Here is a 115,343-nt window from a genome sequence, read left to right on the forward strand (position 1 = left end):
GGACCCAGCGAGGGGGGAAGATCCCAAGCACCGATAAGCACCCCCGGAGCTCGCCCCGTGCCCTGCTACTCGGTCCTGCCGAGGAATTGACGCATCGCTTTCACCGTTTCTGCACTACAGTGATGCTCGATACCTTCCGAAGTCTGTATCAGCATTGCCATTAAATTGGCACTTAGCACCACCCAAAGCAGGGCATAGCCGTAGCGCGACCCAGCTTCAATGTTGGTGGCAAAGTTGCCGGGATCGACATAGGCGACAGCGGCGATCAACGCTGGGCCGAAGAAGGGGGTCCAGCCCCAGGGGCGGCGATGGCCACGGAGAGTGGATGCCGCCTTGCTGCGGGTGGCTTGATCGGAGATGGCGGAAAACATCGTGCTACATATTAACCTTGGTTAACGAATAGTAAGCATGTTAACGAAGCGTCGAGGCATTGCCTAATAGCCTCTTTGTGAGTTCGGCGATTGGCCGGGTTTATCGACACAGTGCGCGGAAGGATGGCGGAGTCGATCGACCGCTCATCCCTCCTGGCGGGCAGCACGATTAGCCTGCAACGTGCGTGTGAGAAGTGCACGCAACGCTGCCGGACGAACGGGCTTGAGTAGTATCTGGTAGCCGCTGCGCTTGACTTCTTCGGCAACTTCTTCGGTACGGTCGGCGGTGATGACAATACCGGGTACCGGCCCGTCGAAACGTTCGGCAAGGGCGTCGAGTGCCATCAACCCAGTGACTTCATTGTCGAGGTGATAATCTGCCAGGATGGCGTCCGGATCACTGTCGAGGTGGCGCAGAATGGACTTGGCCCCGCCGATGGAGGTGGCGGTAAAGACTTCACAGTCCCACCCGCTCAGCATGGCTCGCATGCCTTCCAGAATCAGCGTCTCATTGTCGATGCAGATGATGCGGGCTCCGGCAAGCTTGTTACCGGCACGACGGGTCGGTGTCTCGTCATCGTTCGCTGTGCTGGCGCCGGCGGCAACGATGGGCACACTGATGGAAAAGCATGTGCCCACGCCCTCCTTGGAACGCACATGAATGGGATGTTCAAGTACACGGCTCATGCGATCGGCGATCGAGAGTCCCAGTCCCAGCCCTTTTTCACTTTCCTTGTGGCGGGTGCTCTGGTCCAGCCGGCGGAATTCCTGGAAGATTTCGGAAAGCTTGGATTCAGGAATGCCGGGACCGCTGTCCCAGACCTCGATGGAGAGTCTTTCGCCATGACGGCGACACCCGAGTAGTACCCGTCCATGCGGCGTATAGCGGATGGCATTGGAGAGGAAGTTCTGGATGATACGTCGAAGCATCTGGGCGTCGCTGTCGACCCAGAGATGGGGGGAGATCACGACGAGGTCCAGACCTCGTTCCTCAGCCATGACATCGAATTCCGCGCGCAGTGGACGGAAGATATCGGTCAGGGCGAAGTGGCTGCGACGCGGCGTCAAGGCACCGGCATCGAGCTTGGAAATATCGAGCAGGGTGCTAAGCAGTTCTTCGGCGGATTGGAGTGAATTATCGATGTGGCCGATGGTCTGGCTCAGATCGTCGACGTCGGTTTGCTGCGAGAGCGCCGAGGTGAACAAGCGTGCCGCGTTGAGTGGCTGCAGCAAGTCATGGCTGGCGGCAGCGAGGAAGCGTGTCTTGGACGTGTTGGCATCCTCGGCGACCTGCTTGGCTTGGCGCAGTGCCTGTTCGGCTTCAGCACGAACCCGGTTTTCCTGGCGTAAGGCCGCATTGGCCTCGGATAGCGCCTGGGTTCGTTCGCGCACGCGCTCTTCCAGGTTCTCGTTGGTTTCCTTGAGCGCGATTTCCGCCAGTCGCCGTTCGGTGATGTCCTGATACAGGGCGAAAAAGCCCAGAATTGAGCCACTGTCGCCGAAATGGGGCGTATAGGTAACCAGCAGATAACGTGTGCCATCCTCATCGTTGCGCGAGATTTCGAAGCTGACTCGCTCCCCCTCCAGAGCCTGGCGCATCCACGGTTCCCGTGCCTTGCTGATGGCCACCGGCATGACGTCATCGAATCTTTCGCCGATGACGGCATTGCGGTCGACATTGAAAACCTGCTCATAGGCGCGGTTGGTAAAGAGGTAACGGCACTCCTTGTCAAAGTAAGCGATCAAGGCCGGGACATTATCAGTGTAGATTCGGATGTTGTTCTCCGAACGAATCAGGGCTTCTTCGGTACGTTTTTGTTGGGTGATGTCCTGATAGGTGTAGACAAACCCACCACCGGGCATGGGATTGCCCTGAACTTCGAGAACCGTGCCATCCTGACGATAGCGGACATATCGGTGAGGCTGGCCTTGGCGAATGTTGTCGATCAACAAGTCGACATGCTCTTCCGGGTCGCCAGGACCGTATTCGCCATTATGAGCGTTGTAGCGGAATATCTTGTCGATCGGGGCACCGACGCGAATCAGATGGTCAGGGAAGCGGAACAGTTCCAGGTAGCGTTGATTCCATACTACCAGGCGTAGATTCTGGTCGACGACACTGATGCCCTGGTTGATGTTTTCGATGGTGGCCTGTAGCAAGGCGCGGTTGAACTCGAGTACCTGGGATGCTTCATCGACGATGGAGATGACATCGGAGATTCCGATACCGCGCCCCTGCAGGGCGGAATTGACGACGATACGCGCTGACGAGGCACCCAGTACCGAGGCCAGGAAGCGCTCGGTAAACTGGATGACATCGATCGAGGCACGCGTAGTGTCCTCCAGGGGGTTTCCGGTACGGCGACCATAATCCTCGAACGCTCTTTCGACCTGGTTGGCACTCAGAAAGCGTTCGCATAGCACTTTGAGATCACCCACCGTCGTGGCCCCGGTCCAGGGGCGATTGACTGAAGTCTGGCGGGTCTCGACGCTATCCACGAACAGTGATGCCTGGATTCGCTCGACGACCCGTTGTGGTGTCATCTGGGAGACGAAGATGTAACCGAACAGATTGAGTCCCAGTGATAGCATGACGCCATGGGTGAAGCTGTCACCGATATTGAGTCCGAAGAGCCGGGTGGGCGATAGCCATTCGATACCCAGGGGGCCACCCACTAACCAGGGCTGTGGCAAGACGCCAGCGTTGACCAGAGTAGGCAGCAGTAGCGTGTAAGCCCAGATGGCGAATCCGACATTCATGCCGACGATGACGCCGATGCGATTGCCACGTTTCCAGTACAACCCACCGAGTAATGCCGGGGCGAATTGGGCTGCAGCGGCAAATGACAGCATGCCGGTCGATGCCAGGGTACTGAATTCGGCGATCAACTGGTAGAAGCCGTAAGCCATCGCCAGGATGACGATGATCGTGAGCCGGCGTGCTCGCAGCACCAATCGCCCGTAGTCGCGAGCCTTGGTATCGAACCAACGTAGACGGAACAACAACGGGATGACGATCTCGTTCGAGATCATGATCGAGATGGCCACGGCCGCAACGATGACCATGCCGGTGGCGGCCGAAAATCCGCCGATGAAGGTCAATAGTGTCAGCAGGGCATTGTCGGTGGCCATGGGAATCGCCAATACGAACGTATCGGGATCCACGTTGCCTTCGGGAAACAGCGTGAGACCGGCGGCCGCGAGCGGCAGTACGAAGAAACCAAAGGCCAGCAGATAGAGTGGGAACAGCCAGCGTGCCTTGTTGGCGTCATCGCGATGGGTATTTTCGACGACTGCCACGTGGAATTGCCGTGGCAGGCACAGAATGGCCAGCATGGCGAGGAGTGTCTGGGCCCAGAAGCTGCCACCGAAGCTTTGTTCGGCAAGCTGCTGTTGCAACTGCATGTAGTTGTCGGCTCGGCCCAGCAAGTCGCCGAGGCCATCGAATAGCCCCCAGGTCACGTAAGCACCGAGCAGCAGGAACGCTGCCAGCTTGATCAGCGACTCGAAGGCGATCGCCTGTATCAGCCCTTCATGGTGTTCGGTGGCATCGGTGTGTCGTGTCCCGAAGAGGATCGCGAACAGTGCCATGACGGCCGCGACATAGAAGGCAGTGTCACCGAACAACGGGGTGCGGGTCACATCCGATGTATCGGTGAGCACCATGAAAGCGGCGGAAACGGCTTTCAACTGTAAAGCGATATAGGGGAGCGTCCCGATGAGGGCGACCAGGCTGGCGAAGGCGGCCAAAGACTGTGTCTTGCCATAGCGGGAGGCGATGAAATCCGCAATCGACGTTACGTTTTGATGCTTGGCGACGCGAATCATCTTGGCCAGCACCGGCCAGAACAACAGGAACGTCAATACCGGGCCGACGAAGATACTGGCAAACGACCATCCAGAGGTGGCCGCTTCCCCCACGGCCCCATAGAAGGTCCACGAGGTACAATAGATGGCCAGTGCCAAGCTGTAGACGACGGGCCGTCGTTGGCTGGGGCCATGCGTTTGTGCATGGCGGTCGCCACGCCAGGCGATGGCAAACAAGATGCTGATGTATAGCAGTGAAACGGCAATGAGTAGCCAGCCTGAAAACATGCACTCCCCCTTGTGTCTGCGACCATTCTAGGGCAATGCGCAAGCCGGTGGCAGTAGGCGTGGCGGTTTGATCGTCAGGATGGCGAACACACGACTTCGTACAGCTCGCTGGACGCATCGACATGGCGAAGCTCGACAGTATCACGCTGCTCGAATTCATCGGTGAGCGGCAACATTTCCTGGGCGGAACAGTTCATCAGGTAGGCCTGATGGGAGACCTGGTCCGCTGGCTGTTTTTCGAAGCGATAGAGAATGAATTCCACCACTTGCTGGCCATCGGTATTGGAAAGGGTCAGTCCCTCGCGATCCACGACATTGAATGCTGTGGTCATGGGATAGATATAGGTCCAGGGGCGCCAGAAGACGGTGTTCTGGTCGCTGGAAACCACGTGAGCCGAGTCGGGGAGTTGGGATTGCTTGTGATTGAACCAGGAGTACTCATAATGAATCTGGTAACCCAGCATACCCAGACCAGCAAATGCCGGTATGATCCAGCGTGGCAGTCGTTTGCCGCTGACGAGGCGCAGCAGCAATGCGACGCCTGCTGTTGCCAGTCCGGCAAAGAGTGCTGCAATCAGATGCCATATCATAGATCAATCATCCTGACAGTCATCGGGCTTCCCGGAGGAAGCCCGATGGTGTTGTGATTCCATGTCCCCGGTGGGGAGTCGTTAAGGAATCGAGTATGACTCAGTGACCGGTTGCAGCACCAGCACCCTTGGGAGAGCGGACGCTTTCCACCAGATCCTGGATCTCCTGTGGAGGCTCTTCTGTCACATTGGCGACCAGGAAGGCCACGGTGAAGTTGATCACTGCACCGACGGCACCGAAGGAGAGCGGGGAGATACCCAGCATCCAGTGCTCCGGCGTATTGGGCAGCATGTTGGTTTCCGGGATGAAGAACCAGCCCAAATAGGTGAAGATGTACAGCAGTGTCGCAAGCAGGCCTGCCAACATACCGGCGACCGCGCCCTTGTTGTTCACGCGTTTGGAGAAGATCCCCATCATCAGGGCAGGGAACAGTGAGGCACCGGCGATACCGAAGGCCAACGCGACCGTTTGGGCCGCAAAACCGGGGGGATTCAGTCCCAGGTAAGTGGCGACCAGAATGGACCCGGCCATGGATATCCGTGCCGCGAGCATTTCTCCCTTTTCGGAGATGTTGGGGTTGATCATGTTACGGATCAGGTCGTGACTGATTGCCGATGATATCGCCAGCAGCAGCCCGGCTGCCGTGGAGAGTGCAGCGGCGATGCCGCCAGCGGCGATCAAGCCGATGACCCAGCCTGGCAGGTTGGCGATCTCCGGGTTGGCCAGAACGAGAATGTCGTTGTTGACGTTCAGTTCGCTGCCTTCCCAGCCCCGTTCTTCTTCCGTGTCGGCAAAGTCTTCATTGCCGTCGTTGTAGAACTGGATACGGCCATCGTCGTTCATGTCCTCGAACTCGATCAAGCCGGTTTCTTCCCAGGTTCGAATCCAGTCTGGTCGTTCTTCGTAGCGGATCGGATTGGTGGCTGCCTCGTCGTAATTTTCCACCTGCCCTGCCATATCCGGATAGACGGTGGTCATCAGGTTCAGCCGTGCCATGGAGCCGACAGCCGGTGCCGTGACATAGAGCAGGGCGATGAAAACGAGTGCCCAGCCGGCCGACCAGCGTGCATCCGCCACTCTTGGCACCGTGAAGAAACGAATGATGACATGAGGCAGCCCGGCGGTCCCGACCATCAACGACAGCGTGAACAGTGTCATGTTCAGCTTGTTGTCGACGTCGGCCGTATAATCCCGGAAGCCGAGGGCATTGACGACATCATCGAGCTTCTGCAGCAGTGGTACACCGGATTCTGCATGTGTGCTGAACATCCCGAACATGGGAATCGGGTTATTGGTCAGTTGCAGAGAAATAAATACTGCGGGAATGGTGTAGGCAATGATCAGTACGACGTACTGAGCTACCTGAGTGTAAGTGATGCCTTTCATGCCCCCGAAGACGGCATAGAGGAACACGATCAGCGCTGCGATCCAGATACCCAGTGTATTGCTTACCTCGAGGAACCGGGAGAAGGCAACGCCGGCTCCGGTCATCTGCCCGATGACGTAGGTCACCGAAGCGACCACCAGGCAGATGACTGCGACCAGTCTGGCGGTACTACTGTAGAACCGGTCACCGATGAAATCGGGGACGGTGAACTTGCCGAACTTGCGTAGATAGGGTGCCAATAACATCGCCAGAATGACATAGCCACCGGTCCATCCCATCAAGAAAGTCGAGTTGGCATAACCTCCGGAGGCCAGCAAACCGGCCATGGAAATGAATGAAGCAGCGGACATCCAGTCAGCAGCGGTTGCCATACCGTTGGTGACGGGATGTACACCACCACCCGCTACATAGAAGTCCTTGGTCGATCCGGCGCGTGACCAGATCGCAATACCAATGTAGAGGGCGAAGGACGCACCTACGAACAATAGGTTGATTGCAAACTGACTCATGCTGGTTTACTCCCCGAGGCCGAATTTTTTGTCCAGCCGGTTCATCTTCCACGCATAGAAGAAAATGATACCGATGAAGGTCAGAATCGACCCCTGCTGAGCGAACCAGAAGCCCAGGTCCGTCCCTCCGACAGGAATGCCTGACAATAGTGGCCTCAGTAAGATGGCGAAGCCATAGGACACGAGAGCCCAGACGATCAGGCATCCGGTGATCAGGCGAATGTTCGCCTTCCAGTAAGCGTCGGCATTGGTTTTGTCATCAGCCATTGTATCGCTCTCCATTCGTGTTTTGAGTTTTTAGATCGTTGTGAGAGTTAAGTGGTAGTCGAGAAAAGCAATAGCATGTATAGAATACGTTTCGACATACAGTCATTGATACGAAGGTAGTGCACCAAAATATCGATATAGACTATCGTCTAGGTGCGATTCCTTCATGGTTTACCCTGCATGAAACATGATTAAGAGTGGTCAATAGGTGGGTAAAAATAAATCCCATACTTTGGTATCACGCTATTATTGAATGTTAAGTTTGTTTTTATTAATCGATATAAAACATATAGTTATGTGTTGTTTTGGTTATTTTTGAATACGGATTGATAACGGGTATAGGACTATTGTCTATCCCGTTAAGCTGATGAAAGGTGATGGCGGGAGTCGTGCATAGAACGATCGTCTATATATTACTGGTAATGGTAGCTTTGCTATTCTGAAACGAGAGTTGGCATTCATGCATGCTGCCATGCCGCATCGCTGGAGTCCTACCGATGCCAAGGCTGGTTTGCTCGTCGGGTAACGCCGGGGTAGGCGCATAACGGGGCACCATCATGGTCGATATCGATCTCTCGCAACCGCCATTCACCTTGCTCGATGAAACTGGGCGAGAGTGGGTGCGTGGCGGCGTTGACCTGGCTTATTTCGATAACGATGAGATTGTTCTCGATGCTGGGCAACCCGGTGAGTTCGTCTATGTGATTCACAAGGGGGAGATTGCCGAACTGGACACATCAATGTCGCGGTCTCAGGCACGCATAGGTCATTACACGACCGGTGACTTGTTCGGAGCCATCAGCATTCTGAACGGGAAAAGTCGTTATCGCTTTCAGGCGGAACAGGAAAGTCTCTGTTACTTGCTCCCCAAAGCATTATTCGAGCAGTTGTGCGATACGTACCCAGCCTTTGCGGAATTCTTTCGTCAGCGTTTGTCCGAGAAAGCGCGACTGTTGACCGAGCATCGTACCCAGGGTGGCGTGACCATGGCCGGTTTTATGCTGGCCAGTGTCAGTGAGTGCATGCGCAACCCGTTGGTGGTGAGTTCTCAGACCAGTATCGCCCAGGCGGTCGCTGAGCTTAACCATAGTCAGGCCGATAGCCTGCTGGTTGGTGAAGGGCACCGCTTCGGAATGGTAACCAAAACCGATTTGCTCAATGCTCTGGTGGTCGAAGGAGTATCTCAGGAGACTCCGGTCTTGACGATCGCCCATTTCGCGCTTGTCAGTGTCAGGCCTGACCAGTATCTCTTTGAGGCATTGGTCGATATGACTCGACATCAGGTCTCTCGTGTCGTGGTCACTGAGGCTGATAAGCCGGTCGGCGTCGTGGAATTGACCGACGTACTGAGTTATTTCTCCAGCCGTAGTTATGTCGTCAGCCTTCAGGTCGAGCAGGCAACCAGCCTCGATGAACTCGTACGTGCCAGTTCGCGTACACCGGAGCTGGTGCAGGCGTTGATGGCGCAAGGCGTCAAACTGCGTTTTGCCATGGGGCTCCTGGGAGCGCTCAACGGGCGAATCATGGCCAAGGCATGGCGTTTTCTCGTCGACGAACCATATTGTGATCGCACGTGCCTGATGGTGATGGGGAGTGAAGGGCGGGGCGAGCAGATTCTCAAGACCGATCAGGATAATGGTCTGATTCTGCCCGACGATCTTGAATGGCCGGACTGCCGCCAACGTATGGACGCCTTTACTGACGTACTCATTCGTATGGGGTATCCCCCTTGTCCAGGCAACATCATGGTGTCCAATCCGGCCTGGGTCGGCACGCAGACCGAGTGGCGGCAACGTATCGACCGCTGGGTGGCGCATCGTGACGGCGATAGTTTGATGAACCTCGCCATCCTTCTCGATGCCCATGCCGTCGCTGGCGATGCGCGTCTGCTCGAGTCGTTGCGGGAATCACTATTCGCGAGCTGCGCCGGCAATGAACTGTTGCTGTCCTACTTTGCCCGCACCGCGCTGCGCTTTTCCACGCCCTTGACACTGTTCGGCACCCTCAAGAAACCCCAGCATGGTATCGATATCAAGAAAGGTGGCATCTTTCCGATCGTGCATGGTGTCCGCACTCTGGCACTGGAGCGAAGCATTCATCCAACCTCTACCCTGGATCGTCTCGAGGCGCTGGTTGAAGACGGTCGATTGGATGCGCGTTTTGCGGATGATCTGGGAGAGGCGTTGTCACTCTTCACAGAGTTACGACTCAGACAACAACTCGAGCGATTGCATGATACGGAACCTGAACAGCAAGACAGTCGCTTGGTCGTGCAGCAATTGTCCTCTCTGGAGCGGGATCTGCTGCGGGAAGCCCTGCACATAGTGAAGGATTTCAAGCAGCGCTTGTCGCACCGTTTTCACTTGGAATACTGATGGGATAAGGATAGGGAGTCGGAACGATGCTGAGGACGCTACGGCGCGCTGCAGACCGTCGCCGTCAAGCAGGCGGTGACTTCGGGTGGCTGTTCAATCCGTATACCGGTAACGAACTGGTCGCGATCGATTGTGAAACGACCGGATTGGATCCTCGACGTGCCGAACTGGTATCGATCGCTGCGGTGACGATTCGTGGCGAGCGTGTCATTACCAGCGAGTCCCTGGACCTGCGTATGCAGTGTCCGGCAAGCCTCGATGGCGACTCGATTCGGATTCACGGCCTACGCAGCGTCGATCTTGAAGGCGGGGAATGCGTCGGCGACGCACTTGCCAGATTGATGGACTTCGTGGGTAATCGGCCGTTGCTCGGTTGGTGTGTCGAGTATGATGTTGCGGTGATCAATCGACAGCTACGGCCACGTTTCGGTTTCGATCTTCCTAATGCCCTGATCGATGTCTCCCATCGCTATGCTCGGGAGATGCGTCGTAAACATCCCGAACTCGATCCGGATAGAGGGTTCGAATCGATGGCTCACATGCTGGATGTTCCTGTAATGGGGCGCCATACGGCACTCGGGGATGCGGTGACGACGGCCTTGATGTATCTGCGTCTGCAGCGTCGGGTGCTGCGCGTCGGCTGATAGCTGACGACCCAGGGTTGTGATGGTAGCATATACCCCCATTTCGACAGTGACGCTGCGAGCATGTCAGAGACTATCTCCTCGGAGGCCTCGACCCAGGCTTCCGCCGCTGCCAAGCAAAAGCGCGAATTCAACAAGTTGCAGAAGCGCCTGCGTCGTCAAGTGGGTAATGCCGTCATTGATTACGGCATGATTCAGGATGGCGACAAGATCATGGTGTGCCTTTCCGGAGGCAAGGATTCCTATACCATGTTGGAAATTCTGCGGAGTCTCCAGCGTAACGCTCCTGTGTCCTTCTCGCTGGTAGCGGTCAATCTCGACCAGAAACAGCCAGGGTTCCCGGAGCATGTGCTGCCTGAGTATCTCGATGGAATTGGCGTTGACTACCATATTCTCGAGCGGGACACCTATTCGATCGTCAAGGAAAAAACGCCGGAAGGGAAGACGACGTGCGCTTTGTGTTCCCGTCTTCGTCGGGGCTCCTTGTACGGTTATGCTGAAGAGATAGGAGCGACCAAGGTGGCGTTGGGGCACCACCGTGACGATATCCTTGAAACGCTGTTTCTCAACATGTTCTTCGGCGGCTCTCTCAAGTCCATGCCTCCCAAATTGCTTTCCGATGATGGCAAGAACATCGTCATCCGTCCGTTAGCATACTGCCGTGAGGCCGATATTGCCGAGTTTGCGCGCCAGATGGCATTCCCGATCATTCCCTGTAATCTGTGTGGTTCGCAACCGAACTTGCAGCGTCAACAGGTCAAGGAAATGCTGACGGAATGGGGAGCCAAGCATCCTGGGCGGCTCGAATCCATGTTCAAGGCGGTGACCAACGTCGCGCCTTCGCAATTGGCCGATCGTGATCTGTTCGATTTCGCCGGCCTTGAGGACAAGCAGCGGCAATGGCGCGAGACGCGCATCGATGCCCTGGATCTTGGAAGCGACGTTCAATGACGCGTGATAGAGAGGATAGATAGGGACGCCGTTGTTGCTCGAATCGCTCAGCGACATCGTCTTTTTCCTGGTGCGCTGCATTGAACCCCGATGTTGTCTGCTTTTCTCAGGCGTCTCCACCGCCTTCCGCTAGCCGTTCCAGTGCTGCCATATCCAGGATATTGACCTCGCGGCCGGCAGTGGCTACCACGCCGCGTTGTTGAAAGCGGCCGAGAATGCGGCTTACCGTTTCGACGGCAAGGCCAAGGTAGTTGCCGATATCGCCCCGCGACATGGACAGCCGGAAACTGTAAGGTGAGTAGCCTCGCCGTCTGAAACGATTCGACAGGCTCGTGAAGAAGCTCGCCATACGCTCGTCAGCGGCCTTGCTGGACAGTAGCCGCAACATGCGTCGGTCGTCGCGCAATTCCTTACTCATACTTCGATATAATTGCACGCGCAACTCTGGCAGCTTCTCCGACAGAGCATCCAGACGATCGAAGGGGATTTCGCAAACGGTCGTGGTTTCCAGCGCATAAACGGTGCCGGGATACGTCGTGTCGTCGATGGCATCGAGTCCTACCAACTCACTGGGCAGGTAGAAATTGGCGACCTGTTCATCGCCTTTCTCGTTGATCACCTGTTTCAGACTGCCTGAACGTACCGCAAAAACGCTGGTAAACGGAGCGCCCTGATGAATCAACGCATCGTGTTTCTTCAATGGAGCCCGGCGTCGAATGATGGCATCGAATTGATCCATGTCGGACAACTCGAGTGCCAGCGGGAGGCATAACGAACTGAGACTGCAGGTACGGCACCGTGCCTCATGCAAGCGTGCATGACGTGATGCGAGTACGGTGTCTGGCATGATGGCCTCCCGGCGTCGGGGTTTCTCGATACATTATGGGGGAGGGAGTGCGTTTGGCAAAGTGTCGTTTGGCAGGTGGCTGGTTGACGTCAAATCGACAGTGTCGCAATGGCGTTGTCAGCACTGGCGGGTCGTTGTGTCAGGGGCTTCCAGTTAATGGCAGTGCGAATGGCATGAAGTTAAGCAAAAAGCGTTGACTTTCGAGGGTGTGCCTGTAGAATGCAGCGCCACGTGACCGAGGGTGGTTAGCTCAGTTGGGAGAGCACCAGCCTTACAAGCTGGGGGTCACTGGTTCGAACCCAGTACCACCCACCATTCGTTGAATGGCGCTCGATTACGTAGAGGATTATGCGGACCGGTAGTTCAGCTGGTTAGAATGCCGGCCTGTCACGCCGGAGGTCGCGGGTTCGAGTCCCGTCCGGTCCGCCATCCCTCATTGTGTCTTCGTATGCCGGGTTGAGGCCTGTAGCCGAGATCGTCATGCGGACCGGTAGTTCAGCTGGTTAGAATGCCGGCCTGTCACGCCGGAGGTCGCGGGTTCGAGTCCCGTCCGGTCCGCCACATACGTATGACGCTTCCTTCCTGCTTGACCACTGATGGGTGATTAGCTCAGTCGGTTAGAGCACCAGCCTCACATGCTGGGGGTCACTGGTTCGAGTCCAGTATCACCCACCACGCGGACCGGTAGTTCAGCTGGTTAGAATGCCGGCCTGTCACGCCGGAGGTCGCGGGTTCGAGTCCCGTCCGGTCCGCCATTTTCGGATGCCTGGATCCCGAGTCAGTGGACTCGGGGTCGTTCGTCATGCCGACTGGCCCATGTCTGTACTTTGACTCTCGAACCACATCGGTAAATAGGGGAATACCTCGTCGATCGCCCGTGGATGGGTCAGCATGTCGAGATGCCCATAAGCGCGGGAGAACCCCTGAGCTTGGCCAAGGATGATTCGTTGTTGCCGATGTGGACCGCACTCATCGGCAAAGCGTGCAACATCATCGGGATGACCGAGGGCTCGATCGGCAAGACCCGCCAAATGCAGGGTGGGTGGCAGGCCACCATCGGCCAGGGCGGCAGCGTAGTCGAAGGCGTCGCGCGTATCGATCCACGGGTGACGGCCGACCCAGGCCGCCCCTTGGCGATGGCTACCGGCGTATTCGTCATCGCTGCCCCAGTGCAAGGCGCGTGCTGGCACATAGCCGCAGACCTGACGTATCAGGGGCGCGATACCTTTCCATATCAGGTCCACATAGAGCAGTCGCTGAAGTGTACGACAGTGCACACGACGCTTGGCACCGAAGTAGACTTGAGTCGTTACCTGATGTCGTAATGTCGGAAAACGCGCCAGGCTCGATGCCGCCAGCACGCCGCCCCAGGAGTGAGCGACCAGGTGCAGAGAGGGCGCCTTCGCTTCCGCCAGACAGGCCTGGATCGCCGCCGGAATCTCCTCAATGATGACATCGCTCTGCTCGATGGGAACGCCGCGGGCGGGACGAGGGGGTGCCTGGCCACGGCCACGCTGATCCACGACGAAGACGTCATAGCCCTGATCGGCCAGCCAGGGAGCCAGCCCTTTACCCGAGCGGCTATGGAAAATGCGCCCGGACTCGATGGCACCGTGCCAACACAGCACCACACCACGTGCGGGGTCGTTGCGGCAGAAACGCGTCAAATGTAGTGCGCCCGGGTCAAGCGAGAGGCTCTGTGTTACCGGGTCGAGGCGGTCGTGCATAGGCATGCCAAAGGGCTCCTTGGTGACTGGACTACACATGGCGACGCAACTGTCATACAGTTGTTTGAATTTCAGTGCAAGCGAGACCACGACCGTGACTGAGTATCCGCGACTGTTCCGTCCCCTCGACGTGGGCCATCTGACATTGCCCAATCGCATCTTGATGGGTTCCATGCATACGAACCTTGAAGAGGCGCCGAATGGTTTCTCGAGACTGGCGAGCTTTTATGCCGAACGGGTGCGTGCCGGTGTCGGGCTGATCGTGACCGGTGGTATCGCCCCCAATGAGCAAGGTGCGGTCTTTCAGGGCGCGTCCAAGCTGACCAACGCCGTGGAGGCTGCTCGTCATCGCGCAGTCACAGCGGCGGTTCATGAGGCGGGAGGACGGGTGTGTCTACAGATTCTGCATGCCGGGCGCTACGCTTACTCTCCTGATTTGGTAGCACCCTCGGCCATTCGAGCGCCTATCAATCCTTACACACCGCGTGAACTGTCCGCCGACGACATCGAGACTCACATCGAGGACTATGTGCGTTGCGCCGCCTTGGCTCATGACGCTGGTTATGACGGCGTCGAAGTGATGGGGTCGGAGGGCTATCTGATCAATCAGTTCGTGTGTCGGCGCACCAACCACCGTCGCGATGAGTGGGGTGGTGATCTGGAGCGTCGTATTCGGTTCCCCGTCGAGATCGTGCGGCGCATTCGCGAGGCCGTGGGCAGCGAATTCCTGCTGATTTTTCGCCTCTCGATGATTGATCTGGTCGAGGAGGGAAGTACCTGGCAGGAGGTGGTCGTCCTAGGGCGTGCGATCGAAGCGGCGGGGGCCGACCTCATCAATACCGGAATTGGCTGGCATGAGGCCCGGGTGCCGACCATCGTCACCAGCGTGCCCAGGGCCGCGTTCGCTGAAGTGTCCAAGCGTATGCGAGCGGAACTGACGGTGCCATTGATCACGACCAATCGTATCAATATGCCGGAGGTGGCTGAGCGAGTCTTGGCTGACGGCGATGCTGACATGGTATCCATGGCGAGACCCTTCCTCGCCGACCCTGATTGGGTCAACAAGGCCTGGGAAGGCAGGCCGGAAGAGATCAACACCTGCATTGCCTGTAATCAGGCCTGCCTGGATCACACGTTTCAGGGTAAGTTGACCTCTTGTCTGGTCAACCCGCGGGCGTGCCATGAAACCGAGCTTGAGATCCGCGTTGTCGATACGGTGCGCGACATTGCCGTAGTCGGTGGCGGGCCTGCCGGTATGGCCACGGCCATGACAGCGGCACAGCGTGGCCATCGGGTGACGCTGTTCGAGCGGAGTAGCGAGTTGGGTGGTCAGTTCAACTATGCTCGTCGTATCCCTGGCAAGGAGGAGTTTAGTGAGACGCTGCGTTACTACCAGGTAATGCTCGATAAATACGATGTCAGGGTGCACCTGAATCGTGATGCCGACGTCCAGAGTCTCAAAGCCTATGATGCCGTGGTCCTCGCCACGGGGGTCAGGCCTCGTGAGCTGGAACTGCCCGGTATCGACCATCCGCGGGTCATACGTTATCCAACGGCCATTCTGTATCCGGAACGCGTCGGGCCAAGTGTCGCCATTATCGGCGCTGGCGGAATCGGTTTCGATGTCGCAGAGCTGCTGAGTCACGCCGACCGGCCGACGCTCGATCCCGAAGCATGGTATGCGGAATGGGGGGTGGATCTCGGGGTGCAGAATCGGGGAGGGCTCAAGACACGATCACAGCCTGTTTCGCCACGCCGGGTGGTGTTGTTGCAGCGCAAGACCAGTAAGCCCGGTAAGGAGCTCGGTACCACCACCGGATGGGTGCATCGGACATCGCTCCGGCATCGGGGAGTCGAAACCCTGTCCGGCTGTGACTACCAACGGATCGATGACGACGGACTGCATCTGCATGTCGAGGGCGATCCGCGGTTGTTGCCGGTCGATAGCGTCGTTGTCTGTATCGGACAGGAGCCCGTCAGGGAGTTGTATCAACCACTCGTGGAGGCACACGTCGATGTGCATATGGTCGGTGGTGCCTGGGAGGCGACGGAGTTGGATGCCAAGCGTGCGATCGACCAGGGGACCCGCTTGGCTGCACGGCTCTGAGTGACCACACGGTGAGGCAGGTGCGACGTGCCATGCGGATGGTAGACTAAAGATGGCGCATGCACTGTGCCATGATTCAGGGGCTGCGATGGCACCCGGTCGCAGCCTATCGACAATAACCCGTGTAAGGATACTCTCTCCATGCGATCCGATTGCACTCCGCGGTTTCTTGCCAGTGACAACACGTCCGGTATTTGTCCTGAAGCCCTGGAATCCCTTCTGGAGGCCAACCGCTGTGACGACCTGGCGTACGGCAACGATCTCTGGACCGACAAGGCGGCTGAACGTTTCCGCGAACTTTTCGATTACGATTGTGAGGTTTTCTTCGTATTCAACGGTACGGCCGCCAACTCGTTGGCGTTGGCCGCCATGGGGCGTAGTTACCATAGTGTCATCTGTCATGAACTGGCGCATATCGAGACGGATGAATGCGGAGGGCCGGAATTCTTTTCCAATGGTGCGAAATTGCTGACCAGTTCCGGGGAGCACGGCAAGCTCACGCCGGAGGGTATCGAGCAACTGGTGGTCAAGCGTAGCGACATCCACTACCCCAAGCCGCGTGTCGTATCGCTGACACAGGCCACCGAGGTGGGCACGCTGTATGATCGCGAGGAGTTGCTTGCCATCCGCGCCATGGCCGATAAATACGACTTGCGTGTGCATATGGATGGGGCCCGGTTTGCCAATGCCTGTGCAGCGTTGCAGTCATCTCCGGCGGAATTGACCTGGCAGGTGGGTGTCGATGCCTTGTGCTTCTCTGGAACCAAGAATGGCCTCGCCATGGGCGAGGCCATTCTCTTCTTTAACCGAGATCTGGCCGAAGATTTTGCCTGGCGATGCAAGCAAGCTGGCCAATTGGCCTCCAAGATGCGGTTTATTGCCGCACCCTGGCTGGGGCTGCTGGACAGCGGTGCCTGGTTGTACAATGCCCAACACGCCAATGCCATGGCACGTTATCTGGCCGACGGGTTGTCGGGACTACCAGGGGTCGAAATGATGTTTCCCCCTCAAGCCAACAGTGTATTCGTCAGCCTGCCGGCAGTTGCCGTTGAGTGGTTGCGTGAACGCGGTTGGACCTTCTATACCTTTATCGGCGCCGGTGGTGTGCGTTTCGTTTGCTCCTGGAATACGACCACCGAGCTGCTGGATGCCTTGTTGGCCGATGTGAAATCGGTCTTGGGGGTATCCTGAATGCGTCAGCCGAATGCCTGGGTGCAGCGGACAGTGGATCGACCATTTTTCAACGAACCTAGCGTCCTCATTGCGTTCTCAGGATGTAGGGCGCAGTCTCATCCAAGCGTTGAAATCTCTCATCGACGGTCAATTGCTAAATCCGTCTACGCTTATAGATAGGTCATCCCTCGTCGGCAGTGACGATCCCAATGACCGAGGGTTCGTGCTAAGGAGGCTTTAATGAGCATCTTCGATCATGTGCAGAGTCGCTATGAACAGTTCCAGCAGGAAGAGATGAGCTTGCAGGAGTATCTTGAGCTTTGCCGGCGCGATCCAAGCGTATATGCGTCGGCTGCCGAACGTATGCTGGAAGCGATTGGCGAGCCGGAGGTGATCGATACCGCCAAGGACTCTCGGCTGTCACGAATCTTCTCCAATAAAGTGATTCGACGGTATCCCGCGTTCGCCGAATTCTATGGCATGGAGGAGGCCATCGAGCAGATCGTGGCCTATTTCAGGCATGCTGCCCAAGGTCTCGAGGAGAGGAAGCAGATTCTCTACCTCCTGGGCCCCGTGGGTGGCGGCAAGTCATCCTTGGCTGAGCGTCTCAAGCTACTCATGGAACGCGTGCCCTTCTACGCCATCAAGGGGTCACCGGTCTATGAATCGCCGCTCGGGTTGTTCTCGCCTGAAGATGACGGTGAGTTGCTGGAAAAAGAGTACGGTATACCTCCGCGTTATCTGAAGAGTGTGATGTCGCCCTGGGCGGCCAAACGTCTCAAGGACTATGAAGGGGATATTTCCCAGTTCCGAGTCGTGCGACTCTATCCCTCACGTCTCAATCAGGTGGCGATTTCGAAGACGGAGCCGGGCGATGAAAACAACCAGGACATCTCGTCGCTGGTCGGTAAGGTGGATATCCGTCAGCTGGAACTCTATGCCCAGGACGACGCCGATGCCTACAGTTTTTCCGGCGGATTGTGCAAAGCCAATCAGGGCATCATGGAATTCATCGAGATGTTCAAGGCACCGATCAAGGTGCTGCATCCACTGCTGACCGCGACCCAGGAGGGCAACTACAACCCGACGGAAGGCATGGGGGCGATACCGTTCGATGGCATCGTCCTGGCCCACTCCAACGAGAGCGAGTGGCAGACATTCCGCAACAATCGCAATAACGAGGCCTTCCTTGACCGTGTCTATATCGTCAAGGTGCCTTATTGCCTGCGGGTCAGCGAAGAGATCGATATCTACAAGAAGCTCCTCGAGCATTCATCGCTCGCGGCAGCTCCCTGCGCTCCGGATACATTACGGATGCTGGCGCAGTTTTCGGTGTTGTCACGCCTCAAGGAACCAGAGAATTCCAGTATCTACTCCAAGATGCGGGTGTATGACGGCGAGAACCTCAAGGATACCGACCCTAAAGCCAAGTCGATCCAGGAATACCGGGATGCAGCCGGGGTCGATGAGGGCATGGACGGTCTATCGACACGCTTCGCCTTCAAGATTCTGTCGAAGGTCTTCAATTTCGACAACAGTGAGATTGCCGCCAACCCCGTGCACCTGCTCTACGTGCTGGAGCAGCGGCTTGAGCAGGAGCAACTGCCCAAGGAGACTTTCGAACGCTATCTGCGATTCATCAAGGAGTTCCTGGCACCTCGTTACGTCGACTTCATTGGCAAAGAGATCCAGACGGCCTATCTCGAGTCCTATTCGGAGTATGGCCAGAATATCTTCGATCGGTACGTCACCTATGCCGACTTCTGGATTCAGGACCAGGAGTATCGTGATCCTGAAACCGGCGAAATGTACGATCGGCAGGCACTTAACGAGGAGTTGGAGAAAATTGAAAAGCCGGCCGGGATCTCGAATCCCAAGGACTTCCGCCACGAAGTGGTCAACTTCGTGCTGCGTGCTCGCGCGCAGAACAATGGCATGAACCCCAGCTGGCAGTCCTACGAGAAGCTGCGTAGCGTCATCGAGCAGAAGATGTTCGCCAATACCGAGGAATTGCTGCCGGTGATCTCCTTCAATGCCAAAGCATCCCAGGCGGACAAGAAAAAGCACGAGGATTTCGTGGCGCGCATGGTGGATCGTGGGTATACCGAAAAACAGGTGCGGCTGCTGTCCGAGTGGTACCTACGCGTGCGTAAATCGCATTGATCGTTTGAGCAACGCGTGACGCGCGACCAGAGGTGACGGCGTGGTCGTGGCATGAGTTTCGACCACGCCTCATCCGCAGTGGAGGCCCGCAATGAGCTACTTCATCGATCGACGCGCCAATGCCAAGAACAAGAGTGCCGTAAATCGCCAACGTTTCCTTGACCGCTATCGCACGCATATCAAGCGGTCGGTGGAAGAAGCGGTCAATCGGCGCTCCATCACTGACATGGAGCGTGGTGAAAAGGTCTCGATCCCGAGTCGTGATATCTCGGAACCGGTGTTCCAGCATGGCACTGGGGGAAAGCGTACGATCGTCAGTCCCGGAAACAAGGAGTTCGTCGAAGGGGATCGCCTGCGTCGGCCTGGCGGCAGTGGTGGGTCAGGCGACGGAGCTGGCGAAGGAGGTGCTTCCAATCAAGGGGAAGGCATGGATGAGTTTGCTTTCAGCCTGACCCGCGAGGAGTTTCTCGATTTCGTCTTCGATGGCCTTGAGTTGCCGCATCTGCAGCGCAAACAGCTGTCGGATGTGGAAGAAACACGACCGGTACGTGCCGGTATCGCCCGTGAAGGGGTGCCAGCACGTATCAACATCGTACGCTCGATGCGCGAGGCTTACGCCCGCCGGATCGCCATGCGGGCACCCATTCGACGTGCCTTGCGCGAGACGCAGCAAGCGCTGGAAGAAGAAGAGCGCAAGGATCCCGTGTTACGCAACCCATCGCGCATCGCTGAGCTCAAGGCCGAGATCGAACGACTGGAAAAGCGTCTGGAAGCGGTTCCTTTCGTCGATACCTACGACCTGCGCTACAACAATCTCGTCGACCAGCCCCAGCCATCCAATAAAGCGGTGATGTTCTGCGTCATGGATGTGTCCGGTTCCATGACACAAGCTCACAAAGACATTGCCAAACGCTTTTTCCTGCTGCTCTACCTGTTTCTGGAACGAAACTACGAGAAGGTCGAGTTAGTCTTCGTACGACATCACACCGCAGCCAAGGAAGTCGACGAGGATGAGTTCTTCTACTCTCGCGAGACGGGGGGCACCATCGTGTCCAGTGCGTTATCGCTGGTCGATGAGATCATCACCGATCGCTATCCGCCGGGGCAGTGGAATCTTTATGTGGCTCAGGCGTCCGATGGCGACAACTGGGATGACGATTCGACCACATGCCGTGGTTTGCTGCTCGATTCGTTAATGCCGAAGTTGCAATACTTCACCTATGTCGAAATCACACCGCATGCCCACCAGGCGTTGTGGGAAGAGTATGAAACGGTGGCCGCGGAGTTTCCTTCCCGCTTCGCCATGCGACAGATCGTGGAGGGGGGCGATATCTACCCAGTGTTCCGCGAGCTCTTTCGCCGCCGGGTCGAGGCTTGATGTCCTCTGGCCGGCTCAGACGGCGTGAAGGCGACTAGCCGAAAGGCGAGGAGGTAGCGACGATGCGACAGACCCCGATTAGCAGTGGTTCCGACTGGAACTTCGAGGTGCTGACCGAGTTCGAGCGAGAAATTGCGCGATTGGCCGACGAGTATCGTCTCGATACCTACCCCAACCAGATCGAGATCATCACGTCCGAGCAGATGATGGATGCCTATGCCAGCATAGGCATGCCGGTGGGCTATCACCATTGGTCGTTCGGCAAGCAGTTCCTGGCTGTTGAGCAGGCCTACCGGCGTGGTCAAATGGGGTTGGCCTATGAACTGGTCATCAACTCAGATCCCTGCATCGCCTACCTGATGGAGGAGAATACCTTGATGATGCAGGTGTTGGTCATGGCCCACGCCTGCTATGGGCATAATTCCTTCTTCAAGGGCAACTACCTGTTCCGTACCTGGACCGATGCCGGGTCGATCGTCGATTATCTGGTGTTTGCGCGCAAGTATGTGGCTGAGTGTGAAGAGCGGCATGGGGTGACGGCCGTTGAGCAGTTGCTCGATGCGTGCCATGCGCTACAGAACTATGGTGTGGACCGTTATAAGCGGCCTTCGCCGATTTCGGCCGCAGAAGAAGCGCAGCGTCAGGCTGAGCGAGAAGCGTATCTACAGGCACAGGTCAATACGCTGTGGCGCACGATTCCTGGGTCGCCGGACGAAAGCGCTGCCACTGACGAGTTCGATGAAGAAGATCCGCTGGGGCTGCATCAGAGTGGGCGCTATCCGCCGGAACCGCAGGAGAATCTGCTGTACTTCATCGAGAAGAATGCTCCGCTCCTGGCTCCTTGGCAACGGGAAATCGTGCGTATCGTGCGCAAGTTGGCCCAATATTTCTATCCACAACGCCAGACTCAGGTCATGAACGAAGGTTGGGCAACATTCTGGCATTATACCCTCATGCATCGGTTGTTCGATGAAGGATTGGTGGATGATGGGTTGATGCTCGAGTTCCTGCAATCGCATACGGCAGTGGTCAATCAACCGGCATTCGATAGCCCCTATTTCAGTGGCATCAACCCTTATGCACTGGGGTTTGCGATGTTCACCGACATCAAACGAATCTGTCAGGAACCCACCGACGAAGACCGGGAATGGTTTCCCGACATCGCCGGCAGTGACTGGTTGGAAACCGTGCATTTCGCCATGCGCAACTTCAAGGATGAGTCCTTCATTCAGCAGTTCCTGTCGCCCAAGGTGATCCGTGATCTCAAGTTGTTCACCGTGGTCGATGACGACCAGGACGATATGTTGACCATCAGTGCCATCCATGACGAGCGTGGCTATCAGCGGATTCGTGAGGAACTCGCCAATCATTACGCCTTGTCGGTGCGTGAGCCCAATATCCAGGTGTACTCTGCGGATATTCGGGGCGATCGTTCCCTGACATTGCGTCATGTGCAGGATCGGCGCCGCCCCTTGGCCAAGAGTGTCTACCCGGTGATGCGCCACCTGCATCAACTGTGGGGGTTTACGGTCAAGCTGGAGTCGATCGAAGAGGGCGATGTCGTGCGTCGCTATCAGTGGCCATTGCCGGAAGAGTCCGGCAGTGATTAAGCGACCCGTGCGTCCATCAGTCGGGCCGCTGCCGACACGCGCCCGGTATCGGGTATAGTTGCCTGCCGCGAGTCTGTGAGGAAACACCATGCAATACACCCTGTTTCCCTCTCCGTTAGGGGAGGTTCTTCTGGCTGGTCGAGGTGGTTCGCTCTGTCGAATCATGTTCATGGAGGGGGAGGCTGCCAATACGTCGATTCCCGCAGACTGGCAGCGAGACGAAACGACGTTCACGGAGGCCAAATCCCAAGTACTGGGCTACCTAGAAGGACGTCGTCGTTCTTTCAGTCTCGACCTGGCACCTGATGGCAGTGAGTTCCAGCGGCAAGTCTGGGCGGCACTGCTTCGCATTCCGTATGGCCAGACACGCACCTATGGTGAGTTGGCGCGCCGTTTGGGTCGGCAAGGAGCAGCCAGAGCCATCGGGGCGGCCAACCGTGCCAATCCGTTACCGGTTGTCATTCCTTGTCATCGCGTGGTAGCGGCCAGCGATATTGGCGGATACAGTGGCGGGAAGGCCCTCAAGCGGCAATTGCTTGCGCTGGAAGGTATCCGGGCTTAATGTCTTGATCCCACGAACCCTATGAACGCAAGGAGCGCCCCATGCAGAACGCCGTCATCCTCATCAATGTCGATAAGGGCCAGGTCCGGAGTGTCGCCGAACGACTGGCGGATGTCGAAGGCATCAGCGAAGTCTATTCCACCTGCGGCCGTTACGACCTGGTGGCGATTGCCCGTACACGCGACTTCGAGAGCCTGGCTATGCTGGTCACCGAGCATTTGAATCAGGTCGATGGCATCCAGGACACTGAAACACTCAATGCTCTTCAGGTGCATTCACGGCATGATCTGGAAACCATGTTCTCCTTGGGATGGTAAGCCAGGTGTCTTGCTCCTGCTGTTGAAACGTCGCGAAACGAACGGGTATTGGTAAAAGCGGACGCTGATGAAGACATGGAACGTATGGCGCCGTTTGCGACGTCAAATTGGAATCGGTCTGATATTTGCCGTAGTTGCCGGCGGCCTGTGGTATTACCAGGAGAGCGAATATCGTGAACGGCTAAGCTGGCAGGGAGTCCCTGAATGGGACGTACTGACGCCATTGAGTTGGCATCGTGTGTTACGCAACGATGGTTTTCTGGTCGGCTGGTCAGATGTGCGTGTCAATCCGTTGTGGGTCAGTTATCTGCTGCGCGATGTCGATAGTGGTCGTATCGATGAGCGCCCTGACTTTCGTAGGGATTGGCGATCAGTGTGGCCGGTAGCGGCGACGAGCTATCGTGGTAGTGGCTATGATCGAGGGCACCTGGCGCCGAATTATGCCATGGCAACCGTCCACGGCCGCCATGCGCAGCAGGATTCATTCCTGATGAGCAACATCTCCCCGCAACGCCCCGCTCTCAATCGGCAGCTATGGCAACGGCTCGAAGAAGTGGTCATTGATCATTTCGTCCCTCGTTTCGGGCGTCTGCAAGTCATCACCGGGCCGATCTTTCATGACGATTTTTCCCAGGGAGTGTTTCACCGTGTGGGATTGGTCGAAGTACCCGAAGCGTTCTACAAGATTCTCGTGGTGCCTGGCGATGCGCCTCGTGCCTTGGCGTTTCTCATGCCTCAGGATGTCCAGGGCGACGAGCCGTTGGATCGTTTTCTGGTGAGCATCGATGAGATCGAGGCTCGCACCGGTCTGGATTTCATGCCTGAGCTGGAAGCGGGGAGGCAACGACAGTTGGAATCCAGAATACGCACTGAAGGCTGGAATCTCGAACCGTTGGCCAGCTTGCCGGGACGCTACGAATGAAGAGAGTCGACAAGGACGGACGGTGAACCGTCGTGAATCATGCCAAGGAAGGCGTCGTGTCGCCGGCTGGGCTTTGGTGCCCAGGAGAGGACTTGAACCTCCACGTCCGTAAGGACACTAGCACCTGAAGCTAGCGCGTCTACCAATTCCGCCACCTGGGCGAACACGACTCGATCGAAGAGTATCTGGCGATTACCGTTGATTGGTGCCCAGGAGAGGACTTGAACCTCCACGTCCATAAGGACACTAGCACCTGAAGCTAGCGCGTCTACCAATTCCGCCACCTGGGCAAGTGGCGCGTATGATACCGATTCCACGATACAATGCAAGCCCATTGTGAGTACCGGCTCCGCTTTTGCATCGCCAGTAACAAATATGATAGCGACGGTTGGGTCATGTCCCGCTCGGCGCTATACTGCGCGGATGAAACTGAACCTGCTTTATATTGCCTCACGACCGCGTAGATTCGCGTACTCTCTTTCAAGGACGTTCTCATGACTCACTGGACGCTCAGCGATGACCCGCACGCGGCACGTGAAGCCCGCAAATACGAGAATCCCGTTCCCAGCCGTGAATATTTGCTCAGGCGGCTGAAAGAACACGGCAAACCTCTTGCCCACGAGGATATGAGCGAGATGCTCGGCCTCGAAGATGATGAGCAGCAAGAAGCCGTACGCCGCCGGCTGGCCGCCATGGAGCGCGATGGTCAGGTGCTGCGTAACCGACGGGGCGCCTATGCACTGATCGACAAGCTAGATCTGATCAAGGGCAAGGTGCTGGGACACCGTGACGGCTTCGGCTTTCTCATCCGGGATGATGGCAAGAAGCCTGACCTGGTACTGCCGCCACGGCAGATGCGTCGCGTTTTTCATGGTGACCATGTGCTTGTGCGTATCAGTGGTCGCGACCGCCGTGGCCGTGATGAAGCGACCATTGCAGAGATACTGGCTCGCAACACGCAAACGATCGTTGGGGTTTACCGACAGAACAGCTCTGAGTTCGGTGTCCTGATTCCCGAGAACTCCCGCATTTCGCAGGAGGTAGTGATTCCTCACAGTGCCTGCGGGGGTGCCAAGGATGGCCAGGTAGTGTCGGCGCGGATCGTCAAGCAGCCGGAAACTCGAGTTCAACCGGTGGGTGAAGTGGTCGAAGTGTTGGGTGAACGCTTGGACCCGGGAATGGAAATCGATATTGCCATTCGCAGTCACAATATCCCGGCCGACTTCCCCCCTGAAGTGGATGAGCAGATCGGCGGCATGTCGGCAGAGGTGGCGGAGTCAGACAAGGCGCATCGTGTCGATCTTCGTCACATTCCTTTCGTCACGATCGATGATGAAAGCGCCAAGGATTTCGACGACGCTGTCTGTGCTTGGAAGACCAAGTCGGGTAGCTGGAAGCTGCTGGTCGCCATTGCTGATGTGTCTCACTATGTGCGCCCCGGGTCACCGCTGGATCAGGAGGCGCATATACGGGGCAACTCGGTGTATTTCCCGGGGCAGGTCGTTCCCATGCTGCCGGAGTTGTTATCCAACGGCCTGTGCTCTCTGAATCCTCATGTCGATCGTCTATCGCTCGTGTGCGAGATGAACATTTCGAAAACCGGAGCGATCAGTCGCTATCGTTTTTACGAAGCCGTTTTCCAGTCGCATGCGCGTTTGACGTACAACAAGGTCGGCGCGATTCTGCAGGAGCCGGATAGCGATCAAGGGCGCGAGTTGCGTGAACAGTATCGAGAGCTGGTGCCATCGCTCGAGAAACTTCATGCACTCTACAAACTGCTGCGGCAGGCGCGTGTCGAGCGGGGTGCGATCGATTTTGAAACGACGGAAACCGAAATCGTCTTCAATGATGAGCGCAAGATAGAAACGATCATTCCGCGGCAGCGCAATGATGCCCACAAGATCGTTGAAGAGTGCATGCTGGCAGCGAATGTGGCGACGGCCCGCTTCCTCGACAAGCATGACCTGCCGGCGCTGTATCGCATTCACCAGCCACCCCCCCCTGAACGCCTCGACAAGCTGCGGCTGTTCCTTAATGAGCTGGGATTGTCGCTGGGCGGCGGAGATGAACCCACACCGCAGGATTATCAGGCCCTGCGTGAGGCGGTCAAGGATCGTCCGGATGCTGATATCATCCAGACGGTCATGCTGCGTTCGATGAATCAGGCGGTCTATTCGCCGCACAATGAGGGGCATTTCGGGCTGGCCTATGCCGCCTATGCACATTTCACGTCGCCGATACGGCGTTATCCCGACCTGCTGGTGCACCGGGCGATTCGTTCGGTGATCCGCGGGCCACGGCAGACCAATACGGTGCTTCGCGCTGAAGGTGCTCCGGTCGATCCGCCCAGCCAATGGTGCCCTTATACATTCGAGCAAATGATCGAGCTGGGGGAACACTGCTCCATGACCGAGCGTCGTGCCGACGAGGCGACACGGGATGTGGAGGACTGGCTGAAATGCGAGTTCATGTCCGACAAAGTCGGCGAAGTTTACGAAGGCTCCATTGCTTCGGTAACGCAGTTCGGCATCTTTGTCCGGCTGGATGACATTTATGTTGAAGGCTTGGTGCATGTCACGTCGCTGCCTTCCGATTATTATCACTACGAACCGGAAAAGCATCGCCTGAAAGGCGAGCGCTCCGGCATGTCCTATCGTTTGGGCGATGGAGTCACGGTACGAATTGCGCGCGTCGATCTTGATGAGCGCAAGATCGATTTCGACCTGGTAGATGATAAGCCTCGGCATCGTCGTGCGCCACGTCGCCGCAAAGCGGAGAGTGAATCTGCCGTGAAACAGGGCGGTAAAGAGAGTCCGTCACCTTCCGGGCAGCGGAAGTCGCACGGCAAAGGCAAACGCGGGGCGGGGAGTGACAGCAAGGCCAAAGGCAGGCGGCGTGGCCCTCGTAAACCTGGCGAAAAGCAATAGTCGCATGGTCGACGAGAGACAGGAGTAGCGCCGATGGCACGAGATCCTCGTCGTCGTGCACCACGGCAACCGGATGGTCTGGATGCCGTTTACGGTGTGCATGCCGTTACTGCCCTGCTGGAACACGGGCAGTCGCCCAGTGAGCTATGGGTACAGCAGGGAGAGGCGACCTCCCGTCTTGCCGATTTGGTTGCCCAGGCATCTGAACGCGGGGCGGTAGTCCGCTATCACTCCCGAGAAGCGCTTGATGGATTGGCACAAGGCGTGGCTCACCAGGGAATCGTTGCATTCTGTGCGCCGCTGACACCGGGCAATGAAGAAGCGCTGTGGCGCGATCTGGAACGCTGGATGGCGTCGCAGCCACTGCTGTTGATACTCGATGGAGTCACCGATGTACACAACTTTGGCGCGTGTTTGCGTAGCGCCGATGCCGCTGGCGTTAACGGCGTGATCGTTCCCAAGGACAAGGCGGCTCCACTCAATGCAACCGTTCGCAAGGTCGCCTGTGGTGCTGCCGAGTCAGTGGCCGTCTATCGGGTAACCAATCTGGCGCGGACGATGGCACGTTTAAAAAAGACCGGTGTCTGGATTACCGGCACCACCGGCGATGCCGATGCCAGCCTGTATGACGGTGATTATACCGGTCCCACGGCCATGGTCATGGGGGCGGAAGGCAAGGGGATGCGACGCTTGACCCGTGATGCCTGCGACAACCTGGTCAAGCTTCCCATGGTCGGAGCGGTATCGAGTCTCAATGTGTCGGTGGCCACGGGCGTATGCTTATTCGAAGCGCTACGTCAGCGACAGCTTGCAAGGGCTTGATGCGATCACTACAATTACGCGGCTTGTCCGCCTACTTCGGGCAAGTGAAACACTATCCCATATCAACTCCTTGCTTCCTTGGTGCGGCGTTTCTGCCTCAGCTGGAAGCTGTGAAACCGTAAGGAGACTTCATGCGTCATTATGAAATCGTGTTCATGGTCCATCCGGACCAGAGCGAACAAGTTTCCGCGATGGTCGAGCGCTATACCAGCCTCGTCACCGAAAGCGGCGGTCATGTACATCGTCTTGAAGACTGGGGACGTCGCCATCTGGCCTACCCGATCAACAAGATTCATAAGGCACACTACGTGTTGATGAACATTGAGTGCACCGGTGAGACTCTCGAGGAAATCGAGAATATCTTCCGTTTCAACGATGCCATCATTCGTAGCCTCGTGGTGCGCTGTAAGGAAGCCATTACCGAAGCCTCCCCGATGATGAAGCCGGCAGAAGAGAAGCGTGCTCGCCGTGAAGACAAGCCGCGTGAGCAAAGCGAAGAAACCGCTGAAGCCAACGAAGCCAACTGAGTCAGACACTGAGAGGAGAGTTTTCAATGGCACGCTTTTTCCGTCGCCGCAAGTTCTGCCGTTTTACCGCTGAAGGCGTAAAGCAGATCGATTACAAGGATATCGATACGCTCAAAGCCTATATCACGGAAACCGGCAAAATCGTTCCAAGCCGTATCACTGGCACGCGTGCTCGTTACCAGCGTCAGCTGTCGACAGCGATCAAGCGCGCACGTTATCTGGCGTTGCTGCCGTATACCGATAGTCACCAGTAAGACCAGCGCGCCATGCTGTCGATTGCCCGCTGGTTGATGCGCGGTACTCCCCAGGCAGCGGGAGCCGCGGCGCTGACTGGAGTCATCCCCTGGCTATTCTGGTTCAGTGCCGCTGTCGCCGCACTAGTGACGCTGAGACGTGGACTCGGGCCGGCGACACCGACCATACTGGCAGCCGCTTTGCCGGCTGGTTGGTGGTGGACACAGGGTGATCCCATTCCGTTGGCCAGTGTACTGCTGGTTACCTTGATGGCGGTCGTTTTGCGAGCCCGCATGCGTTGGAGTGAAACGCTGATCGCCGGTGCGCTGGTGGGCGCGGCAATGATTCAGTTAGGAATCTTTGTCCCTCCCGAAGGAGCCGGCCCCTTGCTCGATCAGCTCCGTGCAAGTTCGCCCGACATCGATAGCATGCTGAGTGATCTCGCTGATCAGGGGGTGGCTACTGAAGCACTGGCGGCACTGCTGATCGGTGGCGTGACGGCCCTGATCGTCTTGCTGACGTCGATTGCCTGTTTGGCATTGGCACGTGGCTGGCAGGCGGGGTTGTACAACCCGGGCGGTTTCCGTCGTGAGTTTCATGCCTTGCGACTCGCGCCAAAGGAACTTGCCGTGCTGGTGGCGCTTGCCGTGATCGGCACACTGTTGAGTCTGCCGGCATTATCGATGCTCGTTTGGGTTCCGCTGCTGGTAGCGGGGGTTGCACTGACACACGGTGTTGTTGGTCATAGGGGAATGAACGGGTTGTGGTTGGTGGCTTTCTATGTGTTGCTGGTCACTACCTGGCCCATGATTCTGATCGTGCTGCTGTTGGCCTTGATCGATACGTTTGCGGATTTCCGCACTCGGCTGGCACGCAGCGATTGATAAGAGGTTTACGAGATGGAAGTCATTCTGCTCGATAAGATTGGCAAGCTGGGCAACCTGGGTGACAAAGTCACCGTCAAGCCCGGCCATGGCCGTAACTACCTGGTGCCTCATGGCTTGGCCGTGCCGGCAACCAAGGAAAACATCGAAGCGTTCGAAGCGCAGCGCGCCGAGCTCGAAGCCCAGGCGGCTGAGCGCAAGGCGGAAGCCGAGACTCGTGCCGCTCAATTGGCCGAGATCGAACTCTCTCTGGTGGCCAAAGCAGGCGACGAGGGCAAATTGTTCGGTTCCATCAGCCCGCGTGACCTGGCCGATGCCATTGCGCAAGCCGGTATCGATGTGGCGAAAAGCGAGGTTCGGATGCCGGAAGGGCCGATTCGTCAGACTGGCGAGTATGACATTGAGCTGAACCTGCATGCCGAAGTTTCGACTAGCGTTCGTGTCGTCGTGGTGGCTGAGTAAGCCATCTCGATAGGCTGATCGCGCTTGCAATACGCAAAGGCGCAAGAGGCTTGGCTTCTTGCGCCTTTGCGTGTGCGTCGTTCTCACCATTGCCGCTGATATCGGCAGCGCCTATCGTCATTGAGGTAAACTCTTTGCTGTTATCCTACTGTCGAAGGTCTGTAAGCCCATGAGTGAAACCCTCGAATCCGACCAGGAAACGGCGGCGCTCAAGATACCGCCCCACTCCCTGGAGGCTGAGCAATCCGTGCTGGGCGGCCTGATGCTCGACAATGCCGCCTGGGATGCCATCGCCGAACGCCTGGTAGCGGGTGACTTCTATCGCTATGAGCACCGTCTGGTATTCAATGCCATGGGAACGCTGGCTGAGGGCGGGCATCCGCTGGATGTCGTGACGCTCTCCGAGGCCCTCGAGAATCTAGACCAGTTGGAAACGGTAGGCGGACTGGCTTACCTGGCCGAATTGGCGCGTAATACGCCATCGGCCAGCAATATCCGTGCCTATGGCGATATCGTTCGAGAGCGCGCCACACTGCGAAAGCTGATACAGGCTGCCAATCAGGTGGCTGAAAGCGCTTTCGCGCCCCAGGGGAGGCCAGCTGACGAACTGGTCAACGATGCCGAGCGCCTGATTTTTCAGATCAGTGAAGAGCGTCCCAAGTCCGGTGGCCCCATCGGCATGAGCGATTTGCTGTCCAAGGCAGTGGACCGCATCGATGAACTGTTCAACATGCAGGGCGAGATGACGGGGCTGTCGACAGGGTTTCGGGATCTCGATGACATGACGTCGGGATTGCAGGCATCGGACCTGGTGGTCATTGCCGGGCGTCCCTCGATGGGTAAGACGACCTTCGCCATGAATATCGTCGAGCATGCGGTGATATCCAGCGACAAGCCGGTGATGGTGTTCTCCATGGAGATGCCGTCCGAGGCGTTGATGCTGCGGATGCTATCGTCATTGGGGCGGATCGATCAGACGCGAGTGCGTACCGGGCAACTCGAGGACGAAGATTGGCCACGTCTGACCTCAGCCGTCAACCTGCTCAAGGACAAGCAGCTTTTCATCGATGATACCGCCGCCTTGTCACCCAACGAAATGCGTTCGAGGTTGCGTCGGATGGTGCGTGAATATGGCAATGTCGGACTGGTCATGATCGACTATCTGCAACTGATGCAGATCCCTGGGTTCTCGGAGAACCGGACTGGCGAGATTTCCGAAATCTCCCGCTCACTCAAGGGGTTGGCGAAGGAATTCGGCTGCCCTGTGGTTGCGCTTTCCCAGCTCAATCGTTCCTTGGAGCAACGCCCCAACAAGCGGCCGGTAATGTCGGACCTGCGTGAATCGGGCGCCATCGAGCAGGATGCCGACGTGATTGCCTTCGTCTATCGTGACGAAGTCTATAATCCCGATAACCCGGACAGTCATGGCCTGGCCGAGCTGATCATCGGCAAGCAGCGTAATGGCCCGATCGGTACCGTCCATATGGCATTCATCGGCAAATACACACGTTTTGAAGACCTGGCTCCGGATAGCTATGGTCAGCATTTTGGCGAGGGTTGAGGTGGATATCAGGCACCATATACTCTCCCGCTCGTTCAGCGATGGTATGAGGAGTTGATATGGCAGGTGGATTTCAGCGCGGTCGACGCAAGCGTGCCCCCAAGCTCGAGGCAAGAGGGGAATTGCAGGAGGTCGAGCGCGAAGGCCCGTTCAAGGAGTGGCTGGGCATGCCCGACCTCTACCGCTATCGTTTGGTCGTCGATGGTGAGACGTACAGCTATCAGACGGAAAGTGCCGAACTTCCCGTGGAGATCGGTGACAGGGTCGTGATGCGTTATAAGGAAACCAAGGCCGGCAAATGGGTGGATCGTAATTCACTCGGCAAAGCCATCGACCCCGCCGATTATCAATGAGTTTCCTGCCTGTGCCTGGATGTTGACCCGGGCTGCGGTAGCCCGTGGGAACTCGTCACGGGGCTGAGTGTCACAAAAGTGACGTCAGTAGGACATGATGATGTCATTGGGCACAGCTAGGCTGTGCCCTATTTATAAGAGCGATGACCTTGTTGCAGCCAATGTGTCGCCGGTCATCACCGCAGCCTGAATCTTCGGGAGCACGCCATGGAACTCCATGAATTCAAGACCTTCGTCGGTCAGCACGACAATTACGAGATTCGTGTCATCAGTCACGCGGGTAGTCATATCTATCAGGTGGAACTGGAAGATGTCGAAGGAGAACGACATATGCTGACCCAGCGCGGCAAGCCGATGCTGTTTCGCTCACTGGACGACATTTATCTGGAACTCAAGAGAGTGGGTATTCACCAGGCCTATCTGGTCCAGTATGTTGCCCATGATGAAATGATCGGACACGAAGTCCATTACTCTCACCCCCTGGCGTCCAGAATGCCACTGGTGTTTTGAGTCGCTCTGCCTCCACTGTTTGTGATTCGTTTCGATTGTCCTCCTCGGCTGACTCATCGGTAGTCGCCAATGTATTCTCTCCGCCCGCCGGGCGACACTGTTTCCAAGGCGTCACAAAGCCTTGGTTTGCTCAGTCCAACTTCACGCCTCGATAACAACGTTTCCTGCAGCGCTTCAGCGTGAGTCGCTAGCTCATGTCCGGGTGGCGCGTCGCGAGGGGCAGCGGTGATGAGCGCGGGTTGATCCTAAGTTATACAAATCGTCTTGATAGTATAACTCGATTCCGTCATGCAAGGTGTTCGCTGGTAGAATAAGTCATCGATAATAGCCACCGTGACTACAAGGACCGCTTTCGCATGAAGCCTGTTGAAACGCCGCTCGATCAGCCCGGTGAAGGACGTCTCACCCATGCCGGCCAGGATCACCCTGCGATTCCACGCGCTAAGGTCGGTGTGTTGCTGGCCAATCTTGGAACACCGGATGGCACCGACTACCGGTCGATGCGTCGGTATCTGGGGGAGTTTCTGTCGGATCGTCGCGTCGTCGATTACTCCCCTTGGCTGTGGCAGCCGCTATTGCAGCTGGTGATTCTGACCAGGCGCCCCTTCAGTTCCGGTAAGGCCTATCGCAGCATCTGGAACGAAGAGAATGATGAAAGTCCGTTGTTGACCATCACCCGGGAGCAGAGTCGCAAAGTGGCGGAGGGCCTGCAAGCCAGTTATGGTGACCAGGTCGTCGTGGATTTTTGCATGCGTTATGGCAATCCCTCGACCGACAGTGCCTTGCGACGATTACAGGCTCAAGGCTGCGAACGCATCCTCTTTTTCCCCTTGTATCCGCAATATGCGTCGCCGACGACTGCAACAGCCAATGATCACGCCTTCCGTACCTTGATGAAGTTGAAATGGCAGCCGGCGATTCGCACCGTACCGGCGTACTTCGATCAGCCGGTCTACATTGATGCGTTGGCACAATCGGTTGAGGATACATTAGCCGGTCTCGAGCGGCGTCCCGATGTGCTGGTGGCGTCCTATCATGGGGTGCCGGAACGCTATCTCCGTGAAGGCGACCCTTATCACTGTCAGTGTCAGAAAACCACGCGCCTGCTCAAAGAGCGTCTGGGGTGGTCGGATAGTGATATCGTGACGACGTTCCAGTCACAGTTCGGTCCGGAAAAGTGGGTGGGCCCGCCCACGGTGGACCATGTCGCAGAATTGGCGCGTCAGGGGAAAAAGCGTCTTGCCGTCATCTCGCCGGCCTTCGCCGCTGATTGTGTCGAAACGCTCGAAGAGATCAACCAGCAGATCAAGGAGAGCTTTCTGGAAGCCGGCGGAGAGGAATTCACCTACATCCCTTGCCTCAACGATAGAGATGACCATGTTCAGGCACTATTGAGCGTGGCACGCAATGAACTGTCCGGCTGGTTGTAAACCCGGGATCAGCCGTGCCCCTTGTCGGGGTGAGGTACCGGCTTTTCGCCAACTTCCTCCCGCCGCAGCTCGACGGGGCGACCCCGGGTTTTATCGACGTGAGGCAAGCGCAGATGAAGACCGGTCTTGGCCAGTAGGTGAGCGGTTACCGGGGCAGTGATGAACAGGAACAGTGTGATCAGCATTTCCTGAATATCGGGTTTGCCCTCGGTAACCCAGAAATACAGCATCGAGGCTATCAAGATGCAGCCGATACCGATGGTGGTCGATTTGGTGGGACCATGCAGCCGCATATAGAAGTCCCGAAGGTGCGCTAAGCCAAGGGAACCGATGAAGGCAAAAGCGCCGCCGGCAATCAGGAAGAAGGCGATTACACCTTCCAGAATCACGAAGTGGGTCATCCCTGCATCTCCCTTTACTCGATGATATCCCCGCGCAGCACGTACTTGCAGACGGCTACCGTGCTGATGAAGCCGAGCATGGCAATCAGCAGTGCGGCCTCGAAATAGTTCTTGGTGTTGAGCCACAGGCCCAGCAACACGATCAAGGCGATGGAGTTCACGTACATGGTATCCAGCGCCAACAGGCGGTCGGGTAGCGATGGACCGATGGCCAGGCGATAGACGTTAAGGGCTAGCGCCATCAGGATCAGTGCCAGACTGATCCACAATGCGATGTCTAGCATTCGTAGATCTCCTTGATGGGCCGTTCATAACGTTCGTGGATTTCCTTGATGAGGGCCTCCTCATCGCCAACATCAAGGGCATGAATGAGCAGCGACTTGCCATCCATGCGCAGGTTGGCCGAAACCGTGCCTGGCGTCAGACTGATGGTATTGGCCAGCAAGGTGATCGGAAAGCGCTCTTCGAGCATCAGCGGGTATTCGATGAATGCCGGGCGCATGCGCCGCCAAGGATTGATGATCAGCCAGGCGACTTCCAGATTGGCAATAATGATGTCCTTGAGGACCCGAAGTACGAAGCGCAGCAGCAGCCAAGGCTTCTTGACATGGGGTTGCGCATCCCAGAACCGCCTTGTCACCAGTGGAATGACAATGCCCAGTACGCCGCCCAGCAGGATGTGACCTAGTGCCGCGCTACGTACCAGCAATAGCCAGACGATCAAGAGGAGTATCGACAGCAGAGGCGTCGGCAGCCATGCACGTGGCTTGATCATGACTCACCTCCGTTTTCGGGCAGCAAGGCATGGATATGCAATTCCGGTGTCGCGAGCTGCTCTGCGGTCGCGAGCGTATAGTCACTGAGTGGAGCCGCAAAGACCACAAGAAGCGGGGACGCGGCCAATAGCCAGGTGACCCCGAACCATTGGCATGGAGCGATCCGGGCATCGCTGGGATTGCCTTCCTGGCTTCTCCAGAACAGGGTCGATCCGGCACGCGAGAGCGCGATAAGCGCACAGAGTCCCGAGAGCAGAAGAATTGGCCATAGCCAGGGTTGTTGGGCGGCATTTGCCGCTTGCAGTATCAACGCCTTGCCAATGGCTCCGGACAATGGCGGCAGGCCGGCGACTGCAATGGCGCCGAGCAGGAACAACCCTGCCAGCAGGTTGCCACGATGCATGGGACGCCCTTTCACCAGTCGCGTATTGGCTTTGCCGCGTTGCAGACCGATCAGTTCGGCCAGTAGGAAAAGTCCACCGGTAACGAGTGTCGTATGCACCATATAGTAGAGCAAGGCGTGAGTGGCGTCCGGTGTACGCATGCCGATGCCTGCCAGCAGCGTACCGACCGAAACCAGTACCAGGTAGGCGATCAAAAGGCGCAGATCCCGCGCGGCTAGTACCCCTATGGCGGCGACGACCAGGGTGGCGAGTGACAACCACCATATCCAGTCTTGATCCGGTGCGGCCAGATTGCCGGCATGGTCGCCGAACACGAGATGGTAGACGCGTAGAATGGCGTAAATCCCCACCTTGGTCATGATTGCGAACAGCGCCGCAACAGGGGCTGGTGCTGTCGCGTAGGCTCGTGGCAGCCAAAAGTACAGCGGCAGTATGGCGGCCTTGAGGCCGAATACGACCAGCAACAACAATGCACCCGCCCGTACCAGACCGCTACGTTCGGGATCGAGCTCACCCAGGCGAACGGCCATGTCGGCCATGTTGAGCGTACCGGTGGCGCCATACAGGACGCCGACAGCAATCAGGAACAACGACGATCCAGCCAGGTTCAGCACGACATAGTGCAGACCGGCCTGGATACGCCCTTTACCACCGCCATGCATCAGCAGGGCGTAGGATGCCAGTAGCAGCACTTCGAAAAAGACGAATAGGTTGAACAGGTCGCCGGTCAGAAAGGCACCATTGATGCCCATCAACTGCAGCTGGAACAGGCCATGAAAGTTGCTGCCCTGCTCGTCGTCGCCGGCACAGGCAAAGACGACGCAGCCCAATGCCAGTACTGCTGTGAGCAGGACCATCAATGCCGAGAGGCGATCCAGTACCAGCACGATACCGAACGGCGGTCGCCAGTCGCCGAGAGCGTAGTATGTCACCTCGCCACTGCTTGCCTGGACCACCAGGGCAACGCCAGTCACGACGAGAGCGAGGGTGGCAAGTGAACCGATCAGGCGTTGCTGATGGCTGACTCCCATCCTTGTCCGTAGCAGAATAATTCCAGCGATCAGCGGCAGCAGGATCGGCAGGATGATCAGATGTTGGCTCACCTGCGTTCCTCCCTGCCGTCGTCGAGCTGTCGGCCGTCGACATGATCGTTACCCATATCACCTCGTGCACGCATGGCGAGAATGACCACGAAGGCGGTCATGGCAAACCCTATGACGATGGCGGTTAGTACCAGGGCCTGGGGTAACGGGTCCGCATAGTTGGCAAAACCATCCAGAATTGCGGCGCCGTCGGTGGTCAGCCCTCCCATTGAGAACAGGAACAGATTGACGGCATATGAAAGCAGCGTCAGACCAACGACGACGGGAAACGTACGGCCCCTGAGTATCAGGAAGAGCCCGCAGGCACTCATGCTACCTGTCGTCACGGCATAAAGGCTTTCCATCAATGAATCTCCTTGTTGGAGAGCGGCGTCTCTTTGGTGTCGTCGGCCGGTGCATCCTTCCTGGGACGGTGCGGTGTCGTCAGCTTGCCGAGGTTGGCCAGAATCATCAGTGTGGCCCCGACAACGGCAAGGTAGACCCCCAGGTCGAACAGCATGGCGGTGGCTAGCTCAACGTCGCCGAGCATGGGTATGTGGAAATGGCCAAATGCCGACGTCAGGAAGGGATGACCGAATAACAGACTCCCCAGGCCGGTCAGCGTGGCAACGGCGACACCGCCAATGGCGACAGGTTGGTATTGGAAATCCAAGCGGGATTGTGTCCATTCGACGCCGCGTGCCATATAGACGAGGATCAATGCCACGGCACTGATTAGCCCCGCGATGAAGCCTCCCCCCGGCATATTATGCCCCCGCAGGAAGATGAAGGCTGACACTAGCAGTGCCAAAGGTAACAGTGTCTGGGAGACACTGGTCAGGATCATCGGATGGCGGTCGGGCGACCAGACGCGGCCCTCGCCGTCACTGTGCGGCATGAACAAGCGCAACCGGTTGAGCAGTTTGTAGATTGCCAGCCCGGCAAGCGCCAATACGGTGATCTCGCCCAATGTGTCGAAACCACGAAAATCGACCAGGATGACGTTGACCACATTATGGCCACCTCCGCCCGGCACGCTATTGTCGATGAAAAAATCGGAAATACTGCTGATGTCGCGTGTCAACACGGCATAGTTGAGGCTGGCAATGACCATGCCAAGGCTGCCGGCCAGTAGCAGATCACGAATGGTACGTCTTGCCGATGATTCCCGAGGCGTCTTTTGTGGCAGGAAGAAGAGCGCCAGCATCAGCAGGATCATGGTGACGACTTCCACTGACAATTGCGTCAATGCAAGATCGGGTGCCGAGAAGCGAGCGAAGGTCAGAGAAACGACCAGTCCGACTACCGACAGCATCAATAACGAGATCAAGCGATACCGATGCGTAACGGCGGTGCCGGCGGCACCGAATATCATCAATGCGGCTCCCAGCAGCAAGACGCCATCGACTGGTTGCGTTTCCAGGTTACCGGCGAGCTCCGGGAGTTCCAGCAGTCCGAGCGTAGCGAGCAGCAGAGCGGTACCCAACAACCAGCTCATGTAACGTTGCAATGAGCCATTTTCCAGGCGCCGGGTCACGACATGGGCTGCTGTCGCCAGCGACTGGATCATGCCTTCGAAGACCAGACGTGCGTCCACGGATGCGAACTGGCGCGCGAATCGCCTGACGTGTCGATGCATGACATAAGTCACGATTCCGGCAACGATCGCCACGGCGCTCATCAACAAGGGGAGGTTGAAGCCATGCCAGATGGCGAGATGAAACTCGAGGGCTTCCTGGAGAACGGCATGGCTGGCCAGTTGCAGCATTCCCGTTGCCAGAAGCGCGGGGAACATGCCCACGGCAATGCAAATCGCGACCAGCAGCATGATTGGCGCATGCATCATGCGTGGTGGCTCGTGAGGCGTCTTCGGCGGCTGATGCTTGGCCGTCTTGAAGAAGACGGCATACACCAGGCGGAGAGAGTAGGCAACGGAGAGGACACCCCCCAAGGTCGCCATGGCAGGTAGAAGCCAGGAGAGTCCACCCAACAACGGTGCATCGAGTGTCTCGGCAAAGAACATCTCCTTGGACAGGAAACCATTGAGGAGTGGAATGCCGGCCATTGCAGCGGCCGCGATGGTTGTCAGCAGCGCCGTCAACGGCATGAGTCGACGTAGTCCACCGAGGCGCTCCAGCTCTCGGGTGCCGGTCTCGTGGTCGACGATGCCGGCACTCATGAACAATGCGCCCTTGAAGGCAGCGTGGTTCATGATATGAAACAGCGCGGCGAGGATGGCCATAGGACTTCCGATCCCCAACAGGGTCGTGATCAGTCCCAGATGGCTGACGGTCGAAAATGCCAGGATAGCCTTGAGATCGGTCTTGAGTAGCGCGAACCAGGCTCCGTAAAGGAATGTGGCCATGCCTGTCAGTGTCACCAGCCATGTCCATAGCATGCTGTCGCCGATGGCCGGATGCAGTCGCGCCATCAGGAAAATGCCGGCCTTGACCATGGTGGCCGAGTGCAGATACGCCGACACCGGAGTCGGCGCCGCCATGGCATGCGGTAGCCAGAAGTGGAACGGGAATTGAGCCGATTTGGTGAAGGCCCCGAGTAGCACGAGGACCAGCATGATGGGGTAGCGGTCATCATTGACGATGGTGTCACTACTGGCCAGCACGGTCGCGAGATCGAAGCTGCCAACGATATCTCCCAGCAGCAGGAAGCCCGCCAGTAGCGCAAGACCACCGGCACCGGTCACGGTCAGGGCCATGCGAGCTCCCTTGCGGGCATCCGTCCAATGGGACCAGAAGCCGATCAATAGGAACGACGACAGGCTGGTCAATTCCCAGAACAACCACAGCAGCAGAAGATTGTCGGCCATCGCGATGCCCACCATTGCGGTCATGAACAGCATCAGGTAGGCATAGAAACGTCCAGTCGCCTCCTCGGCGGACAGGTAAAAACTGGCATAAAGGATGATCAACAACCCGATCCCCAGGATCAGGAGGGCGAAGAGCAACGACAGTCCATCGATTCGGAACGCCAGTTCGAGCCCTAGGGAGGGTATCCAGGGTAGGGCGAATTGCGGCAATTCGCCGGCCTGTAATGGCGGAATCTGCCACAGGGTCAAGAGCAGTGCCACGGCAACGGGTATCGCCGTTGCCATGGTGCAAGCACAACGTCCGAACCGCTCTGTCAGCAGGGGAACCAGTACGCCCAGCAGCGTTAGCAAGGGAATCCATGGCAATGTCATTAAACGATCATCCCGCCTGATCCTATGATAATGGGCACAAGCCCGTCATGATGCCGCATTCTGAGTGGCGGTGGCGATACCGGTCTCCTGGTCGCACTCATCAGCCAGCCATACTCTACCGCAAAGTTAGTTCCGTCGCCGAGTCGCGTTCGGGCCTTGCTTTCCATTGCCCTGAATCTATAGAGTTTACCGGACTCATGACGGTTGCCGTGGGTCATGATACTGGGGGCAGCCGTTCCTGCGGCGATTCGTGCCCCGTCGAAACGCCTCGGGAAGACGACAAGGAGACCGATGGTCATGCAACTTGCCGTACTGGGAGGGTTTGTTCTCGCAGCCTTTGCCCCGTTATTACATCGTTGGTTCGGTGAACGGGCCGGGTTAGTGATGGCGCTTCTGCCTGCCGGCTTGGCGTTATGGCTGTTCGGTCAGTTACCCGCGGTAACCGCCGGTCAGACCCTGGTGTTCGAGTACGCCTGGATGCCAGGACTGGATATCACCCTGACGTTTCTCCTTGATGGCCTGTCGTTGCTCTTCGCATTGCTGATCAGTGTCATCGGCGTATTCATTCTGATCTATGCCGGCGGTTACCTGAAGGGGCATCAAGACCTGGCACGGTTTCATGTGGTCATGATGGGATTCATGATGTCGATGCTGGGTTTGGTGTTGGCCGATAACCTGGTTGCAATGTTCGTCTTCTGGGAACTGACCAGCATCACCTCCTATCTCCTCATTGGGTTCAATCACACGGATCCCGAAGCGCGCAAATCGGCACTACAAGGCCTGTTCGTTACTGTGGGTGGCGGTATGGCGCTGATGGCCGGGCTGGTGATGTTGGCCATCGCTGGCGATAGCTGGTCACTGCAGGCGTTGACGGACAAGGGTGAGATACTGCGTGAGCATGGGCTGTATCTACCGATGCTGTTGTGCGTACTGGGCGGTGCCTTTACCAAGTCGGCCCAGTTCCCGTTCCACTTCTGGCTGCCCAATGCGATGGCGGCCCCCACTCCGGTGTCGGCGTATCTGCACTCGGCCACCATGGTCAAGGCTGGCATCTATCTGCTGGCCAGATTACAACCGTCACTTGGCGGTACCGAAGCCTGGGTAACGATACTCTCGCTGGTGGGTGCCTTGACCATGGTCACCGGTGCCTTCCTGGCGTTGCGTCACACCGGTATCAAGAAAGTGCTGGCCTATTCTACCGTGATGGCGCTGGGAACCTTGACCATGCTGTTGGGGATTGGGACCGAGGAGGCCTTGATCGCCTTCGCGACCTTCCTGCTGGCTCACTCGCTTTATAAGGGCGCCTTGTTCATGGTGGCGGGTATCCTCGATCATGAGACCGGTACCAAAGACATCGCTGCCATGGGTGGGTTGCGCAAGGCCATGCCGATATCGGCGATCTGTGCTGCTGTGGCGGCGCTGTCGCTAGGCGGCATCATCCCGTTGCTGGGGTTCATCGGCAAGGAATTGATGCTCGAGTCGGTCCTGCATGCCGAGCGCTTTTCCAACCTGCTGCTGATCATGAGTGTGGCCGCGGCTATCATGACCTTGGCGGCTGCGGCGATCGTCGCTCTGCGACCTTTTTTCGGCGCACGGCGCGAAACGCCGAAGCCCCCACATGAAGGGCCGTCCACGATGCTGACGGGGCCGGTGATTCTGGCAGGCTTGTCACTGGTGTTTGGCGTACTGCCTTCATTGGTCAGCCCGCTGGTCATGTCCACGGCGACCAGCGTCCACGGAAGTGCTGTCGAGTCGTACCTCTCGTTGTGGCATGGCGTCAATTTGCCACTGATCCTGTCGCTGATCAGTCTTGTCGTGGGCCTGTTGATCTATCGTCATTGGGAGCGTTGGCGCGGCTGGCAGGCGCAACTGGATCCCATATTGAACCGGGGCCCTGAAGCAGCGTACTTCCAGTTCATGAACCTGGTCGTGGTGGTGGCCGAATGGCAGACCCGCATGCTGCAGAATGGCTACATACGCAATTATCTCGTCATGACGCTGCTCATTCTGGTAGGGCTGACAGGGCATGCGCTCGTCTTTCGTCATGATTTCGATCTCGATGTGGCCCTGGATGTTCGGATTCACGAAGCACTGGTGGCCGGTTTGATGGTCGCGGGAGCGGTGACCGCCTGCATCATGCGTTCGCGTCTGGCTTCGGTGGCTGCGGTGGGAACCATGGGGTTCTGTATCGCGCTGACGTTCGTACTGTTCAGCGCGCCGGATCTTGGCATTACCCAATTGCTTGTCGAAACGTTGACCGTCATCCTGCTGATCCTGGTGCTGTTCCGGCTGCCACGCTTCGCGACTCTCTCGACACCTTTGGAGCGGGTGCGCGATGTGGTCGTCGCATTGGCGACGGGTAGCTTGATCACCTTGCTGATTCTGGCCGTGATCAGCGGAGAACAACTACCCAGCATTTCGGAGTACATGGTCGCCAACAGCGTACCTCTGGGGCATGGGCATAATATCGTCAATGTCATCCTGGTCGACTTCCGGGCTCTGGATACGCTGGGCGAGATCTTCGTGCTGGCGCTGGCGGCGATCGGCGTGTATGCCATGCTACGTTTCCATGCCGATGAATATGATGCTGCCAAGCAACGGTTGCCCCATGAGGAGTATCTCGATGGTTAAATCAGGCACATTGATTCTCAGTGTGGCGGCGCGATTGTTGATGCCCTTGCAGTTACTGTTTTCATTGTTTCTGCTGCTGCGCGGGCATGATGAGCCGGGTGGCGGTTTCATTGCAGGCTTGGTCGCGGCGGGTGCCTTTGCACTCTATTTATTCGCCTATGGGCTGACGGCGACCCGCGCCATGTTGAGAGTATCGCCACGTGACCTGGTGGGGTTGGGACTCTTTCTTGGCGTGCTGTCGACACTGCCTGCCTGGTGGAATGGTCAGGCCTTTTTTACCGCCCAGTGGTGGACGGTGCCCCTGATCGATTACAAGTTTTCGACCCCTTTGATCTTCGATATCGGGGTGTATCTGGTGGTTCTGGGCTCGGTGCTGACCGCGGTAGTGGCCCTGGTGGAAAATGACCGTGACTGATTTGGCTTCGGCAAGGGGAGAGCGTTTATGGAACCGTTGATGGCCGTGGTTATCGGCATTCTCTATGCCACGGCAATCTACATGATGCTACGGCGCTCCATCGTCAAGTTGGTGATTGGCCTGATGTTGCTGTCCAATGCCGCCAACCTGTTGATCTTTACCTCGGCAGGCATGACACGTGGTGCTCCTCCATTGATTCCCGAAGGGGCCAGCGAACCGCTGGGGCAGGTCGCAGATCCTCTGCCGCAAGCACTGGTACTGACGGCGATCGTCATTGCCTTCGGGGTGCTGTCCTTTGCCGTGGTGCTGATTCGTCGTGCCTACGAAATCGTCAAGGCTGATGACCTCGACAAGATGAAGGATACCGACACGTGAGGCCCGAAGTCGCGCTCCCCATCCTGATTCCTCTGATGGCTGGTTCCATCTCGTTGCTGTTCTGGCGATTACGGCTGGCCCAGCGATTGATTGCCGTGGGCGGAACCGGTGCCTTGTTGCTGACGAGTTTGTGGCTGCTCGTTTCGGTGAGCCACGACGGCATCCTCGTGATGCAGATGGGGGACTGGCCTGCACCCTTCGGCATCAGCCTCGTGGCGGACTTGTTCGGGGCAATCATGGTGGTGCTGACAGGAATCATCGGCTTTGCCGTCGCCGTGTATTCCCTGGCGACCACGGGGCGAGGGCACGAGGCGTTCGGCTATTTTCCGTTGATGCACCTGTTGCTGGCCGGTGTCGCCGGCGCGTTTCTGACCGGCGATATCTTCAACCTCTATGTCTGGTTCGAGGTGATGCTGGTGGCCTCCTTTGCGTTATTGATTCTCGGCAGTGAGAAAGCGCAAATGGAAGGCGCCATCAAGTACGTGACGCTCAACCTGTTGTCATCGGTCATTTTCCTGTCTGCTGTCGGGTTGCTCTATGGCATGGTAGGGACACTCAACATGGCGGATATCGCGCAGCGGCTCTCGCGAGTCGATGAGAGTGGCTTGATCGATGTGTTGGCGGTCATGTTCATGGTGGCCTTCGGTATCAAGGCGGCTGCTTTTCCGTTGTTCTTCTGGTTGCCGGCGTCCTATCACACCCCTCCCGTTGCCGTATCGGCGCTATTTGCCGGTCTGCTGACCAAAGTGGGCGTCTACGCATTGTTCAGGGTGTTTACTCTGATCTTTCATCAAAGCCCAAGCTATACCCACGAAATACTGCTCTGGGGAGCCGGCCTGACAATGCTATCCGGTGTGCTCGGTGCCGCGGCGCAGTTCGAATTTCGTCGTATCCTGTCGTTTCATATCGTCAGCCAGATCGGCTACATGATCCTCGGCCTGGCGCTGTTCACGCCGTTGGCGATTATCGGGGGCGTGTTCTATATCATGCACCACATCATCGTTAAGACGAATCTCTTCCTGGTCAGTGGGGTCGTCAATCGGTTATGTGGTAGTTACGATCTGAAAAAGTTGGGTGGCCTATACCGTACCCACCCCTGGCTGTCGATCCTCTTTCTGGTTCCCGCCCTGTCATTGGCGGGTATGCCGCCCTTGTCCGGTTTTTTCGCCAAGTTCATCGTGATTCGCGCCGGCATCGAAGCTGGCGCCTATGGCGTTACTTTCATCGCCCTGTTGGTTGGCTTGTTGACACTTTATTCGATGATCAAGATCTGGGCCGAGGTCTTCTGGAAGGTACCGCCCGAGCCGGACGAGCGGGAGTCTGAAGAAGAGGAGTCCAGCATAGCGCCAATCAGACAGCGCGAAATGTGGCAGTTGTATGCGCCGATCGTGGGGCTCGCACTTTGTACACTGTTCATCGGGCTCAATGGCCAACCCATCTATGAGTTGGCAGCCGCTTCGGCGGACCAACTGCTCGACCCGTCTCGTTACATTGACGCCGTCATGTCAAACAACGGGGAGAGATCGCCATGATTGGTGCAGCCTGGAATTTGTTGCTTGCGCTGGCTTGGGTCGTCCTTACCGGTGATTTTAGCGGCCGCAACCTGCTGGCAGGACTGATCTTCGGTTACATGACACTGGCGTTGATCCAGTCGCAGGTCGAGGTTCTCGATGGTTATGCGCAGCGCGCTCCTCGTCTGATCATGTTCGTGGCGTTCTTCCTGAGTGAGCTGGTCAAGGCCAATCTGCGGGTTGCCTTTGATATATTGACGCCTCCCTGGTACATGCAACCCGGAGTCATCGCCATGCCGCTTCAAGCGCGTACGGAAGTGGAGATTGCGTTCGTTGCCAACCTGGTATCGCTGACGCCGGGGACCTTGAGCCTGGACGTGTCAGATGACCGTCGAGTGCTATACATCCATGCCATGTTCCTCGAAGATGAAGAGGAGCTGCGCCAGAGTCTCGCCGAGATGGAGCGCCGCGCCCTGGCACTGTTCCGGTAGTCAGGCCACAGGCATCGCTTGGAGGAGTCGTGTTGGATATCGTGATCGCCATAACCCTAGTGATGATGGCCGCCTCGCTTTGTCTGGCGTTCATTCGCCTGGTCATGGGACCCAGCCTGCCCGATCGCGTCGTTGCGTTGGAGCTGTTGTCGACGCTGATCGTGGGAATGATCGGTGTCATCGCCATTGCAACGGATGTTGCCAGCTTCCTGGATGTCACCATTGTCATGGCGTTGATGGCGTTCCTGGCGTCCATCGGTTTCGCGCGCTTCCTGGAGCGGGGAGGACCACGCGATGATTGATGTCATCAAGAGCATACTGCTGCTCACTGGCGCATCCTTCATGCTGCTTGCGGTCGTGGGCTTGTTGCGCTTGCCGGATTTGTTGACGCGTCTGCATGCGACGACCAAAGCGGCGACGCTTGGCGTTGCCATGGTGATGGTGGCCGTGGCATTGCATTTTGCCGAGGTTGCCGTGGTGGCCAGAGCGTTCGGGGTCATCCTGTTCTTGCTGATGACAGCGCCCGTGGCGGCCCATGTCATTGGGCGGGCGGGATATTTCGTGGGTTCCCGCTTATGGAGTGGTACGCTCAAGGATGAACTACGGCCTCACTACGATCCGATCACTCATGAGCTGCGCAGCGGACTCGAAGGTGATGAGCTCGTCGAGGGGGGCTTGGCAGATACTGCCGAGGAGGCAAACTCGCCTACTTCGCCTGCTGATGATGGTGACCGCTCGCACTGAGCGATCGAGATGACAGGGATGACCATGCGCCAAGTATTGCTGATATCGGTCGTATTCGTCTGGCTGGCCGGTTGCCAGACACTGTCTCATGGGGATACGGAGTCAGCGGCGGACGTTGCCGGTGCTTCTGTGTCCGAGACGTCGAGCGATAGCGAACGACCGTCGGGCGATTCGGACAATGCTACCGATGTCGACGACTTCGAATCCTGGATTGAGGCGTTTCGTCGTGAAGCCGCCCGTGAAGGTATCGATGGCGATGTCCTGGCGGCTGCCTTCGATGACGTACAGTATCGCGAGCGCGTCGTTGAGCTGGATCGTTCCCAGCCCGAGTTCGTGCGACCGATCTGGGAGTATCTGGATACGGCAGTGTCGGCGACCCGTATCGAGCATGGACGTGAACGTCTGGCCGCCCATCGTGATAGCGCCATGCTCGCGGAGCGGCGATATGGCGTGCCTGCAAACGTCATCGTGGCGATCTGGGGCATCGAGAGTAATTACGGAGGTAACTTCGGTGATATTTCCACGATCGATGCCTTATCCACCTTGGCGTACGAGGGACGCCGTCCCGACTTCGCGCGGGGCGAGTTGATGGCGGCATTGCGCATTCTCCAGCGAGGCGATATCGACCGGGAGAGGATGCGTGGCTCCTGGGCAGGTGCCATGGGGCATACGCAGTTCCTTCCATCGAGTTTCGAGCGTTACGCGGTCGATGCGGATGACGATGGTCGTCGCGACATCTGGAACAGTATTCCCGATGTCATGGCATCGACGGCTCACTATCTCGACGAGGCCGGCTGGCGTTCCGGAGAACCCTGGGGGGTTGAGGTAAGGCTGGATGAGGGTTTCGACTATGGCCTGGCTGGTACGGAGACTCGCCGTTCCAGTCGTAACTGGGCATCTGCCGGCGTTCATGCCGTGGACGGTGGATCCCTGCCTGATTTCGAGCAGGCGTCCATCCTGGTGCCGGCAGGCGCGCAGGGGCCTGCCTTCATGGTCGGTCCCAATTATCGCGCCATACTGCGATACAACAATGCCACCAGTTATGCCTTGGCAGTAGGCATGCTTGCCCGGCAGATCGAAGGAGCCAGTGGTATACAGGAGACGTGGCCTCGCCATGAACAGCCGTTATCACGCCAGGATGTGCGTGACATGCAACAGCTGCTCAATGGCCTGGGGCATGAAGCCGGTACGCCTGATGGTATTCTCGGGCCCAATACGCGGCACGGGTTGCGCGATTTTCAGCGCCGAATCGGTGAGATACCCGATGGCTTCGCGACTCAGCGTCTCCTGGAGCGGTTGCGTGACGTCTCAGGCGAGACGAGCCAGTAAGGCAATCACGGCGGTTTCCACGCGCAAGATGCGAGGCCCCATATGGATACCCTGACAGCCGGCATCGAGTAACTTGTCGACTTCGTAATCGATGAACCCCCCTTCCGGTCCGATGATCAGGGTCGTAGGGGAGGCGGCACCATGCGGGCATGCTTCCGGCATGCCTGGGTGGGCCAGTAGCCCGTGGCGCTCCTCGAGCCGAGCCGGTAGCCGGTCCTCGACGAAGGGTTTGAAACGGGGTTCCATGATGACGTCGGGATAGCGAGTGTCACGCGCCTGCTCCAGGCCCAGAGTCAGGTGTTGACGGACCTTGTCGGGCGTGAGTTCCGGAGACTGCCAATAGCTCTTCTCCACACGGCGTGTATGCAGCAGGGTAATGCCCTTCACTCCCATGGCGGTGACATGTTCCAGGGTACGAGCCAGCATGCGGGGGCGAGGTAACGCCAGGATCAACTCGATATCCAGAGAGGGCGGCGGTGGCTGATCGAGTTGCTCGATCTCGACGATGGCATGGTCATCGGCGAGCCGACTCAAGCGCGCCTGTCCGATGTAGCCGTTCCGCTGGCCGACGATCAGCGGGTCGCCAATGGTGGCGCCATGAATCTCGCGTAGGTGCCGGATGCGGCGCGTATCGCTGATACGCGCGTGATGGGCATCCAGAAAATCGGTATCGTCGAGTAGTATCAGGTTCATCGGAGACTCGAATAAGGCAAGGCATGGATTGGCTAGATGGCGTGGCGCAGTGCACAATATCCGCATGAAGCCAGGTTCGAACAATGAAGACAACAGGAGCAACGCCGTGCGCGTGATTCGTAAATATGCCAACCGTCGGCTCTATGATACCGAACAGAGCCGTTATGTGACCCTCGAAGATTTGCGTGGTTTGATTCTCGAGGAAGTCCCTTTTCGTGTCGAGGATGCCAAGAGTGGTGAAGACCTGACTCGGACCATTCTCTTGTCGATCATCATCGAGCAGGAACAGGCCGATAGCGATGCCGAGGTGTTTTCCAATGACCTGCTCGAACAGTTGATCCGTGTCTATGCCATGTCCCAGCCACTGCCGTTGGCCCACTATCTGGAGCAAGGGACTCGCTTGATGATGGAGCAGCAGGAACAAATGCAGAATCAGTGGCAGCAGGCCATGAAAAATTCGCCCATGGAACTGATGCGGGAACTGGCCGAAGAGAACATGCGTTTCTGGCAGCAGACCTTCAATCAGCGGCCCAACCGTGACGATGACGACAAGACGTCGTGATGCGCGTGTCCGATCTCATTCCTGCCGGTAGACGTTGAAGCATTCGACGCAGCCGCTCAGCCGGGCGGTCTGAAGGCAAGGCCCGGGCCGTAGCGCGAAGAGACCAGGACTTTCTGGCATAATGCCCGGCCATTCCCTTTTCCGTGTCGAACATCAGCAAGGTGTCCAGATGAAGGTTCTGATCATTGGCGGCGGTGGCCGTGAACACGCGTTGGCCTGGAAGGTTGCGCAATCGCCTCAAGTCACTCGCGTTTATGTGGCGCCTGGGAACGCCGGAACGGCCTGCGATCCCAGGCTCGTCAATGTTCCCATTGGTGCCGAGGCATTGCCGGAGCTCGAGGCATTCGCGTGCGAGCAGCGCATCGACCTGACGATCGTCGGCCCCGAGGCGCCATTGGTGGCCGGTGTGGTGGATCGATTCCGGGCGGCTGGTCTGGCGATTTTCGGGCCAACTCGGTCTGCCGCTCAACTCGAAGGATCGAAGTCCTTCTCCAAGGATTTCCTGGCACGTCACGAGATTCCCACCGCCGAATATGCGACGTTTACCGAGCTGGCGCCGGCTCTCGATTATCTTGCTGCCAAAGGCGCTCCCATTGTCGTCAAAGCTGATGGTCTGGCAGCCGGCAAAGGTGTGATCGTGGCCATGACCCAGTCGGACGCCGAAGCGGCGGTTCGCGATATGCTGGAAGCCAATGCATTCGGTGATGCCGGTGCTCGTGTCGTGATCGAGGAGTATCTGGAGGGTGAAGAAGCCAGTTTCATCGCCATGGTCGATGGCACGTCGATCCTGCCGATGGCTACCAGCCAGGATCACAAACGGGCTCTTGATGGTGACCGGGGGCCCAATACTGGAGGAATGGGGGCGTACTCGCCGGCACCGGTGGTGACCGACGACGTACACCGACGCATCATGAGCGAAGTGATCGAGCCTACCGTGCGAGGGATGGCGGCGGAAGGACACCCCTATACAGGTTTCTTGTATGCTGGGTTGATGATCACGCCCGATGGAGCGCCCAAGGTCATCGAGTTCAACTGTCGGTTCGGTGACCCTGAGACACAGCCGATCATGTTGCGTTTGACATCAGACCTGGCGGCACTGTGTCTGGCCGGTGCCAGCGGTGATCTAGCCGACTGGCAGTGCGATTGGGATTCACGCGCAGCCGTGGGTGTCGTATTGGCTGCAGGCGGCTATCCAGACGGTTATCGCAAGGGCGATGTCATCGATGGGTTGGCGAGCGCCGAAGCAACCGGTTGCCAGGTCTTTCATGCGGGAACGACGCAAGACGACCAAGGTCGAGTCGTCACCAGCGGCGGGCGCGTGCTATGTGTGACAGCCTTGGGTGATGATGTGGCCCAGGCACGTGATCTTGTGTATCGCGGTGTGGGCGCCATTACCTGGCCGGGTGTCCATTACCGGCGGGATATTGCATATCGGGCGATTGCCCGTCAGACATGAGCCATGTTCCCGGAGCAGTCGTTATGCGAATGAAGGGGCGTTAGGATGTCACGCGAATATCCGGTCATTGCGGTGACCGGTTCGTCCGGTGCCGGCACGACGACGGTCAGACGAACCTTCGAGCGCATGTTCGCTCGAGAGGACGTCCATGCCGCGTTCGTCGACGGCGACGCTTTTCATCGCTATACCAAGGATGAGCTGGCTCGCATCTTTCGGGAAGAGCCTGAGCGCACGGATGAACTGTCGCATTTCGCTGTCGAAGCCAACCTGCTCGATCGGCTGGAGGTCTTGTTCCAGGAATATGGCGAGCATGGCACCGGCACGTATCGACATTATGTGCATGCCGAAGACCGTCGGCTGGTCGAAGGTGGGCATCAGGTCGGGACGTTTACCGAGTGGCAATCCCTGCCCTGCGGTACCGATCTCCTGTTCTATGAGGGCCTGCATGGCGGCTTGGTCACCGCCGATCATGATATTGCCCGTCATGTCGATCTTCTGGTCGGTGTGGCGCCGACGATGAATCTGGAATGGATACAGAAAATCGATCGCGATACCAAGCTCAGGGGATACTCCCAGGAAGCCGTTATCGATACCATCCTCGGGCGCATGCACGATTATGTGCGCTACATACAGCCCCAGTTTTCGCGGACACATATCAATTTTCAGCGCGTACCGACCGTGGATACCTCCAATCCCTTCGAGGTCCAGGATATTCCCACCGACGCCGAGTCCTTCGTGGTGGTGCGCTTTCGTGATCCCTCCACGGTGGACTTCCCCTATTTGCTGACCATGATCCAGGATGCCTTCATGAGCCGTCCCCACACATTGGTGGTTCCCGGTTCGCGCCTTTCGCTGGCCATGGAGTTGATTCTGGGGCCGCTGGTGAGACAGCTACTCAGTCAGCGGCGATTTCGCTGAGTGTGGGACGGTTGGCTATCCTGCCTTCAGATCATGCGACTGCACATTCCCCAACCGGAGAGACATCATGGACTGCCTGTTCTGCAAGATCATCGATCGAGAGATTCCTGGTGATATCGTCTATGAAGATGATGAGGTTCTGGCCTTCAACGACATCAATCCCCAGGCACCGACACATATATTGATCATTCCCAAGCGCCACATCGCCACGCTCAATGATCTCGCCGATGGTGACCAGGCGCTGATGGGGCGGTTGACCCAAACGGCGGCGACTCTGGCCAAAGAGAGAGGCTTTGCCGACGATGGATATCGTGTCGTGATGAACTGCAATGAAAAAGGCGGCCAGACGGTCTATCATATTCATATGCACCTGATGGGCGGCCGCGGCTTTACCTGGCCGGCTGGGTAGTCGGCGAATCAGCGCTACACCGTCGCTGTCATATGCAAGTGAGCGGCGCATCGGTGCATCATCCTCGAGCCGTTCCGGAATTCCGGAGCGGCTCGTTCGTTAGTGTCGCTTTCACACGCATGGGGGCACGGTTAGACTGGTGACAATCAAGTAAACGAGGCTGTGACATGAACCGTCAGCTATCCCGCACCGACAATCTCATTCACCAATTCGATACGGTGCTGCGTACGCTCGTACCGCATGCAGCGCGGCCCTCGCGTCCCTCGCCGGCGGCCAATATCGAAGAGACCTCCATGACCGAAGCGGATCGGGAACACACCGTCGGTCTGATGCGAATCAATCATACCGGTGAGGTATGTGCCCAGGCGTTGTACCAGGGGCAGGGCCTGACAGCCAAGCTGCCTGATACGCGTGAGCAGATGGAGCAGGCGGCGCAGGAGGAAGTCGATCACCTTGCCTGGTGCGATGCCCGGATCGAAGAGCTCGAGGGGCGCACGAGTCTGCTCAATCCTGCTTTCTACATGGCGTCGTTCGGCTTGGGCGCTATCGCAGGGGCGGTCGGTGATCGTATCAGTCTAGGATTCGTGGCGGCGACCGAAGAGCAGGTCGGCAAACACCTCGATGATCATTTGCAGAAATTGCCGTCCCATGATCGCCGCTCAAGAGCGATTCTCGAACAAATGCGCGAAGATGAAGCGCATCACGAACGCTGGGCTTTGGAAGCCGGCGGAGCCCGCTTCCCACTACCGGCCAAGCTGGGCATGCGCATCATGTCGAAAGTGATGACGAAGAGCGTCTATCGCATCTAAGGTGCAACGCCCCCGAGCGAAGCGGGACGCCTGGCGATAGAGTGAGCTGACTCTCCGCCGTCTTTTCCCACCTCGCCTCAGTGCCTATTCCCGTCGTGGTGGCGTCATTCCTCGATGATCGTGTAATCATGAGTGATTTCGACGCCACCCTGGGCGAGCATGATCGAGGCACTGCAGTATTTCTCGGCGGAAAGCGACACGGCTCGTTTTACCTGAGCGTCTTTCAGACCGTGACCGGTGACCTTGAAGTGGACATGGATATGCGTGAAGACACTCGGTACGCTGTCGGCACGTTCGGCTTCGATCTCGGCGACGCAATCGCTGACCGGTGCCCGGGCCTTCTCCAGTATTTCCATGACATCGAACGAGGTGCAGGCGCCGAGTCCCATCAACATCATTTCCATGGGGCGCGGGCCCGTGTTGCGACCGCCGTGGTCGGGCGGACCGTCGATCACGACACTATGACCACTCCCGGATTCGGCGACGAACTGGCGCCCGTCGGTCCATTTGACACTGGCTTGCATGGATAGATTTCCTTCGGCATACGTGGATGGAAGAGCGCAGCATAGCACTCTCTGGACGTCGACTCAGCCGCGCTGTCGCAATCGGGTATCCAGTTCGGCGAGTCGTTCCGGAGTGCCGACATCCACCCAGTCACCGACGAGTCGATGACCGCTGACTCGTTGGTCTGCGATGGCCTGTCTCAGCAAGGGGGCCAATGGAAAGGCGCCTGGTTCTTGACCCTTGACGAGGGAAGGATCGATCAAGGCAATACCTGCGTAGGTAAGCCGCTGGTTGCCCTGGTCGTCGACTCGGCCGTGTCCATCGAGGTGGAAGTCCCCCGTGGTGTGATGTCCGGGATTGTCGACCAGCCACAGGTGGGCCAGGTCGTCACCGAGGCGTGGTAGATGCCGGAACTCGTCATCGCACCAGACATCGCCATTGATCAGCAGGAAGGGTGATGAACCCAGCAAGGGAAGTGCCTTGAGGATACCGCCTCCCGTCTCCAGTGGCGTTTCCTCGTGACTCCAGGCGATCGACAGGCCGTATTCACGGCCGTCGCCCAGCGCTTGGATGATCTGCTCCCCACGATAGCTGACATTGATGACGACGTCTCTGATTCCGGCGGATGCCAGGCGATCGAGGTGGTGAGCGATCAAGGGTCTGCCGGCGACCGGCAGGAGTGGCTTGGGGCAAGCGTCGGTTAGCGGTCGCATGCGCTTGCCCAGGCCGGCGGCGAGAATCATGGCCTTCATGATGTCTGCCCCGCAAGCGATCGGCGTTGCAGTTCCTCGTTGAGGGCGGGGGCGAGTGTGTCATTCACCCATGTGCGGAACGAGATGAATTCCGGCCAGGGTGCCAGGCTGTCATCGAGATGCCCAAGGAAATGCGGTAAACGGGCCAGGAACCGTGTCTTGTGATCGCGCAAGGCCAGGCGGCAGAAAATGCCCAGCACCTTGAGCGAACGCTGGGCTGCCATCGCATCGGCCAGGAAACGAAAACGCTCGAAGGATATCGTATCGTCAGGTAAACGGCCATCGGCCAGGGCACGTTGATGGAAACCTCCAAGCCAGGCGTTGTACTGTGCAGGCGGGAAACGACAATAACGGCCGCGCAGGAGAGAGACCAGGTCATAGGTGATCGGTCCTTGCATGGCATCCTGGAAGTCGATCATGTAGAGCCGCTGCTCCTGGACCATCAGGTTCATGGCATCGAAATCGCGGTGAACGGCAATCACTGGTTGTACCAGTGCCGTATCGATCAGTTGCTGACGCAGTCTCGGCCAGGTGCTGGGCAGATCGAGCGCCAGCAGCGTACCTGCACACCAATCGCGGAACAGATCGAGTTCTCGTCCTAGCAGATCGGCACTGTAGGCCGGTAGCGTTTCGCCGGGGGCACGCGTTTGTAGCTGGTCGAGCAAGGTCAGGGCCTGGTCGTGCCAGGCCAGAGTCGTCGCCCCGTGGTCACCGTCGAGACAGCGCTGAAGGGGCGTGTCGCCGAGGTCGTCGAGTTCAATGAACCCCAGCTCGAGACTCCGATGATGGATGCATGGTACCGGCAGTCCAGCGTCTTGCCAGGCATCGGCGATGGTCACGAAGGGGCGACTGTCCTCCTTGCCGGGAGGCGCATCCATGACGATGCGAGTCCTGCCATCGGGCAAGGCCAGCCGAAAATAGCGTCGAAAGCTGGCATCGTCCGCAGCCAGGGTGAGGTTCAGTTGACCGAGTGTCAGCCCATGCTGTTCGGCCAGCCAGTGGCAAAGCTGTTCGTAACGTGACGGTTGGGAGGCCGAAGACATTGGGGCTCCTTGGTTGACGGGACTGTGTTGCCACCGCATGCTGCATCCTGGAAGCGTCGCACCGACGCGATGCCTGCACAGGTCGTGTCGCGGGCTGTATGATAACGGTTTCCCATCGCCAAGGACATCGAGGAACATGGGTAAGCGATTGTACTGGACAGCCCTTGCCGGCCTGGTGACTGGATCCGGAATGTTGACTGGCCCCGTGCTGGCCGCCCCGCCCGAGCCGCTACCCGCCGATCAGCTTGATTGGCAGACGTGGGAGGGCGAGGCGCCACCCGATGCACTATGCCGGGGGCGTTACATCGTTCCCGATTATCGTCTGCCACCGGGCGATACGCCGGAGCAGACCCGTTCAGCGTCCGATTCGGCCGAGTACGGCGATAACGGGGAAACCATTCTGAGCGGCGAGGTCATTCTGCGTCGTGGACAGAGTCAACTGGAAGCGCCGCAAGTGCGCGTCAATGCCGAACGGGATCGGGTATTTTCCCAGGGGCCGTTGGCGTTGCGGGATGAAGGTATTCTGGTACGTGGTGACGCGGCGGAAATGTCGTTGGAGTCCGACCAGGCGCAAGTCGATACGGCGCATTATGTGGTGCATGAGCAGCGTCTGCGTGGCGATGCGCAGCAACTGGAGCGTCTGGAAGACGGGCGTTATGTACTCGACGATGCCAGTTTCACCACTTGTGAGCCGGGTAGCAATATCTGGACATTGGTCGGCAAGGACGTGAAGCTCGACCGCGAGAGCGGGTTCGGTACCGCTCGTCATGCGCGTCTCGAGATGGGCGATATTCCTGTCTTCTACTGGCCATGGGTTCGTTTTCCCATTGATGATCGCCGGCAAAGCGGCTTCCTGTGGCCGACACTGGGGTTGTCCACCGACTCCCTGGACTACGGCCAGCCGTATTACTTCAACATCGCTCCCAATCTCGATGCCACGGTGACACCGCGCTGGATCAGTGAGAGCGGTATGCTGCTCGGTGGCGAGTTGCGTTATCTCCAGCCCGGTTTCGAGGGGCAGATTGAAGGTGCCTACCTATCCAGCGATAACGATGGTGGCAATAGCGACAACCCCAATGATCCAGACGGACAGTTCGAGGGTGAGGATCGTTGGTACGTGGATTATCGTCACCAGGGGCGCATTTCGGATCGTTCGGATTATAACCTGCGTTACGGTGCCGCCAGTGATGGACGCTACTTCGATGACTTCGGACGCAATTTCGCCGAACGAGATACCAACAGCCTGTCGCGTCTGGCACAGGTCGACTACCGGGGAGAGCGCTGGCAGTTCGATGCGCGTGCGCAGGGCTATCAGAAACTGGAGTTCCCGTTGAATCCGAGGAACAAGCCGTTCTATCGCCTGCCGAGCCTGACTGCGAATGCCCGCTGGGATCAGGATGCCGGCTTCTATCAGCAGTGGCGTTCCAACGTGACCCATTTCTGGCGGGATCTCGATACCGATGAAAATGGCGTCGTCGAGGATGAATTGGGGCGTAGCCGCAGGATACCTCTGCGTGAGGCCGCCAATGGCACACGCCTGCACTTGTCGCCGGCGGTCGGCTGGCGAGCCGAGCTAAGCTGGGGGTTCCTCGAACCCCGCCTGGAAATGCTGCACACCACCTATGAACTCGATTACGGCAATCGCGATACCTCGCGAAGCGAGAGCCTGTCCCGTACCGTACCCGTCACGTCAGTGGATAGCGGGCTGATCTTCGAACGCGACATGAACTGGTTCGATGCCGCTTACCGCCAGACACTGGAACCACGTTTGTATTACGCCTATGTGCCGGAGCGCGATCAGAGCGAATTTCCGGACTTCGATACCAATGAGCGTGCTTTCTCCTATAACCAGTTATGGTCTCCCTACCGCTTTTCCGGCAGTGACCGTATCGGTGATGAGAACAAGGTATCCTACGGTATCGCGTCACGCTTTCTCGAAGACGAAAGCGGCCGTGAGCGCCTCTCCATCGCCTTGGGGCAAAGCCGCTACTTCGAGGATCGCAACATCGACATGAACGGCGATCCCGATACCTTGCCTTCAGAGAACAATTATGAGCGTTACTACAATGCCGTGCGTGACCGTTCACCGGTGGTAACGCGCGTCAACTGGCAGATCAGCGATCGTTGGAGTACACGCTACCAATGGCTGTACGACGAACAGCGTGACTTGACCGAAAGCAATAGCGTGAGTCTTCGCTATCGTGACCCTGACGGACATGTGTTGAACCTTGGCTACCGTTGGCAACTCGAAGGGTTTGATCCCTCCGGCGATGCCGAGGACCGCTTGGGGTACAACCGTGAGGAGTACGACATCTCAGGGGCGTATCAGCTGAATCCACGTATCGATCTGATCGGTCGTTTCCTTTATGACAACACCAACGATCGAGCCCTGGAGCAACTAGCGGGTGTGCAGTGGAATGACTGCTGTTATGGTTTGCAACTGGTGTGGCGCGAGTGGATCGAGGACAACGATACGGCCAACCGTATCGACGACGACTACACCGACCGCGGTATCTTCCTGCGCTTCGTCTTCAAGGGACTGGGTGGTGCAGGCCAGGAGGCGGATGAATACTTTGAACAAGCCATTCCGGGATATCGCTCCACGGCGTTCTAGACGAGTCGACCGTCAAGATGTGATCGAGTGACACGACACCTAATTCGGGATACAGAATGAGAGTAAACGAGGTAGTTATGCGCAGCCGTTTCATCGCCCCGCTGGGGCTCGCCTTGCTGCTGGCCATCTTGCCGTTGGCGGTGCAGGCACAGAGCGCCGAGCCGCTGGACCGTATCGTTGCCGTAGTCAACGAGGATGCGATCATGCAAAGCGAACTCGAGACTCGGGTCGATCAGGTGCGCAGTCAGATGTCTTCGCGCGGGATGCAAGGGCCGGATGAACAAGCACTTCGCCGTCAGGTACTGGATCGCATGATCCTGGAAGAAATCCAGTTGCAGATGGCGGCAAACGCCGATCTCAGCGTCAACGATACCGAGCTCAATTCGGCCGTGCGCAGTATCGCCGAAAGCAATGACATGACGCTGGAGCAGTTCGCCGATGCATTGGAAGGTGATGGATTGACGTTGGCCGATGTGCGGCGGCAGGTTCGCCGTGACCTCCTGATACGGCAGGTGCAACAAGCGAATGTTTCGCGTCGAGTCAATGTCAGTGATCGCGAGATCGACCGTTACCTTGATCAGCAGGGCGACCGTCAAGGCGATCGGTATCACCTGGCCCATATCCTCGTCTCCTTGCCTCAGTCCGCGAGCTCTGACGAGATTCAGCAGGCTCAGAACGAGGTGCGTCGACTGGCTGATGAGTTGGAGCAGGGGGCGGATTTCGCCGAACTGGCGGCGGCCGAGTCCGATGGCAGCCAGGCCTTGGAAGGCGGTGACCTGGGGTGGCGCAGTGCCGGTGAAATACCGAGTATCTTCGCGGATACCATTCCTGAGCTCGCGGTAGGCGAGGTGACCGAGCCGTTGCGCAGTCCGAGCGGTTTTCACCTGGTCAAGTTGCTCGACCGTGAAGACGGACAGCAAGCCAATGGTCGCAATCGACGCGATCAGGCGCGTCAGGCACTTTTCCAGCGCAAGGCCAACGATGAACTGGAAGCCTGGCTGCAGGAGATTCGCGCCGAAGCGTTCGTCGATAATCGTCTTGACGCCGCAGGCTGAGGGATTACCTCGTGTCGACTCCCGTGCTGGCATTGACGACAGGCGAGCCGGCAGGTATCGGGCCGGAACTGGTGGTGAAACTGGCGGCTGAGATGTCGTCGTCATCAGTGCGGCTGGTCGCTGTCGGTGATCCAGCCATGCTGGTCGAGCGGGCTGCGTTGACAGGCGTGGATATCGATATCCAACCACTTGCCTTGGGGCAGGACCCCGCCAGGGTACCTGCAGGGAGCTTACCGGTTTGGCCGGTAACGTTGCGGCGACCATCCCAGCCTGGCCACCTGCTGGCGGCGAATGCCGATTACGTGATAGAGACCCTGGACGTGGCGATCGCTGCCTGTCGTCACGGTCAGGCCCAGGGAATGGTAACGGCCCCTGTGCATAAAGGCATCATCATTGATGGGGGGCACGTCGGCTTTACCGGCCATACCGAATACTTGCGCGATGCTTGCGACATCGACGAGGTCGTGATGATGCTGGCTACCCACGACCCGCTTCATGCCCGTGATCCCTGTTGGCAAGGCAAACGAACGTTGCGTGTCGCCTTGGCGACCACGCATTTGCCACTGCGTGACGTCGCCGAGGCAATCAGGCCCGAGAGTCTGGCTCGGGTCGTGCGCATCTTGCACACTGACCTGCAGCGTCATTTCGGTATCGCGTCACCGCGAATTCTGGTGTGCGGCCTGAACCCTCATGCCGGTGAAGACGGGCATTTGGGGCGAGAGGAAATCGAGGTGATAACGCCGACCCTATCTCATTTACGTGCACAGGGGGTCTCGGTGTTCGGGCCGTTACCGGCCGATACTCTGTTTACGCCCCGTTACCTGGCGGAGACAGATGCGGTTCTGGCCATGTACCATGATCAAGGGCTGGCCGTACTCAAGTATGCAGGTTTCGGCCGTGGCGCCAATATCACATTGGGGTTGCCGATCATTCGTACCTCGGTGGATCATGGAACTGCCCTGGACCTGGCCGGGACGGGATGTGCCGATACGGGGAGCTTGGCAGAAGCCGTCATGCTCGCGCGTTCCATGGTGACACACGCATTCTGAGTCAATGACTGCTATCATCCTCGTCTTTGCGAGTCCAAGGAATTCATTGCTGCATGTCATCTCGCCCCCAGCCACATCGAGCCCGCAAGCGCTTTGGTCAGAACTTTCTGCGCGATCCGGGCATCGTTTCACGTATCGTGCGCGCCATTGCACCCCGTGATGGGGATCGCCTGATCGAAATCGGGCCAGGACAGGGTGCGCTCACGGGGCCCTTGCTGGAAGCGAACGGCAGTCTGGAAGTCATTGAGCTGGATCGGGATCTAGTGCCCGGTCTGCGGGTGCAATTCTTTCGCTATCCCGGTTTCGTCATCCATGAAGGTGATGCGTTGAAACTGGACTACCTGGCATTCAAGGGCGACGGACCACCACTGCGGGTGGTAGGTAATCTGCCATACAATATTGCCACACCGCTGATCGTACGCTTGATGGAAGCCGGCCGCGCCATTGCCGATATGCACTTCATGCTGCAGAAAGAGGTCGTTGAACGTCTGGCAGCATCGCCGGGAGGGGCCGCATGGGGGCGATTATCGGTCATGGCACAATACCACTGTCAGGTCGATGACCTGTTTTCGGTTCCCCCTGAGGCCTTCGTCCCTCAGCCCAACGTGGACTCGGCCATTGTGCGTTTGACGCCGCACGCCGAGTTGCCCCATGTCGCTGTGGATGAAAACATCCTGTTCGATGTGGTGCGTGATGCTTTCGGCCAACGCCGTAAGACATTGAGGAACAACCTGAAAGCCCATCTTACACCGGCCGAGTTGGAACGCTTGTCGATCGATTCCGGACGCCGGCCTCAGACGTTGACCGTCGAGGAATTCGTGCGCATTGCCAACTTCCTGGCCAGGAAGCCCTCATGAAAGCGTCGTCTCATTTACCGTCGTCAGCCGACATCCGTGTTCAGGTGGAACCGGCCTACTGTGATGAAGAATCCTCACCTGCCGAACAGCGCTTCGTGTTTCGCTATACCATCACCATACACAACCACTCCGAGAACAGCGTACAGGTGCTGGCACGTTACTGGAAAATCACGCAAGGGAGCGGCAAAGTGCAAGAGGTGCGCGGTAAAGGAGTCGTGGGTAAGCAGCCCTTGATCGGCCCAGGCCAGACGTTTCGTTATACCAGCCGCGCGGTACTCGACGGACCTGTCGGTGTCATGCAGGGCGCTTATACCTGTGTCGATACGGCGACACAGCAGGCGTTCGAGGTGGATATCGCACCGTTTCGTCTGGCGAACCCCAGTCAAGTGCATTGAGCATGCTCATGGGGCCGGATGACCATCCGCGACAGTGAATAGCAAGAGTAGGAGTTGTCATGACCACGTACGTTGTCGGTGATCTGCAGGGATGCCACGACGAGTTCGAGGCATTGCTCGAGCGGCTTGAGTTCGATACTCGCCATGATGCGTTATGGCTGGTCGGCGATCTGGTCAATCGAGGGCCCGGATCGCTGGCGTGTCTGCGCCGGGTCTACCAGCTTGGTGATGCGGCGCGGGTGGTACTGGGCAACCACGATCTGCACTTGCTGGCAGTGGCTCGTGGACGCTCGGAACTCAAACGCAAGGACACCCTGGTACCGGTACTCGAAGCGCCGGATCGCGAACGACTGCTTGATTGGTTGCAAGCCCAACCGTTGATCGTCACGAATGGTAACGAGGTCATGGCCCATGCCGGACTGCCGCCTCAATGGCGTGTCGAAAAAGCGGTCCAATTGGCCTCCGAGGTGCAGGATCGTCTGACCGGCCAATACGGCGGCGCATTTCTGGAGCAGATGTACGGTAACCAGCCGGATATCTGGCGCGACGACCTGGAGGGTATCGAGCGGCTCCGGGTAATCGTCAACACATTGACACGCATGCGCTTTATCAACTCGGAAGGTCTGCTTGATTTTACCGCCAAGGAAGGGCTTGACTCAGTGCCGGCAGGCTATGCGCCCTGGTTCACTTTTCCTCGTCATGACGACCCGCATATCCTGTTCGGCCATTGGGCGGCGCTGGAAGGGCGGACACCGGGTAGTCGGGTGAATGCCGAAGCACTGGATACCGGATGTGTCTGGGGAGGTCGTTTGACGGCATTGAACCTGGACACTGGCCAGCGTGTCAGTGTGCCGAGTCGACCAGGCGCAAACTGACGGACGGGTGAGTATGAACGATCGCATGGCGGGACTCGATGTGTATCGTGTAGGCGGCGCGGTGCGCGACAAACATCTCGGATGGCCGGTCTATGACAACGACTGGGTCGTCGTCGGTGCAACGCCCAAGATGATGGAGCGCCGTGGTTTCAAGCCGGTTGGTCGTGATTTTCCGGTGTTCCTGCATCCCGAAACGCATGAGGAGTATGCGCTGGCGCGTACCGAGCGCAAGCAGGGTCGTGGCTATACCGGATTCCAGGTTCAGGCGAGTCCTGATGTGACGCTCGAAGATGATCTACGTCGACGCGACTTGACCTGCAATGCCATGGCCGAAACCCCTGATGGCACCTTGATTGACCCATACGGCGGGTTGGCTGACCTGCAGCACAAGGTGTTGCGTCATGTGTCGCCGGCATTCGTCGAGGATCCTCTACGGGTCCTGCGGACGGCACGTTTCCTGGCTCGCTATCGGCATATGGGATTTTCCATTGCGGTTGATACATTGGCGTTGATGCGCGAACTGGTTGCCAATGGAGAAATGGCATACCTGGTGGCCGAGCGTGTCTGGACAGAGACTGACAAGGCATTGGGTGAACTCTCGCCCCATGCGTATTTTCAGGCGCTGATGGATTGTCATGCCTTGTCTGAGCTGATGCCCGAACTGACCGCCGAGTCCATGCATCTGGAAGACGCGCTCGCACGGATGCTTCATCTTCCCGAGCTGGACGACTCGGATGACGATGGCGTGAAGCGCTGGCGTTGGGCCAGACTGTGCGAGCATCTGGATGATGACGTGCGCCAATCATTGCAACAGCGCTTGCGGGTACCGAATGCCTATGCCGATCAGGCGAGCTTGGCAGCATTGACCCGCCGCTTCAGGCATGCATCAGGGACGGCACTGCCTGACGCTCATGCGGTGTTTCAATGGCTGAACGATATCGATGCCTGGCGTCGCGGTGAGCGTGTCGCTCCCCAACTGCGCCTTATCCACCTGACCGATGAGCACCTGGCCCAAGTGCTTTCTAATGCTTGGGCGCATGCCCTCCAGATCCAGCCGCGCGACCTGGTCGAGGCGGGGTACAAGGGGAAGGCCCTCGGTGACGCTCTGGCCGAGCGCCGTCGAGCGGCTATCGATGAGGCCCTGCATGCCCGCGATCGTGAGCCTTCCGGGTGACCCTTGGCGTTACTCGGGCGTATCGGCATGCGAGATCTGTCGACCTTGCCATGTGAAGTCCACTGGCCACAGACGCTGGGACGTCCGGGGAAAATCGGCCCACATTTCGGCGTAGGTCCGACCATCGAGAGGGTGGCGTTGTTCGGGAATCAGTTCCGCCATGGGCAGCAGAACGAAGGCGTGAAATGTGATTTCGTCACGCGGCAGTGTGACGCCGTCGACATTGCCGATCAGGCCATCGACAGTCAACAGGTCGATGTCCAGCGTCCGAGGACTGAATTTAGGACTGTCCTTGCGCCGTCCATTGGCGTATTCGAGCTGTTTGCACCAGGATTGCAGCTGTCCCACACTCAAGGCCGTGTGAAAGACAGCGATCAGGTTGTAGAAATTACGCCCATCTTCGAATCCCACCGGTTCGCTTTCGAACACACGTGACACATCGGGAGTGCCGAAATTGGCCTGTAGGGCATCGAGACATGCGCGAATATGCCGCTCGCGCTCGATGTTGCTTCCTATGCTGACGGTCACTTGCTTCATAGAGGTTTTCCGCGTTCGATGCGTACGCCAACGGCATCGGCGTTGGCAATGGCGCCGGGCTTGCGCACTGTCAGGCGTAGCCACTCAATGTCGTATTCCTGGCGTAAGGTCTCGCATAACCGTTCGGCAAAGGTCTCGACCAGGCTGAAGGAGTGAGAATCGGCAAAACGAGTGATATGCTCGCTGATTGCAGCGTAGTTCAATGTCTTGTCCAGATCATCGGTGGTTGCGGCACTCGTTATGTCGGTTGCCATTTCCAGGTCGAGCACCAGGCGTTGACGAATATTGCGTTCCCAGTCGTAAACACCGATCACGGTTTCCACGCCAAGTGCCTCGATCAGTACGCGATCCATGAAGCGTGTTCCTTGTCGAATCGAGGGTGAAGAGTCGGCTTTGAATTGTACGTGAGTCGGGTATCAGAATCATGGGGTAATGGCCCCGCTCCCAGGAAACTCCACATGACGTTTGCCGTATCTTATTCGTGGCTGGCTGCCTTGGTGGTGCTGGGGTACCTATGCGGTTCGTGGCTCAGTGCCATCAGCATGTGCCGGCTGGCCGGTGTTGGAGACCCACGCTACCGCGGATCCCGTAATCCAGGCTTTTCCAATGTCTTGCGCTTGTATGGCAAGCACTTGGCATTGGCGACCCTGGTTCTCGATGCACTGAAGGGGATGCCGGTGTTATGGCTGACCAAGGCCGTGGGATGGTCACCTTGGGCACAGGGACTGGTAGGTCTCAGTATATTGCTGGGGCACAGTTACCCACTGTGGCACCGGTTTCGAGGTGGCAAGTCCGTGGCCAGCGCCTTCGGTGTCTTACTGGTATTGGCTCCACTGGTCGCCTTGTGCTGTGCCTTGTGCTGGGTCGTGCTGGCCTGGCGTGTGCGTACGGCGGCCGTGGCATCATTGGCCAGCGCCATGATGGCACCCTTGCTCAGCTTCTGGCTGGCCCCTGATTACGTGCTGGTGATTCTGGGGTTTGCACTGTTGGTGCTGGGACGCCATGTTTGGAACATTCACCGGCTGAGCCGTGGGGCGGAAACCACGCTGATCGAGCCGCCCAACGGCAATGTCAGCTCGTTGGAGGATGAAGATCGGTGAGAGGCCAGCGCGGCAGGGCGAGCATGGCGCTTCCATCGCGTTCTCCAGCCAGCAGACGTTGGGCACCGGCATAAGCGATCATGGCGCCGTTGTCGGTACAGAAGCGATTGCGTGGATAGTACGCTCTGGCCTGTCGTTTGGTGACCGCTTCGTCGAGGCGTTGGCGAAGGCGGGCATTGGCGCTGACACCACCTGCGACGACCAGGCGCTTGAGGCCAGTATCATCCAGGGCTCGACGGCACTTGATGACCAGCGTATCCACCACCGCCTCTTCGAAGGCCCTGGCGATGTCCGCCCGCGCTTGCGTGTCCAGCGCCTCGGCATCCCGCAGGGCATTGGCGGTGGTCAGGGTATGGGTCTTGAGCCCCGAGAAACTGAAATCCAGTCCGGGACGGTCGGTCATCGGGCGAGGAAACCGGAAGCGTTCCGGGTTACCCTGTTCGGCCAATCGCGCGATGGCGGGGCCGCCTGGATAATCGAGTTCGAGCATCTTGGCCGCCTTATCGAATGCCTCGCCGGCCGCATCGTCTACCGACTCACCCAGCAACCGATAATCGCCCAGGCCGCTTACCGCCACCAATTGCGTATGGCCGCCGGAAACCAGTAATGCGACGAACGGGAAATCCAACCGATCGCCTTCCAGCATGGGCGCCATTAGATGGCCTTCCATATGATGGACGCCCAGTACCGGTATGCCCAGACCTTTTGCCATACCATGAGCCGTCGCGGCACCGACCATCAAGGCACCGACTAGCCCGGGCCCAGCGGTATAGGCAATGGCATCCAGGTCGCTGCGTTCGTGCGCCGCCTGACCCAGTACTTCGTCGACCAGGGGAAGCAATTTACGGGTGTGGTCGCGTGATGCCAGTTCCGGCACGACGCCGCCAAAATCGGCATGCATCGCCACTTGGCTGTAAAGCGCATCGGCCAGCAGGCCTGCGTCGGTGTCATAGAGAGCGACACCGGTTTCGTCACATGACGTTTCGATCCCCAGAACACGCATAATAAGATAGTCTCGGCGGTGGTAAAGCTCTCGTATTCTACGCCTTTTTGCAGCGTTTTTGGCAGAGGCATGACATCATCAGTTTGCATACATGCGGGAGAGGGGCTAGAATATTGTGCGCTGTACGACTGGGTCGTGCGCCTGAGTTCCCCTACTCTATTAGTTCGAAACATCAGCGATGTGGCGATAGCTGCATCGGCATGAGTTTATTGCTATATCGTGCATTGGGAAGCTCTCCAGGCGTGCGTTCAAACCGAACTCATGATTTCAAGGTAGGTGATTGCTTAATGCCTTCTGTCAAAGTACGTGATAACGAACCGTTTGACGTTGCGCTGCGTCGTTTCAAGCGTTCCTGTGAAAAGGCCGGTGTATTGTCCGAAGTGCGTCGTCGTGAGCACTATGAAAAGCCGACTGCGGAACGCAAGCGTAAAGCGGCAGCAGCTGTGAAGCGCCACGCCAAGAAGCTCCAGCGTGAGCGTAAGCGTTTCGAACGGCTTTACTGATCCGTACTGAAAACAGTCGACGCATCCAATCGGCTGTTTCGAGAGGGATTCCGAGCGGCTGCCATAAGGTGGCCGCTCGTGTTTGCGTCGTTCCCGGCATCGCTTCGTCCGTCTTCCGAGGTTCAGTTAGCCCCATGGGTCAGATCCCGCAACGTTTTATCGATGATCTCCTGGCTCGCGCCGATGTGGTCGAGGTAGTGGGAGAACGGGTGCAACTGAAAAAAGGAGGACGCGATTATATGGGGCTGTGCCCCTTTCATCAGGAAAAGTCGCCCTCGTTTACCGTGAGTCCGGACAAGCAGTTCTATCACTGCTTTGGCTGTGGCGCACACGGTAATGCGCTGCGTTTTCTAATGGATTACGACAACCTCGGCTTTCCGGAAGCCGTGGAGTCGTTGGCAGCCAGGCAAGGCCTTGCCGTGCCGCGGGAAGGGGATGATGACCCTCGTGTACAGGCGCGCGAGAGAAAACAGCGGGAAGGTGTCAATCTCCTTGAACTGGCGGCAAAATTCTTTCGTGAGCGTCTCAAGATGCCCGAGGGGGAATCGGCACGCCAATATCTGGAGCGTCGAGGCCTCTCGCCGGAAATACAGGAAGATTTTGCCATCGGGTATGCGCCCGACAGTTGGGAAGCGTTGACGCATCACTTGACGGAGCGGGGCGTATCCGAAGCCGTGCAGGTCGAATACGGTCTGCTGATACACCGTGAGGATAGTGGTCGTCGCTATGACCGCTTTCGCGACCGGGTGATATTCCCGATTCGTGACATCAAGGGCCGTACGATTGCTTTCGGTGGCCGGGTCCTGGGGGACGCTAAACCCAAGTATCTCAATTCGCCTGAAACCCCGGTGTTTCACAAAGGGCGCGAACTGTACGGCCTCTACGAAGCCCGCCAGGCGAACCGGCGTCTCGACAGGTTGTTGATCGTCGAAGGCTACATGGATGTCGTGGCTCTGGCGCAGTTTGGCATCCGCAACGCGGTGGCCACGCTCGGGACATCCACCAGCGAAGAGCATCTACAGCGATTGTTCCGACTGGTCGATGAGGTGGTGTTCTGCTTCGACGGCGACCGTGCGGGCCGTCAGGCTGCCACGCGGGCGTTGGAGACAGTCCTGCCTTCGATGATCGATGGTCGACAGGCACGTTTCCTGTTTCTGCCGGAGGGTGAGGATCCGGATAGCCTGGTGCGTCGTGAAGGGGAGGCGGCGTTCCAGGATCGTGTCACGTGTGCCAGTCCGTTATCGGAGTTTCTCTTCGAGCAAGCGGCCAGCGGACGTGACCTGAACAGTATCGAAGCTCGTGAACGCTATGCCAGCCAGGTGCTGCAAGCACTGGAGCGTCTGCCTGAGGGTGTCTTGAAATCCTTGATGCTGAGTGAGTTGGCTTCGCGCACCGGTGTCGAGAGGGCCAGGTTCGAAACGCTATTGTCGCGTAGCAATGCTGCCCCACCTTTTGCCTCGCAGGATGACGAGGTGGGGCATGACGATGTTCGTGCAATGGATGACGGTTCGATACCGCCGGCCAGGCCAGGTCGCCAGCGTGGTGATTCGCGAGTGGCGTTGGCCAATATGGCGCGCGTGTTGCAACTGATCTTGCGTGAACCACGTTTGGTCGAGCAACTGCCGGCATCGTTCGACTGGTGCGATGACCAGGATCCGGATACGTCCCTGTGCGTATCGGTTGTGGAGCTGGTCCGGGCGGGTCGCTACCGCAGCTCTCAGGTTCTACTGGCGCATTTTCATGGTACGGCCGATGGCCAGCGGCTAGCGGAACTGGCCAGACGAGAACTTCCCATCAAGCCGGCCGATAGAGCCGCCGTGTTGCATGAGCTGGTGAGCTATTTTCAGGAGCGGGTATCGCGGGAGTCGCCACAGGGGGAAGTCGATGCCTTGCTGGCCAAGGAGCGTAGCGGCGAGCGCCTGTCGCAAAGTGAAAAGATTCGCCTGCGAGAGCTGTTGAGCTCTCTGGCGCGATAACACAGGGACGGTACGCCACGTGTGGCGTGAATGGTTCTGTATTGGCGTTGGGGTTGAATTATTGCCTAATATCACCATCTAAGAGGCAAGCATTCTATACCCCAAGGCAGTACAACCGGACAAACTAACACACCTTAACGTAAGCGCAAATGGGAAAACTGGCGGCCCCTTGGGGAGAACCGCTATACTGTTCGGCTTTATGGAATTTTGCCGCCTAAACGTTTGGGTGCTTCATTCTTCTTCGTCTAGATAGGGTTTCTATGGCTGGAAATGCGCAGCAGCAGTCACGTCTGAAGGAGCTGATCGCGAGAGGCAAGGAACAAGGCTTCCTGACCTATGCAGAGGTTAACGATCACCTTCCCGAGGATATCGCTGACCCGGAACAAGTGGAAGACATCATCGGTATGATCAACGACATGGGGATCAATGTCGTTGAGGAAGCCCCTGATGAAGATACGTTGATGATGGCCGATCACTCCGCCGACGAGCATGCTGCCGAAGAAGCAGTGGCGGCGCTCGCTGCGGTCGAGAGTGACGTTGGCCGCACCACGGATCCTGTGCGCATGTACATGCGGGAAATGGGGACCGTCGAGCTGCTGACGCGTGAAGGTGAAATCGAGATCGCCAAGCGGATCGAGGAAGGCACCCGCGAAGTGATGTCGGCCTTGGCGTATTTGCCGGGCGCCGTCGACTCCATTCTGGAGGCTTACGACAATACCCAGGACGAAGAGGCGCCGGGCCGGCTGTCGGACCTGTTCTCCGGTTTCATCGATCCGGATGAAGGTATCCCCGGTGTGGCGGAAGCAGAAGTCGCGGCTCCCGAGGTTGATGAGGAGCTCGTTGCCGATGCAGAGACCGAGGCCGAAACGGAAGACGACGATGACGAAGCTGCCGGTGGTGAAGGTGGCCCGGATCCCGAAGAGGCACGAGCCCGCTTCGAGCAGATTCGTACTCAGAACCAGCGCGTCAACGAGGCGCTCGAAACCCACGGTCGCGGTTCTCGGGAAGTCAGCGAAGAGCAGGCCAGGCTGGCCGAGCTGTTCTCGCCGATCAAGCTGGTACCCAAACATTTCGAACGCTTGGTGAATCAGGTTCGGATAAGTATCGAGCAGGTGCGTGTCCAGGAAAAATCGATCATGCAGATTCTCGTCAAGCGAGGCAAGGTGCCGCGTAAGACGTTCATCAAGTCGTTTCCGGGCAACGAATCCCGCACGGCATGGTTCGATGAATTCCTGAGCGCCAATGCCAAGTACTCTGAACGCCTGGAGCCTTACCGTGGCGATGTGGCCCGCGCACAGCGTAAGATCGCGTTCGAGGAAGACATGGTTCAGTTGCCGGTCGGCGATCTGAAAGAAGTCAATCGAAAAATGTCGATCGGGGAGGCCAAGGCTCGCCGTGCCAAGAAGGAAATGGTAGAGGCGAACCTGCGTTTGGTGATCTCGATTGCCAAGAAATATACCAATCGTGGATTGCAGTTCCTGGATCTGATTCAGGAAGGCAACATCGGCCTGATGAAAGCGGTGGACAAGTTCGAATACCGCCGCGGCTACAAGTTCTCGACCTACGCCACTTGGTGGATCCGGCAGGCAATCACGCGCTCGATCGCTGACCAGGCGCGCACTATCCGTATCCCGGTGCACATGATCGAAACGATCAACAAGCTCAACCGTGTCTCCCGTCAGATGCTGCAGGAGATGGGTCGTGAACCGACACCCGAGGAGCTTGGTGAACGTCTGGAAATGCCCGAAGACAAGGTGCGCAAGGTCCTCAAGATTGCCAAGGAGCCGATCTCCATGGAAACGCCGATCGGTGATGACGATGATTCACACCTTGGCGACTTCATCGAGGATGGCACCATGCTGCTGCCGGTCGATTCGGCAACCGGCGAAGGGTTGATCGAAGCGACGCGTAACGTGCTGGGTGGGCTGACGGCCCGTGAAGCCAAGGTTCTGCGGATGCGCTTCGGCATCGATATGAATACCGACCATACGCTTGAAGAGGTTGGCAAGCAGTTCGATGTCACACGCGAACGGATTCGCCAGATCGAAGCCAAGGCATTGCGCAAGCTCCGCCATCCGTCGCGTTCCGAATCACTGCGTTCGTTCCTCGACGAATAATGGCTTCAAACCGACTGATACCAGGCCCACCGTTGCGGTGGGCTTTTTCATGTCTGGGGGGCGGAGGCGTTGCGGCTGACTCGCCAGCGTCTGGCCAGTAATACCAGTTCAATGACGGCGAACAGCAGCAGCGCGTAGCCGAATAGCTCCGTTACTTCTTCGGCGGCATCCTTGAATGTCCGGGCGTAGTGATCGCCCAGGATCGCCATCCATACTTCGCTGCGCCCGTAAAGCCGCGAAAAGGCATAGGTCGTCAAGAAGCCGGCGGCGAACAGGCCGAAGGAGAAGGTGTTGGAGTAACATTCGAATTCGCGTACGAAATCGTGGCGTCGACGAATGACCTGAATGAGGCAGGGCAGCACGACGAATGTGACCAGGACTTGCCATGCACCGTCAAAGACATAGGTGTCGAGATAGGAGTCCTGTTCGCGGATGAAGGACGAGAAGAGGAAGCCGAACATCAGCAGTGTGACCTGAGGCATGCGCTTGACCCCATACCGGGCGTAAATCAGTAATGCAGAAGCGAGTGCCAAAAGTAGCGACTGTGCCAGTTCGGTAAAGCCCCGCTCGGTAAATCGAGTGTCAGGGAGGTATAGCGCTTCATAGTAGACGCCCTGCATCAAAGCGCCGGTCAGTAGAATGTATATGAGGGCTCGCAGGCAAGTCGCCCGAAAACTGATGCTAGCAGAGGGGGGCATGAAGATTTCCCTATCGGTAATGCGTCAAACGAAGTGGGCCATTCTAGCGTTCCTCATTTGGGCTCGCTAGCGGGAACGTCGTTATCCTGCAGCTGCCCGATGCCCGCTGCGCCTCTTCGACCAGCCAGTCATGCACGCCCTTGACCCGACGGTCGTCCAAGGCGCCCTGGGTATGAACAATTCCATAACGTTTGCCGGTGGCGACCCGCTCGGTAAATGGTGAAATCAGGACGCCGGTCTTGAGTTCATCGGTGATGAGCGTCTGGCGAGCGATCGCGACCCCCATGCCGGCAATGGCGGCTTCCATGGTGAGTTGGTTGCGGTTGAATGTATAGCCGCGTCGCACATTGATATGTGGAGCACTAATCGCCTTGAGATAGTGTTCCCACTCGGCGTGGTCATGGCTGCCACGCCAGGCGGTGACATCATGGAGCAACGGGTACCAGGCAAGATCTTCGGGGCGTTGCAGCGGTGGCTTGCCACGCAGTAGACCGGGCGAGCAGACCGGAAATATCACCTCATCCATCAACGGTGTAATGTTCAGCCCCGGATAATGGCCGTCATTGAGATCCAGGGCCAGGTCGAATTCCCCATCCCGCAACGAAATATTGCTGTCTTCGGCGACGACCTGTAGCTCGATGTCGGGGAAACGTGCTTGTAAGCGCGGCAGACGAGGCATTAGCCATTTAGCCAGGAAGGAGGGAACCGAGCGGAGCCGTAGGGTGCCACTCATGACGCCACTGCGCAATCGCCGTACCTCCATGCCCACCGATTGATACGCTTCGTCAACGACGGCAGCCAGGCGTCGTCCCTCCTCGGTCAACTCGAGCTGTCGTGGGAGCCGCCGGAACAGCTTGAATCCCAGGCGGTCTTCCAATTGTTTGATTTGCTGACTGATGGCGCCTGTCGTGACATGCAGCTCTTCGCCGGCCCGCGTGAACGACAAGTGGCGTGCGCTGACCGCGAATATTTTCAGCCAAGCATGGGTTTGAGCATTCAGAGGAGGTGTCATGATTTAGTTATACTAAAGCCAAGAGCAAATTTTCTCGGTTGTTTCCCGCAGGGCACTCAACCACCCTATTCCCCGACGATACATCATGTCATCGCTTGATAGCGAGTTTAGTGAAATTGATGTGATAGCTACCAACCGCCACGCTACCGTGATGAGGCGAACGACAATGGCCATTAGTGTATTCGACTTGTTCAAGATTGGAGTGGGGCCGTCCAGTTCTCATACCGTAGGCCCCATGCAAGCGGCCCATGACTTTGTCGAGACATTGCGACAGCAGCAGTCGCTGGAGCGCGTGGCGCGTATCGAAGTGCAATTGTATGGCTCGTTGTCCGCCACGGGGGTTGGTCATGGCACGGATCGTGCCGTGATCATGGGGCTGATGGGGGAGTGTCCTGCTCATATTGACCCTACCGTCATGTCGCCTCGTATCGAGGCGTTGCTGGCGACCAATACGTTATGGCTCGATAACCGGGTGGCCGTTCCGTTCCAGTGGGCCAATGACATGCAATGGCATGACGAAAACCTTCCACATCACCCCAACGCATTACGATTGATCGCTCACGGGTATGATCGCCCCCTATATCACAATACCTACTATTCGATCGGCGGTGGTTTCGTGGTCGATGAAGGCCAGGCCCAGGCAGGTAGTTTGGACACCGATGAGACGTGCTTGCCTTACGATTTCAACTCGGCTGCCGAATTGTTGGCCTTGTGTCGGATGCATGACATGCGCATCAGCGAACTGATGCTTGAAAACGAAAAGGCCTGGCGCGATGAAGCCGATATTCGCCAGGCATTGTGGCGTATCTGGGAAGCCATGCAGGCGTGTGTGAACACGGGAATCGAGACCGAGGGCGTGTTACCGGGTGGCTTGAACGTCAAGCGTCGTGCTGCTGCCTTGCATCGCCGCCTGATAGCGATGGAAGACAGTACCAGCCTGATTGCATCGACGTTTTCGGCGATGGACTGGGTCAACGTCTTCGCGTTGGCGGTCAACGAAGAGAATGCTGCAGGAGGACGGATGGTCACTGCTCCCACTAACGGAGCGGCCGGTATCGTGCCTGCGGTATTGCACTACTACATGAAGTTCCAAACCGGGGCGACTGAGCGAGATGTCGTGGATTTTCTGCTGACCGCGGGTGCCGTCGGTATTCTATGCAAGAAGAACGCATCGATTTCCGGTGCCGAAGTCGGCTGCCAGGGCGAAGTAGGGTCGGCCTGTGCCATGGCGGGCGCCGGGCTCACCGTGGTGAAGGGGGGCTCGGGTGCACAGGTGGAGGATGGAGTTGGCGACGGCGAGAATGCTGCTGAGATCGGACTGGAGCACAACCTGGGGCTGACTTGCGATCCGGTGGGGGGGCTGGTGCAGGTGCCTTGTATAGAGCGTAATGCCATTGCCTCCGTGAAAGCCATCAATGCGGCGCAAATGGCTCTGCGTGGAGATGGAGAGCACTTCATCTCCCTCGACAAGGCGATCCGTACCATGCGCGATACCGGTGCTGACATGCAGGACAAGTACAAGGAAACCTCGCGAGGTGGGCTGGCAGTCAACGCGATTGAGTGCTGATTCCCGCGACGGGATCCGAAGCCGCATGGGCAAGCACGGACATCGTACCAATGAACCTTGGCGCGCTACGCCATCGACGTCTACCGGTCTGAACGCCTCTCGGGCAGTTGCCGCCGATGTCATACGGGCTGTCGACGTTGCGATGGCAGGCTATCGGCCAGGTGTTCGACCAGGAAGTCGACGAACAGTCTGACCTTGGGTGAGAGATGGCGATGTCGTGGATAGACGGCCCATACGGCGGTGTCCTTGTAGACGTAGTCGTCCAGTACGGAAATGAGATTGCCGTTACGGATGTGTTCCTCGACGTAATAGTCGGGCAACTGGGCCAGCCCGAGACCCTTGAGTGCCGCATCCAGGAGCGCTGGACCGGAGTTCGCTTGCCAACGTCCGTCGATACGGATCTCGCGCCGCACGCCCTCGACATCGAACAGCCAGCTGTCCCGGGTACCGACCAGGCAGCGGTGATGACTCAATTCGGCCAGACTGTGAGGGCGTGAGACCTGTTCGAAGTATGCCTTCGAGCCGACGACGTACTCGTGCCGACCGCATAGCCGCCGAGCAATCAGCGTCGAATCCTTCAAGACCCCCATGCGAATCGCGAGATCGTATCCTTCGTCGATCAATTCCACCTGACGGTTGGTAAAGTGCATGTGAGTTTCAAGTTGGGGATGCTGACAGAGAAAATCATTGACCAGGGGAGCGATATAGCGCTCTCCGAAGGTCGTTGCTGAGGTCAGGCGCAGTACACCGCGTGGTCGTGCCTGGAAATCGCTGATGGCTTCTTCGGCCTCGTGGAGACCGTCCAGGAGATGGCGGCAGTACTGATAGTACAGAGCGCCAGCATCGGTCAGACGGATCTGGCGTGTCGTGCGATAAAGCAACTGGGTGCCGAGCTGATTTTCGAGTTGCCCGACCAGACGACTGACGTGTGAAGTGGATACCCTGAGCTGTCGAGCTGCCGCGGAAAATGTTCCCAGCCGCACGACTTCGACGAAAGCTTCGCTACGATCCCAGCGGCGCATGTCTCGATCTCCGGTGAAGGCATGAATGCATTGTTGTTGTATGGCAACGATTATATGACTGATTGACGGTTTCTCCCATGGTTCTGGCTCACCTAGACTGAAACAGGGTGACCGGCATGGGAGGCGTCCGTCGTTCTACTCTGCTGGCCTTCCATCGAATCCGCATATCAAGAAGAGGGTGCATCCACGATGAAATCACGTGCTGCGATTGCCTGGGAAGCCGGCAAGCCGCTGGAACTGGCCGAGATCGACGTTCAGGGCCCGAAAGCCGGCGAAGTCATGGTACGCATGGCCGCAACCAGTGTCTGCCATACCGACGCATTCACCCTCTCGGGGGCCGATCCTGAAGGGCTGTTCCCGTCGGTACTGGGCCACGAGGGGGCCGGTGTCGTGCAAGAAGTGGGCGAGGGAGTCAGTTCCCTATCGCCTGGTGACCATGTCATTCCGTTGTATACGGCGGAGTGCGGTCAGTGCAAGTTCTGCCGTTCGGGCAAGACCAATCTGTGTAGCTCCGTACGTGCCACACAGGGCAAAGGCGTGATGCCGGATGGGACGTCACGCTTCTCGCTCGATGGCAAACCGCTACATCACTACATGGGGTGTTCCACGTTCAGCGAATACACCGTGCTGCCCGAGGTGTCTCTGGCAAAGGTTTCGAAAGAAGCGCCGATGGACAAGATCTGTCTGCTGGGATGTGGTGTTACGACAGGCATCGGTGCCGTTCTCAACACTGCCAAGGTGGAGTCGGGAGCGACTGTGGCGGTCTTCGGGCTGGGAGCCATTGGCCTGGCAGTGATTCAGGGCGCCAAGATGGCCGGTGCGGAGCGGATCATCGCGATCGATGTCAATCCCGACAAGTTCGATCTCGCAGGCCAGTTCGGGGCGACAGACTTCGTCAACCCCAAGGAGTACAGCGATTCGATCCAACAGGTGATCGTCGATTTGACCGACGGGGGGGTCGATTACTCCTTCGAGTGTATCGGCAACGTCAATGTCATGCGGTCAGCGTTGGAGTGCTGCCACAAGGGATGGGGAGAGTCCATCATCATCGGCGTGGCAGGAGCCGGCGAAGAAATTTCCACGCGGCCGTTTCAACTGGTGACTGGCCGGGTCTGGAAAGGCTCCGCGTTCGGTGGCGTCAAGGGGCGTAGTGAGCTACCGGGATACGTGGAGCGATACATGAACGGTGAAATCAAGATTGACGAATTCATCACTCACGATATGCCGTTCGAGCAGATCAACGAGGCTTTCGAGTTGCTCCACGCCGGCAAGAGTATCCGAACGGTGTTGCATTATTAATCAAGGGAAGGGGTGATCATGACCATGTCGGAATCGCTGGAACTAGTGTCTGCCAACAAGAGTTTCGGCGGCTGGTTGAAGCGTTACAAGCATCGTTCTCGGGCGCTGGATTGCGAGATGGTATTCTCGATCTACCTGCCACCCCAGGCGGAAAGCGAGAAAGTTCCGCTGATGTGGTGGCTATCGGGACTCACGTGTACTGACGAAAACTTCATGCAGAAAGCGGGCGCGCATCGCGTTGCTGCGGAGTTGGGTGTCGCAATCGTCTGTCCTGACACCAGCCCCCGAGGACTGGATCTTCCGGGAGAGCACGATAGTTACGATTTCGGTTCCGGAGCCGGGTTCTACGTCAATGCCACTCAGGCTCCCTGGTCGGCACACTATCGCATGTACGACTATGTCGCCGAGGAGTTGCCCTCCGTGGTACGTCAGCACTTTCCAGTCAATGGCCGGGAGTCGATCAGCGGCCATTCGATGGGGGGCCACGGCGCCTTGATCATGGCGCTTAGACGGCCGGGCCACTATGCGGCGGTATCGGCCTTCGCACCGGTCGTCAACCCGACAGTCGTACCTTGGGGGAAAAAGGCGTTCAGTCAGTATCTGGGTGAGGACCCGTCTGCCTGGACCCAATATGACGCCTGTGAACTGGTCGCCAAGGGGGCGTCACGACAGGCGCTCTTCATCGATCAGGGCGAAGCGGATAACTTCCTCGAGGAACAGCTGCGGCCCGAGCGTCTGGAAACCGTCTGTGCCGAGCACGATCATCCTCTGACTCTGCGTCGCCAGCCGGGCTATGACCATAGCTATTTCTTCATTGCGACCTTTATCGAGGATCACTTGCGCTACCATGCCGAGCGATTGCACAAGTGACCGGGGTCACATCGGCAAACGCAGAGAGCAACGATGAAGCGCCGGGTTTTCTCGGCGCTTTTTTCATGCCAGGCCGTTCATCAACGCATATATGCCATTTGGCGATATGGCGACTGTGGCATGTCTAATTGCGACATCATTGTCGGAATCCAATGCATTCTGGCTTATCGATAGGCAAATTTGTCATGTCAAAACACGACACACGCATTACATTGCCAGCAAGCCCTGTCGGGTTACGGCGTAGGCCGTTGTCAACGCTGTCGTACACAACTGGGTTTGCTGAACCATAATGACAAGAGTGGGGTTGCGGCATGCGTGCCGTTGACCGACGCAGGTCAACCGTGCAGGAGAGTGTACCATGGCAAATGTCTCTCAACGGCCCCAGGATTCCACTGCGCCTCAGACGCTGGGATTCCTGTTGCTGGATAATTTCACCCTGATTTCCCTGGCATCTGCCATCGAACCCTTGCGAATGGCCAACCAGCTCGCTGGGCGAGAGCTGTATCGTTGGTACACCATAAGCCTCGAAGGCGCGTCGGTTGGAGCCAGCGATGGTTTGCAGGTGACGCCGGATGCATCGACCACGACACCCTTGAAACTGGATATGGTGATCGTGTGTGGCGGTGTCGGTCCTCATCGTAGTGTCCAGCGCGAGCATATCGCCTGGTTGCAGTCACAAGCCAAGCAGTTGCGACGCCTTGGTTCGGTATGCACGGGGAGTTGGGCGCTGGCCAAGGCGGGGTTACTGGATGGATTCGAGACCAGTATCCATTGGGAGTGTCTGGCTGCCATGCAGGAAGCTTTCCCAGGTGTGGCTCTGACGACACGACTATTCTCCATCGACCGCGATCGGGCGACGGCATCGGGCGGTACGGCGCCGCTCGACATGATGCTCAACCTGATTGGTCATGACCATGGTCGTGAGTTGGCGGCAGGCATTTCCGAAATGTTCATCTACGACCGGGTACGTAGTGAACAGGACCAGCAGCGGGTGCCCTTGAAACACGTACTGGGAACCACCCAACCCAAGCTTCTGGAGATCGTGGCGTTGATGGAGGCCAATCTGGAAGAGCCGATCGGCCTGCACGAGCTGGCGCATTATGTCGATGTATCGCGGCGTCAGCTCGAGCGTCTGTTTCAAAAATACTTGCATTGCTCACCGTCACGCTATTACCTCAAGTTGCGTCTGACTCGGGCGCGCCAGTTGCTGAAGCAGACGCCGATGTCGATCATCGAGGTGGCTTCGGCGTGTGGTTTCGTTTCGACACCGCACTTCTCCAAATGCTATCGGGAGTATTTCGGTATTCCTCCCCGTGATGAGCGTTTGGGAATCGGTTCGGGACGTACGACGAACCAACGATCGCTGCTGACGCCGCCGTCGAGCCAGATCGAGGCGTCGGCAGAACCAATGTCGCGAGCCTTGCTGGCGCTGAACCAGGCCCAGGGAGAGCCGACTTACGCGAGCGTCCCTTTGTAGAGAGCGGTTAGCCCGATGGGATGACTAGCTGAGTCACTCAGCGTTGATGCCGCGCTCAGGTAACTGAGCGCGGCATTGTTATACTAGGGCGGGGTCAAGCTTGGGTCGCCGGGAAACGCAGGACAGAACATTCATGATTCAGGGGTGGCTACGTAAGGGAACACGCATCTTGCTCATGGCAGCAGTCGGTTTCGTCGTCCTGTCACTGGTACTGGTGTTGCTGTTCCGAGTCGTGCCGGTATTCGGCTCAATGGTCATGGCTGAACGCAAAGTTCAAGCCTGGATGGCCGGCGAGACGCTGGCGATCGAGCAGCAGTGGCGACCCTGGCCACGACTGTCCGACCATGCGAAGTTGGCCGTCATCGCGGCTGAAGACCAGCGCTTCTCGGCGCATAATGGTTTCGATTTCGAGCAGATTCGCAAGGCCTGGGAAGCCAGCCGGAACGGCGGCCGGTTACGCGGTGCCAGTACCATTTCCCAACAGACGGCAAAGAATCTGTTCCTATGGTCGGGGCGAAGCTGGTTGCGCAAAGGGCTTGAGGCCTGGTTCGCGTTGTTGATTGAAGTCATATGGCCCAAACAACGTATCCTGGAGGTCTATCTCAACATTGCTGAGTGGGATCAGGGAGTGTTTGGCCTCGAAGCCGCCGCCCAGCACTATTTCAATGTCCCGGCAGAGGCACTGAGCGAAGTCCAGGCCAGCCGGCTGGCTGCCATTCTGCCGAATCCGCGTGGCTGGGATGCCGTGCAGGCCGTTCCTCATGTAGAGCGTCGCAGTCTGTGGATTCGCCAGCAGATGCGCAACCTGGGTCGTGGTTATCTCGATCGATTGTAAACGTGAGCCATGGCATGACGGCTTGGCGATAATCGATCGGGACGCTAAGCTGATTTTTTCGATGAATCAGGTCCTTGTTTATGCAACCCATCAATATTGCACTCGTAGGCTTTGGCAAGATCGCGCAGGATCAACACTTACCCGCCATTCAGGCAGATCCCAACTACCGGTTGGTGGCTATCGCCGATCCCCATTCAGCCTTGAGCGGTATCCCTAACTTTCCCTCGCTGGAGGCCCTGCTCGATAATCTGCCCGAACTCGACGCGATCGCGTTGTGCACGCCTCCTCAGATGCGCCATTACCAGGCATGTCAGGCGCTGGCAGCAGGCAAGCATGTGATGTTGGAAAAACCGCCAGGTGCCACCCTCAGTGAAGTCGAAGATATCAAGACCCGTGCCATTCGAGCGCAACGGTCCCTCTTTGCCAGTTGGCATTCACGCTATGCGCCGGCTGTTGGACGGGCAGCGTCCTGGTTAGCCGAGCATCGTGTCGAGCGTGTCGAGATCGAATGGAAAGAAGATGTTCGCTACTGGCATCCAGGGCAGACCTGGCTCTGGGAACCTGGTGGCATGGGGGTGTTCGATCCTGGCATCAATGCATTATCGATCGCTACAGCAATCCTTCCTCGTCCCTTTTTCTTGCGGGAAGCGTCTCTGTCGATTCCCGAAAACTGCCAAACGCCGATTGCAGCCAGCCTGAGCTTTGGAGATGCAAGTGGGACGCCGATCCAGGCCGATTTCGATTTCCTGCAAACCGGGCCTCAGACCTGGGATATACATGCCGATACGTCGGGCGGTCGTATGACGCTGGCACAAGGTGGCAGCCAGCTATCGATCGATGGCGACCTCAAGTATGAGGGAGAAGAGCGTGAATATCCGGGGCTTTATGAGCGCTTCGCTGAATTGATTCGCACTGGCCGGAGCGACGTCGATGTCACCCCGTTGCGTCATGTCGCCGACAGTTTTCTCAACGGCCGCCGCCGGCTCGTGGCGCCCTTCTCCGACCACGGATAACGGCATTTCCAGAGGCATCGCCAGTCATCCATGGCGTCCCTCATCGTATTAGTGACGAGGGTGACGCTTTTGGAATTTTGACGGTCGCATCCAGGCGTCGAAGTGAGCAGGTGGCGGGCTATGCTGCCGACAAGAAAGACAGTTTATGTCAGCTTGTTGGAGCCCGACTCATGACCCCTGCCGAATTGCACGACGATGCCATCGTCATCGATGGCCTGATCATCGCCAAGTGGAACCGAGAACTGCTCGAGGATATGCGTCGCGGTGGTTTGACCGCCGCCAATTGCACCGTCTCGGTATGGGAAGGTTTTCAGGCCACAGTCGATAACATCGTTGCCACCAATGCACTGATGACCGAGTGCAGCGACCTGGTGCGCCCCGTCCATACGACCGCCGACATCACGCGTGCCAAGGAAGAGGGCAAGACCGGCATTATCTACGGCTTTCAGAATGCCCATGCCTTCGAAGACCAGATCGGGTACGTCGAGATATTCAAGCGTCTCGGCGTGGGTATCGTGCAGATGTGCTACAACACCCAGAACCTGGTGGGCACCGGCTGTTATGAACGTGATGGCGGCCTCTCTGGTTTCGGACGCGAGATCGTCGCCGAGATGAACCGCGTCGGCATCATGTGCGACCTCTCGCATGTCGGCGCCAGGACCTCCGAAGAAGTGATCCTCGAATCGCGCAAGCCCGTCTGCTATTCCCACTGCCTGCCGGCCGGACTAAAAGAGCATCCACGCAACAAGAGTGACGATGAGCTGCGCTTTATCGCCGAGCACGGTGGGTTCGTCGGCGTGACCATGTTCACTCCTTTCCTGCGTGCGGGTGTCGACGCCACGGTCGATGACTATGTCGAAGCGATCGAGTACATCATGAACATCGTCGGCGAAGACGCCATCGGTGTCGGCACCGATTTCACCCAGGGGCAGGATCAGGCGTTCTTCGAGTGGCTGACACACGACAAGGGCTATGCCCGTCGTCTGACCAATTTCGGCACGATCATCAATCCCGACGGCATTCGTACCATCGGCGAATTTCCCAACCTGACCGAGGCGCTTCTCAAGCGCGGACTGAGCGAACGGCAGGTTTGCAAGATCATGGGAGAAAACTGGATGCGTGTTTTGCAAGACGTCTGGGGTGCCTGAGCCATATTTCGAGAAGGCTGCCAGCGGACGTTCCGCTGACGAGAGCAACAATGATAGAGGAATACGACCGTGACAAAGATGGCTCCCGAATTGCCGATCGAGGTGGACAGCGAGACCGGCGTGTGGACCACCGATGCGTTGCCGATGCTGTATGTGCCGCGGCATTTCTTCGTCAATAACCATGTCGCCGTGGAGGAAGCGCTGGGGGTCGAGGCGTATGCCGACATTCTCTATCGCGCCGGCTACAAGAGTGCCTGGCACTGGTGCGAGAAAGAGGCCGAATTGCATGGGTTGGAAGGCAAGGCCGTCTTCGAGCACTACATGAAACGTCTGTCTCAGCGTGGCTGGGGGACGTTCACGACCGACTCGATCGACATCGCGGCCGGGAGCGCGCGGGTTCGTCTGGAACACAGTGCGTTCGTCTATCAACTGGGCAAGGTGGGGCGCAAGGTCGATTACATGTTCACAGGCTGGTTTGCCGGGGCGATGGATCAGATTCTCGCCGCTCGTGGGAGTGATCTGCGTACCGTGGCCGAGCAGACCCAGAGCGCCGCCGAAGAAGGCTGTGAAGTGGGCTATTTCACCGTGACGCCGCGTTCATCCGAGCAGCAGGGCTGAGGACCGACCACCATGGCATTCGATGCACTTTTCCAACCGATCGAGATCGGCAATCTCACTATCCGTAATCGGGTCGTGAGCACGGCTCACGCCGAGGTACATGCCACTGATGGCGGCATGACCACTGAGCGTTATGTCAAATACTACGAGGAGAAGGCCAAAGGAGGCTGTGGGCTATGCATCTGTGGGGGCTCCTCACCGGTGTCGATCGACAGCCCCCAACCCTGGTGGAGTTCCGTGAACCTGACCACGGATCGGATCATTCCCCATTTTCGGAATCTCTCCGAGGCGGTGCATCGTCACGGTGGCAAGATCATGATCCAGATCACCCACATGGGGCGCCGCTCACGCTGGGATGGATTCGACTGGCCGGCACTGCTGTCGCCGTCCGGTATCCGCGAACCTGTCCACCGCTCGACCTGCAAGACGATCGAGGAGGAGGATATCTGGCGTATCGTCGGCGATTTCGCCCAGGCGGCGCGTCGGGCCAAGGAAGGCGGTCTCGATGGAGTCGAGCTCTCATGCGTGCATCAGCACCTGATCGACCAGTTCTGGAGCCCTCGGGTCAATAAACGTACCGATGAGTGGGGTGGCTCTTTCGAGGGGCGTATGCGCTTCGGCATGGAAGTCCTCAAGGCGGTACGTGCCGAGGTCGGTGATGATTTCGTCGTGGGCATGCGTATCTGCGGTGACGAATTCCATCCGGATGGCCTGAACCACGAGGACATGAAACAGATCGCGGCCTATTACGATGCCACCGGTCAGGTCGATTTCTTCGGTGTGGTGGGGTCCGGGTGCGATACCCACGATACGCTGGCCAATGTCATTCCCAACATGTCCTATCCACCGGAACCCTTCCTCCATCTGGCAGCGGGCATCAAGGAAGTGGTCAATGCTCCGGTCATCCATGCCCAGAACATCAAGGACCCGAATCAGGCGGAGCGCATTCTCGAGGGCGGCTACGTCGACCTGGTGGGCATGACGCGGGCGCATATCGCCGACCCGCACCTGATTGCCAAGATCAAGATGGGCCAGGTCGACCGGATCAAGCAGTGCGTCGGGGCCAACTACTGTATCGACCGTCAGTATCAGGGGCTGGATGTCCTGTGTATCCAGAACGCCGCTACCTCGCGTGAGTATCTGGGACTCCCGCATCAGATCGAGGCGAGTGACGGTCCGCAGCGTCGTGTCGTGGTCGTTGGTGGCGGGCCCGGCGGCATGGAAGCCGCGCGTGTCGCTGCAGAGCGAGGGCATACGGTCACGTTGATCGAAGCCCAGGAACAACTCGGTGGCCAAATCACACTGGCGGCCAAGGCGCCGCAGCGTGATCAGATCGCGGGCATCACGCGCTGGTATCAACTCGAATTGTCTCGACTGGGCATCGACTTGCGCCTGGGGACTCACGCCGATGAAGCCACCATCCACGATCTGCGTCCGGACATCGTCGTGCTGGCCACGGGAGGGACCCCCTTTCTGTCGCACAATCCCGAATGGGGAGCCGATGAGGGGCTGGTCGTCAGTACCTGGGACATCCTCTCCGGAACGGTTGCGCCAGGCAATAACGTCCTGATCTTCGATGCGATCTGCGAGTTCGCCGGTGTGTCCGCGGCGGATTATCTGGCCGAGAAAGGGGCGCAGGTCGAGATCGTCACCGATGATATCAAGCCGGGCGCGGCCGTCGGGGGGACCACCTTCCCGACCTATTACCGCAGCCTCTATGAGAAAGACGTGATCATGACCTCCGACCTGTCCATGCACAAGGTCTATCGCGAGGGCGAGTCGCTGGTGGCGGTGCTAGAAAATGAATACACCGGCGCCCAGGAGGAGCGCGTGGTGGATCAGATCGTGGTCGAAAACGGCGTCCGGCCGGATGAAGCGCTCTACTACTCATTGAAGTCGCAATCACGTAACCGCGGTCAGCTCGATCTGGAGGCGCTGTATGCCATCAAGCCGCAGCCCTGGTTGAGTGAGGAGGGCGAGGGTTTTCTGCTGTTCCGGTTAGGAGATTGCACGGCTCCGCGGAATACTCATGCCGCCATCTATGACGCGCTAAGGATTTGCAAGGATTTCTGACGCGAGGAGAGCCGAGATGCTCGACACCCTCTTGCCCATACTGATCTTCGTTGCTTTGGCGCTGGCCGCTATCGGTGCCTGGCGGCGTATCCGGCTTTGGCGTCAAGGATGTCCGTCGCCCGTACCGTTTTTCCGGGGCCTGGCTGCCGTACCGCGACGTTATCTGGTGGATCTTCACCATGTCGTCGCTCGCGACAAGGTGATGTCCAATACGCACGTTGCCACTGCCGGCGGCTTCGTGCTGGCAGCGGTCCTGATGATCCTGGTGCATGGCCTGAACCTGGCGGAAGGTATACTCGGTTGGCCGTTGCTTGCCGCCAGTGCTGTGATGTTCGGTGGCAGCCTGTTCGTCATGCGGCGACGCCGTCGCCCGCCAGCTCGATTGTCGCGTGGCCCCTGGATGCGTCTGCCATGGAGCCTGATGGCGTTCTCCCTGGGCGTTTTCCTGATCACCCTGCCGACGGTCGGCGTGCTGCCCGAGGATATCGGCAGTTGGGTGCTGGCGCTGCTCCTGGCTACCGTGGTGGCCTGGGGACTGGGCGAGATGTTCCTGGGCATGACCTGGGGAGGCCCTATGAAACATGCTTTTGCCGGCGCGTTGCATCTGGCGTTTCATCGTCGTCCCGAGCGTTTCTCTTCACGCCATGGTGGTGAAGGCCGTTCGACCGGCCTCAAGGCCCTGAACCTGGATGATGACCAGGCGCCGCTGGGTGTCGAGACGCCCAGTGACTTTACCTGGAACCAACTGCTTGGCTTCGACGCCTGTGTCCAGTGCGGCCGTTGCGAGGCGGTGTGTCCTGCGTTTGCCGCCGGGCAGCCGCTCAATCCCAAGAAGCTGATCCAGGACATGGTGGTAGGCATGGCTGGTGGCAGCGATGCCCACTATGCCGGCAGCCCCTATCCGGACAAACCGGTCGGCGAGCATCATGGCGACCCGCAGGGGCCGATTGTTGCCCGTGAGGGCAGGGCACTGCTCAATGCCGAGACACTGTGGTCGTGCACGACTTGCCGCGCCTGTGTCGAAGAGTGCCCGATGATGATCGAACACGTGGATGCAATCGTCGACATGCGTCGGTTCCTGACACTCGAGCGGGGCGATACCCCCAACAAGGGAGCGGAAGTCCTCGACAATCTGATCGCTACCGACAACCCTGGCGGCTTCGATCCTGGTTCGCGCATGCACTGGGCGGCCGATCTTGATTTGCCGCTCATGCGCGATGTCGAACAGGCGGAGGTATTGCTGTGGCTCGGTGACGGGGTTTTCGACATGCGCAATCAGCGTACGTTGCGTGCCCTCGTCAAGGTACTGCGTGCCGCCGGGGTGGATTTTGCCGTACTCGGGGACGAGGAGCGCGACAGTGGCGATGTCGCCAGACGACTGGGCGATGAGGCAACGTTTCAGTCCCTGGCCAGGCGCAATATCGCCACGCTCGCCCATTATCGATTCCAGCGTATCGTCACCTGCGATCCACACAGCTTCCATGTACTCCGCAATGAGTATGGCGAGTTGGGCGGCCATTATGAGGTCTTCCATCACAGTACCTATATTGCTGAACTCCACGAGGCCGGCCGCTTGCATTTCACCCCCTGGAAGGGAGGAACGGTTACCTATCACGACCCCTGTTACCTGGGGCGTTACAACGGCGAGTACGAGGCGCCGCGCAACGTGCTCAAGGCGCTGGGAATCGAGGTGGCGGAAATGGGCCGCTCCGGCTATCGGTCGCGTTGCTGCGGCGGCGGTGGTGGCGCTGCAATCACCGATATTCCCGGCAAGCAGCGCATACCCGATATGCGCATGAAGGATGTCAGGGAAACGGGTGCGGAGCTGGTGGCCGTCGGTTGTCCGCAGTGCACCGCGATGCTGGAGGGCGTTGTGGATACTCCCGCGGAGGTGCGTGATATCGCTGAATTCGCCGCCGACGCTGTGACGCACGAGGACACCTCGGCCGCTGACGGCCCGTCCCGAGGCGGTCATGGCGATGATGCGTCCCCGACAGCGTCCACCCGCAAGGAGGTCATGTCATGACGATTCCACGTCGCGATCCTCGCCGTGAACGGATTGCCCGCAATCGTTGCCATCCCGAGCATGATGTCGTGTTGACCGAACAGGAGCACGATGGAGCATCGGCCGCGGAGTGGACCGGCCCCAACGGCTTGCGCCGTCGTGATCCGCGCCAGGTCGGCTTCATCGGCCCCAATGGCATCAAACGCATCGATCGCAGTGGTGCCCAGCAATCGGCAACGCTGGGGACACGCGCGACACGGACAACGGCAGCGGCAGCAACAAAGCGTCATGTCGAGATCGAGTCACCGGCCTTCATGGTCGCCGTCGTGCCGGACATGGCCGGTGGTCGACTGTCCTCCCACGACCGGGACCTGTTGGGCCTGGCACGTCAGTTGGCGGATGCCGATGGGAACTCACCGGGGGCCGTGCTGGCTATTGTGATGGGCCCCCACAAGGAGTCGCAATGGGGGGATGCCGGTGTCGATCGTTTGATGGCATTCGAGGACAGCGCGTTCGATGGCTATTCGCCTGAAGCCCGTCTGGCGGCACTGGAAGCCGTGGAGCGTGAGATGGCGCCACGCTACTGGCTGCTTCCCGACGCCAGTACCGGTGGGGCGGATCTCGGCAGGCGCCTGGCGGCGCGTCTGGGTGAGCGTCCCGCAACAGGGGTGTGGTCAATCGAGCCAACCAGCGGCACCTCGACGGGCTGGCAGTGCACGGCTCGAGGCGGGGCCGGAAGTCTGGATATCCAGCGTCCGCTGGCGCGGATCGTCCTGGCCGTGGAAGAGTGCGCCGAGCCGGTCGATGAAACACGCCATGCTGCCAGGCCGCTGGCACTTTCCCAGCCGCTGCCGCGACTGCTGGGACGCATCGACGATCAGGGACGGGTGCCGGTCGATCCTGCCGGTATTGCGCTGGCCGAAGCGGAATTCATTCTCTCGGCCGGTAACGGTGTCAAGGACTGGGAGGGATTCCATCATGCGGCCCGGGTGCTGGGAGCGACCGAGGGCGCGTCGCGCGTGGTGGTGGATGATGGATTCATGGCGCGCGATCGTCAGGTCGGCGCCACAGGCACCTGGGTGACGGCGCGTGTGTATGTGGCAGTGGGGATTTCCGGAGCCATACAGCACCTTCAGGGTATCCAGCGTTGCGACAAGGTGGTGGCCATCAACAAGGATCCCGATTGCGACATGATCAAACGGGCGGATCTCTCGGTCATCGGTGATGCTGGTGACATTCTGTCAGCACTGGTGGCCAGAGTCGAACAAGAGCGTGAGGAGCAGCGTGATGCCGCATGAACCGATCACGACACTCCCGCTGACGGTCGCCGTGCTGCTGTCGGTGGGGCGTCATCCCGTCACGGGACGTGCCCGCCGTGCGGACCAGGATGCCCGTGGCCTCGAACTGGCACTGTCCATGGCGGCAGCCCGCATCGAGCTGGTACATGCAGGGCCATTCGATGACGCCTGCGAAGTCTCCATGCGCGGCTATCTCGGCATGTCGGCAGGACATGCCGGCTCCGGTGCCGACAGCGTGACACTGGTTGATCAACCATCCCAGGCCGATGTCGTTCCTGCGCTTTGTCGCACGCTCTCCGAGTCATTGGCCCCTCAACTGGTGATTGCCGGCGAGCGCGCTGAACAGGGGGAAGGCTCCGGCATGCTGCCCTATCAACTCAGTGAGTCATTGGGATGGCCTCTCGTCGGTGGCATTGTCGCAGTCGAAGGCGTCGAAGAGGGCGTGGCGACCTTGCTGCAGGCGCTTCCCAGGGGGCAGCGACGGCGTTTAAGCGTGCGACTGCCGGTCATCGTCATGGTCAACGCCACCGCCATGGCCCCTCGTCAGAGCGCGTTCGGCCCTGCTCGTCGAGGGACATTGGCGGTTGTTGAACAACCTGCCGTTCACGACGCGGCGCAGGACGAATGGCGCGTACAACCGGCGCGCAAGCGCCCCAAGCGGCTCAAGATCGTCAAGGCGACGTCGGCGCGCGAGCGGTTCAAGGCAGCGGCGGCCAAGAGCGATGGCGGTGGTGGCCAGATAATGAAGGATGTGTCCCCGGACGAGGCAGCCGCGGCCATCCATAAGTTGCTCAAGGAGGAAGATGTGCTGCGTTAACCCAACTGAGGACCGATGTCCTTGATTCCATGCTTGTCATGATCCCGGAGCCGGATGACGCGGAAGGGGAACGGCAAGTCATGCGAGATCGAGGTGCCAATCAATCCGGGCCTTGTTGGTCTGCCTGGCGGCGGATATCGAGCAACGGTTCACTTAGCCTCGTCTGACACAACGATTGCAAAGCCGGTCGAGCATAGTAAAAGCCTTGTTGATGGTGAATGCCATGACTGACCAACCAAATGGCTTCCTCACGGGTTTCGACTCCCTCGGCAATCAACTGGATATCGAGTTCATTGGCGAGGCTCGTGAGTGCTCGCAAGATAGCTTGGCGACGTCGATCAGCGTGGCAACTCATGACGAGGGCCCGGTCTATCTTGAGCTTATCCGGCCTCAGGTCGGTGAGTAGGTCGAGGTTGGCGAACCCATTGCCGAAGTCGTCGATGGCCGTGGTGAATCCCATGCCACGGTAGGTGTCGACGATATTGCGCATATGCTGTCGATCTTCGACCAGTTCCGTCTCGGTGATCTCGAAGACGATGCGCTCGGTGGGCCATCCGACTCTCTCGCACGCTTGCAATGTCGCCTGGATGCAGGCTTGTGGCTCGTAGACGGCATTGGGGAGAAAGTTGATGGACAAGCGCTCTTGCATCATCAACTGACTGGCCAATTCGATCGCTTTGACTCGGCACGCCTGGTCGAAACGATACAACATCTCGTCGGTGACCTGAGAGATCACACTGTAGGCGGATTCTCCATCCCGCCCGCGGACCAAGGCCTCATAACTGATAATGGTCGCCGTCTGGACGTCCACGATCGGCTGGAAGGCCATGGTGAAATCGAAGGGAAGCGGCGTATCGCAACGGCCGCATGAATCATTGACTCGTGCGCAGTGACCCATGGTCTTACCTGAGTGGGTTGTATGTCGGGAATGGTGGGTTGCCGGGTAATGGCAATCGCTAAACGTCAGGTTAAAAAAGATCGTTGTTCGACCTTATCATGAGTTATCGGCCGTCACGGTAGTTTCTTGAGTCGGCGCTCCGCAGTCATCGTGGCGACGATATGCGAATGTAACAAATGTTTACTATTAGTTTCTTAAAATTACACAAAAAGTTTGAACCCATCGCTATGGGTGTCGTCACATGTGTGCACACACACAGCAAGACCGCTTGGAGGTATTTTTTCATGCAACGGATGACTGCCCTGTTTTCTGCAGCTCTGCTTTCAGCTGGTGTCATGAGCGCTTCTTCTGCCATGGCGCAAGAAGACACGACCCAACAGGATCCTTCTGCAACTCAACAGGACCCCGCCGCTGCTGCCTCTGCTCAAGACTTTTCCGATGAAGAGCTGCAGATGTTTGCCGATGCATCCCAGGAAATTGCTGTGGTGTCGCAAGACTACACTGAGCAATTGCAGGAAGCGGAAGACGAGTCCGCACAACAGGAAATTCGGATGGAAGCCAATGACAAGATGGTAGAGATCGTCGAAGACAGTGGTCTGGATGTCGATACCTTCAATGCCATTGGTCAGGCTATCCAACAGGATCCTGAAATGATGGAGCGCGTACAGGGCATGGCCGAAGAATAAGCGATGTTGCGCGCTAGACTGTCGATTCATTGATCGACACGTCCATGTGACCGAGGGCCACCCATTGGGTGGCCCTCAGCGCGTCTGAGAAGGGGAAGCCTTGAGTTGCGGAGATGCTCGATGCTTTACAGGCATCGGCATGCCTATCAAACTTTCATATCCAGAAAGAGGATAGGGCAATGGACGTCGAACTCCTTGATATTCGTGAGCACATGGCGCGTTTCCCGCCCTTCGATGGGCTGTCGGACGAGCTGCTCGATGACGTGGCGCAGCACGTCGAAGTCGCCTACTTCGAAGCCGGGAGAGACATCCTCGGTTATGATCAGGAAGTGCATGACCTGCATTATATCCGCCAAGGTGCCGTAGAAATTCACCGGCGTAATGGTGAACTCTACAACCGGCTCGGAGAAGGTGACATCTTCGGCCAGTTCAGCCTGTTGCGGAATCACCGCGTTCGCTACCCTGCCAAGTCGATCGAAGACACGCTGATCTATTTCATACCCGAGAGTGTGTTCCACCGACTATGTGAAGCCGATGATCAGTTTGCCGATTTCGTCGAACTGGGGCGGGCACGCCTGAAAGCGGTCGTCGAAGAGCAGCACAACAGCAATGACACCATGATTACCCGGGTGCGGCGACTCATCACCCGTACCCCCGTCATGATCGAATCGTCGCTATCGGCACAGGATGCCGCTCGGTGCATGAATGAAGAGAACGTGTCTGCGGTTCTCGTGGTCGCCCCACCCGATGATGATCCTCAGCGAACCTTTATCGACCGTGAGGGGCAACCAAAGCGGTTGGTCGGTATCCTCACCGATCTCGATTTTCGCAACCGGGTCATCGCAGAGGGGCGGTCCGCCGAGATTCCGGTAGGCGATGTCGTTACGGAGACATTGATCAGCATCCAGTCGGATGAGTCAGTCCACGAAGCGATGCTGTGCATGTTACGTAACAATGTGCACCATTTGCCTGTGCTGCATCGCCGACGTCCGCTCGGTCTGCTCCACCTGTCGGACATTATTCGCTACGAGACGCACAGCAGCCTGTATCTGGTCAGCAATATCTTCAACCAGACCAGCGTCAAAGGGCTTGCCGATCTTGAACCCGAAGTCAGAACGACCTTCGTGCGCATGGTCGAGGCGGGCGCGAACTCACAGATGGTAGGTAGTGCGCTGTCGACGATCGGCCGCAGCTTTACCCGACGTTTACTGGAGTTGGCGGAAGAAGCGCTTGGGCCGCCGCCCGTGCCTTACTGTTTCATGGTGATGGGGTCGATGGCGCGCAATGATCAGACGATCGTCAGCGATCAGGACAACGCTCTGGTACTGGACGATAGCTATGATCCTGAACGTCACGGCGATTATTTCGCCGAATTGGCGAAACGGGTCTGCGATGGTCTGGATGCCTGTGGATACCCTTACTGCAAGGGGGACATCATGGCCACCAATTCACGTTGGCGGCAGCCGCTTGCGGTGTGGAAACGCTACTTCAGTGACTGGATCGATCACCCGAATCCGGAACATCTCCTGCACAGTTCCATCTTCTTCGATCTGGACAGTGTGTATGGTGAAGAGACGTTCGCCGAACAGCTCCAGGATCTCGTCGCGGACAAGGCCGCCGAGAGCCCTGCGTTCCTGGCCGCGATGGCACGCAATGCTCTGAATCGGACGCCGCCATTGGGATTTTTCCGGACCTTCGTCATGGAAAAGGATGGCAAACACAACAACTCGATCAATCTCAAGCGCCGCGGAACGGCTCCGACCATTGATTTGATTCGAGTGCATGCGTTGGCCTGTGGGTCACGCGCTCAGAATCCGTTCGATCGCCTTGATGATATTGCCAAGACATCGTTGCTGCCTTCCGGGACCGGAGACAAGATACGTTATGCTCTGGAGTTCATCGCCATAGTCAGGATTCGGCACCAGGTGTTCGATATCGAGGAGGAGCGCACACCCGACAATAACATCGAGCCACGCAAGGTATCCGATACCGAGCGCCACAACTTGAAGGATGCTTTTCAGGTGCTGAGCAATGCCCAGAAATTCCTGAAGTTTCGCTATCCCATGCCCGCTATGTCGCGTACACGATGATCTTGATGCGTCGCTCGCTTCCCAAGGCGTCCTCGAAACGACCTGATTGGCTGCCTTATCTGACCGCCCGCGTCGATGATGCTCGCCATGCCGGTCTGCAACGCTACTATTCCCGGTCGCTATTTGCCCCGGAGACTCCGATCGCCAATATTCCTATGGTGGCGCTGGATATGGAAACGACCGGGTTGGATGAGCGGCGCCACGCGATCGTCAGCATCGGACTGGTGCCGTTCGACATGCAGCGTATTCGGCTGGCCGAGCGGCGTTACTGGGTCGTGAAACCGCCGCGGCCGCTCAATCGAGATTCCGTGACCTTTCACCATATTACGCATTCGGAAATTGCCGATGCGCCGGATCTTCGAGAGATTCTCGATGAACTGCTCGATGCCTTGGCCGGACGGCTGATCGTAGTCCACTATCGAAACATTGAACGCCATTTTCTGAACACGGCCGTCAACGCGCGTATCGGTGAGGAATTCAAGTTCCCCGTCATTGACACCATGGAACTGGAAGCGAGATTGCACCGGCGCACCTATTTATCTCGTCTCAAGCGTCGACTGGGGGGCAAACCTGTCTCCATTCGTCTGCATAACAGTCGGGGGCGGTATGGATTACCGGCTTACCAGTCGCACCATGCTGTCATCGACTCTCTGGCTACCGCTGAATTGCTGCAAGCACAGGTCGCACGCCATTATTCACTGGAGACACCCTTGGCGGATATCTGGATCTAGATTCGACAGCAGCACGCGACACCATGAAAAAGGCGGCCATGAAGGCCGCCTTTTTTGACAGAACCCGAGGATAGGCTCATGTCGATTTGGGCTCGCTTCGGAGTCCTTGAATGATGGCATAGCACGCCACGAGCAGTACCAGCGTGAAGGGCAGGCCGGTAGTGATGACCGCCGTTTGGAGCGCAGTCAAACCGCCACCCAGCAGCAAGGCAATGGCGATGGCCCCCTCGATGATGGCCCAGAAAATGCGCTGGGATCTGGGGGCGTCGACTTTGCCGCCGGCCGTGATGGAATCGATCACCAACGAGCCGGAGTCGGACGAGGTGATGAAGAATACCATGACCAGGATAATCCCCACGAAGGAGGTGATGGCTGTCAACGGCAGCTGGCCGAGCATTTCGAACAGTTGCAACTCCAGCGCTGCATCCTGGACTCCCTGGAAACCATCGGTGACGACCTGATCGATCGCGGTACCGCCAAATGCCGTCATCCAGAGTACTGACACGATCGAGGGCACCAGCAGCACGGCAATCAGGAATTCACGCACGCTACGACCGCGCGAGACGCGTGCGATGAACATACCGACGAACGGTGACCAACTGATCCACCAAGCCCAGTAGAAGGCCGTCCAGCCTTGCGTGAAATTGGCGTCTTCACGTCCAAACGGGTTGGAGAGTGCCGGCAGGTTGACCAGATAGGCCACCAGGTTCTCGAAGAAGCCGGTCGCGATCAGCAATGTCGGTCCTACCAGAATGACAAACAGCAGTAGCAGTGCCGCCAGGCCCATGTTGAGCTGGGACAGGCGCTGAACCCCTTTGTCGACCCCGAGCATGATCGAACACAAGGCGACCGCCGTGATGCCCATGATCAACAGTACCATGGTGACGTTGGTATCCGGTATGCCGAACAGATAGCTGAGGCCGGCTGAGGCCTGCGATGCCCCGAGCCCCAGCGAGGTCGCCAGGCCGAAGAGGGTGGCGAAGACCGCCAGGATATCGATGGCATGGCCCCACCAGCCCCAGACGCGCTCACCCAGTACCGGGTAGAAGATCGAGCGCATGGTGAGAGGCAACCCCTTGTTGAAAGAGAACAGCGCGAGTGCCAGTGCAACGACGGCGTAGATACCCCAAGGGTGGAGGCCCCAGTGGAAGATGGTCGCGGCCATGCCGAGTGTCATTGCCCCGGCGTCATTGCCTTCTGCGGCGCCAAGCGGCGCCCAGTCGGTGCGTGCGCCATTCTCGGTCGTGATGCCGCCTAGCGCCGTCTCGAAATGGGTGATGGGTTCCGAGACACCGTAGAACATCAGGCCGATACCCATCCCGGCAGCGAATAGCATGGCGAACCAGCCCGCATAGCTGAAGTCTGGCGTAGCATGGGCGCCGCCGATACGTACCCTGCCTAGCGGGGTGAATATCAGCACGATCGAAATGACGACGAAAATATTGGCAGCCAGCAGGAAGAACCAGGCCATATTGCCCGTCAGGAAGCTGAAAATGCCGTTGAAGAGCGGCTCGACCTGATCCTGAAGCGCCAGGGTGATGATCACGAAGAACAAGATCACCAGCGATGAGATCGTGAAAACCTTACCGTGAAGATCGAAATTCACGCCGAACCTGGTCGAGGCAATGTTGTCTTGCCCGATCACATAGTCCGTATCGATGAGGTTGGCGGGTCCATCCGGCGCGGGAATGCCTTCGGAACCCTCGTTTTGATTTTGCGATGAGTTATCTGTTGCCACAGGAAAATCTCCGTCGTTAGGACTTCGGATTCCAGAGGTGTATTACGAATACCCTTGCTATTCTATTGTGACAATTTATTGCGTGATTGCCACCCTTGAAATAATTCGTTTCATTTCTGATTCTTGTCAATCTCCAGGCGGTTATATGGCACAGCCACTATGTCAGCCATCATTACGTATTTCGTTGATACGTTCATTGATGGTTTCCATGACGTCCGCCGCACCTTCCTGAGTCCGTTGCCAGGCACTCTCGGCACCTTCACGGGTTTCCTGCCAGGCTTGGGCAGCGCTTGCACGTGCATGGTGCCACCAATCCCGATCGTAAGTCGGCAATTCCCGAGCCTCCTCTTCCGATAGATCGATGATGACGCGGTGATCGATGTCATCGCCACCTTCGTTGTCGGTTTCGAGGCGGTATTGGTCATTATTGATGACGACATCTCTGCCTCCGATGGCCGATGAGTTCTCGGCATCGATGACCAATGCCTGCACCTGCATGTTGTCATCCAGCAGGATATCCTCGACGTCACCGATCTCGTTGCGGCTCTCTCCTTGCAGATAGACACCGGCATCCATGATGTCATCGGCGGAATACAGTCCCTGGGGAGCAGGCGTCTGGGCTTGAGCGGCTGCAGCCAGCATCAGCCCTCCTGCGAGGCAGGCGAAATGGGGTCTGAATGCGTTGTGAGGCATGTCGTTCGCTCCTTTTTGACCGTTCATGGGGCTTCCTCCGCTGAAATAAGCAGCACGCGCCATAACCATAGTCGCTGATGCCTGAAATTCAAAACATCGCCGACTGTCGGCGCTGCAGGTTTGCTGTAAGCGACATCGACATAGTCATTGCACCCAATCCCGACCTTATGATCATTGCCGGGTCGCGCAGGCAGTGCCAACATTCAAGGAGAGGTAACAGATAACATCGGCGGCAGAACCGACCAACAAGAGCACGCTATGACCGTCCAGACCGTGACCCCCCAACGGCGCTTTCGGGCCAAGTCGCGCGGCCGTGATCTCGAGCCCGCTGCGCTCGATGAACTGCGCGTACTGCTTGGTGACGAACAGCGATTCCCCGAGCTGCAACGGCGCGATCTTCTGATCGAGCATTTGCATGTCATTCAGGATGCACAGGGCCATTTGCCGCTACGGCTCATGCGAGCTCTGGCAGCATTCATGAATCTGCCCATGGCCGCGATCTATGAAACGGCAACGTTCTATGCTCACTTCGATGTGGTTCATGACGACGAGGCCCCACCACCGGCTATGACCATTCGCGTCTGCGACTCCCTGTCCTGCCAGTTGGCCGGGGCCGAGGCGCTAAGACGTGAGTTGGCTACCGGTATGGATGCCGATCAGGTCCGGGTACTGCGTGCCCCATGTATGGGGCGTTGCGAAATGGCGCCGGTCGTGGAGGTAGGCCACCGGCACGTCGGATTCGCTACCCGTGATCGTGTCGCGACGATCGTCGCAGAGGGTGAGGTCCATCCCCAGATGGGAGCTTGGCAGCATCTCGACGATTATTGCTGCGAGGGCGGTTATGATCTGCTGGCCGATTGCCGCGCTGGCCGCGTCTCTGTGGACCAGCTCATGCAGACACTGGAAACCGCCAATCTGCGCGGTCTCGGAGGAGCCGGCTTTCCCACCTTCAAGAAATGGTACTTCGTACGCCAGGAGAGTGAACCCCGTTATTGCGCCATCAATGCCGATGAAGGTGAGCCAGGAACGTTCAAGGATCGTTACTACCTGGAGCGTGCGCCACACCGTTTTCTGGAAGGCGCGCTGGTCAGTGCCTGGGCCGTGAATGCTCAGGGATTGTACATCTACCTGCGCGATGAATACCCCGGGCTGCACCGCGTGCTGCACGAAGCCATCGCCGAACTGGAAAGCGCCGGTTTGGCCCCGCCTGGCTATATCGTCATGCGTCGAGGGGCCGGCGCCTATATCTGCGGTGAAGAGTCGGCAATGATCGAATCGCTGGAAGGCAAGCCCGGCAAGCCGCGCCATCGTCCGCCGTTCGTGGCCCAGCGCGGTCTCTTCGACCGTCCGACACTGGTCAATAATGTCGAAACCGTCTACTGGATCCCGTTGATCTGGCAACGAGGGGCCGATTGGTTTGCCAGTCATGGCCGACATGGCCGAAACGGCTTGCGAAGCTTTTCCGTCTCGGGACGAGTCAAACGGCCAGGGGTGCATCTGGCACCGGCCGGTATCACGTTGCGTGAATTGATCGATGAGTATTGCGACGGCATGCAGGAGGGACATGCGTTGGCGGGCTATCTGCCCGGTGGCGCCTCCGGCGGCATGTTACCGGCGTCCAAGGCGGATATTCCGCTGGACTTCGATACGCTTCAGGAAGAGGACTGTTTCATCGGTTCCGCGGCGATCATTGTCATTTCCGATCAAGACGATCTGCGCCGAGTCGCTACCAATCTGCTGGCGTTCTTTGCCGATGAGTCCTGCGGTCAATGCACCCCGTGCCGGGTCGGAACGGAAAAGATGCTGACGCTGCTTGAACGCGATGAATGGAATGTCGATGAGTTGACGCGCTTATCCCAGGTGATGATGGATGCATCGATTTGTGGCCTGGGACAGGCGGCACCCAATCCGGTACTGGGCCTGCTCAAGGATTTTCGCGAGCCGCTGGCTGCCCAGAACGTCATCGTCAAGGGATAAAAGTCGAGGAGACCGATCATGAATACCGTACTCGCTCCGCCGGCGGATTCCCGCGCCGAGGCTTTCACTCTGACGCTGGACGGTGTCGAGGTCAGTGGCTATCCCGGCGAAACGCTCTGGCAGGTGGCCAAGCGCGCCGGTGAAACCATACCTCACTTGTGCTTCAAGGATGCGCCGGGGTATCGCCCCGATGGCAACTGTCGGGTCTGCATGGTCGAGATTGAAGGGGAACGGGCCCTTGCAGCCAGTTGCCTGCGTGAAGCGAAGGCCGGGATGGCCGTCAAGAGCGCCACATCCGATCGGGCTCGTGTCTCGCGGGAGGGGGTGATGGAGCTGCTGATCGCCGATCAGCCCGAGCGGGAAGAGAGTCCCGATCGTTCCAGCCACTTCTGGGATATGGCCGACAAATTGGCCATCGATGCCACGGCCGTGCGCGAGTGGCTTCCGCCACAATCGGTGCGGACGGAGCCGACGGTGCATCATGTCGCCGAGCGCGAGGCGTCGCTGATGCATGATGCGACCCACTCGGCAATGAATGTCAATCTCGATGCCTGTATCGAATGCAATCTTTGTGTGCGGGCCTGCCGTGAGGTTCAGGTCAACGATGTCATCGGGCTGGCACATCGTGGTGCTGCGTCCAAGATCGTCTTCGATTTCGACGATCCGATGGGCGATAGCACCTGTGTCGCCTGCGGTGAATGTGTGCAGGCCTGTCCGACCGGCGCGTTGATGCCGGCAACGCTGATCGATTCCGCGGGGCGCGGTGACTCGAAGGTGGCGGACAGTACCGTGGACTCCGTCTGTCCGTATTGTGGCGTCGGCTGTCAGTTGCGCTATCACGTCAAGGACGACGATATCCTGTTCGTCGAAGGGCGGGACGGACCGTCCAATCATAACCGTCTTTGCGTCAAGGGCCGTTTCGGCTTCGACTACCCACGTCATCCATCACGCCTGACGGTGCCTCTGATCCGGCGTGAAGGCGCCCCCAAGGGGGTCGATCCCGACTTCGACCCTGCCCAGCCATGGAGTCATTTTCGTGAAGCGACCTGGGAGGAAGCCCTGGACCGGGCGGCACAAGGGCTGGTATCGCTCAAGAACGCTCATGGTCCCAATGCCCTGGCTGGATTCGGTAGCGCCAAGTGTTCCAACGAAGAGGCCTGGTTGTTCCAGAAGCTGGTGCGAACCGGCTTCGGTTCCAATCATGTCGATCACTGCACGCGGCTATGTCACGCCAGCTCCGTGGCCGCGCTCATGGAATGCATCGGGTCAGGCGCTGTGACAGCGTCATTCATGCAGGCGCAACAAGCGGATGTCGTGATCCTGACGGGCTGCAACCCTGCCATCAACCACCCGGTGGCGGCGACCTTCTTCAAGCAGGCGGCGAAGCAGGGGACCAAGCTGATCGTCATCGATCCCCGAGGACAGGCGATGGGGGCGCATGCGTATCGCACCCTGCGTTTCACCCCGGGCAGCGACGTATCGCTTTTCAATGCGATGCTGAACGTGATTGTCACCGAAGGTCTCTATGACCAGGCGTATATCGACGCTCATACCGAGGGCTTCGAAGCACTCAAGGCCCACGTATGGGACATGACCCCGGAAGTCATGGCTGATAGCTGCGGTGTGAGTGCCGATACGATTCGTGAGGTGGCGCGGCTCTATGCCACGGCTGACAAGGCCATGATCTTCTGGGGTATGGGCATTTCACAGCATACCCATGGCACCGACAATGCCCGCTGCTTGATTTCATTGGCACTGGCTTGCGGCCATACCGGCCGCTCCGGCACCGGCCTGCATCCCTTGCGTGGTCAGAACAATGTACAGGGCGCGTCCGATGCCGGTCTCATTCCCATGGTCCTGCCGGATTATCAACCGGTGTCCGATGCTCAGGTTCGCTCGGCTTTCGAGGAGCTCTGGAATACACCTCTGGACGACAAGCCGGGGCTGACGGTCGTGGAAATCATGGACGCGGTTCGTGATGGCACCATCAAGGGCATGTATATCCAAGGGGAGAACCCCGCCATGTCCGACCCGGACCTCGACCATGCGCGCGCGGCTTTAGGTACGCTGGAGCATCTGGTCGTGCAGGATCTGTTCGTGACTGAAACGGCCCAGTTCGCTGACGTCGTGTTGCCGGCATCCGCCTGGCCGGAAAAGGACGGCACCGTTACCAATACCAACCGACAGGTTCAACTGGGACGACAGGCGATGCCATTGCCGGGCCAGTCCAAGCCGGACTGGTGGATTATTCAGGAAATGGCTAGGCGCTTCGGTCTACCGTGGGATTATCGTCACCCTCGCGATGTGTTTTCCGAGATGAAGCGAGGCATGCCGTCACTCGATCATATCTCCTGGGAGCGTCTCGAGGCTGAAGGCTCGGTGACGTATCCGTGCCATCACGACGATGGGCCTGGCGAGGATGTCGTCTTCTCGAATACCTTTCCCACGACATCGGGCCGCGCCAAGTTCAGCCCGACACTGCCGTTACCGCCCGATGAACCCATCGATGGCGAGTACCCCACGGTCCTGACTACGGGGCGTCAGCTCGAACATTGGCATACCGGTTCCATGACGCGGCGCACTCGCGTGCTAGACGACCTGGAACCAGAGGCTGTCGCCAGCCTGGCGCCTGGTGAGTTGAGGCGTCTGGGGCTGCAGCCGGGGGACCCCGTCAGTATCACGACACGCCGGGGCCATATCGCGTTGCGGAGTCGTGTCGATGCAGGCATGCCTGAAGGGATGGTGTTCGTGCCGTTCTGCTATGCCGAAGCGGCAGTCAACTTATTGACCAATCCGGCATTGGATCCGTACGGCAAGATTCCGGAATTCAAGTATGCAGCCTGTCGCTTGGACAAGGCCGAGGCAACGGTGATAGCCGGTTGAGGCGAGGAGGGGTCCACATGATGATCGTAGACTTGATCGACGGCGAAGATTTCCGGCGCCAATTGGTGGCGTTGGGGATTCGCATTCCCGAAGGGTCCTGCCCTGATACGTGCGCGCGTATGGCCTTGCGTCGCTATATCGAGGTCGGCGTCCCTGGGTTGCAGAGCCAGGTACAGCAATGGATGCAGCATACCGACATCATGTTGCCCTCCGTACGCCAGGCCATAGAGCGTTTCTTGCTGCCTGGTCTGCGGTAACGTAACCCAGCATCCAGGGTGGCTTCGATGCTGCACGTCCGGGACGTGTCTCGGGTCGCTGTGTCATTGTGACCCATGTGTCGGATGACACCCGCTCTGCTCTGCTTCTTTGTGGAGAAAGCTTTCGTAACTCGTTGATATCCCTGGTATCATGTTGTTGGCATGGGTTGTGCATCAGGTTGGTTGCCTGAGCCCATTACGCGTCCAAGGAACAAGCGCGGGGAGCAGGATTCAGTCAACCATGACAGTGAATTCATTCGGCTCATGGACTGTATAGTCGCTGATGTTAGGAGAGCAATGATGTTATCCAAGGGATTTCTCAAGTCACTCGGGGTGTTGGGTGTGTCTCTGAGCCTGATTGCGAGCCCGATGGCGGTGGCCATGGAAGAAGAGGATCCGAGCCCGCAGTCCACCGAACAGTCAGCGGATGAGGGCACGATCGGTGGTGAAACCGAACCCGGCGCCTCTGAGCCAGACAATGGCATGAATGGGTCTGGCCAGGGCATGGAGAGCCACAACCCGGAAGCGCCGCAGCAAGAGCCATCCAGCGAGGGTACGGTCGGTGGTGATGCAAGTGGCGGCGCCCCGGGAGAAGAGAACTGGGAAACCCAGGAAGGCGCCCAGGAGAGTTATGACGCCAGCGGCGAAGATGCCGGTTTCGGAGACGGAACCGCTGATCTCCCGGAGGAAGAGCCAAATGGTGTCACTAGCGAGCCGGCTGACGATATGTAAGTAGCGGTTGGCCCCCTCAGGTATGCCTGAGGGAGGTGTCGTATCACATCAGGACACACTCACTCCTCACCATGATCGAGCCGCCGATAGAGTGTCTTGCGTGCAATGCCAAGGATATCGGCGGTTCGGCGCTTGTTGCCGCCTGTCGCGTCCAATACTTTCTGAATATAGCGCTGTTCGACGTCTTCCAGGCTTGGCCAGGTCGTGGCCTGAGTCGCGGGTACGTCGGTTTCGTCGCCAGACGCCAGCGTCTGGCGAGTTGCGTGCTCACGTATCCGTTCCGGTAGATCGGAATGATGGAGAACGCCCTCTTCGGCGAGCGTGACGGCGCGCATGATCGCGTTTTCCAGTTCACGGACATTGCCCGGGTACGGGTAGGTCAGGAGCCGCTGCAGGGCCGCTGGTTCCACCCGTTCGATATGCTTGCCTTGAGAGTGTGCATGCTTGTCGATGAGGGCGGCGATCAGACGATCGATATCGCCATTGCGGTCGCGTAGAGGGGGGATCTTCAGGGAAAAGGTTTCGAGTCGATAGAACAGATCACTGCGGAAATTCGCCGCTTCGATTTCCTTCTCGAGGTCGCGGTGAGTGGCAGCGATGATACGCACATCGACGGTTTCTTCCTTTTCAGCACCGACGGCCCGCACAGTGCTTTCCTGCAGAGCCCGTAACAGTTTGGCTTGCAGAGAGATCGACATTTCCCCGATCTCGTCAAGGAAAAGACTGCCGCCATGGGCTGCATGGAATAGTCCCTGACGGGCTTCATTGGCGCCGGTAAAGGCGCCTTTCACATGACCGAAGAATTCGCTTTCCATCAATTCCGCGGGAATGCTGGCACAGTTGACGGCAATGAACGGTGCGTCACAACGGGCACTTTCGGTATGGATGGCCCGAGCGAGCAGTTCCTTGCCGGTGCCGCTTTCTCCGAGAATCAGAATCGGTGCATTGCTTTTAGCCAGCCTGGCGGCGTTGTGAAACAGCTCTTGCATGGCGGAACTGGCGCCCACGATGCCATGGAAGTGGGCACTCTGCTGACCGGCCTCAGCGAGTCGCGAAGCCAGTCGGCGATTTTCGAGCACGCGATACACGGTTTCCTGAACATGCTCGAGATCCAACGGCTTGGTCAGGAAATCGTCGGCGCCGATCTTAAGGGCCTCGACAGCCTGTTCGATGGTGCCGAAGGCCGTGATCACGATGAAACCGACCTTGTTTCCCTCATCGCGCAGTCTTTCCAGCCATTCCATACCACTGAGACCTGGTAACCGCACATCGCTGATGATCAGTTCAACCGACTCGTGACTCAGGGTGGCAATGCCCTCTTCGGCGCTACCGACACCTAGTGTTCGATAGCCGGCATCCCGCAATTCATCTTCGAGTAGCTCGAGGATGGCGGTATCATCCTCCACGATCAGGATAGGGGCTTGCACATTGATCTCCTTGTCCATTTCATCCGCCGTCCTGTCAAGTGGCTGCGTGGGAGTCCATCGGCAGCGTGATGTCGAAACCCGCACCACCGAGGTCACTGTCGAAGACGCCGATGGTGCCGCCATGGTCGTTGACGATGCGGTGAACCATCGATAGTCCCAGGCCACTGCCCTGTCCTACGGATTTGGTCGTATAAAAGGGATCGAAGACCTGATTCTTGACGTCGTCATCGATACCCGGACCATCATCCTCGATACGTAAGTTGACCTCATTGCCTTCCACCCTGGCCTGGATACGCACGTGCCCGCTTGGTGTGGCCTGCAGGGCATTATGCAACAGGTTGGTGATCACCTGGATGAGTTGCTGCCCGTTGACGACGATTTCCGGCTCCGGTTCGGGCAGGTCGATGTCGAGGCGGGGCGTGTGGGTATCCATCTCCTCTTCGAGAAGTTCCAGCGCGGTGCTCACCAGCTCACCGATGCGACATGACTCCTTTTCCACATTATGTTGACGGCCGAGATCCATGAGTTGGCGAACGATCACGACGATGCGGTCGACTTCGCTGCGAATGCGCTGCAGTTTGGCCTGTTCGTCCTCAGACATGTGTTCACTACGCGTCAGACGCTGTGCCTGACCATTGATGACCGTCAAGGGGGCACCGATTTCATGAGCGACCCCGGCGGCCAGCACGCCGAGCTCAGCGAGTTTCTTGGACTTTCGCAGGCGCTGTTCCAGCTCGATCTCTTTCTGTTGCCGTGCTTCTATGTCGGCGTCTTTTTCCGCCATGGCATTCAGCATGCCGTTCAGGGCGATCGATAGCTGCCGGTACTCTTCGGGGCCCTCGACGGAAGCACGATGTTCCCGGTCTCCCTGCTCGACACGTTCCATGACGCCTAGCAGGCGATTGAGCGGTCGTTCGATATGGCGGCGGAACCCCCACCAGATCATCAGCACGATACCGGCGGCGCCGACGGTGAAAACCGCCACGGCCACCAGACTGATGAATCCCGTGTAATTCTCGATACCGGTATTCAGTCGATTGACCTGCAGGACGCCACGCACCTCGCCGTCCGGAGAGGTCAGCGGCATCAGAGTGGAGTAGTAATTCCAGCGTTCATGTTCTCGGTAGGCGCCAGTCTGTTCACCGCTTTCGGCGACGGCATGAATGTCCTCGGGTTCGAATAGTTCCTCGCCCAATCCCAGGCCATAGATCTTGTCGCCACTCTCATCGAAGACATAAGCGCCGTAGATGCGGTGAAAAGAGAAGGCCGAATGCAGGGCCTCCTGCATGGCCTCGGGCGTTTCATTGTCCAGGGAATAGCTCAGGGTCGTGCCAATGGCGTGGGTGATGATCTGTACTTCGTTCTGCAGCTTGGAGCGAACGTTGTCTTCCAGCGATTTGATGGCGACCAGACTGAAAACCAGCAATATGGCGAACAGCGGCACGATGACGGTCAAGATGATGATGTTACGCAAGCGCATACGACGTCCCTGAATGCGACACGAGAAACCGACCTTGTGACCGTGATTGTGTCAGTGCGTTCGCGGCAGGGCACCAGAAACGTCAATGACTGGCAACCAGGCCCGTCTGCTCGGGCCTGGTAGGAGTGCGTGTATCAGCCTTGGGCAAGGTGCAGATGCGAGGTTTCCTTGCCAAGGTTGGCGAGCATGCGCTCGCGGTACCACTCGACGAAGTCGATGACGGCGAACTCGTAGGTGGGAGAGTAAGGGCCGGGACGATAGGCCATCGAGTTGACACCGCGCTGGTTTTCCTCGACCAGTCGGCGGTCCTGGGCATTGGTCGCTTCCCAGACGTAACGGAGTCGTTCGATATCGTAGTCGACACCTTCCATTGCATCCTTGTGAACCAACCATTTGGTCGTGACCAGCGTTTCCTGAGCCGATATCGGCAATATCCGGAAGGAAACGCCGTGGTCGCCGCAGAAATGGTTCCAGGAATTGGGCAGATGCAACATGCGCAGGGTGCCCATGTCGGCACTGGTCATGCGGCCCATCAACTTGTTGCAGGCCGCTCTACCATCGAGCGTCATCGACACGGCCCCTTCCAGCAGCGGGGTACGCGCAATCCGGTTACGCCGTCCGAAGCGTGCCTGTTGCCATGGGATGCCGTCGTTGTCCCAGTCAGTTTGTTTACGCTGGCAGAACGCCTTGTATTGAGGCGAGGCACGGGGATCCTCGGCATCGTCGAATTCCGACAACGTCTTCAGCAATTCCGGGTGTGAGGCATCGCAGTGGTAGCACTCACGATTGTTCTCCATGACCAGTTTCCAGTTGCCTTGCTCGATGATGTTCGATTCGGCGGCCACCTTGACGTTGTCCATGTCATAGGGCTCGTAATAATGCTCTAGGCTGACCAGGAAGTCGTCGATGGGGGCTGGATTCTCGCCCAGGTTGATGAATATATAGCCACCGGCCGCACGGACGGCGACCGGTGCCAGACCGTGAGCTGACAGATCGAAGTCGGCGCCCATCTCCGTTCCCGCGAACAGCAAACGACCATCCAGGTCGTAGGTCCACTGATGATAGGGACAGACCAGCTTGGCGACCTTGCCGCGTTCGGCGGTACAGAGGCGTGACCCGCGATGGCGACACGTGTTGTGAAAGGCGTGAATCTCCCCCTTATCGCCACGCACGATGATCACTGAGCCATCGCCGATCTGTAGGGTCATGTAATTGCCCTTGGCGGGAATCTCGCAGGTATGCCCGGCAAACAGCCACTCCTTGGCATAGATTTCCTGCATGTCCAGCGCGAATAGACGGGCATCGTTGTAGAACGGTTGGGGAAGTGAATGACCCGGCATGCGATGCTCGAGCATCGTTGCGGTCGATTCGCGTACTGCAGCCAAGGGGTCGTCCAGACGTTGGGAGGTCAGCGCGGGCATGTCAGGTGTCCTTGAGCGGTTGACGTGGATGTTGACCGAGTCTGAAACAGTGTCCGCAAACAGAGTTGTCTGGTGGCGACACCTACTGCGTCGTACGCGACGGGGAGTCTGCTTTTTTCTTGGGGAGGAGGGAATGAGTGACATGTCCATGTCGTTGCCAGACAAATGGCGTCAACCAAGGCTGCGCAGAATGCGTGAAACATTGCGCTGTGTCGCATGTCGATCACCCATTCCAGACAGGCGGTAACGACCATGACCACGAGCTTCCTCAATCAGGTGACGACTCAGACCTGGACCAATGGCCGACATCAGGTGCGCTGCGTCAAGGTGATCCAGGAAACCTGGGATGTTCGTACGTACTGCTTCATGGCCGAACAACCGCTGATGTTCTTCTTCAAGCCGGGACAGTTCGTGACGCTGGAACTGGAAATCGACGGTGAGTCGATAATGCGCTCCTATACGATCTCGAGTTCGCCTTCGATCCCGTATAGCTTTTCGATCACGGTCAAACGCCTGCCGGGAGGGAAGGTGTCATCGTGGCTGCATGACAATCTGAAAGTAGGCGACGAGTTGGCCGTCCATGGACCGGTCGGCGACTTCAACGTCATCGACTACCCGGCCGACAAGATTCTGATGTTATCCGGTGGGGTGGGGATTACGCCGTTGATGTCGATGGCGCGCTGGTTTTTCGATACCAACGCCAGCATCGACCTGGAATTCATCCATTGCGCACGTTCACCGCGCGATATCATTTACCACCGCGAGTTGACCCATATGTTCTCGCGGCTACCCGAGTTCAAGCTGCATATCGTGTGTGAACGCAGTCAGGACATGGGCGAGGTATGGGCCGGATTTCGTGGGTACGTTAACCAGCCCATGCTCGAATTGATGGCACCGGATTTTCTCGAGCGCGAAATCTTCTGCTGTGGACCGACGCCGTTCATGAAGGCCATTCGGGGCATTCTGCACGATAATGGCTTCGACATGGCGCACTATCATCAGGAAACCTTCGGTGCCACGCCGGCCGATGTGCAGGAAGAGGTGATCGAACTGGCGGAGCAGGCCGAAGTCGAGGCCGGGGAAATCAACGTCAGCGACATGGTCAATGTCGAGTTTTGCGAATCGGGCAAGAGCGTGCGTGTCACGACCGACGAGACGGTGCATGCGGCTGCCGCCAAGCTCGGGCTCCATATTCCCAAGGCGTGCGGTATGGGCATATGTGGCACCTGCCGGGCGTCATTGCGTACTGGCGAGGTAGATATGGAACACAACGGTGGCATTACCGAAGAGGACATCGCCGAGGGGTACATCCTGACGTGCTGCAGCAAGCCCAGGGGCGATGTCGTCGTCGAGTATTGACCGTCCGATTAATCCAGCGGTTCGAGACGATAGAGACTGCCATTGGTTTCGTCAGTGAGCAGATAAATATAACCGTCAGGCCCCTGTCGGACATCGCGGATGCGACCGATCTCGCCCTCCAGTACCAGCTCGGCGGCCTCGACAGCGTTGCCCTCGACGGTCAGGCGGGTCAGTTTCTCGCTGGATAGCCCTCCGGCCAGCAGGTCATCCTGCCAGTCCGGGTAGTGGCCGCTGCTGACGTAAGCCAGCCCCGAGGGCGCATAGCGGCCTGCGAAGACATGCAGCGGGTCGCGCATCCCGGGAGCGGAATTCTTGCCGATCGGCTCGTTGGTCGCGTAGTCGTTGCCGCGGGAGACCACCGGCCAACCGTAATTGACACCGGCTTCGATTCGGTTGACTTCGTCACCGGTGCGAGGACCATGCTCGGTAGCCCAGATAGTGCCATCGGGGGCGACCGTCATGCCCTGGATATTGCGGTTGCCGAGAGTGAACAACTCGTCCAGGGCGCCTTCCTCGTCAACGAAGGGATTGTCATCGGGCGCGCTGCCATCGGGGTTGAGTCGCATGACGCCACCGGCGTGGTCGCTCTTGTCCTGGGCGCGTTGCGGGTCGCGGCCGCGGTCGCCGATGCCCAGCAACAGAGCGTCGTCCTGGCGCCAGGCCAGACGACCGCTGTAGTGGCGTCCGGGGGCGGAAAAGCGGCTCTGGACAAAGATATCCTCGACATCTTGCAAGGATGTGCCCGCCAATCTAGCGCGTGCCACGGCCGTGGCGCTACCGCCGTCTCCCGGTTTGGAATAACTGAAATAGAGCCAGTCGTTTTCGCCATTGCCGTAGTCGGGATGCAATGCCAAGTCCAGCAATCCTCCCTGACCCTGGGCGGAAACCTCCGGTACGCCCTCCACCGTGGTCTGCTCGCCGTCGTCGATCAGTGTCAACTGTCCGGGGCGCTCACTCACCAGGTAGCGTCCATCGGGGAGAAAGGCAGTGGACCAGGGGTGTTCCAGGTCCGAGGCCAACTGCACCAACCGAAAGTCCAGGTGATCGCTTTCGATACGCTCAGGAGGCGCTTCCTGAGCGGCTAACGGAAGCACGAATGCCAGCAGGCCGAGTCCTGCCGGGAGGGGGGCTGCTGATTTGACTGCCATGGCAACTACCTCATGTCGGAACCGCACTCAGACACTGTAGCAGGCGGAGGCGAGTTGCGGAGGACCTACATCATGAATGCCAGCAGTACCGGCAAGTACAGGAATGAAAGCAGGGTTGAACAGAACACCAGGGCAGCGACGTACTGCGGTTCACGTTGGGAACGTTGGGCGAACAGATAATTGTAGACGGCAATCGGCATGCTCATCTGCAAGACGAGGATGCTGTGGGCCAAAGGCGGTAGCGACAGCAGCATACCTACGATATAGGCCACGACGGCGGCCGTTAGCGTACGCAACAGGCTGAATCCTAGTCCTGACTTGAGGTTGCGTACCTGGATGCTTGCCAATGATACCCCTAGCGTGATCAGCATCAGAGGGACGGTGAAGCCCGAAATCAGGTCGACGGTATTGTCGAGCCATAATGGCAAGTCGGTATCGGTGAGCAACAGCGTCAGAGAGATCAGAATGGCGTAGATGGTTGGCGTACGGACCAGTGTCCGGAGTGGGTTGCGATTGCGGCTGGCCATCGCCGTGCCAAAGGTGAATTGGACCAGTGCCACGGTGACCATGACGGTGATGGCATATGCGAAACCCGCTTCACCGAAGGCATAGAGTGCCACCGGCAATCCCATGTTGCCGGTATTGGGATACATCATCGGCGCCAACAGGACACGCCAGTTCTTACGTAGCAGCCATGCCATGACGATGGTTAGCAGCGCCATGCTGACCAGCACGCATAAGGTGCCGAGCATGGTGCGGCCGAAACTGCCAGCGTCGATATCTGCGCCCGACAGCGATGCAATGATCAGCGACGGTGTACCGATGTTGAAGACCAGTTTCGTGACGAACTCCACTGGGTAGGCGTGGCCCAGGCGAATCCAGATAAACCCCAGGCTGGCTCCCACGAAAACGGGGGCCATGATGGCGATGAGTTCGACAAGCATGAAAGCGGTTCCTGATGCGATGAGATGTTAGCCGAAAGACGTATTGTCCTGAAAAACCGGGTGTGGGGGCAAATCCCGCTTCATCGGTGTGGGTGGCGCCTGGCGATATCGTATTCGCGACAGTCATGTCGCAAACGCATCTTGCCGTGACGTCGCCAAGCATCTTGCGCGCCGAGACGGGGGATACCATCGCAGCATAGAGGGGCAAGTCGGCCAACTCGGGAGAAGCAAGCTATGCAACGGTATTCAGGTTTCGGGCTGGTCAAGCATGCGCTGCGCCATCATGAGGACTGGCAGCGCCAGTGGCGCAATCCCGAGCCGAAGACGCAATACGATGCGATCATCATCGGCGGCGGCGGTCATGGTCTGGCGACCGCCTATTATCTGGCCAAGGAGCACGGCATCACTAATGTCGCCGTACTGGAAAAGGGTTGGCTGGGTGGTGGCAATACCGCGCGCAACACCACCATCGTACGATCGAACTATCTGTGGGACGAAGCGGCGGCACTCTATGAGCATTCCCTCAAGCTTTGGGAAGGCTTGTCGCAGGACATCAACTACAATGTGATGTTCTCCCAGCGCGGCGTGCTGAATCTCGGTCATACTCTCCAGGACATGCGTGACATCCAGCGCCGCGTCAATGCCAATCGTCTGAACGGGGTCGACAGTGAAGTTCTCGACGCCAAGGGCGTGCAGGAAATCGTGCCGATCATCGATGGCTCCAAGCGTGCTCGCTATCCGATCATGGGAGCGTCCTGGCAACCCCGCGCCGGCGTGGCGCGTCACGATGCCGTGGCCTGGGGCTTCGCCCGAGCCGCCGATGCCTATGGTGTCGACCTGCTGCAGAACACCGAGGTGACCGGCTTCAAGATACTCGATGGCCGGGTGGTCGGGGTGCATACCAACCGGGGGGATATCGAGACCCGTACGGTGGGCTGTGTCACGGCCGGCAACTCCGGCGTACTGGCCGGCATGGCAGGCTTCAAGCTGCCACTGGAATCCCATCCGTTGCAGGCGCTGGTTTCCGAGCCCATGAAGCCGATCCTGGATACCGTGGTGATGTCCAATGCCGTCCACGGCTACATCAGTCAGTCCGACAAGGGGGACCTGGTGATCGGCGCCGGCATCGATGGCTATAACGGCTATGGTCAGCGTGGCAGTTACGCAACCGTGGAGCACACGCTGCAGGCCATTGTCGAGATGTTCCCGATCTTCTCGCGGGTCAGGATGAACCGTCAGTGGGGCGGCATCGTGGATACCTGCCCCGATGCCTGTCCGATCCTGTCGAAAACGCCGGTCAAGGGGCTCTTCTTCAACTGCGGCTGGGGAACGGGTGGCTTCAAGGCCACTCCCGGATCGGGCCATGTGTTCGCCGCGACCCTGGCCAAGGGCGAGCCGCATCCATTGGCCGCTCCCTTCAGTATCGATCGTTTCCATAGTGGGGCGTTGATCGATGAGCACGGCGCAGCCGGCGTGGCCCACTAAGGAGGCATGACCATGTTCCATATCTACTGCCCCTATTGCGAAGAGTATCGCGAGGAGGAAGAGTTCCATCCCAAGGGCCAGGCGCATCTCTCCCGGCCCGAGGATCCGGATGACTGTTCGGATGAGGCGTGGGGCGACTACCTGTTCTTCCGCGACAATCCGCGCGGCATCCATCACGAAATGTGGGTGCATGCGCAGGGCTGCCGAAAGTTCTTCAATATCACCCGGCACACGGTGACCTACGAGATTCTCGAGACCTACAAGATGGGGGAACAGCCGACGATCACGGCGGAAACGAATACCGCCAGACCGGCTGCAACCGCATCGTCAGCCGACGATCGAGCGGCGACCGAGGTCAAGGGTGCACAAGGAGTCCAGGCATGAGTCAGTCAACCAAGCAACCCAATCGCCTGGCAGCAGGCGGCAGTGTCGATCGCACCCGCACGCTGAAGTTCACCTTCAATGGGCAGGCGTACACCGGGCATCCCGGCGATACGTTGGCGTCGGCATTGCTGGCCAATGGCGTGGATCTGGTCAATCGCAGCTTCAAGTATTCGCGTCCGCGGGGCATCGTCGCGGCCGGCGCGGAAGAACCCAATGCCGTCATGCAACTCGGTGCCAGTGAAGCGACTCAGGTACCCAACGTGCGTGCCACTCAACAGGCGTTGTATGACGGCCTGGTGGCGTACAGCACCAATGGCTGGCCCGATGTCCAGAAAGATCTGATGAGCTGGATTGGCAAACTGGGTGCTCCCTTCATGCCGCCGGGGTTTTATTACAAGACTTTCATGGCGCCGGCATCGATGTGGATGACCTACGAGAAGTATATCCGCAAGACGGCCGGTCTCGGTCGCAGCCCGTCGGAACCGGACCCGGATATCTACGACCACATGAACCGGCACTGCGACGTGCTCGTCATCGGTGGCGGGCCGGCAGGACTGGCTGCGGCATTGAGCGCGGCGCGTTCCGGCGCGCGCGTGATCGTGGCCGATGAGCAGGAAGCGATGGGCGGTTCTCTGCTCGACAGTCGCGATCGCCTCGATGACCAACCCGCGCACGCGTGGGTCACGACGGCATTGGAGGAACTGGCGGCCCGGGACAACGTGACACTGCTCACGCGCACTACGGCCAATGGTTATCATGACCACAATTTCGTGACGCTCCACGAACGGCGTACCGAGCATCTGGCCGATAGTGCCCCGACGATCGAGGGTCGGCGTCAGCCGCGTTCGCGCTTGCACCGCGTTCGGGCCGGGCAGGTGGTACTCGCCACCGGTACCCATGAGCGGCCGCTGGTCTACGGCAACAACGACTTGCCGGGCAATCTGCTGGCCGGCGCCGTGTCGACCTATATTCGTCGTTATGGGGTGATACCCGGCCGTAAACTGGTACTGACCACCAGTAACGATCATGCCTATCGCGCCGCACTGGACTGGCATGAGGCAGGACACGAGGTCGTGGCCATTGCCGATGCCCGTGAAGCGCCCGAGGGAGAACTCGTCGAGCAGGCCCGGAAGCACGGCATTCGTGTCATTGCCGGCAGTGCCATTATTGAGGCAACCGGTAGCAAACGGGTCAGCGGCGCACGGGTGGCTCGCATCGATCGCGACGGTTTCAAGGTCGTCGGCCCGGTGGAGACGCTCGATTGCGACACCATTGCCAGCTCCGGCGGCTACAGTCCGGTGATTCATCTGGCGTCTCATACCGGTGCACGACCGACCTGGAACGAGGAGGTTCTCGGCTTCGTTCCCCATACCGTAAAAGGCGTGACGACCACGGGCGGTGCTCGCGGGGTCTATCCATTGGCTGACGTATTGGCGGATGGTGCCGAAGCCGGTGCCGTAGCCGCTACGGCCATGGGCTTCGAGGTCGCTACCGAGGCTCGTCACGTCCCCCAGGCAACAGTGGTGACGGAAGGCGCAGCCTGCGCACTCTACCAAGTGCCACACGAGAAGCCGACCCTGCGTGCCCCGAAGCAGTTCGTGGATCTGCAGAATGACGTCACCGCGGCGGCGATCGAACTCGCCACCCGCGAAGGTTTCGAGTCGATCGAACACGTCAAGCGTTACACCGCCATGGGGTTCGGTACCGACCAGGGCAAGCTCGGCAACATCAACGGCATGGCCATCGCCGCCCGCTGCCTGGGCAAGTCGATCCCCGAGGTGGGCACCACGGTGTTCCGGCCCAACTACACCCCGGTCACCTTTGGCGCCGTCGTCGGTCGCCACTGCCGGGAACTGTTCGACCCCGAGCGTTATACCGCAATGCACCAGTGGCATGTCGAACACGGCGCCGAATTCGAGGACGTCGGGCAGTGGAAGCGCCCCTGGTACTATCCGCGCCGCGTGAATGGCCGACTCGAGTCCATGCATGAGGCGGTGGTGCGCGAATGCCGGGCGGTGCGTGAACATGTCGGTATCCTGGATGCTTCGACGCTGGGCAAGATCGACATCCAGGGGCCCGGTGCGCGCGAGTTCCTTGGCAGGGTCTACACCAACAAGTGGGCCAAGCTGGCTCCCGGTCGCGTCCGTTATGGCCTGATGTGCAAGGACGACGGCATGGTGATGGATGACGGTACCACCAGTTGTCTGGGGGAGAACCACTTCCTGATGACGACCACGACGGGGGGCGCCGCCGCCGTGCTCGAATGGCTGGAAATGTGGCACCAGACCGAGTGGCCGGAACTCGACGTGTATTTCACCTCCGTCACCGATCATTGGGCAACCATGACCGTGACCGGCCCGGAGGCGCGTAAGCTGCTTGCCGAGATCACCGATATCGATCTCGATCGCGAGTCCTTCAAGTTCATGGACTGGCGTGAAGGCAGGGTCGCCGATGTGCCGGCGCGCGTGTTCCGGATCTCCTTCACCGGTGAGCTGGCGTTCGAGATCAATGTGCAGGCCAACTACGCCATGCATGTCTGGAAAACCCTGTTCGAGCATGGCGACAAGTACGGTCTGACGCCCTACGGCACCGAGACCATGCACGTGTTGCGCGCCGAAAAGGGCTTCATCATTGCCGGCCAGGACACCGACGGCTCGGTGACACCGGAAGACCTGGGCATGCACTGGGCGATCGGTTACGACAAGCCATTCCCTTGGATCGGTAAACGGGCGCTATCACGTTCCGATACGCGTCGCACGGATCGCAAGCAACTGGTCGGGCTGAAACCCAGGAACCCTGAAGTGGTGTTGCAGGAAGGGGCACAGATCGTCTTCGATCCGCAGCAGACGATCCCGATGACCATGGTCGGTCACGTCACGTCCAGCTACTACAGTCCGACGCTGGAAAGCGGCTTCGCCCTGGCGGTGGTCAAGGGCGGTCATCAGCGCATGGGCGAAACCGTCTATCTGCCCATGGTCGATGGCACCATCCATGAAGCCGAGATCGTCGGCACCCAATTCGTCGATCCGGAAGGAGCACGTCAGAATGTCTGATATCCGCCAGTTCCAGACGCACCCCGAGGTCGAAATCGCCACCGAATCGCCGCTTGCCTATTCGCGGCAACGCTCCGGAGCGCCTGCGATCACGGTGAGCTCTCAGGTCATGCTGCGTGAACGGCCCTTTCAGGGACACCTGACCCTGCGTGGTGGGGCGATAGTGCTGGACGAGGCGCTACGCCACGTACTTGGCCTGTCGTTGCCCAGCCAGCCTCATGGATTGAATCATGATGACAGTGGTGAACGCTCCGTGCAGTGGCTGGCACCCGATGAGTGGCTGCTGATCGTGCCCGGCGGGGAAGAATTCTCGCTCGAGACCCGTCTGCGTGATGCTCTGGGTGACGCCCATGTCAGCATCGTCGATGTCAGTGGCGGTCAGACGGTGATCGATATCGAGGGCGAGATGGCACATGCGGTACTGATGAAGTTCACGCATTACGATGTCGATCCCACGGTCTTTCCGGTCGGCAAGGGGGTGACGACAGGTTTCGCCAAGACGTCAGCGATCCTGCGTCGGTCATCGGCATCGCGGTGGGAACTGGTCGTACGACGCAGTTTCGCCGACTACCTCTATCGCTGGTTGCTGGATGCCGGGGAAGAGTATGGCATCGGTGTCGAACGCTGACGGAGGTATCGATCATGAGCGCATCACCGGCAGCCTGGACCATTGCCGCGCAATCGCCCAGCCGGTTGGGAACCGTGGATGTCGTTACCCGGTTTCTCAAGGAGCAGCGTTGCTATATCACCGAGCTCAACTCCTTCGACGACCGCTTGGTCGAACGCTTTTTCATCCGGGCCGAATTCCGGCCCGAGGCGGATGGCTTCGACAGCGACGCCTTCCGTGAGGCGTTTGCTGAGCGTGCCGCCGAGTTCGACATGACCTTCGAGCTGACGCCGCCCGAGACGCGCATGCCGGTGGTGATCATGGTTTCGAAGGCGGATCACTGTCTCAATGACCTGTTGTATCGCTATCGCATCGGCCAATTATCCATGGACATCCGGGCGGTCATTTCCAACCATCCCGATCTTGAGCCGTTGGTCGCCTGGCATGAATTGCCCTATTACCATTTGCCGATCACGCCTCACACCAAAGCGGAGCAGGAGGCCCAGGTCTGGCGGGTGATCGAGGAAACCGGTGCGGAACTGGTCATCCTGGCGCGTTACATGCAGGTGCTGTCCAGCGATATGTGTCACCGGCTCGCCGGACGAGCGATCAATATCCATCACTCGTTGCTACCCGGTTTCAAGGGGGCCAAACCGTACCATCAGGCGTACGAGAAGGGCGTCAAACTGGTAGGGGCGACGGCGCATTACATCAACGACGATCTCGACGAAGGGCCGATCATCACGCAGCGCGTCGAATCGGTCAGTCATGCCGACTATCCGGAAGATCTGGTGGCCAAGGGGCGTGATGTGGAACGTCTGACGCTGGCGCGAGCGGTCAGCTACCATGTGGAACGGCGCGTCTTTTTGCACGCCCAACGCACGGTGGTGTTCGATCGCTGAGCAATCGTTTAGCCGCATGCCAGTGGTTGTAAAGCCATGAAGCGGATAGGCGGGATGCATTCTTGTCGATGTAAATAAAAGTAATTATCATGAATCTTACTTTTATCCCTTTGCATCCCGAGGTTTCTCATGGCGTCCTGTGTCACTCCCTCTCTGACGGTCAGCCCATTGATGCTGGCCGTTCGACGAACCCTGGCCCTGTCTCTATCCGGCACCTTGCTGAGTCTGCCAGCCGCCACGATGGCTCAAGAAGCGACTCAAGCACAGCAAGGCGAGAATCATGACGCCATGGTCGTGACGGCAACGGCATTGAAGGTGGATACGCCGACTATCGAAACTCCTCGTGCCACCTCGCAGGTGACAGAAGACGAACTGGATAAGCGGGCCGTCAATAACTATGACGAGGTCTTCCGCTATCGCAGCGGAGTACAGGCGACCCCTTATGGAAGCGACAATGGTGTCGATTGGTTCAATATTCGGGGTTTCAGTGGTGAGGATTCTACCTATCAGGACGGCCTGCGACTCTTCCGCGAAGGAGGGTATTTTTGGTGGGTGACAGAGCCCTATGGACTGGAACGTGTCGATTTGCTCAAAGGTCCCGCTTCGATTCTTTATGGCGAAGCACCTCCAGGGGGCGTAGTCAACGCGATCAGCAAGCGACCGACCGAAGAAGCCAGGGGCGAGTTTGAAGTCCAGGGGGGTAACAAGGACCATCGCCAAGTGGGCATCGATACCTCCGGCCCGGTCGCCGGTACCGACAATATGCGCTATCGCATGGTCGGGCTCTTCCGTGATGGCGATGGCGAGTTGGATTACACTGACAATCAGCGCGTGTATCTAGCCCCGAGCCTGGCGGTGGATCTCTCCGATGACACCACAATGACTTTCCTGGCCAGCTACATGAAGGACCACGGCACACCAAGCAAGGGCTTTCGGCCACCGGAAGGCTCTTTATATGATACGCCGTTTGGGCGAATCGATCGTGATACCTTTCTGGGTGAGCCGGATTATGACCGCCAAGAGCGCGAGCAACTGTCGTTGGGATATGAGCTAGAGCACAATGTAAATGACACATGGCAGTTCCAACAGAATTTACGTTATAGCACTCTAGACCTTTTGTTGCGTACAGTGTCTCCACGCTTTGAGTTGGATGGTCGTGATGTTGCTAGGGATTTAACGTATAGGGACGGTAGTTATGATTCTCTCACTGTTGATAATCGCCTGATCGCCA

At 58.3% G+C, this 115,343-nt stretch carries 101 protein-coding genes, 7 tRNA genes and 1 pseudogene (1 of these 109 running past the window's edge); 76 read left to right on the forward strand and 33 right to left on the reverse strand.

Features of this window, described 5'->3' with window-relative positions:
• Window positions 1-143: 143 nt before the first annotated feature.
• From FVV99_RS07900 to FVV99_RS07920, 5 genes and pseudogenes are all read right to left on the reverse strand, one after another.
• Window positions 144-371 (reverse strand): annotated as a pseudogene (locus FVV99_RS07900) (Nramp family divalent metal transporter); the annotation flags it as partial.
• A gap of 144 nt (window positions 372-515) precedes the next feature.
• Entirely contained in the window at window positions 516-4,466 is a 3,951-nt protein-coding gene (locus FVV99_RS07905) for a hybrid sensor histidine kinase/response regulator (RefSeq protein ID WP_148253499.1), read from the reverse strand.
• Between the two features lie 74 nt (window positions 4,467-4,540).
• Window positions 4,541-5,056: a hypothetical protein gene (locus tag FVV99_RS07910; protein WP_148253500.1), complete on the reverse strand. Its 516-nt coding sequence runs from the start codon at window positions 5,054-5,056 to the stop codon at window positions 4,541-4,543.
• 100 nt (window positions 5,057-5,156) lie between these two features.
• The gene (locus FVV99_RS07915; protein WP_148253501.1) at window positions 5,157-6,953 is read right to left on the reverse strand and encodes a sodium:solute symporter family protein; all 1,797 of its coding nucleotides are present in this window, start codon (window positions 6,951-6,953) and stop codon (window positions 5,157-5,159) included.
• Window positions 6,954-6,959: 6 nt separating this feature from the next.
• Complete coding sequence (locus FVV99_RS07920; protein ID WP_148253502.1) at window positions 6,960-7,220, reverse strand: DUF4212 domain-containing protein; 261 nt, start codon at window positions 7,218-7,220, stop codon at window positions 6,960-6,962.
• A 557-nt stretch (window positions 7,221-7,777) separates the two neighbouring features.
• On the opposite strand from FVV99_RS07920, the gene FVV99_RS07925 reads away from it, so the two are divergent.
• The 3 genes from FVV99_RS07925 to ttcA all read left to right on the forward strand — a co-directional run bounded on the left by FVV99_RS07925 (window position 7,778) and on the right by ttcA (window position 11,190).
• Window positions 7,778-9,595, forward strand: a complete 1,818-nt coding sequence (locus tag FVV99_RS07925) for a putative nucleotidyltransferase substrate binding domain-containing protein (RefSeq protein ID WP_148253503.1) — start codon at window positions 7,778-7,780, stop codon at window positions 9,593-9,595.
• 26 nt (window positions 9,596-9,621) lie between these two features.
• Window positions 9,622-10,239 carry a 3'-5' exonuclease gene (locus FVV99_RS07930; protein ID WP_148253504.1) on the forward strand — a complete coding sequence of 206 codons (618 nt, stop codon included), beginning with the start codon at window positions 9,622-9,624 and terminating at the stop codon, window positions 10,237-10,239.
• 63 nt (window positions 10,240-10,302) lie between these two features.
• Complete coding sequence (gene ttcA / locus FVV99_RS07935) at window positions 10,303-11,190, forward strand: tRNA 2-thiocytidine(32) synthetase TtcA (RefSeq protein WP_148253505.1); 888 nt, start codon at window positions 10,303-10,305, stop codon at window positions 11,188-11,190.
• Between the two features lie 106 nt (window positions 11,191-11,296).
• Here ttcA and fnr read toward each other — a convergent pair whose 3' ends face one another.
• On the reverse strand, window positions 11,297-12,037 hold the full coding sequence (gene fnr / locus FVV99_RS07940; RefSeq protein ID WP_148253506.1) for a fumarate/nitrate reduction transcriptional regulator Fnr: 741 nt from the start codon (window positions 12,035-12,037) through the stop codon (window positions 11,297-11,299).
• Window positions 12,038-12,276: 239 nt separating this feature from the next.
• Here fnr and FVV99_RS07945 point away from each other — a divergent pair.
• The 5 genes from FVV99_RS07945 to FVV99_RS07965 all read left to right on the forward strand — a co-directional run bounded on the left by FVV99_RS07945 (window position 12,277) and on the right by FVV99_RS07965 (window position 12,792).
• Window positions 12,277-12,352, forward strand: a tRNA-Val gene (locus FVV99_RS07945).
• 37 nt (window positions 12,353-12,389) lie between these two features.
• A tRNA-Asp gene (locus FVV99_RS07950) sits at window positions 12,390-12,466 on the forward strand.
• A gap of 55 nt (window positions 12,467-12,521) precedes the next feature.
• Window positions 12,522-12,598: transfer RNA gene (locus FVV99_RS07955), tRNA-Asp, on the forward strand.
• A gap of 37 nt (window positions 12,599-12,635) precedes the next feature.
• Window positions 12,636-12,712: transfer RNA gene (locus FVV99_RS07960), tRNA-Val, on the forward strand.
• Window positions 12,713-12,715: 3 nt separating this feature from the next.
• Window positions 12,716-12,792, forward strand: a tRNA-Asp gene (locus FVV99_RS07965).
• A gap of 45 nt (window positions 12,793-12,837) precedes the next feature.
• Here FVV99_RS07965 and FVV99_RS07970 read toward each other — a convergent pair.
• Window positions 12,838-13,770: an alpha/beta fold hydrolase gene (locus FVV99_RS07970; RefSeq protein ID WP_161598978.1), complete on the reverse strand. Its 933-nt coding sequence runs from the start codon at window positions 13,768-13,770 to the stop codon at window positions 12,838-12,840.
• 31 nt (window positions 13,771-13,801) lie between these two features.
• Here FVV99_RS07970 and FVV99_RS07975 point away from each other — a divergent pair, with 31 nt between their 5' ends.
• The 8 genes from FVV99_RS07975 (at window position 13,802) to FVV99_RS08010 (ending at window position 23,996) form a co-directional block, all read left to right on the forward strand.
• On the forward strand, window positions 13,802-15,871 hold the full coding sequence (locus FVV99_RS07975; RefSeq protein ID WP_148253508.1) for an NADPH-dependent 2,4-dienoyl-CoA reductase: 2,070 nt from the start codon (window positions 13,802-13,804) through the stop codon (window positions 15,869-15,871).
• A 141-nt stretch (window positions 15,872-16,012) separates the two neighbouring features.
• A complete protein-coding gene (locus FVV99_RS07980) occupies window positions 16,013-17,062 on the forward strand; it encodes a threonine aldolase family protein (RefSeq protein ID WP_148253509.1) in 1,050 nt (349 codons plus the stop codon).
• Between the two features lie 222 nt (window positions 17,063-17,284).
• The gene (locus FVV99_RS07985) at window positions 17,285-19,207 is read left to right on the forward strand and encodes a PrkA family serine protein kinase (RefSeq protein WP_148253510.1); all 1,923 of its coding nucleotides are present in this window, start codon (window positions 17,285-17,287) and stop codon (window positions 19,205-19,207) included.
• 91 nt (window positions 19,208-19,298) lie between these two features.
• Window positions 19,299-20,585, forward strand: a complete 1,287-nt coding sequence (locus tag FVV99_RS07990; protein WP_148253511.1) for a YeaH/YhbH family protein — start codon at window positions 19,299-19,301, stop codon at window positions 20,583-20,585.
• 62 nt (window positions 20,586-20,647) lie between these two features.
• Window positions 20,648-22,195 (forward strand): SpoVR family protein, encoded by a 1,548-nt coding sequence (locus tag FVV99_RS07995; RefSeq protein WP_148253512.1) that lies wholly within the window; start codon window positions 20,648-20,650, stop codon window positions 22,193-22,195.
• An 88-nt stretch (window positions 22,196-22,283) separates the two neighbouring features.
• Window positions 22,284-22,757: a methylated-DNA--[protein]-cysteine S-methyltransferase gene (locus tag FVV99_RS08000; RefSeq protein WP_148253513.1), complete on the forward strand. Its 474-nt coding sequence runs from the start codon at window positions 22,284-22,286 to the stop codon at window positions 22,755-22,757.
• Between the two features lie 41 nt (window positions 22,758-22,798).
• A complete protein-coding gene (locus FVV99_RS08005) occupies window positions 22,799-23,074 on the forward strand; it encodes an Lrp/AsnC family transcriptional regulator (protein WP_148253514.1) in 276 nt (91 codons plus the stop codon).
• A 67-nt stretch (window positions 23,075-23,141) separates the two neighbouring features.
• Window positions 23,142-23,996, forward strand: coding sequence for a DNA/RNA non-specific endonuclease (locus FVV99_RS08010; RefSeq protein WP_148253515.1), 855 nt, complete (start codon window positions 23,142-23,144; stop codon window positions 23,994-23,996).
• Between the two features lie 74 nt (window positions 23,997-24,070).
• Here FVV99_RS08010 and FVV99_RS08015 read toward each other — a convergent pair.
• Window positions 24,071-24,157 (reverse strand) — tRNA-Leu (locus FVV99_RS08015).
• Between the two features lie 42 nt (window positions 24,158-24,199).
• Window positions 24,200-24,286 (reverse strand) — tRNA-Leu (locus FVV99_RS08020).
• Window positions 24,287-24,490: 204 nt separating this feature from the next.
• Between FVV99_RS08020 and rnr the strand changes: the two genes are divergently transcribed.
• The 10 genes from rnr to hemH all read left to right on the forward strand — a co-directional run bounded on the left by rnr (window position 24,491) and on the right by hemH (window position 33,706).
• On the forward strand, window positions 24,491-26,923 hold the full coding sequence (gene rnr, locus FVV99_RS08025) for a ribonuclease R (RefSeq protein ID WP_148253516.1): 2,433 nt from the start codon (window positions 24,491-24,493) through the stop codon (window positions 26,921-26,923).
• Between the two features lie 33 nt (window positions 26,924-26,956).
• Complete coding sequence (gene rlmB, locus FVV99_RS08030) at window positions 26,957-27,745, forward strand: 23S rRNA (guanosine(2251)-2'-O)-methyltransferase RlmB (RefSeq protein WP_148253517.1); 789 nt, start codon at window positions 26,957-26,959, stop codon at window positions 27,743-27,745.
• 131 nt (window positions 27,746-27,876) lie between these two features.
• Window positions 27,877-28,272 (forward strand): 30S ribosomal protein S6, encoded by a 396-nt coding sequence (gene rpsF / locus FVV99_RS08035; RefSeq protein WP_148253518.1) that lies wholly within the window; start codon window positions 27,877-27,879, stop codon window positions 28,270-28,272.
• Window positions 28,273-28,298: 26 nt separating this feature from the next.
• Window positions 28,299-28,526, forward strand: coding sequence for a 30S ribosomal protein S18 (rpsR, locus tag FVV99_RS08040; protein WP_016415881.1), 228 nt, complete (start codon window positions 28,299-28,301; stop codon window positions 28,524-28,526).
• 12 nt (window positions 28,527-28,538) lie between these two features.
• Window positions 28,539-29,390, forward strand: a complete 852-nt coding sequence (locus FVV99_RS08045; RefSeq protein ID WP_148253519.1) for a hypothetical protein — start codon at window positions 28,539-28,541, stop codon at window positions 29,388-29,390.
• Window positions 29,391-29,405: 15 nt separating this feature from the next.
• Complete coding sequence (gene rplI, locus FVV99_RS08050; RefSeq protein WP_148253520.1) at window positions 29,406-29,852, forward strand: 50S ribosomal protein L9; 447 nt, start codon at window positions 29,406-29,408, stop codon at window positions 29,850-29,852.
• A gap of 169 nt (window positions 29,853-30,021) precedes the next feature.
• Entirely contained in the window at window positions 30,022-31,413 is a 1,392-nt protein-coding gene (dnaB, locus tag FVV99_RS08055) for a replicative DNA helicase (protein ID WP_148253521.1), read from the forward strand.
• Window positions 31,414-31,472: 59 nt separating this feature from the next.
• Entirely contained in the window at window positions 31,473-31,766 is a 294-nt protein-coding gene (locus FVV99_RS08060; RefSeq protein ID WP_148253522.1) for a hypothetical protein, read from the forward strand.
• 207 nt (window positions 31,767-31,973) lie between these two features.
• Window positions 31,974-32,276 carry a DUF6482 family protein gene (locus FVV99_RS08065; protein ID WP_148253523.1) on the forward strand — a complete coding sequence of 101 codons (303 nt, stop codon included), beginning with the start codon at window positions 31,974-31,976 and terminating at the stop codon, window positions 32,274-32,276.
• A gap of 356 nt (window positions 32,277-32,632) precedes the next feature.
• Window positions 32,633-33,706: a ferrochelatase gene (gene hemH, locus FVV99_RS08070; RefSeq protein WP_148253524.1), complete on the forward strand. Its 1,074-nt coding sequence runs from the start codon at window positions 32,633-32,635 to the stop codon at window positions 33,704-33,706.
• A gap of 8 nt (window positions 33,707-33,714) precedes the next feature.
• On the opposite strand, the gene FVV99_RS08075 is transcribed toward hemH, so the two are convergent.
• From FVV99_RS08075 to FVV99_RS08100, 6 genes are read right to left on the reverse strand one after another with little or no spacing between them, the layout of a single operon-like run.
• Window positions 33,715-34,107, reverse strand: coding sequence for a Na+/H+ antiporter subunit G (locus tag FVV99_RS08075; protein WP_148253525.1), 393 nt, complete (start codon window positions 34,105-34,107; stop codon window positions 33,715-33,717).
• A 14-nt stretch (window positions 34,108-34,121) separates the two neighbouring features.
• A complete protein-coding gene (locus tag FVV99_RS08080; RefSeq protein ID WP_148253526.1) occupies window positions 34,122-34,391 on the reverse strand; it encodes a K+/H+ antiporter subunit F in 270 nt (89 codons plus the stop codon).
• Window positions 34,385-34,882, reverse strand: coding sequence for a Na+/H+ antiporter subunit E (locus FVV99_RS08085; RefSeq protein ID WP_148253527.1), 498 nt, complete (start codon window positions 34,880-34,882; stop codon window positions 34,385-34,387). The genes FVV99_RS08080 and FVV99_RS08085 overlap by 7 nt, the downstream gene beginning before the upstream one ends.
• The gene (locus FVV99_RS08090; RefSeq protein ID WP_148253528.1) at window positions 34,879-36,390 is read right to left on the reverse strand and encodes a monovalent cation/H+ antiporter subunit D; all 1,512 of its coding nucleotides are present in this window, start codon (window positions 36,388-36,390) and stop codon (window positions 34,879-34,881) included. The genes FVV99_RS08085 and FVV99_RS08090 overlap by 4 nt, the downstream gene beginning before the upstream one ends.
• Window positions 36,387-36,734: a Na+/H+ antiporter subunit C gene (locus FVV99_RS08095; RefSeq protein ID WP_148253529.1), complete on the reverse strand. Its 348-nt coding sequence runs from the start codon at window positions 36,732-36,734 to the stop codon at window positions 36,387-36,389. Before FVV99_RS08095 ends, FVV99_RS08090 begins: the two co-directional genes overlap by 4 nt.
• Window positions 36,734-39,568 carry a monovalent cation/H+ antiporter subunit A gene (locus FVV99_RS08100; protein ID WP_148253530.1) on the reverse strand — a complete coding sequence of 945 codons (2,835 nt, stop codon included), beginning with the start codon at window positions 39,566-39,568 and terminating at the stop codon, window positions 36,734-36,736. The genes FVV99_RS08095 and FVV99_RS08100 overlap by 1 nt, the downstream gene beginning before the upstream one ends.
• 297 nt (window positions 39,569-39,865) lie before the next feature.
• Here FVV99_RS08100 and FVV99_RS08105 point away from each other — a divergent pair, with 297 nt between their 5' ends.
• From FVV99_RS08105 to FVV99_RS08140, 8 genes are read left to right on the forward strand one after another with little or no spacing between them, the layout of a single operon-like run.
• Complete coding sequence (locus tag FVV99_RS08105) at window positions 39,866-42,199, forward strand: putative monovalent cation/H+ antiporter subunit A (RefSeq protein ID WP_148253531.1); 2,334 nt, start codon at window positions 39,866-39,868, stop codon at window positions 42,197-42,199.
• Window positions 42,192-42,614, forward strand: a complete 423-nt coding sequence (locus FVV99_RS08110) for a Na+/H+ antiporter subunit B (protein WP_148253532.1) — start codon at window positions 42,192-42,194, stop codon at window positions 42,612-42,614. Before FVV99_RS08105 ends, FVV99_RS08110 begins: the two co-directional genes overlap by 8 nt.
• Before the next feature lie 27 nt (window positions 42,615-42,641).
• Window positions 42,642-42,989 carry a Na+/H+ antiporter subunit C gene (locus FVV99_RS08115; protein ID WP_148253533.1) on the forward strand — a complete coding sequence of 116 codons (348 nt, stop codon included), beginning with the start codon at window positions 42,642-42,644 and terminating at the stop codon, window positions 42,987-42,989.
• Window positions 42,986-44,521, forward strand: coding sequence for a Na+/H+ antiporter subunit D (locus tag FVV99_RS08120; RefSeq protein WP_148253534.1), 1,536 nt, complete (start codon window positions 42,986-42,988; stop codon window positions 44,519-44,521). Before FVV99_RS08115 ends, FVV99_RS08120 begins: the two co-directional genes overlap by 4 nt.
• Window positions 44,518-44,991 (forward strand): Na+/H+ antiporter subunit E, encoded by a 474-nt coding sequence (locus FVV99_RS08125; protein ID WP_148253535.1) that lies wholly within the window; start codon window positions 44,518-44,520, stop codon window positions 44,989-44,991. The genes FVV99_RS08120 and FVV99_RS08125 overlap by 4 nt, the downstream gene beginning before the upstream one ends.
• Window positions 44,992-45,023: 32 nt before the next feature.
• Entirely contained in the window at window positions 45,024-45,293 is a 270-nt protein-coding gene (locus FVV99_RS08130; protein ID WP_148253742.1) for a monovalent cation/H+ antiporter complex subunit F, read from the forward strand.
• Complete coding sequence (gene mnhG / locus FVV99_RS08135; protein ID WP_148253536.1) at window positions 45,286-45,735, forward strand: monovalent cation/H(+) antiporter subunit G; 450 nt, start codon at window positions 45,286-45,288, stop codon at window positions 45,733-45,735. Before FVV99_RS08130 ends, mnhG begins: the two co-directional genes overlap by 8 nt.
• A gap of 18 nt (window positions 45,736-45,753) precedes the next feature.
• Window positions 45,754-47,064 (forward strand): lytic murein transglycosylase, encoded by a 1,311-nt coding sequence (locus tag FVV99_RS08140; RefSeq protein WP_236645342.1) that lies wholly within the window; start codon window positions 45,754-45,756, stop codon window positions 47,062-47,064.
• Here FVV99_RS08140 and FVV99_RS08145 read toward each other — a convergent pair.
• Window positions 47,044-47,757: a 16S rRNA (uracil(1498)-N(3))-methyltransferase gene (locus tag FVV99_RS08145; protein WP_148253537.1), complete on the reverse strand. Its 714-nt coding sequence runs from the start codon at window positions 47,755-47,757 to the stop codon at window positions 47,044-47,046. The genes FVV99_RS08140 and FVV99_RS08145 overlap by 21 nt on opposite strands.
• Before the next feature lie 106 nt (window positions 47,758-47,863).
• Between FVV99_RS08145 and phaR the strand changes: the two genes are divergently transcribed.
• The 5 genes from phaR to coq7 all read left to right on the forward strand — a co-directional run bounded on the left by phaR (window position 47,864) and on the right by coq7 (window position 51,911).
• Window positions 47,864-48,319 carry a polyhydroxyalkanoate synthesis repressor PhaR gene (gene phaR / locus FVV99_RS08150; RefSeq protein WP_148253538.1) on the forward strand — a complete coding sequence of 152 codons (456 nt, stop codon included), beginning with the start codon at window positions 47,864-47,866 and terminating at the stop codon, window positions 48,317-48,319.
• 169 nt (window positions 48,320-48,488) lie between these two features.
• Window positions 48,489-49,775: a phosphoribosylamine--glycine ligase gene (gene purD / locus FVV99_RS08155; RefSeq protein WP_148253744.1), complete on the forward strand. Its 1,287-nt coding sequence runs from the start codon at window positions 48,489-48,491 to the stop codon at window positions 49,773-49,775.
• Window positions 49,776-49,820: 45 nt separating this feature from the next.
• Window positions 49,821-50,693, forward strand: a complete 873-nt coding sequence (locus FVV99_RS08160) for a phosphoribulokinase (RefSeq protein ID WP_148253539.1) — start codon at window positions 49,821-49,823, stop codon at window positions 50,691-50,693.
• A gap of 67 nt (window positions 50,694-50,760) precedes the next feature.
• The gene (locus tag FVV99_RS08165) at window positions 50,761-51,102 is read left to right on the forward strand and encodes a histidine triad nucleotide-binding protein (protein ID WP_148253540.1); all 342 of its coding nucleotides are present in this window, start codon (window positions 50,761-50,763) and stop codon (window positions 51,100-51,102) included.
• Between the two features lie 167 nt (window positions 51,103-51,269).
• A complete protein-coding gene (gene coq7, locus FVV99_RS08170) occupies window positions 51,270-51,911 on the forward strand; it encodes a 2-polyprenyl-3-methyl-6-methoxy-1,4-benzoquinone monooxygenase (protein ID WP_148253541.1) in 642 nt (213 codons plus the stop codon).
• Between the two features lie 104 nt (window positions 51,912-52,015).
• Here the strand turns inward: coq7 and FVV99_RS08175 are convergent, their stop codons facing one another.
• From FVV99_RS08175 to FVV99_RS08185, 3 genes are all read right to left on the reverse strand, one after another.
• Window positions 52,016-52,435: an OsmC family protein gene (locus tag FVV99_RS08175; RefSeq protein ID WP_148253542.1), complete on the reverse strand. Its 420-nt coding sequence runs from the start codon at window positions 52,433-52,435 to the stop codon at window positions 52,016-52,018.
• 63 nt (window positions 52,436-52,498) lie between these two features.
• Window positions 52,499-53,167: an N-acetylmuramate alpha-1-phosphate uridylyltransferase MurU gene (gene murU / locus FVV99_RS08180; protein WP_148253543.1), complete on the reverse strand. Its 669-nt coding sequence runs from the start codon at window positions 53,165-53,167 to the stop codon at window positions 52,499-52,501.
• Window positions 53,164-54,210, reverse strand: a complete 1,047-nt coding sequence (locus tag FVV99_RS08185; protein ID WP_148253544.1) for an aminoglycoside phosphotransferase family protein — start codon at window positions 54,208-54,210, stop codon at window positions 53,164-53,166. Before FVV99_RS08185 ends, murU begins: the two co-directional genes overlap by 4 nt.
• Window positions 54,211-54,346: 136 nt before the next feature.
• Between FVV99_RS08185 and FVV99_RS08190 the strand changes: the two genes are divergently transcribed.
• The 7 genes from FVV99_RS08190 (at window position 54,347) to FVV99_RS08220 (ending at window position 62,229) form a co-directional block, all read left to right on the forward strand.
• Window positions 54,347-56,824, forward strand: coding sequence for an LPS-assembly protein LptD (locus FVV99_RS08190; protein ID WP_148253545.1), 2,478 nt, complete (start codon window positions 54,347-54,349; stop codon window positions 56,822-56,824).
• Between the two features lie 77 nt (window positions 56,825-56,901).
• Window positions 56,902-57,879 carry a peptidylprolyl isomerase gene (locus FVV99_RS08195; protein WP_148253546.1) on the forward strand — a complete coding sequence of 326 codons (978 nt, stop codon included), beginning with the start codon at window positions 56,902-56,904 and terminating at the stop codon, window positions 57,877-57,879.
• A gap of 11 nt (window positions 57,880-57,890) precedes the next feature.
• Entirely contained in the window at window positions 57,891-58,928 is a 1,038-nt protein-coding gene (gene pdxA / locus FVV99_RS08200) for a 4-hydroxythreonine-4-phosphate dehydrogenase PdxA (RefSeq protein ID WP_148253547.1), read from the forward strand.
• Between the two features lie 53 nt (window positions 58,929-58,981).
• On the forward strand, window positions 58,982-59,785 hold the full coding sequence (rsmA, locus tag FVV99_RS08205) for a 16S rRNA (adenine(1518)-N(6)/adenine(1519)-N(6))-dimethyltransferase RsmA (protein ID WP_148253548.1): 804 nt from the start codon (window positions 58,982-58,984) through the stop codon (window positions 59,783-59,785).
• Window positions 59,782-60,180, forward strand: coding sequence for a Co2+/Mg2+ efflux protein ApaG (gene apaG, locus FVV99_RS08210; RefSeq protein WP_148253549.1), 399 nt, complete (start codon window positions 59,782-59,784; stop codon window positions 60,178-60,180). The genes rsmA and apaG overlap by 4 nt, the downstream gene beginning before the upstream one ends.
• 59 nt (window positions 60,181-60,239) lie before the next feature.
• Window positions 60,240-61,055, forward strand: a complete 816-nt coding sequence (locus FVV99_RS08215; RefSeq protein WP_148253550.1) for a symmetrical bis(5'-nucleosyl)-tetraphosphatase — start codon at window positions 60,240-60,242, stop codon at window positions 61,053-61,055.
• Between the two features lie 13 nt (window positions 61,056-61,068).
• Complete coding sequence (locus FVV99_RS08220; RefSeq protein WP_148253551.1) at window positions 61,069-62,229, forward strand: polynucleotide adenylyltransferase; 1,161 nt, start codon at window positions 61,069-61,071, stop codon at window positions 62,227-62,229.
• A 9-nt stretch (window positions 62,230-62,238) separates the two neighbouring features.
• Here the strand turns inward: FVV99_RS08220 and folK are convergent, their stop codons facing one another.
• Window positions 62,239-62,766: a 2-amino-4-hydroxy-6-hydroxymethyldihydropteridine diphosphokinase gene (gene folK, locus FVV99_RS08225; protein ID WP_148253552.1), complete on the reverse strand. Its 528-nt coding sequence runs from the start codon at window positions 62,764-62,766 to the stop codon at window positions 62,239-62,241.
• Window positions 62,763-63,119, reverse strand: a complete 357-nt coding sequence (folB, locus tag FVV99_RS08230; RefSeq protein WP_148253553.1) for a dihydroneopterin aldolase — start codon at window positions 63,117-63,119, stop codon at window positions 62,763-62,765. Before folB ends, folK begins: the two co-directional genes overlap by 4 nt.
• 105 nt (window positions 63,120-63,224) lie before the next feature.
• Here folB and plsY point away from each other — a divergent pair, with 105 nt between their 5' ends.
• Window positions 63,225-63,866 (forward strand): glycerol-3-phosphate 1-O-acyltransferase PlsY, encoded by a 642-nt coding sequence (gene plsY, locus FVV99_RS08235; RefSeq protein WP_148253554.1) that lies wholly within the window; start codon window positions 63,225-63,227, stop codon window positions 63,864-63,866.
• Here the strand turns inward: plsY and tsaD are convergent.
• Window positions 63,838-64,869 carry a tRNA (adenosine(37)-N6)-threonylcarbamoyltransferase complex transferase subunit TsaD gene (tsaD, locus tag FVV99_RS08240; protein ID WP_148253555.1) on the reverse strand — a complete coding sequence of 344 codons (1,032 nt, stop codon included), beginning with the start codon at window positions 64,867-64,869 and terminating at the stop codon, window positions 63,838-63,840. The genes plsY and tsaD overlap by 29 nt on opposite strands.
• Before the next feature lie 287 nt (window positions 64,870-65,156).
• On the opposite strand from tsaD, the gene rpsU reads away from it, so the two are divergent.
• From rpsU to rpoD, 3 genes are all read left to right on the forward strand, one after another.
• Window positions 65,157-65,372 (forward strand): 30S ribosomal protein S21, encoded by a 216-nt coding sequence (gene rpsU, locus FVV99_RS08245; RefSeq protein WP_016416934.1) that lies wholly within the window; start codon window positions 65,157-65,159, stop codon window positions 65,370-65,372.
• 134 nt (window positions 65,373-65,506) lie between these two features.
• Window positions 65,507-67,348, forward strand: a complete 1,842-nt coding sequence (dnaG, locus tag FVV99_RS08250) for a DNA primase (protein WP_148253556.1) — start codon at window positions 65,507-65,509, stop codon at window positions 67,346-67,348.
• A 260-nt stretch (window positions 67,349-67,608) separates the two neighbouring features.
• A complete protein-coding gene (gene rpoD / locus FVV99_RS08255) occupies window positions 67,609-69,465 on the forward strand; it encodes an RNA polymerase sigma factor RpoD (protein WP_148253557.1) in 1,857 nt (618 codons plus the stop codon).
• A gap of 47 nt (window positions 69,466-69,512) precedes the next feature.
• On the opposite strand, the gene FVV99_RS08260 is transcribed toward rpoD, so the two are convergent.
• Window positions 69,513-70,163, reverse strand: coding sequence for a hypothetical protein (locus FVV99_RS08260; protein ID WP_148253558.1), 651 nt, complete (start codon window positions 70,161-70,163; stop codon window positions 69,513-69,515).
• A 43-nt stretch (window positions 70,164-70,206) separates the two neighbouring features.
• On the reverse strand, window positions 70,207-71,175 hold the full coding sequence (locus tag FVV99_RS08265) for a LysR substrate-binding domain-containing protein (protein WP_148253559.1): 969 nt from the start codon (window positions 71,173-71,175) through the stop codon (window positions 70,207-70,209).
• A gap of 166 nt (window positions 71,176-71,341) precedes the next feature.
• Here FVV99_RS08265 and FVV99_RS08270 point away from each other — a divergent pair, with 166 nt between their 5' ends.
• Window positions 71,342-72,742 carry an L-serine ammonia-lyase gene (locus FVV99_RS08270; RefSeq protein WP_148253560.1) on the forward strand — a complete coding sequence of 467 codons (1,401 nt, stop codon included), beginning with the start codon at window positions 71,342-71,344 and terminating at the stop codon, window positions 72,740-72,742.
• Between the two features lie 119 nt (window positions 72,743-72,861).
• On the opposite strand, the gene FVV99_RS08275 is transcribed toward FVV99_RS08270, so the two are convergent.
• A complete protein-coding gene (locus tag FVV99_RS08275; protein WP_148253561.1) occupies window positions 72,862-73,764 on the reverse strand; it encodes a LysR family transcriptional regulator in 903 nt (300 codons plus the stop codon).
• Between the two features lie 189 nt (window positions 73,765-73,953).
• On the opposite strand from FVV99_RS08275, the gene FVV99_RS08280 reads away from it, so the two are divergent.
• The 11 genes from FVV99_RS08280 (at window position 73,954) to etfB (ending at window position 87,217) form a co-directional block, all read left to right on the forward strand.
• Window positions 73,954-75,063 (forward strand): S-(hydroxymethyl)glutathione dehydrogenase/class III alcohol dehydrogenase, encoded by a 1,110-nt coding sequence (locus FVV99_RS08280; protein WP_148253562.1) that lies wholly within the window; start codon window positions 73,954-73,956, stop codon window positions 75,061-75,063.
• A gap of 18 nt (window positions 75,064-75,081) precedes the next feature.
• A complete protein-coding gene (gene fghA / locus FVV99_RS08285; protein WP_148253563.1) occupies window positions 75,082-75,933 on the forward strand; it encodes an S-formylglutathione hydrolase in 852 nt (283 codons plus the stop codon).
• Between the two features lie 358 nt (window positions 75,934-76,291).
• Window positions 76,292-77,410 (forward strand): choline metabolism transcriptional regulator GbdR, encoded by a 1,119-nt coding sequence (gene gbdR, locus FVV99_RS08290; protein ID WP_148253564.1) that lies wholly within the window; start codon window positions 76,292-76,294, stop codon window positions 77,408-77,410.
• A 133-nt stretch (window positions 77,411-77,543) separates the two neighbouring features.
• Complete coding sequence (gene mtgA, locus FVV99_RS08295) at window positions 77,544-78,245, forward strand: monofunctional biosynthetic peptidoglycan transglycosylase (protein ID WP_148253565.1); 702 nt, start codon at window positions 77,544-77,546, stop codon at window positions 78,243-78,245.
• Between the two features lie 80 nt (window positions 78,246-78,325).
• Window positions 78,326-79,258: a Gfo/Idh/MocA family protein gene (locus tag FVV99_RS08300; protein ID WP_148253566.1), complete on the forward strand. Its 933-nt coding sequence runs from the start codon at window positions 78,326-78,328 to the stop codon at window positions 79,256-79,258.
• Window positions 79,259-79,428: 170 nt separating this feature from the next.
• Entirely contained in the window at window positions 79,429-80,406 is a 978-nt protein-coding gene (locus FVV99_RS08305; RefSeq protein ID WP_148253567.1) for a dipeptidase, read from the forward strand.
• A gap of 69 nt (window positions 80,407-80,475) precedes the next feature.
• Window positions 80,476-81,024 (forward strand): 4-vinyl reductase, encoded by a 549-nt coding sequence (locus tag FVV99_RS08310; RefSeq protein WP_148253568.1) that lies wholly within the window; start codon window positions 80,476-80,478, stop codon window positions 81,022-81,024.
• A gap of 12 nt (window positions 81,025-81,036) precedes the next feature.
• Window positions 81,037-83,097: a dimethylglycine demethylation protein DgcA gene (dgcA, locus tag FVV99_RS08315; protein WP_148253569.1), complete on the forward strand. Its 2,061-nt coding sequence runs from the start codon at window positions 81,037-81,039 to the stop codon at window positions 83,095-83,097.
• A gap of 16 nt (window positions 83,098-83,113) precedes the next feature.
• Window positions 83,114-85,123 (forward strand): (Fe-S)-binding protein, encoded by a 2,010-nt coding sequence (locus FVV99_RS08320; protein ID WP_148253570.1) that lies wholly within the window; start codon window positions 83,114-83,116, stop codon window positions 85,121-85,123.
• Complete coding sequence (gene etfA, locus FVV99_RS08325; protein ID WP_148253571.1) at window positions 85,120-86,400, forward strand: electron transfer flavoprotein subunit alpha; 1,281 nt, start codon at window positions 85,120-85,122, stop codon at window positions 86,398-86,400. Before FVV99_RS08320 ends, etfA begins: the two co-directional genes overlap by 4 nt.
• Window positions 86,390-87,217, forward strand: coding sequence for an electron transfer flavoprotein subunit beta (gene etfB, locus FVV99_RS08330; protein ID WP_148253572.1), 828 nt, complete (start codon window positions 86,390-86,392; stop codon window positions 87,215-87,217). The genes etfA and etfB overlap by 11 nt, the downstream gene beginning before the upstream one ends.
• 100 nt (window positions 87,218-87,317) lie before the next feature.
• Here the strand turns inward: etfB and FVV99_RS08335 are convergent, their stop codons facing one another.
• On the reverse strand, window positions 87,318-88,115 hold the full coding sequence (locus FVV99_RS08335) for an EAL domain-containing protein (RefSeq protein WP_148253573.1): 798 nt from the start codon (window positions 88,113-88,115) through the stop codon (window positions 87,318-87,320).
• 284 nt (window positions 88,116-88,399) lie between these two features.
• On the opposite strand from FVV99_RS08335, the gene FVV99_RS08340 reads away from it, so the two are divergent.
• From FVV99_RS08340 to FVV99_RS08350, 3 genes are all read left to right on the forward strand, one after another.
• Window positions 88,400-88,801: a DUF4168 domain-containing protein gene (locus FVV99_RS08340; RefSeq protein ID WP_148253574.1), complete on the forward strand. Its 402-nt coding sequence runs from the start codon at window positions 88,400-88,402 to the stop codon at window positions 88,799-88,801.
• A gap of 179 nt (window positions 88,802-88,980) precedes the next feature.
• The gene (locus FVV99_RS08345) at window positions 88,981-90,891 is read left to right on the forward strand and encodes a DUF294 nucleotidyltransferase-like domain-containing protein (RefSeq protein WP_148253575.1); all 1,911 of its coding nucleotides are present in this window, start codon (window positions 88,981-88,983) and stop codon (window positions 90,889-90,891) included.
• 5 nt (window positions 90,892-90,896) lie between these two features.
• Window positions 90,897-91,622, forward strand: a complete 726-nt coding sequence (locus tag FVV99_RS08350) for a 3'-5' exonuclease (protein ID WP_148253576.1) — start codon at window positions 90,897-90,899, stop codon at window positions 91,620-91,622.
• Between the two features lie 76 nt (window positions 91,623-91,698).
• Here FVV99_RS08350 and FVV99_RS08355 read toward each other — a convergent pair whose 3' ends face one another.
• Both FVV99_RS08355 and FVV99_RS08360 read right to left on the reverse strand, forming a co-directional pair.
• Entirely contained in the window at window positions 91,699-93,360 is a 1,662-nt protein-coding gene (locus FVV99_RS08355; RefSeq protein WP_148253577.1) for a BCCT family transporter, read from the reverse strand.
• A gap of 162 nt (window positions 93,361-93,522) precedes the next feature.
• The gene (locus tag FVV99_RS08360) at window positions 93,523-94,002 is read right to left on the reverse strand and encodes a PRC-barrel domain containing protein (RefSeq protein ID WP_148253745.1); all 480 of its coding nucleotides are present in this window, start codon (window positions 94,000-94,002) and stop codon (window positions 93,523-93,525) included.
• Window positions 94,003-94,311: 309 nt separating this feature from the next.
• Here FVV99_RS08360 and FVV99_RS08365 point away from each other — a divergent pair, with 309 nt between their 5' ends.
• The 4 genes from FVV99_RS08365 (at window position 94,312) to FVV99_RS08380 (ending at window position 99,902) form a co-directional block, all read left to right on the forward strand.
• A complete protein-coding gene (locus FVV99_RS08365; protein ID WP_148253578.1) occupies window positions 94,312-96,030 on the forward strand; it encodes an NAD(P)H-dependent oxidoreductase subunit E in 1,719 nt (572 codons plus the stop codon).
• An 18-nt stretch (window positions 96,031-96,048) separates the two neighbouring features.
• Window positions 96,049-98,913 carry a formate dehydrogenase subunit alpha gene (gene fdhF / locus FVV99_RS08370; protein WP_148253579.1) on the forward strand — a complete coding sequence of 955 codons (2,865 nt, stop codon included), beginning with the start codon at window positions 96,049-96,051 and terminating at the stop codon, window positions 98,911-98,913.
• Window positions 98,914-98,930: 17 nt separating this feature from the next.
• Entirely contained in the window at window positions 98,931-99,170 is a 240-nt protein-coding gene (locus FVV99_RS08375; RefSeq protein ID WP_148253580.1) for a hypothetical protein, read from the forward strand.
• A gap of 297 nt (window positions 99,171-99,467) precedes the next feature.
• A complete protein-coding gene (locus FVV99_RS08380; protein WP_148253581.1) occupies window positions 99,468-99,902 on the forward strand; it encodes a hypothetical protein in 435 nt (144 codons plus the stop codon).
• Window positions 99,903-99,961: 59 nt separating this feature from the next.
• On the opposite strand, the gene FVV99_RS08385 is transcribed toward FVV99_RS08380, so the two are convergent.
• From FVV99_RS08385 to FVV99_RS08395, 3 genes are all read right to left on the reverse strand, one after another.
• A complete protein-coding gene (locus tag FVV99_RS08385) occupies window positions 99,962-101,347 on the reverse strand; it encodes a sigma-54-dependent transcriptional regulator (RefSeq protein ID WP_148253582.1) in 1,386 nt (461 codons plus the stop codon).
• 16 nt (window positions 101,348-101,363) lie between these two features.
• Complete coding sequence (locus FVV99_RS08390) at window positions 101,364-102,809, reverse strand: sensor histidine kinase (protein ID WP_148253583.1); 1,446 nt, start codon at window positions 102,807-102,809, stop codon at window positions 101,364-101,366.
• 134 nt (window positions 102,810-102,943) lie between these two features.
• Entirely contained in the window at window positions 102,944-104,230 is a 1,287-nt protein-coding gene (locus FVV99_RS08395) for an aromatic ring-hydroxylating oxygenase subunit alpha (protein WP_148253584.1), read from the reverse strand.
• 252 nt (window positions 104,231-104,482) lie between these two features.
• Between FVV99_RS08395 and FVV99_RS08400 the strand changes: the two genes are divergently transcribed.
• A complete protein-coding gene (locus FVV99_RS08400) occupies window positions 104,483-105,589 on the forward strand; it encodes a hybrid-cluster NAD(P)-dependent oxidoreductase (RefSeq protein ID WP_148253585.1) in 1,107 nt (368 codons plus the stop codon).
• Between the two features lie 8 nt (window positions 105,590-105,597).
• On the opposite strand, the gene FVV99_RS08405 is transcribed toward FVV99_RS08400, so the two are convergent.
• Together FVV99_RS08405 and FVV99_RS08410 are read right to left on the reverse strand one after the other, a co-directional pair.
• Entirely contained in the window at window positions 105,598-106,737 is a 1,140-nt protein-coding gene (locus FVV99_RS08405; protein ID WP_148253586.1) for a PQQ-dependent sugar dehydrogenase, read from the reverse strand.
• 65 nt (window positions 106,738-106,802) lie between these two features.
• Window positions 106,803-107,681, reverse strand: coding sequence for an AEC family transporter (locus tag FVV99_RS08410; protein ID WP_148253587.1), 879 nt, complete (start codon window positions 107,679-107,681; stop codon window positions 106,803-106,805).
• A gap of 234 nt (window positions 107,682-107,915) precedes the next feature.
• On the opposite strand from FVV99_RS08410, the gene FVV99_RS08415 reads away from it, so the two are divergent.
• The 6 genes from FVV99_RS08415 to FVV99_RS08440 form a co-directional block, all read left to right on the forward strand.
• Window positions 107,916-109,166 (forward strand): sarcosine oxidase subunit beta family protein, encoded by a 1,251-nt coding sequence (locus tag FVV99_RS08415; RefSeq protein ID WP_148253588.1) that lies wholly within the window; start codon window positions 107,916-107,918, stop codon window positions 109,164-109,166.
• Between the two features lie 12 nt (window positions 109,167-109,178).
• On the forward strand, window positions 109,179-109,550 hold the full coding sequence (locus tag FVV99_RS08420) for a sarcosine oxidase subunit delta (protein ID WP_148253589.1): 372 nt from the start codon (window positions 109,179-109,181) through the stop codon (window positions 109,548-109,550).
• A complete protein-coding gene (locus FVV99_RS08425) occupies window positions 109,547-112,603 on the forward strand; it encodes a sarcosine oxidase subunit alpha family protein (protein WP_148253590.1) in 3,057 nt (1,018 codons plus the stop codon). The genes FVV99_RS08420 and FVV99_RS08425 overlap by 4 nt, the downstream gene beginning before the upstream one ends.
• The gene (locus FVV99_RS08430) at window positions 112,596-113,231 is read left to right on the forward strand and encodes a sarcosine oxidase subunit gamma (protein ID WP_148253591.1); all 636 of its coding nucleotides are present in this window, start codon (window positions 112,596-112,598) and stop codon (window positions 113,229-113,231) included. Before FVV99_RS08425 ends, FVV99_RS08430 begins: the two co-directional genes overlap by 8 nt.
• A gap of 14 nt (window positions 113,232-113,245) precedes the next feature.
• The gene (gene purU, locus FVV99_RS08435; protein WP_148253592.1) at window positions 113,246-114,112 is read left to right on the forward strand and encodes a formyltetrahydrofolate deformylase; all 867 of its coding nucleotides are present in this window, start codon (window positions 113,246-113,248) and stop codon (window positions 114,110-114,112) included.
• Between the two features lie 129 nt (window positions 114,113-114,241).
• Window positions 114,242-115,343, forward strand: the 5' portion of a protein-coding gene (locus FVV99_RS08440) for a TonB-dependent siderophore receptor (RefSeq protein ID WP_407921333.1). The gene runs 1,013 nt beyond the window's last position; only the first 1,102 of its 2,115 coding nucleotides appear in the window; the start codon lies at window positions 114,242-114,244; the stop codon falls past the right edge of the window.

It is taken from the genome of Aidingimonas lacisalsi, from assembly GCF_008079445.1.
Classification (GTDB): Bacteria; Pseudomonadota; Gammaproteobacteria; order Pseudomonadales; family Halomonadaceae; genus Aidingimonas; species Aidingimonas lacisalsi.

Bases quoted from the DNA above. Each gene is read 5' to 3' on its own strand.
- rpsF (WP_148253518.1), top strand. From the start codon at position 27,877: ATGCGTCATTATGAAATCGTGTTCATGGTCCATCCGGACCAGAGCGAA.
- FVV99_RS08300 (WP_148253566.1), top strand. From the start codon at position 78,326: ATGCAACCCATCAATATTGCACTCGTAGGCTTTGGCAAGATCGCGCAG.
- mtgA (WP_148253565.1), top strand. From the start codon at position 77,544: ATGATTCAGGGGTGGCTACGTAAGGGAACACGCATCTTGCTCATGGCA.
- FVV99_RS07910 (WP_148253500.1), bottom strand. From the start codon at position 5,056: ATGATATGGCATCTGATTGCAGCACTCTTTGCCGGACTGGCAACAGCA.
- FVV99_RS08085 (WP_148253527.1), bottom strand. From the start codon at position 34,882: ATGATCAAGCCACGTGCATGGCTGCCGACGCCTCTGCTGTCGATACTC.
- FVV99_RS08175 (WP_148253542.1), bottom strand. From the start codon at position 52,435: ATGCAAGCCAGTGTCAAATGGACCGACGGGCGCCAGTTCGTCGCCGAA.
- rpsU (WP_016416934.1), top strand. From the start codon at position 65,157: ATGCCTTCTGTCAAAGTACGTGATAACGAACCGTTTGACGTTGCGCTG.
- FVV99_RS08105 (WP_148253531.1), top strand. From the start codon at position 39,866: ATGCAACTTGCCGTACTGGGAGGGTTTGTTCTCGCAGCCTTTGCCCCG.
- tsaD (WP_148253555.1), bottom strand. From the start codon at position 64,869: ATGCGTGTTCTGGGGATCGAAACGTCATGTGACGAAACCGGTGTCGCT.
- FVV99_RS07995 (WP_148253512.1), top strand. From the start codon at position 20,648: ATGCGACAGACCCCGATTAGCAGTGGTTCCGACTGGAACTTCGAGGTG.
- FVV99_RS08385 (WP_148253582.1), bottom strand. From the start codon at position 101,347: ATGGACAAGGAGATCAATGTGCAAGCCCCTATCCTGATCGTGGAGGAT.
- FVV99_RS08060 (WP_148253522.1), top strand. From the start codon at position 31,473: ATGGCAGGTGGATTTCAGCGCGGTCGACGCAAGCGTGCCCCCAAGCTC.
- FVV99_RS08080 (WP_148253526.1), bottom strand. From the start codon at position 34,391: ATGCTAGACATCGCATTGTGGATCAGTCTGGCACTGATCCTGATGGCG.
- FVV99_RS08410 (WP_148253587.1), bottom strand. From the start codon at position 107,681: ATGCTTGTCGAACTCATCGCCATCATGGCCCCCGTTTTCGTGGGAGCC.
- FVV99_RS07970 (WP_161598978.1), bottom strand. From the start codon at position 13,770: ATGCCTATGCACGACCGCCTCGACCCGGTAACACAGAGCCTCTCGCTT.
- fnr (WP_148253506.1), bottom strand. From the start codon at position 12,037: ATGCCAGACACCGTACTCGCATCACGTCATGCACGCTTGCATGAGGCA.
- FVV99_RS08365 (WP_148253578.1), top strand. From the start codon at position 94,312: ATGACCGTCCAGACCGTGACCCCCCAACGGCGCTTTCGGGCCAAGTCG.
- purU (WP_148253592.1), top strand. From the start codon at position 113,246: ATGAGCGCATCACCGGCAGCCTGGACCATTGCCGCGCAATCGCCCAGC.
- hemH (WP_148253524.1), top strand. From the start codon at position 32,633: ATGAAGCCTGTTGAAACGCCGCTCGATCAGCCCGGTGAAGGACGTCTC.
- FVV99_RS08425 (WP_148253590.1), top strand. From the start codon at position 109,547: ATGAGTCAGTCAACCAAGCAACCCAATCGCCTGGCAGCAGGCGGCAGT.
- FVV99_RS08305 (WP_148253567.1), top strand. From the start codon at position 79,429: ATGACCCCTGCCGAATTGCACGACGATGCCATCGTCATCGATGGCCTG.
- purD (WP_148253744.1), top strand. From the start codon at position 48,489: ATGAAGGTTCTGATCATTGGCGGCGGTGGCCGTGAACACGCGTTGGCC.
- FVV99_RS08280 (WP_148253562.1), top strand. From the start codon at position 73,954: ATGAAATCACGTGCTGCGATTGCCTGGGAAGCCGGCAAGCCGCTGGAA.
- folB (WP_148253553.1), bottom strand. From the start codon at position 63,119: ATGGATCGCGTACTGATCGAGGCACTTGGCGTGGAAACCGTGATCGGT.
- coq7 (WP_148253541.1), top strand. From the start codon at position 51,270: ATGAACCGTCAGCTATCCCGCACCGACAATCTCATTCACCAATTCGAT.
- FVV99_RS08005 (WP_148253514.1), top strand. From the start codon at position 22,799: ATGCAGAACGCCGTCATCCTCATCAATGTCGATAAGGGCCAGGTCCGG.
- rlmB (WP_148253517.1), top strand. From the start codon at position 26,957: ATGGCACGAGATCCTCGTCGTCGTGCACCACGGCAACCGGATGGTCTG.
- FVV99_RS07975 (WP_148253508.1), top strand. From the start codon at position 13,802: ATGGCGACGCAACTGTCATACAGTTGTTTGAATTTCAGTGCAAGCGAG.
- folK (WP_148253552.1), bottom strand. From the start codon at position 62,766: ATGAAGCAAGTGACCGTCAGCATAGGAAGCAACATCGAGCGCGAGCGG.
- FVV99_RS08420 (WP_148253589.1), top strand. From the start codon at position 109,179: ATGTTCCATATCTACTGCCCCTATTGCGAAGAGTATCGCGAGGAGGAA.
- FVV99_RS08380 (WP_148253581.1), top strand. From the start codon at position 99,468: ATGATGTTATCCAAGGGATTTCTCAAGTCACTCGGGGTGTTGGGTGTG.
- FVV99_RS07925 (WP_148253503.1), top strand. From the start codon at position 7,778: ATGGTCGATATCGATCTCTCGCAACCGCCATTCACCTTGCTCGATGAA.
- FVV99_RS08215 (WP_148253550.1), top strand. From the start codon at position 60,240: ATGACCACGTACGTTGTCGGTGATCTGCAGGGATGCCACGACGAGTTC.
- FVV99_RS08395 (WP_148253584.1), bottom strand. From the start codon at position 104,230: ATGCCCGCGCTGACCTCCCAACGTCTGGACGACCCCTTGGCTGCAGTA.
- FVV99_RS08270 (WP_148253560.1), top strand. From the start codon at position 71,342: ATGGCCATTAGTGTATTCGACTTGTTCAAGATTGGAGTGGGGCCGTCC.
- dgcA (WP_148253569.1), top strand. From the start codon at position 81,037: ATGGCATTCGATGCACTTTTCCAACCGATCGAGATCGGCAATCTCACT.
- rpsR (WP_016415881.1), top strand. From the start codon at position 28,299: ATGGCACGCTTTTTCCGTCGCCGCAAGTTCTGCCGTTTTACCGCTGAA.
- FVV99_RS08195 (WP_148253546.1), top strand. From the start codon at position 56,902: ATGCGCAGCCGTTTCATCGCCCCGCTGGGGCTCGCCTTGCTGCTGGCC.
- apaG (WP_148253549.1), top strand. From the start codon at position 59,782: ATGAAAGCGTCGTCTCATTTACCGTCGTCAGCCGACATCCGTGTTCAG.
- FVV99_RS08145 (WP_148253537.1), bottom strand. From the start codon at position 47,757: ATGAACCTGATACTACTCGACGATACCGATTTTCTGGATGCCCATCAC.
- plsY (WP_148253554.1), top strand. From the start codon at position 63,225: ATGACGTTTGCCGTATCTTATTCGTGGCTGGCTGCCTTGGTGGTGCTG.
- FVV99_RS07990 (WP_148253511.1), top strand. From the start codon at position 19,299: ATGAGCTACTTCATCGATCGACGCGCCAATGCCAAGAACAAGAGTGCC.
- FVV99_RS08220 (WP_148253551.1), top strand. From the start codon at position 61,069: ATGAACGATCGCATGGCGGGACTCGATGTGTATCGTGTAGGCGGCGCG.
- FVV99_RS08125 (WP_148253535.1), top strand. From the start codon at position 44,518: ATGATTGGTGCAGCCTGGAATTTGTTGCTTGCGCTGGCTTGGGTCGTC.
- FVV99_RS08010 (WP_148253515.1), top strand. From the start codon at position 23,142: ATGAAGACATGGAACGTATGGCGCCGTTTGCGACGTCAAATTGGAATC.
- FVV99_RS08265 (WP_148253559.1), bottom strand. From the start codon at position 71,175: ATGACACCTCCTCTGAATGCTCAAACCCATGCTTGGCTGAAAATATTC.
- FVV99_RS08375 (WP_148253580.1), top strand. From the start codon at position 98,931: ATGATGATCGTAGACTTGATCGACGGCGAAGATTTCCGGCGCCAATTG.
- FVV99_RS08115 (WP_148253533.1), top strand. From the start codon at position 42,642: ATGGAACCGTTGATGGCCGTGGTTATCGGCATTCTCTATGCCACGGCA.
- FVV99_RS08260 (WP_148253558.1), bottom strand. From the start codon at position 70,163: ATGCCCCCCTCTGCTAGCATCAGTTTTCGGGCGACTTGCCTGCGAGCC.
- FVV99_RS08350 (WP_148253576.1), top strand. From the start codon at position 90,897: ATGCGTCGCTCGCTTCCCAAGGCGTCCTCGAAACGACCTGATTGGCTG.
- etfA (WP_148253571.1), top strand. From the start codon at position 85,120: ATGACGATTCCACGTCGCGATCCTCGCCGTGAACGGATTGCCCGCAAT.
- FVV99_RS08160 (WP_148253539.1), top strand. From the start codon at position 49,821: ATGTCACGCGAATATCCGGTCATTGCGGTGACCGGTTCGTCCGGTGCC.
- FVV99_RS08000 (WP_148253513.1), top strand. From the start codon at position 22,284: ATGCAATACACCCTGTTTCCCTCTCCGTTAGGGGAGGTTCTTCTGGCT.
- fdhF (WP_148253579.1), top strand. From the start codon at position 96,049: ATGAATACCGTACTCGCTCCGCCGGCGGATTCCCGCGCCGAGGCTTTC.
- rsmA (WP_148253548.1), top strand. From the start codon at position 58,982: ATGTCATCTCGCCCCCAGCCACATCGAGCCCGCAAGCGCTTTGGTCAG.
- dnaB (WP_148253521.1), top strand. From the start codon at position 30,022: ATGAGTGAAACCCTCGAATCCGACCAGGAAACGGCGGCGCTCAAGATA.
- fghA (WP_148253563.1), top strand. From the start codon at position 75,082: ATGACCATGTCGGAATCGCTGGAACTAGTGTCTGCCAACAAGAGTTTC.
- dnaG (WP_148253556.1), top strand. From the start codon at position 65,507: ATGGGTCAGATCCCGCAACGTTTTATCGATGATCTCCTGGCTCGCGCC.
- FVV99_RS08400 (WP_148253585.1), top strand. From the start codon at position 104,483: ATGACCACGAGCTTCCTCAATCAGGTGACGACTCAGACCTGGACCAAT.
- ttcA (WP_148253505.1), top strand. From the start codon at position 10,303: ATGTCAGAGACTATCTCCTCGGAGGCCTCGACCCAGGCTTCCGCCGCT.
- FVV99_RS08405 (WP_148253586.1), bottom strand. From the start codon at position 106,737: ATGGCAGTCAAATCAGCAGCCCCCCTCCCGGCAGGACTCGGCCTGCTG.
- FVV99_RS07905 (WP_148253499.1), bottom strand. From the start codon at position 4,466: ATGTTTTCAGGCTGGCTACTCATTGCCGTTTCACTGCTATACATCAGC.
- FVV99_RS08360 (WP_148253745.1), bottom strand. From the start codon at position 94,002: ATGCTGGCTGCAGCCGCTCAAGCCCAGACGCCTGCTCCCCAGGGACTG.
- gbdR (WP_148253564.1), top strand. From the start codon at position 76,292: ATGGCAAATGTCTCTCAACGGCCCCAGGATTCCACTGCGCCTCAGACG.
- FVV99_RS08190 (WP_148253545.1), top strand. From the start codon at position 54,347: ATGGGTAAGCGATTGTACTGGACAGCCCTTGCCGGCCTGGTGACTGGA.
- rpoD (WP_148253557.1), top strand. From the start codon at position 67,609: ATGGCTGGAAATGCGCAGCAGCAGTCACGTCTGAAGGAGCTGATCGCG.
- FVV99_RS08140 (WP_236645342.1), top strand. From the start codon at position 45,754: ATGACCATGCGCCAAGTATTGCTGATATCGGTCGTATTCGTCTGGCTG.
- FVV99_RS07930 (WP_148253504.1), top strand. From the start codon at position 9,622: ATGCTGAGGACGCTACGGCGCGCTGCAGACCGTCGCCGTCAAGCAGGC.
- mnhG (WP_148253536.1), top strand. From the start codon at position 45,286: ATGATTGATGTCATCAAGAGCATACTGCTGCTCACTGGCGCATCCTTC.
- FVV99_RS08100 (WP_148253530.1), bottom strand. From the start codon at position 39,568: ATGACATTGCCATGGATTCCCTTGCTAACGCTGCTGGGCGTACTGGTT.
- murU (WP_148253543.1), bottom strand. From the start codon at position 53,167: ATGAAGGCCATGATTCTCGCCGCCGGCCTGGGCAAGCGCATGCGACCG.
- etfB (WP_148253572.1), top strand. From the start codon at position 86,390: ATGCCGCATGAACCGATCACGACACTCCCGCTGACGGTCGCCGTGCTG.
- FVV99_RS08075 (WP_148253525.1), bottom strand. From the start codon at position 34,107: ATGACCCACTTCGTGATTCTGGAAGGTGTAATCGCCTTCTTCCTGATT.
- FVV99_RS08165 (WP_148253540.1), top strand. From the start codon at position 50,761: ATGGACTGCCTGTTCTGCAAGATCATCGATCGAGAGATTCCTGGTGAT.
- FVV99_RS08065 (WP_148253523.1), top strand. From the start codon at position 31,974: ATGGAACTCCATGAATTCAAGACCTTCGTCGGTCAGCACGACAATTAC.
- FVV99_RS08415 (WP_148253588.1), top strand. From the start codon at position 107,916: ATGCAACGGTATTCAGGTTTCGGGCTGGTCAAGCATGCGCTGCGCCAT.
- FVV99_RS08095 (WP_148253529.1), bottom strand. From the start codon at position 36,734: ATGGAAAGCCTTTATGCCGTGACGACAGGTAGCATGAGTGCCTGCGGG.
- FVV99_RS08390 (WP_148253583.1), bottom strand. From the start codon at position 102,809: ATGCGCTTGCGTAACATCATCATCTTGACCGTCATCGTGCCGCTGTTC.
- rplI (WP_148253520.1), top strand. From the start codon at position 29,406: ATGGAAGTCATTCTGCTCGATAAGATTGGCAAGCTGGGCAACCTGGGT.
- FVV99_RS08335 (WP_148253573.1), bottom strand. From the start codon at position 88,115: ATGGGTCACTGCGCACGAGTCAATGATTCATGCGGCCGTTGCGATACG.
- FVV99_RS08275 (WP_148253561.1), bottom strand. From the start codon at position 73,764: ATGCGCCGCTGGGATCGTAGCGAAGCTTTCGTCGAAGTCGTGCGGCTG.
- FVV99_RS07920 (WP_148253502.1), bottom strand. From the start codon at position 7,220: ATGGCTGATGACAAAACCAATGCCGACGCTTACTGGAAGGCGAACATT.
- FVV99_RS08340 (WP_148253574.1), top strand. From the start codon at position 88,400: ATGCAACGGATGACTGCCCTGTTTTCTGCAGCTCTGCTTTCAGCTGGT.
- FVV99_RS08045 (WP_148253519.1), top strand. From the start codon at position 28,539: ATGCTGTCGATTGCCCGCTGGTTGATGCGCGGTACTCCCCAGGCAGCG.
- FVV99_RS08430 (WP_148253591.1), top strand. From the start codon at position 112,596: ATGTCTGATATCCGCCAGTTCCAGACGCACCCCGAGGTCGAAATCGCC.
- FVV99_RS07985 (WP_148253510.1), top strand. From the start codon at position 17,285: ATGAGCATCTTCGATCATGTGCAGAGTCGCTATGAACAGTTCCAGCAG.
- FVV99_RS08110 (WP_148253532.1), top strand. From the start codon at position 42,192: ATGGTTAAATCAGGCACATTGATTCTCAGTGTGGCGGCGCGATTGTTG.
- FVV99_RS08320 (WP_148253570.1), top strand. From the start codon at position 83,114: ATGCTCGACACCCTCTTGCCCATACTGATCTTCGTTGCTTTGGCGCTG.
- FVV99_RS08185 (WP_148253544.1), bottom strand. From the start codon at position 54,210: ATGTCTTCGGCCTCCCAACCGTCACGTTACGAACAGCTTTGCCACTGG.
- rnr (WP_148253516.1), top strand. From the start codon at position 24,491: ATGACTCACTGGACGCTCAGCGATGACCCGCACGCGGCACGTGAAGCC.
- FVV99_RS07915 (WP_148253501.1), bottom strand. From the start codon at position 6,953: ATGAGTCAGTTTGCAATCAACCTATTGTTCGTAGGTGCGTCCTTCGCC.
- FVV99_RS08345 (WP_148253575.1), top strand. From the start codon at position 88,981: ATGGACGTCGAACTCCTTGATATTCGTGAGCACATGGCGCGTTTCCCG.
- FVV99_RS07980 (WP_148253509.1), top strand. From the start codon at position 16,013: ATGCGATCCGATTGCACTCCGCGGTTTCTTGCCAGTGACAACACGTCC.